Source organism: Thermoflavimicrobium daqui, from assembly GCF_003313465.1.
In the GTDB taxonomy this organism is placed as follows: domain Bacteria; phylum Bacillota; class Bacilli; order Thermoactinomycetales; family Thermoactinomycetaceae; genus Thermoflavimicrobium; species Thermoflavimicrobium daqui.
This window is the reverse complement of sequence record NZ_KZ845667.1, coordinates 230,687-329,761: the sequence shown is the minus strand read 5'-3', so window position 1 is coordinate 329,761 and position 99,075 is coordinate 230,687. Positions and strand designations below refer to the sequence as shown.

Genomic DNA, 99,075 nt, shown 5'->3' with positions numbered 1-99,075 from the left:
CAGACTGTAGATAAACCCCTTCTGAATTTGTTTTTCAGAAGGGGTTTACTAATTAATTGATAAAAAAATCGATGAAGGCGATGGTTTTTCCATCGCCAATTGGCGAGTTTCTTTAAATTCATGGCAGCGAAAAGTAGCATCGCCTGCATTTGAATTCGGCGCTTCCCACGAAGCGTCGTCCAACGCATACCATGCTTTTCTTTCATATCTGCAAAAACTCGTTCAATCGTTTCTTTTCGTTTACTATAAATTTGTTTATTTTGATCTGTATGTCGAAGATGTTCAACTTCATCTAAATAACTTTGCCATATATGACGATGTATTTGTTTAGTATGATTTTGACTGTTGGTACATTGTGAGAGAAACGGGCAATCTTTACAGATTTTTGATTGAGAGACATATTGACGATAACCTTCACGGGTAGTGGTACGATAAGTTAGTGTTTCATTAGCAGGACATATGTACCAATCATAATACTCATCATAAACATATTCGTGCTTACGAAAGAAGCCTTTTTTCGTTTGAGGTCTTGTATAAGGCATTACAGGACGTACATTATCTTCTATTAACATTTTGCTAATGAAAGGTGTCTTGTAACCTGCATCTACTGCAACCGCGAGCGGTTGCGCAACATTGGTTTTAATTTGTTGATAAAGAGATGGGAAAACCTGACTATCATGAATATTACTTGGCTCAACAATAACTCCTAAGACAAAGCCATTTTGATCACAGCCAGTATGGAAGGAATACGCAAAAAGTTTCTCTCTCTCATTTTTAACAAAATATCCACTCTCTGGATCAGTTACACTTTCTTTTCTTTCTTTAATTTCTTCTGATGTCTTAGGAGTTAAAGCCTTTTTTCCAGAAGCAATCCGATCTTGATTGATTTCTTGATGAAGCTGTTCTTGGTAGGTTCGGGCTTGTGCCCGAACTGCTTTCTTAACATATTTTTTCTTATTTGCACTTGCTTTTACATGAGTTGAATCAATAAAAAGAATTTCAGGATTTATAAATCCATGATCAATTGCTTCTTGTAAAATACGATAAAAAATAGCTTCAAATAGATCTGTCTCTTGAAAACGTCGAATATAATTCTTGCTGAATGTTGAAAAATGGGGGATCTTTTCTGTAAGCCCGTAGCCTAAAAACCAACGATAAGCCACATTGGTTTCTATCTCTTTGATTGTTTGTCTCATGGAACGAATACCAAATAAATACTGAATTAATACCATTTTGATTAACACAACTGGATCAATACTGGGACGTCCATTATCCAAACAGTAATAGTCTTCAACAAGATCATAGATAAAGTCAAAATTGATGCTTTCTTCGATTTTGCGGACCAAATGGTCCGCAGGTACCAAATCATCTAATGCTATAATCTCCATCTGATGTCGACCATTTTCCCCTCGTTTGGTTAACACAAAACATCCCCCATTTATAACTTTCTACTTTCTTTATTCGACAAAAAAAGCTTGTCGACCTGTTCAAAAATGAACTTTGTCGACAAGCTGGAATAAAGAGACCAGCTAGCTGGTCTCTTTATTTTTTATTAATTATTAGGGAATATTTACAATTCCATGGAAGTGGTCTGAAACAATTTGTGTTATAATGAAAATTATTAATAGGCATTATAAAAGAGCATATTGCATCATTCAATTCCAAACCTAGATCATTACTAGATGAAGCCCGTGAAGCATTTTTGATAAGATCAACCTTTCCGGGGAGGGACAAGAGTTCCTTAGAAACTCGATGGACCGATTAAGACTTCGGGAGTGAGTAAAGAAGCGAAGAACGGCCTTATTCGAGGGTAGTCTCTAAAAAGAATATATTATAGAAAATTTTAATTAAATTAGGAAGGGTGTTTTTCCATGAAAAAATTGATCAATCACCCCGATTATGTTGTGCAAGAAATGATTGAAGGAATGGCTTTAGCACATCCACAAATCATCAGAAAACTAAATGATACAAATATATTAGTACGAACTGATTTAAATAACGCAAAAGTAGCTTTGGTAAGCGGTGGAGGTAGTGGACATGAACCAGCTCATGGTGGCTTTGTAGGGACCGGAATGCTTGATGCTGCTGTTGCTGGTGAAGTTTTCACCTCTCCAACTCCTGATCAAATCCTAGAAGCGATTAAGGCGGTAGATCGTGGTAAAGGTGTACTATTGATTATAAAAAACTATTCTGGTGACGTTATGAACTTTGAGATGGCTATGGAACTTGCAGAAGCAGAGGGAATCTTAGTTGAAAAAGTAGTCGTTGATGATGATGTGGCAGTAAAAAACAGTACTTATACAGTGGGAAGAAGAGGAATAGCTGGCACCATTTTTGTACATAAAATTGCTGGTGCACTTGCAGAACAAGGAGCTTCACTAGATGAAGTAAAGCAAATAGCTGATAGAGTAATTTTACAGACGAAGAGTATGGGGATGGCATTAAGTTCATGTATTATTCCAGCAGTAGGAAAGCCTGGTTTTGAACTTCCAGAGGATGAGATGGAGATGGGAATGGGGATTCATGGAGAGCCGGGCATTGAACGGAAAAAAGTGGTAAGTGCTGATGAAGTTGCAAGTGTCTTAGTTTCTCATTTGCAAAAAGAGATGCCTCTTGCTGCAAATGACCGGGTGGCTGTAATGGTCAATGGACTTGGAGCTACACCTATGATGGAATTATATATTGTTAGTCGGAAAGTATCTCAGCTTTTGCAAGAAAGTAAGATTCAAGTTCATCGTACCTTTGTAGGTGAATATATGACATCGTTAGAAATGGCTGGCTGTTCAGTAACGTTCCTAAAGCTAGATAATGTATTAGCAGAATTACTTGATCAACCTGCCCAAACGATTGCATGGTAAAGCATAATGAAAGGGGCTTCAAAAGTGATACAAGTTGAACATGTTGTTAAATGGATACAGCTTACACACCAAAAGATTGTAGCAACGAAAGATAAACTAACTGAGCTGGATCAAGCCATTGGTGACGGAGACCATGGTATTAATTTAGCTCGCGGACTTGATGCGGCTATCCAGAATCTAAGTCCAGATGAAAGTAAAGAAGATTTAGGTGAAGTCTTTCAAAAAATAGGCATGGCCTTAATTGCGAAAGTAGGAGGAGCGTCTGGAGCTCTATATGGCAGCGCTTTTGTTCATATGGCAAAGGTGTGTAAAGGGAAAAAGTTGATATCACTTGCCGAACTTGCACAAGTAATTGAAGCAGGGGCAATGGGGATAAAAGCAAGAGGACGAGCAGAGGTTGGTGATAAAACAATGCTAGATATTTGGCAACCTCTTGCCGACTATTTAAATGAACATATAGAAAAAGTATCTTGGGAGAAAGTTCAGCAATTTTTATTTGAACAAATGGAGAAGACAAAAGAGCTTGTGGCTAAAAAAGGGCGAGCTGCTTTTTTAGAGTCACGTTCAATTGGCCATTTAGATCCTGGAGCGGTTTCTTCGACCTACCTATTTATAGCACTATGTGAAACATTGGATAGAGGAGAGTAAGAATGAATATGGTGGGAATTGTATTGGTCTCTCATAGCTATGAACTTGTTCACGGTTTACAACAAATGTTGATTCAAATTCAAAGAGATGTCCCCATCGCTATTGCAGGAGGCGATGAAGATGGAGGACTTGGGACGAGTGCACTTAAAATTAAAAATGCGGTTGAAGAGGTTTATTCGGATAAGGGAGTTGTGATTTTATTTGACCTTGGAAGTGCCTTTTTAAATACAGAGTTAGCTCTAGAATGGATTGATAAGGATAAAAAGGTCAGAATTGCAAATGCTCCGTTAGTCGAAGGTGCTTATGGTGCAGTTGTACAATCAGGATGTGGTGGTACCGTTGAAGAAGTACTTCGTGCGGCGGAAAGAGCTAAACAGTTAAATAAAGTTCCTTCATTATGATATTTTTAAATGAATAAAAAGCAAAATATTTTTTACAATGGTTGGAAATCAGTTTGTATAATCCTAGTATTGACAAAAAGATGACAGTAACAGTATATTAAAGATAACATGAAAATATTGATTGGCGTGTTACTGGTCATGCAGGCATGAGCCGAAGAAAGGTCAACAGACTGATCTTTTTTCGGCTTTTTTGTTTTGAATAAGTTAAAATACAAATACTATAGATGGTTGAACTTACTGGGAAATTTGGTGATGTATTTTGATGGGCAGGAATCAATACGAAATTGTTCGCGTATTGAACCATAATGTGGTTTGGGTCAGAGAAATGTCAGGTAATGAAGTCGTTTTATTAGGTAAAGGAATTGGATTTCGCCAAAAAAGCGGTAATAAAATTCCTTATCATGATCAAAGAATTGAAAAGAAATTCCGCTTAGAGGATGAAACTCATGTCAAAAAATACCATAGCCTGATTGATCACATCGATCAGGAAGTGATTGGAATTTCGGAAGAGATTATTGGCTTAATTAGTAAAGAATTTCAAGGAGAGATTAATGAGCATATCCATGTTGCGCTGCCCGAACATATCCAATTTGCCATGGATCGGTTGCGTAATGGCATGGAAATCACTAATCCGTTTCTCTACTTAATTAAAGCATTATATTCTAAAGAGTTTTCTTTAGCTAAAAAGGCAGCAGAAATGATTAGCCATTCTTTTCAAATCGAAATACCTGAAAGTGAAATTGGTTTTTTGGCTCTACATATTCATTCAGCGATTAGTAACTATCCAGTTTCTAAAACAGTTCAGCTAACCTCAGTTGTTTATGAAGTAATTGACAAGATCATAAGAGAAATGGGTATTACGATTGATAAAAGCAGTATGGGATATATTCGACTCCTTATGCATTTACGATTTTTGATAGAAAGACTCAGGCAAAAAAGATCCTTGTCCCATCCATTTATAGAGTCCATTAAAACCAATTTACCTGAAGAGTTTCAACTAGCCCGAGAAATCGTGACACTTATTTCTAATCGATTAAATGTAAGCGTTACAGAAGCTGAAATAGGGTATCTGGCTATGCATTTATATCGCCTAAAGGATGAGTAAAAGTGATTGGTTTAAGATATTTAGGAGGGGTACTAGGTGTTTAAGAAACTGTTTGGTCAAAAAAAGAATGATAAAGAAGTCAAATTAGTTGCAGCACTTACTGGAGAAATTATACCAATCGAAAGAGTGGAAGATCCCGTTTTTGCTCAGAAAATGGCTGGAGATGGTTTAGCAATCGTACCAACACAAGGAGAAGTAGTAGCACCTATTAGTGGTAAAGTCACTCATTTGTTTGATACCCATCATGCCATCGGTATCACTACCAAAGAAGGGCTTGAAATCTTAATCCATATTGGGATTGATACCGTTAAGTTGGACGGAAAAGGATTTAACGCTTATGTAGAAGTAGGTGATGAAGTGAAACAAGGGGAACGCTTGATCACCGTTGACTTAAATCTATTAAAGGAGTCTGGCTTTGCAATTAGTACACCGATAGTCATTACAAATGGTGAAGTGGTAGCTGAACAAAAAGTACTTGCAACTGGTAATGTAATAGCTGGAGAAGACGAGATCCTAAGTATTTTACTTAAATAGAGGTTGTCATACAAAACAGCCGCTCATCGTTTTTGTGTAGGGTTAAATTTCGCTTAATCATAAACGATGAGCTCTAGGTATCGTTATATCTTTAAGTTTTTAATCAAATCATACCAACATGCTCAAAAGGTGTGGTGAAAAAATGAGAACGGTGTTAAAGGGAAACGTGGTACAAAGAAACCACGTTATCAAGCAAGGGATCTTGGTTATTAATGACGGAAGAATTGAATTTATTGGCAAAGAGCATGAATACACTCCAGATGGTCATGAAAGATGGATCGATTATTCAGATCATTTTATTTGTCCAGGGTTTATTGATGTTCATATTCATGGTAATGCCGGCTTCGATGTCATGGATGCTACACCAAAGGCCTTGCATGAAATTACTCAAAGCTTATCCCGGTATGGTGTAACCGGTTTTTTGGCTACAACGATGACTGCGCCGATGAAATATATCCATCGAGCTTTACAAAATATCATTTCATTTCAAGAAACCGCCAATGAATTTACTCAGGTTTTAGGGATTCATTTAGAGGGTCCATGGATTAATAAGAAACATAAAGGAGCTCAAAAAGAAGAAGATATTATTGATCCAACGCTGGAACAGATTGAAGATATCTGGAAAATTACAGGAGATCAACTAAAATTTGTAACGATTGCTCCGGAAATCTCAGGAGCCCTTGAAGCAATTAAAGTACTTACTAATAAAGGAGTTATCTGCTCTATTGGTCATACTGATGCCACTTTAGAAGATGTAAACCAAGCAGCTCAATGCGGAGCAACCCATTTTACCCATTTATATAATGCGATGAGAGGTCTACACCATCGGGAAGTTGGCGTAGTAGGTGCAGCATTCACAAAGGAAGAAATGACCTGTGAAATTATCGCTGACTTTGTTCACTCTCATCCAAAAGCAGTAGAATTGGCATACCGCATTAAAGGCCGTGACAAATTATTATTAATTAGTGATGGAATGCGAGCAGTAGGGATGAGAGATGGCAAATATGAACTAGGTGGGCAGACTGTGTTAGTACAAAAATGTATTGCCCGTTTAGAGGATGGGACTTTAGCAGGTAGTACACTTACTTTAGATCGAGCGGTAAAAAATCTGATCGAAGGACTTCAAACTCCGATTACTGATGCAATTTATATGGCATCAACAGCACCTGCACAGAAATTAGGAATTTCGGCAACGAAAGGGAGTTTAGAAGTAGGAAAAGATGCAGATCTGGTGATACTATCTAATACATTTGATGTTCGATTAACCATGATTCAAGGAAAAGAAGTATATCGGGAGGCGTAATAGTCTTGTTACAACTAATTGTATGTGATCACTATGAGGAGCTAAGTCGCCAAGCAGCACGAATAGTCGCTAAACAAGTCACCAATAAGCCAACATCTGTTATCGGTTTTGCTACTGGTAGTACACCAGTCGGACTATATCAAGAGCTTACGAAGATGTACCAGAAGGGGGAGGTGAATTTTAAGCAGATTCGAACCTTTAATTTGGATGAGTATGTAGGATTAGATAAAGAACACCCACAAAGCTATTATCGTTTTATGTGGGAGAATTTATTTGGAAAAGTTGGCATTGAAAAGAGCCAAATTCACTTTCCCTCTGGTATATTTCAGGATCCTGTACAAGCATGCAATGAATATGAATCTCAACTAAAAAAAGAGGGTCCTATCGATTTGCAAATATTGGGAATTGGAGCAAATGGACATATTGGATTTAATGAGCCAGCAGAATCATTTATTTTGAATACACATATTATCCAATTAGCCGATAAAACGATAGAAGCCAATGCCCGCTTTTTCAGAGATAAATCAGAGGTTCCAAGGCAGGCTATTACAATGGGCGTTGGAAATATTATGAATGCTAAGAAAATAATACTCCTTGCCAGTGATAAATCAAAGGCAAAAGCGGTTCAATCTGTTTTCTCAAGTATTGTTGATCCTCGAGTCCCAGCAACCATTTTACAACTTCATGCCGATGTTTCTATATTAGTTACAAACGAAGTTGCGGATTTATTGAAAGATTTAAACCTCGAGCAGATAGTCGGTTAGCTCCTAGCTTCTCAATGTTTTAAGATATCATAATTAGAGGTGAATGAAGATGAAATTACAAGGAATTGCTGCATCACAAGGGATAGCAATTGCAAAAGCGGTGGTTTGGAGCAAAGCCGTCGAATCTTCTGATGAAAAACAGATCCGTCCTGAAGAAGTAGAGCAAGAGGTTAAACGTTTAGAACAAAGTATAGAAAAATCTACTAAACAACTAACTGAGATTCATCAGCAAATGCTTTCAAATGTAGGCGAAGAAGAAGCTAATATCATGATGGCTCACCTTGCTTTCTTACAAGATCCGGAATTTGTAGGGGAAATGAAGCGGCAAATCAAGGATGAACTGCTGGATGCGACTTCAGCTGTCCAACGAGTGGTTAAGCATTTTGTCCAAATGTTTGAAGCGATGGAGAATGAGTATATGCGTGAACGAGCTACAGATATCCAAGATGTAGGAAAGCGAATCATCAATCATTTGACTGGGCAGACAGATGATATGCATTTACAAATAAAAGAGCCGGTTATTATTGTTGCTGATGATTTAACACCATCTGAAACTGTACAGTTACCACGTCAGTTTGTATTGGGAATTGTGACAGCAAAAGGTGGTAAAACTTCACATGCTGCTATTTTATCCCGTTCACTGGAAATCCCAGCAGTTATGGGAGCGGGAGAAGAGGTCCTTGAAAAAATACAAGATCAAGATCAACTCATTATCAATGGCTCTACAGGGGAAATCTGGATTCAGCCTGATCAAGCAACTTTAAAACAATATCGTAAGCGGTTGGAACAAGAAGAATTACTCAAAAAAGAACTCGCGAAACTGCGCGATTTGAAAGCAGAAACGACGGATGGTCATCGAGTGAAATTAAAAGCAAATTTAGGTCGTCCTACTGATATAGACTCACTTTTGGAAAATAGCCCAGATGGGATTGGATTATTTAGAAGTGAATTTCTCTTTATGGATCGGGCAGATTTGCCTTCCGAAGAAGAGCAATTTGCTGCATATGCAGAAGTCATCCAAAAAATGAATGGGAAACCAGTGATTATTCGGACATTAGATATTGGTGGAGATAAGCATCTTCCTTACTTAAATTTACCTGAGGAAATGAATCCTTTTCTAGGCTGGAGAGCGATTCGAATTTCACTAGATCAAGTAGATCTATTTAAAACACAGCTACGAGCTATCTTACGTGCGAGTGTACATGGAAAAGCTTTGATTATGTTCCCAATGATTTCTCATGTCGAGCAAGTTCAACGGGCGAAAGAAATTCTTGAAGAAGTAAAGCAAGAGCTTCAAGCAAAAGGTGTCGCCTTTGATCCAAGTGTGGAAGTAGGCATTATGATTGAAATTCCTAGTTCATGCCTTATTGCCGATGAGTTAGCTAAAGAAGTTGATTTCTTTAGTATTGGTACCAATGATCTTGTACAGTATACTTTGGCAGTTGACCGGATGAATGAGCAGATACAGCATTTATATAACTATTTTCATCCTGCTGTGCTCCGGTTGATTAAAATGGTCATCGATGCATCTCACCGTCATCAAATTTGGACAGGGATGTGCGGAGAAATGGCGGGTGATCCATTAGCAACTAAGCTACTTTTGGGTCTTGGATTGGATGAATTTAGCGCTTCAGCAAATTTACTCCAGGTTAAGAAACAAATTCGCTCCACATCTTTGGCAGATGCAAAAAAAGTAGCTGATCATGCGTTAACATTTGCTACTGCTGAAGAAGTTCAACAGTACCTATCCCAACAAAGTCATAACATCTAAGAAACACCTAAGAAATGACTTTTATGAAGGAGGATGTTTGTTTTGTTAGCATTTCTACAAAAAGTAGGTAAGTCTTTTATGTTGCCTGTGGCTACCTTACCAGCCGCAGCCCTACTCAATCGATTTGGACAAATCGACTATGTACAGCAATTTAAACTAGGCGCGACTGTGGGTGGATTTTTAAATCAATATGTGGCCCCTCTGCTGGCAGCAGGGGGAGCTGCCGTTTTTGATAATTTAGCTCTGATCTTTGCAATCGGGATTGCGATTGGTTTTGCTCGCGATGCGGTAGCAACTTTGGCTGCTGTAATCGCCCACTTTGTGTTGGTGAACGTATTATCTAAGATACCCGCTATGTTTGCTCATGTCCCAGATAAGATGGAATTAAACATGGGAGTACTAGGGGGGATTCTAGCAGGATCTATATCAGCTTATCTCTATAATAAATATCATGATATTAAACTTCCAGATTGGCTAGGATTTTTTGCAGGAAAACGGTTTGTTCCGCTGATTACATCGATTTATATGGTGATCATTTCTTTGCTAGTTGGTGTAATATGGGGACCTATTCAAGAAGTAATTAGTGCTTTTGGTAACTGGGTTGTTAGCTTAGGTTATATCGGTGCAGGGTTATTCGGGTTCTTTAACCGTTTGCTTATCCCGGTAGGGCTTCATCATGTTATTAATACCATTGCTTGGTTCCAACTCGGTGACTTCATAAACCCTGTGACAGAGAAACTTGTACAAGGAGACTTAAATCGTTTCTTTGCTGGAGATCCAAATGCAGGAATGTTTATGACTGGATTTTTCCCGATTATGATGTTTGGTCTACCGGCAGCTTGTTTAGCAATTATTCATACAGCCAAACCAGAAAAAAGAAAAGCAATTTCTACTGTATTTATAAGTTTTGCGGTTACAGCATTTATCACAGGTATTACGGAGCCAATTGAATTCGCTTTCATGTTTGTAGCACCGGCACTTTATGTTGTGCATGCAATCTTAACAGGTATTTCTGGAGTGATTGTTACTTCACTGGATATTCATAGTGGATTCGGCTTTTCGGCAGGTCTGATTGACTATGTTCTTAGTATACCCATTGGTAAAAATTCACTTTGGCTTATTCCGATTGGTTTAGCTTTCGGAGTGGTTTACTACTTCCTATTCCGTTTCCTCATTGTCAAGTTCAACCTTAAAACACCTGGTCGTGAAGATGATGAGGAGGAAACAGAAGGCAAAGAAGAAGGAAATGAAGGTAAAGCAACCAGCTTGCATGATAAAGCAACGAAAGTTGTTGAATATATTGGTGGAAAAGAAAATATCAAAGATGTGGATGCTTGTATTACACGCTTACGTCTTGAACTCTTTGATGATATCCAAATTAATGAAAATGGTTTAAAATCGATTGGGGCTGCCGGAATTTTACGTCTTGGCAATGGGAAAATCCAAATTGTTTTCGGAGTTTACTCTGAACAACTAAAGGTTGAAATTGAAAAGCTTTTAAATTCTGCTTAATCGAAAAGCCACAGGGAGAACCTGTGGCTTTTAACATATCTTCCCCTCTATATAATCAGCTATGGCTTGAATCGAAGTTCGGTCACAACGTAATAGGAAGGTGATGATAGGATCTTTTTAGTTTTAATCTCTTGGCTGAAAAATTCTTCTTTTCTCGACCTATTTATAGTTAATAAGAGCCCTCATAATCAGTCATCCATCGCTTCCCACTCACTCTGGCTAAAGATTTGTTGCAAAAGTCGATCACACAAAAACGATTTGCTCTAGTTCTTGAAATGACTTAGGTTTTGGCTCGCATTATGCAATATGCTGAAGAAAGTTTAATCTGTAAATGTGTCATTCTTATGAAATATTTGCAAGAAATACCCAATATGCTTGTGTTGTGATTAGACTAAATAATAAGAAGTTCATCAATTAAGCAAGTATATCTTAGAAACTAAAGTTGGAGGGAAATAGTTTGGCTGAACTTCTAACTAAAAATCTACCGGAAATTTTACAAGAGTTAATCACGATGGTAGAGCTTAATCAAATGTCTATTCATGCAGAAGCGTTTGGAGTTTCAAGTGGAGAAATTGAAGAAGCGATACAAGAGGAACATATCAATCAATTTCAAGTATTAGGTAGCTTTTACTTTGAACATCATGTTCTGGGAGATGCAGCTTTTTGGATTGTGGATGATAAGCCGTTAGATCAGGTTCCCATTATCTCGTTTTGTCAAGGAGAATGCTGGATTCAAGCTGAAAATATTTATGACTGGACCAAACAATTGATTCACCATATCCAAGAGAAATTGGAGCAAAGGGAGTGGGAGATTTCACGACGTGAAAAGGAATTAAAAATTGATGAGGAATTTTTTCAGATGGAAAAAGAAACTTTTCAAAGAGATCATCAAGCTTTTATTAGATACAGAGGATTCATCCGTAAAAATAGACAGCTTAGGTGGAAACTAAAAAGTATCAATCGAAGCCCTATAAACTTTCAAAAATACAAACAAATATTCGAAACTGACAAGAAGGCACTACAGCAAAAGAAAAAAAAGATGCAAGTTGAACAGCAAGCAGTCTATGAGTTTTTGCAAAAATGGTCTCATACTTTTAGGCACGATACAAATAGTGAAAACAAAGAGCATCTTAGCCAGAGACTAGGAGAATTATTAAACAAAGAGAAATATACAATTGTAATATAGATTAGATATTTCGCATCTTTTGGGAATATCAAGTGAATATGGATGAAAAATATAAATATTCGAACAAATAATTCCTCACCAGAAGATTTATATGTATGATGATGGTATGTTTGTTTTCTTGAAGGTAGATACTATTTTCTAAAAGGGTTAAAGGAAGAGAATGAATGATGATTACAAATATTGCAACAGTGGCTATTTATACAGATAATCAAGAAAAAGCGCTTCAGTTTTGGACAGAAAAAATGGGTTTTGAGCAACGTGAGAATAAACCAATGGGCCCTAACGGAAATTGGATTGAAGTAGCGCCTAAAAATGCACAAACTCGCATTGTGATTTACCCAAAATCGATGATGCCAAAATGGGCAGAGATGAAAGCTTCGCTAGTTTTTGAGTGTGAAAATATTCAGCAAACTTATACTGAATTACATAACAAAGGAGTTGAATTTGTCGAAGAGCCCAAAAAAATGCAATGGGGAACTTTTGCTATTTTTAAAGACTTAGATGGAAATGAATATGTATTAAAACAATAAAAATGAATCTACCTCTTCTAAATAAAACTTAAGTGAGATGCGTAGTCAAGTTTAGTCATAAGTGATGCTTCGCTATTATTTGCCAGACTCAATACGTAGATGTTAGAATAAACACACTGTGTAAAATAATGTTGGAGGAACACCATGGCAAATGATAAACGGCAACGGATCGATAAAATATTGGCTAATATGGGATGGGGAACACGTAAAGAGATTAAAAAACGGATGAAAACAGGCTCGGTCGTCATCAATGGTAAAGTAATTCAAGATCCTGGTTTTCATGTGTTGCCCAATCATGATCGTATTGAGATAGATGGTGAGCTCGTTACCTATCAAGAGTATATCTATTTAATGATGAATAAACCTGCGGGAGTATTATCAGCTACAGAAGATCGCTTTGCCGAAGTGGTAACAGACTTATTAGATCCGATACATCAACATTTCGAACCCTTTCCTGTTGGGAGATTGGATAAAGATACTGAAGGATTATTAATTTTAACGAATGATGGGAAATTGGCTCATCAGCTGTTATCCCCGAAAAAGCATGTCCCAAAATTATATTATGCAATGGTCGAAGGAGAAGTAACGGAAGCGGATATACTAGCATTTCGGCAGGGTGTGATCTTAGATGATGGATATTTAACCATGCCCAGTGAATTAGAAATTCTTCAAGCTGGTAAAACTTCTGAAGTTGAATTAACCATTTATGAAGGAAAATTTCATCAAGTAAAACGGATGTTTATAGCAGTAGGAAAAAAAGTGAAATATTTAAAACGGCTTGCGATGGGATCATTGTACTTAGATCCAGACTTAGAACCTGGAGAATATCTGGAATTAACCGAAGAAGATATTGCGAAGCTAAAAGAAGATGTTAAGAAGAAGAAAACATATTAGCAAATGATAAAAACAGTTAGCCTAAATTGGACAAGGTTAACTGTTTTTTGATTCTATTTTTTGGCTTTAGACGATTGTGTTGAAGCTCTTCGTCTAATGATTCATACCTTTGATTGAATTATGCAACGTGACATATTATATATAATAATTCCCTAAATGTAAATTATTTAAAATGTATATTATGACAATCAATTGTATAGATCAAACAATCAAAGCGAAATATAACATAGAAGACGGAAAGGAGAAGTGGGAATGTCTACCAAAATTTTAGTCATCTATTATAGTGCTTATGGTCATATCTATCAGATGGCCCAATCTGTTGCTCAAGGTGCTAAAAATGAAAGCGATATCGAAGTGAAAATCGTGAAGGTTCCTGAGTTTGATGTGGCGCGCAAGTTTTTATCAACACAAGAACCGTATGTAAAAGCTCAGGAAGCACAAAAAGAGATTCCAGATGCAACACAAGAAGATCTACTATGGGCTGATGGAATAATTTGGGGTGTTCCAACACGTTTTGGAATGATGCCAGCACAGATGAAACAATTTCTAGATGCAGCTGGCGGTCTTTGGGCAACAGGCAAACTCGAAGGTAAAGCTACTGGAGTGTTTGTAAGTACAGGTTCAGTACACGGCGGGCAAGAAACAACAGCGATTACGACTATCATTCCACTTCTTCATTTTGGAATGATATATGTGGGTCTGCCGTATGGAGAAAATCCTGAACAAATGACAGCTGAAGGAATTGGTGGCTCCCCTTATAGTGCTGCTACTGTAGTAGGACCTAATGGAGAGTTAAACCCAGATCAAAGAGAGTTAACGATGGCTTCGCGTTTGGGAGCTCGAGTAGCTAAAGTAGCAAAAGCATTAAAAAGTACGAACTTATAATGGATCATGTGATAAAGTAATTTTAAAAAAATGGGGTTCTCTTTATGTTCATGTTTAGATGCAAAAACGTAAAGAGAGCCCATTTTTTATAAGAAATAAACCATATGTTTTAAATTGATATACTTTGATCCTACTTTCAAGGCCATTTGTTCTACCCCAAAAGTCTGAAATCCAAGTGACTGGTATAGAAAGTCAGCAGCTGACCCAGCTTGGACAGATAGCTGGATCTGCTCTATTTCTTTTTGCTTCCGAACTTTTTTTATAATCAATTGAATTAAAGCACGGCCGATCCCAGTACCTCGACGTTCTGGAATCACATAAACTCCCCAGATATTCGATTTATGGCGTGTTTTTTCTGTGGAATTTCGGTACCAACCTGCTATTCCCAAAAGCTGACTACTCTCGCTAAATACACCTAGAATCCATCCATTTTCGGTGGGGATTATGCTTTGTTTTATTTGTTCAAGTGTTTTTTGATTGAAATCTTTATAAGAAGCTCCAAAAGAAGTAGGTTCTTCTGCCAGAGATTGCGAGCGAAGTTGACGAAAATGTGATACATCATCTGTGGTTAGTTGTCTGATGATCATTCTTTATGAACCTCCCTTGACGGAATTATAATAATTACCCCAATTTTATACAAGTAAAACGGATGAGCATTTCAGCTTTAAGCAACAAAACTAGACGAAATAGTTACAAATATCTAGCTATCTTTGTAAAAATCAGTTATAATAATCTTATATTTTGAAACTTAGTTTCATCTAATGAAACAAAGGAGAGGGTAGACATGGATAAGAAGAGCCAAGTTGTACAACAATTTAATCAGTCAGCCGAATCATATCTTACTAGTCAAGTTCACGCAAAGGGAATAGATCTGCACTGGTTAAAAGATTTGATCGTTGAATCTCCGCATGAGAGAGCATTAGATATTGCAACAGGTGCAGGGCATACTGCATTTGTATTAAGTGAATTTGTTAAAAATGTGATTGCACTAGATCTTACACCTAATATGCTTCAGGTTGCTTCAGTAGAAGCGGATAGGCGAAATATTACCAATATTTCATTTGTATTAGGAGATGCTGAAGCACTCCCGTTTATTAATAGTTACTTTGACTTAGTAACCTGTCGTATAGCCTCTCATCATTTTCCTCATATTAAAAAAGCGATCAAAGAGATGGTACGAGTTTTATGTAAGCAAGGTCTGTTAATCCTTATCGATAACTTTGTTCCGAGTGACCCTGAAAGTGCCCAGCTTATGAATAGTATTGAAAAATTACGTGATCCTTCTCATGTCGAATGTCTTTCTATAGAACAATGGCAGCAGTTATTGAACGAATCAGGTTTTTCTGAAATAAACTGTTATCGTACGTGGACGACACAGATGAATATCCCAGAGTGGTTAGATCGAGCGAAAACATCGACGGAAAATCGTCAAAAGATTTTCGAACTCATTGATAAAACAGAAACCCAGTGGATTGATCAACAGATGATACATTTACAAAAAGTAATGTGGGTTTGCCGGAAGTAGCAGGAATAGGAAAAATGACTTGAGGTTGCCTCTCAAGTCATTTTTATTTATATGGATTATTATAGGAAATAGATTAAGCACCATTTCTATTCAAAAATCAGAAAGTAATCCCTCTTTTAATGACTGGAGTTCCTCAAGAAATATCTCAAATCATTTAACTATTTTTAAATAGAGGGACTTTTCATATTTGAAGTTTGGCTCATATATAATTTCCTTCCTTTGAAGAAAAAAATAATACTGGATAAAGAAATCATCGCCAATGTAAGAAATAGTGTGGGTCCTCCAAACTTTGCTAGTATAATTCCACCCATCCAAGGACCAATAAAGTTTCCAAACTCCGTAAATCCTTGTGCCCCATAGTAAGTACCTCGCATCCCCTTAGGTGTTATTTCATCGATTTGGGCATATTCAGCAGGAATCACTAAAATTTCCCCTAAAGTAAAGATAATCATAGATAGGATAAAGCCAAACCAGTTTGAGGAAAAAGCGAATCCCACCAAACCTACTGTAAGTAGAATACTTCCTAGGGCAATCCGAAAAAACAAACTAAACCTTTCCGACCACCGTGTTAATGGAATTTGTAAAAGCAGGACTGTGGATGCATTGAGACTCATGAGTATACTAAATAATTGTATACCATCCGTTAAATAACTTTTCAAATATTGGGATAGGGAAATAGATATTTGCCCATAAACCGTCATAAGTAAGACTCCTCCCAAAATAAAGAGAAACAAAGCAGCGTCACTACGTATGGTCCTCAAAACTTGAGAGACAGAAATTTTTTCTTCATTTGATTCTGTAGCAAGCTGTAGATTATAAGCTCTAAATAAAATAAACAGTAGTAAGGCATAAACTATATAAACAGCTGTAGTGAGAAAGAAAGCGATAGAGCCTCCACTAATCCCTAGTAAAGCACCAAAGATAGGTCCCAATGAGTACCCTAGATTATTCGCTAAATAACGATTGGAAAAGGCTCTAACTCTTTTTGTTTCAGGAGTTAAATCACCTGTAAGAGCTTTCGAGATGGTATTAAAAAAAGAAGCAGCTAATCCTCTTAAGATACTAATAAAGAGTAGAATAAATGGATTTTTAGTATAAATAAACCCTAAAAAAGAAATAGATAAAATGAGTAGAGAGAGTACAATTAAACGGGTTCTTCCTAAAAAGTCGGAAAGAATGCCACCAATAAAACTTCCCAATGTACCAGCCAATGGTCCTGCACCAATAATAAATCCGATGGTTGCATAATCAAGCGGTGTTGTTTCCCCAAGAAAGATAGCCAAAAAAGGCATACTCATGGAACTTGTGAATGAAATAAAAACCGTTCCTAGCATAAGCACATGAACAATTGGATGATAAGCTTGAATATACCGATATATTTTTTGCATATATGATCTTCCTTTTAAAATAAAAGATTGTTTAATTCTGTATGAAACCGATGAATCGCACTTTGCCTTAGACTGTAATAACTAGGAGTTGTATGATCAAAAAAATGACTTCGGATTAACCCAGAGCGGCGAAGAATGGTGATATGATGGTGAATGGTACTTTTAGCCATATTCAGATGTTGATGAATTTCGATTAACGTTCTTGGTTTTTCAGCTAAAAACTTTAGCATATGAAGTCGTGTCCCATCTGCTAAACATTGTAATTGGTCAAGTAGGTTTTCCACTTCTTGATCTTTCCTAGTAGAAGCTTCTTCGCAAGGATACAAACAGGTTGCCATTCCACGAAAATAGTCGAAAACGGTTGCGGGAGAACAGTGATATTGTGGAATTAATATCACTTCTTGTAGTTGATCAGTAGGTTCAATACGTATCCCATTTGTAGCATCCTCGATGAGATCAATCGGATTGATCGCTTGGAGTTGTTGTTGTCTCTTCTTAAAATCGGTTTGAAGGTGACCAAAAATATCTGCATCGACATACCTAAAGTAGTGCTCATTCCATTCTGTCAGTAAATATAAAGTTCGATCGCGAATATCTCCTAAATTTAGTGGGATAGAGGTAACCCAAGGAGCAAGTCGCTCATAGATCTCTCCAGCTGGGAGATGCTCTAACCAACTTAAAAATTGAAAAGCGTCTTCTTTTTGAGGGCATTGTGAAATCAATAAGACCATTCGATGTAAAACTTCCCAACGCTCATCTTCTAGCATAAGAGCAAATTTCTCAGGAAGCATATCTCTTGTTTTGGTGACCCAATCTTTACCTAGGGAAATAAACTTTATTTTCTTATGATAGATATAAGTATAAAAGCTAATCACTAATTCATAAGCAGGGGAATAGTCAATCTTGATAGAATAATATTTACCCATTCGATCACCCTCGAATATTTATTATTAGTTGATACAATTCTAATACTTTTTTAGATTCATTTCAATCATTTTATTAGGCGATTGAAAAGATATTTAAAAACTACTTGATATAAAGTAAAATAATATATTGCCAATAAAAAATGAAATATTTTGATTCAAGAAAGGGACAAGACTAATGAAGTGCATGAAGGAAACAGAGCGGGGCATTCAGGTGATATATGGAGAATATAATGTAGGGTGTATGGTAACTGCTCCTCTGATGATGATTGTTGGATCTCTTGTTTTATTTTGGATTTTAGAATTTAAAGCGTTATTGGTCGGGACGATTGGACTAGTCTTCTTTGGAGGTGTGCTATTAAAAATCATATCTGTTTTACGACGTAAAAATCGCATTTTGTTTGAGATTGTTCAAGACGGAATTGTATATAAAAACCGAAAAGTGGATTTTTTGCAGTTAGCTGAGATTTCTATTGGATATCATAATCATCGACTGATTGGGCTGGTGTTTCCAGACATAATCATACGAACAGCTACAAATCAGAGTCATTATATCTCAACGTATAATCTAGTTGATTTGAATGAATTAGAAAAAATAGTTAGTACCTATATCATTCCTTACTCAACTATAGAATGCCAAGAAGCTTGGCAAAAGAATCGCCAACCTTTTATTTAAAGGTTGGCGATTGTATAAAGAAGTTTGGGTCGAACCGATGTGATGGAGCGTCCATCAGCTAATATGACTTTTATCAATCTTTTCACCCTATTTTATACTTTTAAAAACGTTTTGTAGTAAATTGCTAAAACTGGTTATATTGACTTCTTTCGATCTATTTTTTAGATAAATCATATAGACATGAATACATAACTTAAAGGTTTTTAACACGGTAAGGTGTCCTGATTCGATTTCGCTTTGGACGGTGTTTGTACTAAGTAATGCCAAACCAGCATGGTTTAAAATAGCGCGTTTGATGGTTTCCTCGCTACTTGATTCAATGATTGATCGAGGTTGATAGTTGATTTGATCCAAGCATTCCCAAATGACTTCTTTTAAATTATGATCCCCGCGAAATGTGATAAATGGAAGTACCTCATGAACCCCTATTTTTCCATGAGTTTCAACATTCTCTTGTGTTGTGATTAGCACCATATCTTCTTGAGCAAGTAATACCGTTTCTAAATGATCTGAATCACATGGACCTGCAATAATAGCTAGGTCGGTTCTATAGTCATGAACCAACTGGATGGCTTCTTTACTACTACAGGAAATCAGCTCCAGTTGTACTTCTGGATACTGTTGATAAATTGGACGGATAAATTGGGCTAGTTGATGGGTACAGAAATATTCTGGGGCTGCAATCCGAAGTTTGCCACTAGGCTTATGTAGCTGTTGCAAAGCTATTTCCATTTCAGAAACAATGTTGAATAGTTGATCTGTATATTGTTTTAACACATTTCCTGCTGGTGTTAAAAAAGTTTTTTTGCCTACTCGGTCGAACAAGGGATGACCAATTTCTTTTTCTAATGCTTGAATTTGAAAAGTGATTGTAGGTTGTGTGTATTTCAAAATCTTGGCCGCTTTTGAGAGATTTAATTGCTCGGCGACCACTTGGAAGGTTTTTAAGTTTCTTAATTCCATGAGCGTTTTCTATCCCACGATTCATATCTAAAATTTTTTGATGGTACCAGCTGAGAGTGCGATCACTCTAAATGCTACTTATCCTTTTTATATTCCGATCATCTTGTTTTTCTTATTTAAAGAAGAGATAAAAAAGTCCATCTATTTAGGTGTGTTTATCGGATTTATAGGTGTTTATTTTATGGTTCAACCTTCTGCTACTCATTTTAGCTGGGCTACTCTCTTTGCTCTGGTTTCAGGTATATTCACGGCGTTAGCCAATGTGACCATGAGTATTTTACGAAAGACAGACCACAGTTTTAGTATTGTTTTTTATTTCTTCTTGTTTTCAACCATAGCTTCATTTATTTATATGCTTCTAGACTCTTCAGCTTGGAAAATCGATTCTATCTTGTTTCTATTAGCTATTGCCTTACTCAGTGTTCTTTCACAGCAATTGCTTGCATATGTACTTAAATTTTTACATCCAAACGTAGTATCGTCCATCATGTATTTATCAATTGTGTTTGGTGTTTTATTTAGTTGGCTATTGTGGAAGCAAACACCAGCTATAACGACTAGTGTAGGTATCTTGTTGGTCATGGTTGGCAGTATTGTGGTGATGATTTCAAGTGATAAGCAAGATAAATAGTGTCTTTGACTAAAAAATGGGATGTGTGTGAACTATATAACAATACTATCAAGTTCAGGGGAATTACTACATTAATGTATGTTCTGTCAGGGTTATAACTATAGATGGAAAGTGGATCATTCCTCCTAAAATAAAAACGAATTAATGTATAGAAGACCCTTATTGCGCAAAGTACACGAATATCAAGTCTATTGAATTTAAAGATGATGATTTTTTTATAAAAATGTGAAAGTACAAGGTGATCACTTGATTTTAGAAGATATACATCATCCTCATAAAAAATGTGTTCTAATTAAATCGGAGTAATAAGTTTATTTCTTCTCTCTGGATGTATCTATTTTTAGGATAAGCATTAGGACGTCTACATAATACTATTAAAATAACATATAATAAATCTGAGCTATGGAATAAGAAAAGCTCTATACGAAACGTTCGAACCCATAGAGGTAAATCGATAGAGAAGGGTAGAAGAATGGCTATGGAAAATAAAAAGGAACAAATTTTACAAGCCTATCAATTTCGTCATGCATGTAAAGAGTTTGATCCAACTAAAAAGATTTCCGATGAGGATTTTCATTTTATTTTAGAAACTGGCCGATTGTCTCCTAGTTCATTTGGCTTAGAGCCTTGGAAATTTGTCGTTATTCAGAATCCAGAGGTAAGAGAAAAAATAAGTTCGGCTGCATGGGGACAGAAACAGGTGACTACTTCCAGTCATTTTGTTGTCATTTTAGCAAGAACCAAAGCAGATTTGACTTATGACTCAGAATATCTATCAACCTTATTTAATGATGTAAAGAAATTACCAGAAGCAGCAAAAGAAGGACTGACAAAAGCGATTAAACGATTCCAAGAGGTTGACTTTAATTTAGAAAGTGATCGAGCGATATTTGATTGGGCTTGTAGACAAACATATATCGCATTAGGTAATATGATGACTGCTGCAGCCCAAATTGGTATCGATTCGTGTCCAATGGAAGGGTTTAACAAAGAACAGGTAGAGCAAATCCTAAAAGAAGAAGGAATTATGCAAGGAGATTTCGGTGTTTCTTGTTTGGTGGCTTTTGGCTATCGTGTCAATGATCCTGCTTCTCCAAAGACAAGACAAACAATGGATATGGTAGTGGATTGGGTTAAGTAAAGAGAGTAAATGAATGGAACCACAGGCTTAGAAAATAGCCATTGTGGTTCTTTTTTATCCATGTTTAATAGGATGTTGACCCGTAAGTAGACGAAATACCACACTTTCTAATTGTTCCGAGAAAACCACGCTAATCTTACGGTAGAAGGGTTGATGATCGATTTTTTTTACTAGGATCTTGGTATCTTGGATATTTTTTGCTGACATTTCAGGGATGAGTGAAATGCCATATCCTTCAGCGACAAAGGGGAGTAATGACTCATTAAAATTAAGTTCAAGGATAATATTTGGCTTGATTCCTAGATGGTAGCAGTGTTTTTGAAACGATGTACGAATATCACAAGGTTCTTTATGTAAAATCATTTTTTCTTGAATGACCTCTGCAAAGCTAAGATTTTGCTTTTGACCAAGTGGATGTGAAGTAGGAAGTATCGCAAAATATTGTTCTTGAAACAAAGGGAGTGACTTGAAAATAGGATGACCATCATAGTCTTGAACGAAAGCTATTTCAAGGGCTCGATCTTCTAGTAGTGTAATTAGTTCTTGGGTCGTATCTCGTATTAGTATGTTAATTTCTTCCGTATTTTTGGGCTTATTGATAAAACGATCCATTAATGAAGGTAGGTAATCATTGGCTAAGCTGGGTAAAGTGCCAATGCGAAGAGATGAATAAAAGGAGAAGCGACCCATTTCTTTCATGATTTGTTTGATTTCCTCCAAAATGATGCATGCACGTTGATAAAAATAGATTCCAGCTTCAGTAGGTTCTACTCCTGTTGATTTTCGTATCAATAAGCAAGTACCTAAATCTTGTTCTAGGCGAGTTAGTTGTTTGGTTAGGGCTGGTTGGGACACGAATAGTTCTTTGGAAGCTTTATTGATGCTTCCTTTTTCAATTGTCGTTTTAAAATAGATCACTTGTTGAAGACTAAACATCGTATCCTCACTACTTTCTCTTTTTCGATATAACTTTTGGTTATATACTTCTACCTTTTCTATATTATCGGATCTACTCCTATTTTGGTATGTTGAATTTATAAGGAAGGAGTAGAAAACGATGATTATTGGATATCTAATTATGTGTCTGATATTTGGTACAACTTTTTTAGTAATCAAACTGGGTATGACCGACACCATGCCTCCTTTTTTCTTTGCAGCCATCCGCTTTTTTCTCGCTGGTGCTTTAATTATTCTCTATTTCGGATTTCGTAAAAAGTTGCCCCAGCTTACTTGGAAAAAGACTATTGATATTGCCGTTGTAGGAATTCTCATGACCACGATTCCATATGCAGCTCTTTATTGGTCAGAACAATATATTTCATCAGGTGTTGCTGCAATATTAGTATCAACAGGACCTATTTTTACAACGATCTTGAGTATCGCTTCAGGAACTTTACAGTTCCGAGTTTATTTATTAATAGGATTATTCTTTAGTATAGCTGGAACTGTTCTAATCACAGGATTTCATGATGATGTAGTGGGAGCATTTGCATTAGTAAGCAAATGTATTCTTGTCATTGCGGAACTTTTCTTTGCTTGGGGTGCAGTTCGTTCCAAGAAAATGATGGAGGATATGTCACCACTTGTCTTCAATGGATTACAATTACTGTTTGCTAGTTTTGGACTATTTCTTCTTTCATTTCTGTTTGAAAATATGAGCACAATCTCTTTTAGTCCCCATTCTATTGCAGCTCTTTTTTACTTAACGATTGTAGCTTCTATCATCGCTTTAGGAATCTTTTATTGGCTTGTTCAAAAAACGAACGCAGTATTTCCTGCTACTTGGACATATGTAGCACCTGTGATAGCAATGATTGTCGGGGCTATTTTTCTTCATGAAAAAATCACCTGGCAAAATATTTTTGGTGGTATAAGTGTCCTTATAGGAATTGTGATTATCAATTGGCCAACTTGGAAAACGATGCGATTTCATGAACTAAAAGGAAAATAAGGGGGATAAAAACCAAAACGTGAAAGAGGTGGCCCTCTTAATTATCCGCTCATCGCTTCCCACATACTCCCGTGCTAAAGGTTTGGAGAGAAAGTCGATCCTACACAAAAACGATTTGTGACTTCCTCTAGGTATAGTCTGGATTTACAATCGAATGATGCAGTATGCTGTAACAAAAGCTTTTATTATTTAATATAAACAAGTTTGTTATACAAACTAAACATAAACGAGTTAGATATTCTTCTATAAGCATAAGCTCATTCCTTTATAGTATCTAAAGTAGAGGAGTTGAATTTGGAAAAAAAGGGAAAATTTATATGGTTTACTTTAAGAGTAAAACTAGTAACTGGTCTTAAAAAAGGGGAGATTGGAATGGATTTGCAAGGTAAAAGAGTTGTAGTACTAGGTGGAAGCTCCGGAATGGGCCTTGCTACTGCACAAGCTGTTGTTCATCAAGGTGGGCATGTAGTCATCGCAAGTCGCTCAGAGGAAAAGTTAAAAAAAGCGCAAGAGCAAATCAGAAAGAATGTAGAGATAATTACGCTTGATGTCACTAATGAGCATGATATGGAGAATTTTTTTCAAAAGATAGGGAAGTTTGACCATTTAGTTTCTACAGCTGCAGGAGGCCCTACCGGAAATTTTTTGGATTTACCTATCCAAGATGCGAAGAAGACGTTTGCAGCGAAATATTGGGGACAGTATTTTGCTGCAAAGTATGGAGCACCTTTTATAAAAGATGGAGGATCTATTACATTTTGTACAGGTGTTTTGGCTAGAAAGCCAGCAAAAGGATTTTCTATACTTTCGACGATTAATGGCGGAATTGAAGCGTTAGCTCGTGCTTTAGCCGTAGAGTTGAGTCCGATTCGAGTCAATGTAGTTTCACCTGGTATTGTTGATACGCCACTTTATGATAAAATGTCTTCCGAAGAGCGAGAAGATTATTTTGTATCCATCGCTAATCAAGTACCCGTGAAAAGAGTGGGAAAACCGGAAGATGTTGCAGAAGCCTTTCTTTATTTGATGACCAATTCATTTACTACAGGAACAACTTTACATGTAGATGGAGGGTATTCGCTCGTTTAATTGTAAAAGTATAATTAAGTGACTCAACAGAAAATGATTAAAGAAATTAGTCCTCATGGTGCCCGTACCACTCTTGAGTAAATTCGAAGTGGTACGGGTTTTTGTATTTTTGATATGAATTAGAGTTAATTATGATAGTTGGGTTAAGCGAAGAGCTTCTAGGAGATTGGCAGGTTGATTGGTTTGATCGTGAAAAAGTTCATTATTTTGAATATGATCAATGAATAATACCCCATTTAAATGATCAATCTCATGTTGCAGGCATCGAGCGAGAAACCCTTCACCCTCAATAATTGTTTCTTCACCATTTCTATTCAGATATTTTACTTTTACATAATTAGCACGTTTTACTGTTCCCCAAAAGTTTGGAAAAGATAAACACGCTTCAGGTCCTATCTGTTCGCCGCTTTTCTCTATAATTTCAGGGTTAATCAGCTCAATAAGCCCGTCACCACAATCCATTACAACCACTCTCCGTAGGATTCCAACTTGCACAGCAGAAAGCCCTGCTCTTCCTGGAGCTGCATAAAGTGTTTCTTTCATATCATCCAATAGTTTTAATACTTTAGGAGTAATCTTTAAAACTGGTTTAGAAACCTTTCTTAACATAGGGTCACCGAATGGGATAATTCTTTTTTCTGCCATAGTTCCCTCCATTTGATCTACTAGTTGTTTATATACACATTGAAGCTATAAGTTTTATATTTTATTTATGTATTCTAGTAAAATTACATGTAGGTTTAATCATATCATCCTTAATTTGGCTAGTCAAACAGAGTAAAAAAAGCTAATTCTATCTCTATTTTGATAGATTAAAAGGCAACACATCGGGTAGAAAGTAATATAAGCTCTGACAAGGTAATTGATGAAAGAAATCATAAAAAAGAGTAAATTTCTGCTGATTTTTGTCTGCCGTCAATGATTAGGGGAAATGTATTTCCCTTTGGGAGAGTGATTTGTCAATGGGAAAAACATATAAAGTTCAAGTATTAAAAGTGGTGGACGGTGATACGATTCATATTAGACATAATCATCAAAGAGAAATAGTTCGTCTAGTATATATTGATACTCCTGAATTATTTAGCATAAATATGCTAGAGCAAACCATAGCATACAAAGCAAAGCAATTTGTCAAAGAACTAATTGAAAAAGCAAAGGAAATATCGATTCAGATCGCACCCTCGAGCAGGGATAAAGGGGGTAGGCTTCTAGCAATGGTTTTTATAAATGGACAAGCTTTACAAGAATTACTTGTAAGAAAAGGACTAGCTTGGGTTCGTTATTACTGGAAACAACCAAATATTCATACAGTTAGAAGGCAGGTTGAAACTTTAAAGAGATTAGAAAATGAAGCCAAAAGAAAGCAGTTGGGTTTATGGCAATACGAACAAGAAAATTTTCGTTTAAAGTATAGAGCAATCAGTTTATAAACATTAGGTTGGATGCAGTAACCATAAACTGTGGTTCAAAGAGAGCTTGGATCACAGTTTATTCGTGTACAATCACAGTTATGAAGGACCATCCAGTAGGTTTCTTTAACCGAGAATCCCCCACCTCTTAGTGTTAGCGTAGGTGGAGGGAGTGTTCAGTGGAGAATATGGGTTTGCGATCCCAAACCATAACAGGGGCATTATTAACTGCTCGTTCGTTAAAGCTAAGTTTTTTATAATAACCTACTTTGTCTGTAACATTAAAAAATAAAACTTATGGAATCTGATGCTGGTAACATTCTTTTAACAACTGATCTAAAACTTCTGTTCTAATCCCTTGTCTTGGGCATTCCAGTTTAACTATTAAATCATAGATGAATGCCTGATAAATTTTGCCTGAGATCACTCTACTAAAACCGATTCGTTCTTCATTTTTGTAGACAGAAATTGTGATCCAGTTATTAGAAATTGCTTTAAACAACTGTTGTTCACTAAAAGAGTGTTTCTAGCTTTTGGTTTGATAATGGGAATAAAATTCGCTACAATTGGGTAGTTCTCTAGTTCATTTAATAGGCATTTCCTATCTCCTTTTTTAGATTAGGAAAGATATTTGATACGGCTATTTATATATAGTAAGGAATATACATGAAAATAATGAAAAACACAATCTATTCCATGGTTACAGAAAATTAAGGAGCTACTAAAATAGTTATCTAAATAGATAGAGCCTATTGGATAACTCAATTAAAAACATAGGTAATCTGTATATTAAACAAACGGAGGGATCTATTTGTCAGATTCTTATGCACTGATTACAGGAGCATCTTATGGAATTGGTAGAGAGATAGCAGAGTGTTTTGCTCGAGATCAAGTTCATTTAGTTTTAGTGGCAAGAAGCAAGGAAAAACTAGAGCAGCTTAAAGAAGAATGGGAAGCAAAATACCAGATTCGGATTATTTTGTTCATACAAGATTTGACACAACCAGCTGCTGTCCAGAAGGTATATGAAGAGATTGTTCGTATGGATATAAAGATCGACTATTTAGTAAATAATGCTGGCTATGGGCTATTCGGATTTTTTATAGAAACAGATATACAGGAAGAATTAGATATGATCGAGCTAAATATTAAATCGTTAACCCATCTAACGAAACTATTTTTGCCAAGAATGATTGAACGTGGTTATGGAAAAATTCTAAATGTAGCTTCAACTGCTGCATTTCAACCGGGACCCTTGATGTCCGTTTATTATGCAACCAAAGCGTATGTATTATCCTTCACAGAAGCTTTAGCCAACGAGCTGAAAGATACAGGAGTAACTGCTACCGTACTATGCCCAGGTCCAACCGAAACTCATTTTGCTAAGCGGGCGAAATTAGGTCAGTCTCCGCTTTTTAAGAAAGGAATTGCAATGGATGCAAAAACAGTTGCCGTTGAAGGTTATAAGAAATTTTTAAAAGGAAAGACCATCGTTACTCCAGGTTGGAAGAATCGTTTCCTGATAAAAGGAATCCGTTTTTTACCAAGAAAAGTAATTACTGCTATCATAAGAAGAGTACAAGAGGTACGAAAGAAATAAAATGGAAAGCATGGGAGAAACATTTGTGTACTCTCCCATTCTAATTTTAACGTTACAAAATATTATAAATCCACCTTTGTGAATCGAGGGGCTCTTGAGCATGGTAAAGTGGATAAGTGAGAATGTTATCGAAAAAGTAATAAAAATAGTTCATATCCGACAATTAATATAGCAATAACACCTAACATATGATCAAAAGTTGTACCAGTACGAATGCTAATTCCTAACTGTTTTAATGAGAAATTATAATGATAAGGCCAAAGCAATGGGACTCCACTGATAGTACAAGCATCTAAAAGTAAATGTGAGGCGTATCCAAAAAGAATGGGCCAGAAGTATGTTGGAAGTGCAAGATGAACAACAAAGGCAACATAGAGTAGACCTAATAAAGAGTGTGTCAATGTACGATGTTTTGCTATCGCAGCACCAATAAAAAATATCCCCAAAAAGCATAACCAACTGGGTAGTTGAGGATATACAAAATAGCCAAGCATAAATAATGCTCCAATCGAACCTAAAGCAAAGCGACGTTGATGGCTTTTTAACTTTTGGAACAATAAATTATTTATCGTACTTTTTTCTATATCAATATCAGGTAATACAGCTGCCAAGCCAGCTGATCCAATTGTTATAAGTGAATGAATCAAACTTGCTGGTTGGTTTTCCAGTGTAAATCCAACTCCAACTGCTAATCCGACTGCAAAATGAGTAAATCCTCTCATCTATTCACCTTCTTTCTTTAGTCGCTATTCATTATATTTCCTAAATTTAATTCATTATAACTAAAAATAGGATTTTCATAAAAGAAATTTATAAAAGTTTAACTATTACGTAAAGCTAGAGCGAATTGTTTATGTAGGATCAACTTTTCCTTCTGATTTTCGATTTCTTTTTGCTAAAGTTGGAAAGACTGAAAATAAAGGTATTTGGAGGGATAAAGTGTGTATAATCAACCAACTGAAGAGCGAAAAAATGATTCTTCTATAAAACACAATAATGATATAGAGTTAACAGACTGTAATATAGAAGATGGCGATTATATAGCGATTGATATTCCTGCTCATGAAGTAAGCTCGTTAGAAGATGAAACTTCCACAGAAAACAAGAAGCCAACCCATCGGTAGGCTCCATGTTAAACTATATTTATTTTTATTTCTTCTAAAGTATTTAGTTTTAACCTTTTGCAGTATGGTCGTTGTCCCGTAAAAGTTTTGCATCAAGTACAAATGGTCCAAATGGAAGAACGGATGCGGCTAAAGCGCCTATTATTTTTCCAAATGACCAGCGATGAACAACAGTAACATGGGCAACAGCGACGAGATAAAGTACGAAAAGCACACCGTGAATCCAACCGGTTATGGTTACAAATTCTGGGATATCTGCTAAATACTTAAGAGGCATAGCGATCCCTAGAAGTAGGAGAAATGAGAGGCCTTCGATAAAACCGATGATACGAAGACGTCCAATAGGAGTTTGTAACATTTGTTGACCTCCAACGTATTTTGTCAAAAGTCCATTCATCGGACTTTTTTTAAACGCTATTTTCTCCATTTTCATACTTCCTGTAAAATTACACTCTTTTTTGTGTAAAAGAAAGTAGCTAATTCGATGAATGGTCTTTTCAAACTTATTATAAACAAAAAGTTCTTTATGATTATTAATGTAACAATTTGTTCAAACTATATTCATGTTTTTTCACTCATAGGTTAAATTAGAAATTTTAAAATAGGAAACAGAATTACGCTACTTATACGAATCATTTTATAAAAAGGGGTTGAGACTGCAGTGAATGGAAAACGATATAAAAAAATTAGTAAATTTTTAAGTCTTATATTACGTCATCATCCCGAACAAATTCAAATTCAGCTTGATCCATCAGGATGGGTAGAGATTGACACATTGTTAGCAGCTTCAAAGGCGCATGGTACTAAAATTCAAGTAGAAGAATTATTAGATATAGTAAGACAAAATGATAAGCAACGATTTTCTATTAGCCCTGATGGAAAAAAAATTCGTGCTAATTATGGTCATAGTGTGCAAGTTCAATTAGGTTACCACAAAAAAGTTCCACCATTATTTCTTTTACATGGGACAGCGACCCGTTTTCTTCCTTCGATTTTAATTGAAGGTTTAACAAAGCAGAATAGGCAGTTTGTTCATTTAACTACTTCTCAGGAAATGGCTTTACAGGTTGGAAGTAGATATGGAAAAGCCATTATACTTAAAATAGAAGCAGAGCAAATGGCAAAAGATGGATATCCATTCTTCCTGTCCGATAATGGAGAAGTGTGGTTAACAGATCATGTTCCAGTAAGGTATATTCAGATACTGGAAAAGTAAAATAACTTTTGTTAAAAAGCAAGTATTTATCTTATATCAGATGAAATACTACAATTCTATTGTTCTGTAATTATAGAACAATAGAATATATCGATAAGGGGAATACATATGACTATTTTGGATCGCTACTTTGAACTTTCTGATTTGGTCGGCTCCAATTCAGAAAATTTTCGATATTTTTTTAAAAAAGAATTAAGCACTTCATCATTTATGGAATACAAAATTAATTGACAATGAATTACATACTGAATGGGTTGTCAATTGGTCGTAGAGCAGATGGAAATCTCTTCTCATTAAATGGGGGTGATACAGCCATATTAAATAGAGAAGGGAAAATTCAAACATTAAAGGTCTCCTTATCCAAAAAGTAGATCAATCTTGATGATACAAGAAATAGTCCATTAACATAAATGGACTATTTCTTGTATCATCTACTTGATAAGTGATTAGCTAATGCTACAATCATACTTCCCATTTTTTCTTCTTCTGGAGTAACTATTTGTTCAACTCCTTCTTTACGAAGACAATCTGCGGTATATTTACCAACTGCTGCAATTACTACATGTGACGAAATAGCTTTTTGTAATTCGGATGATAGTCCCTTTTCTCTAGCGTACTTGAAGAGAAATTGCACTGGAGTACCGCTAGTAAAGGTAACCGCATCAATCTCTTGATTTAAAATCTCCTGTAATAGAGTTTCTAATATTTCTTCATTCGGTGGTATTTGTTGGTAGGGAAGAATCTCAAACAGATTAGCCTCTTTCTGCTGTAGAAACTCTACTAATGATAAAGATGATTCTCCATATAATTGTAGAGCAATTTTTTGACCTTGTAGAGGATAAGATTCAAGTGGGCGAATTAAGCCATTAGTAGTTCCATCTTCGTCACGAACGGTAAGTTCTACACCTAATTTTTTTAATGCATGGGCTACTTTATAACCTCGGCCAGCTACTTTGGCCTCTTTTAACTTTTGGATCCACTCGTTCTTAAGTCCCATTTGTTGGGCTGTTTGATAGAGTTGATTGATCCCAACTCCAGTAGTAAAGATAAACCAGTCGATATTTTCATGAATGGTTCGAAATAATTGTGTTTTAATGTCTATATCGTCATAAAAAATAGTGGTACTTAAAGAACGAATAAGAGGAATTCCTCCCTGTTTTTCGACTAATTTACTCATCTCTTCTAATTTTCGTGTACCTGTTAAAACGATGCGTTTATCAGCTAGCTTCTTTCTACTCATCGGTTACCTCCCCGTTCCCAATTTTATTATTAAATCATATTAATATTATAGGCTTACTGCGGAATGGATGCTAGAAAAACCCCCCTATACTTAGGGTGGTACATAAGCACAGGAGGGATGGGTTTAAACCTGAGAGGGATGAATGAGATGATTGGTGATCAAATGAGCTACACCATCGTGCATATTGGAAGGAACGATAAGATTTGCTTTTTCTAATGTGCTTGGATGGGAATTGCTTACCGCGGCAAATAATCCAACATGTTCAGCCATCGAAAGATCATTACAGTGATCGCCAATAGCAGCCGCTTTTTCATTGGGGATTTGAAGCTCTCTTAGAACATGAGAGATCGCTTTTCCTTTTGAAGCACCTTGCGGAACGATTTCAAAAAAGTCATCTCCTGTTTGAACATAGTCAGTAGGCCATTTTTTTTGCTCGATATGGTTAATCACTGAAGACATATTTTCAGGTTTTGTAATAGTAACGATTTTGATAATTTGCTGCTGGGGGATCTCTCGGAATGATGAAATGACTTGGATACGAAAATCATTGGTATTAGTTATGTTTAACGTATAAGGACTCACCTTTGTAGCATAAATCTGATCGATTGTAAATACAAAAACATCGCTCTCTACAAAATCAACATCTAATTCACAAGCTATATCGATAGCGAGTTTAACATCTAGTGTTTTTATTGGAATAATCTCATCTAGTTTTGGATCGTAAAGAACAGCTCCATTACACAGAATGACGGGTAAGGATATATTCAGCTGTTCTATAATATGTTTCGCTTCATTATAGTTTCTACCAGAAGCAATCGTAAAAGATCCTCCTAGGCTTTGAAATTTTTCAATACTTTTTCGGTTAATATCTGAGACTTGATTATTAAACAATAAAGTTCCATCTAAATCAGAGGCTAAAAAAAGATAATTTAAGCTAGGCACGGATGATCCATTCCTTTCAATATGAGGACACAAAGAAAATAGTTTTGTCGAAGTTATTTCATACTAACATAATTTTATTAAATAAGTAAATTGATTCGGCTCTTTTCTTTGGAAAACGTAGAATGAAAATGGATTTAGGAATCCTTGGAATATTATATATGGGATGATCCATCACAGAATTGTATCCATGATGGAAATCTCTGTGGGAAAGACCCCAAAGCAAAAGCATGATTGCTACGGCTATTCCGAAGAGTAGGAAAGCGAACCGAGACAAACTTCTAGGTTGTTACCTAATTGTAAACTTTGTAGTGAATCTAAGTTTTTTCGTAGATTCGCTATTCTCTATCCATACAAATTAAGACTTAGGCTATATAATTAATTAGGAAGGAAAAGGAGGGAGAAGAAAAATGATTCAAGGAAAAACAGTGGAAGAATGGATAACTGACTTTCCTTTGTTATCATCATTGATCGAAACGGAAGAAGTATTTTGGATGAATTCGAAATTTGGACAGTTCCGTACAGACCAACTTCCGGTTGGAGAACAGGAGATTACAGATGCCTCAGAAAGATGGAAGCGATTTGCTCCCTATTTAATGAAAGCTTTTCCTGAAACAAAAGAGATGAATGGAATTATTGAATCGCCACTTGTTCCGATACCACGGATGAAAAAATATCTAGAACAAACATATAAGCAAAACATCCCTGGATCATTTCTTTTAAAATGTGATAGCCATCTACCGATCGCTGGATCAATTAAAGCACGAGGTGGCATTTATGAGGTGCTAAAATATGCTGAAGATTTAGCCATAACTCATGGGTTAATCACGACACAACACGACTATGAAGTATTGGATAGTCAAGAGTTCCGTAATTTTTTTAATCAATACTCGATCGCAGTGGGATCAACTGGTAATTTAGGCCTAAGTATAGGAATGGTCAGCGCAAAAATCGGCTTTCAAGTAACCATTCATATGTCTGCTGATGCAAAAGAATGGAAAAAAGAGCTACTACGTAGTAAGGGTGTTCATGTTATTGAATACACTTCTGATTATAGTAAAGCAGTTGAAGAAGGAAGAAAACAGGCACTAGCTGATCCAAACTGTTACTTTATCGATGATGAAAATTCACTGGATCTATTTTTGGGTTATGCAGTAGCAGCTGCTCGTTTAAAAAAGCAGCTTGAAGAACTAAGAGTAAAGGTGGACCAAAACCATCCTTTATTTGTATACCTTCCTTGTGGTGTAGGAGGTGCCCCTGGCGGTATTGCCTTTGGATTAAAGCAAATCTATCAAGATCATGTCCATTGTTTTTTTGCTGAACCTACTCATTCACCATGTATGTTATTAGGGCTTTTAACTGGTTTACATGATCAAATCGCTGTTCAAGATTTTGGAATTGATAATCGAACAGAAGCAGATGGACTAGCAGTTGGAAGACCTTCGCGCTTTGTTGGTAAAGTGATGGAAGGATTGTTAAGTGGAATATATACAATCGAAGACGATAGGTTATTTGTATTATTAAGCGCTTTAATCGAACATGAACAAATTTCTTTAGAACCATCAGCTTTAGCAGGAATGGTTGGGGCCATACAATTAGCTACAACAGAGACTGGACAAGAGTATCTAACCAAACATCAATTAAAAGATAAATGGGAGCGAGCGACTCATGTTGTTTGGGCAACAGGAGGAAAATTGGTTCCGCGGAACATTATGAACGAGTATTACGAAAAAGGATTGTGGTTAGCTAAGAATGATCTAAAATAGAAGATATGATGAATGGGAACCTCTAGCGTGAATGCTAGAGGTTTTTTATATATTGGTAAGAACTCAATATCATTTTGCTAATGATTTGTAGATATTACCTTATTTTTCTGGTGGCCAATCTTTTATTCCGTTATCTTCAATAATGGCTAATATCACATCTGAGATATCTGGCTCTGATAGTAATTGATCCCGAATTTGAAACTTGATATCATCGGCATCTGCCAGTATCAAACCTGGGCGTAATTCAATATAGCCTTCTACATGGTAAAAACGTCCTTCTTGTAATATTCTCATTCGATTAATATCCGTAACATTTGAATTGGAAAGAATGATCCGTGCTACTTTGTCTTCTACTTCTTTTGGAGCAGCAACACCAATTAGTCCAACCATATTATCGTATCCCACTTTAAAGGCTACACCGACCATTAATAGACCAATGAGAATACTGGCGATTCCATCTGCTTGCTTAAAAGGTGTATACTGTGATAAAACAACAGCAATCAAAGCAAACAGTGCACCTAAAGTAGCTACAATATCCTCATAAAAAACTAACCGAGTAGGGGGAGCTGCTCGTCCTACATGAAGAAAGCTAGCAGTGAAGATTTGAAAGCCTTTTGCCTGAACCCGTGCCTCCTTTGTAATTTCTTTCATCGCTTTTAGCAAAACATAACCATCTATGAAGATAGCGATCAATAATATAGTTGCATTTAAAGCAAAACTTTTGGATACGACCGGGTGACGGATCAAATGAATTCCTTCTCGAATCGTTTCATAAGCCATCATGCTAACAACAATAACTGCCACCATACAAAAAATATTTATCACCCGTCCAAACCCAGTAGGAAATCGACGTGTTGGCTTTTTCTCAGCCAAAACACTTCCTGCAAAGACAAATCCTTGGTTCACCGCATCAGCTACTGAATGCATAGCTGATGCAAACATAGCTCCACTTCCACTGATCGTTGCTGCGATTCCCTTGATAAGAGCAAGAACCACATTTCCCAATGCTGCAGTTAGTGATGAGATATTCCCTTTTTTTATCAAGTCCCAGATTGATTCCATTTAAGTCTGCTACTAAATACATAGTCTATATAATAACCATGTCTAGAATTTTTTACTGTACCTATCTTAAAACTGGTTTACTGATACCGAGCTATCCGACTCTATAGGAATCCATATGGTACCTATCTATAATTTTTGATAAGTGATTATTATTTATAAACTATAGACTTGGCTTTATATATTTCAATTACTCTATGTTTTGTAGCAGTTATCCTCCTTTATTGAGTCTATTTATTTATCATCATTTGGATACGATGGATTTATTGTTAGCATTCGCAAAAGATTTTTTCCAAACTCTATAACGGAAAAATTTCCATCTGCTTGGTTTAGATAAGTTTTTTTGACCCGTTCCATTACCCATACAGGAATTTTCTTTCCTTTAATGAGTGGATAAAATTGGTGATATCCTTGGTATAAATGCTCCCATCTTTGGTCTCCATTGGGATGAATATACTCAGAGACGTCGATAATTTTAGCTTGCTCGTTCTGTAATAGGATATTTTTAAGGTGGATATCTTGGGGGTATAATCCTATATTTCGAGCATAAATTCGGGCTTTTTCTACATCTTCAATTATTTTTTTAGGGATAATTATACCTTGAAGTAAGCAATCATAAAGTGTTGGACCTGATTCGTATCTTAAGACTAAGTAGTTTTCCCCTTTATAATAACAACGTGAAAAAAATCGAGAATCCCCTAATTTTTGATAAGCTATATATTCATTTTCTAATTTATTTAGATATGGTTGAGGGAATATTTTAAATACATAATGCGGAAAGTTAGGATGCCTTACAACAACCGCATCAGTTCCTCTCCCGACAAAAGCTAATTCGGTCGGGATATGATTTACATGAATCAGTTGATTTCCAGGTAGAATAGTCAATTCCACTTGCTGTATCTGATTTTGTAATAAGTCGATCTCGTCTATAAGGTCATTCACATTTTTCACCTGCATCTTTATAATAGATATTTACATATATATCATTTTTTCCAGAAAATCGATAATAAAAATATAGATAAGATTGCCTTCGAAAGAAATGCTTTTCCTTTTTGAACCCATTCTTTTCGGCTTTTCATGCTAAAATCGATTGGTTTTAAGTCTGAGATTGATCTAATAATCCAACCGAAAAATGTATATTATTCAATTCTTTTCCAATAAACTTATTAATAGGCTTGAACACCTTTTTAAAAAATAGTTTTCATCGCTTCATCTTAATGAATAGAACTTTTAAAAATACTTTTAGCTTTGTGATAAGTAAAAAATGAATGGATTGATTAAGTAAGGGTTTATTTAAAAGAAAATGAAAAAAAGGATAGTGAGGTGTCTGAAAAATGGGCATAACAAACATTCCATTTTTAGGATAATAGAAAACGGTTGATACTTTTTTGTGGATAGATCGAAGAAGGAGATTTCTCCAAGGGAGTGTTTTTTCTGAGGATGAAAAGATGAAAGATCTTGTATTTGAAATAAGTAAATCGTTTAAAAGCATCCAATTATAATTTAGCTGTACACTTCTCGGGTCAGGTGAATCGGGTATAGCCAATTAATATCCCTCATTTACTTTATAAAATTTATTCAAACAATATTATAAAGGTTTGATGTACAAATTTTCAACTGGTATCAAGAATTTATTTTGTAAATATTTAATTGATAATATTAAATATATGTAAATGTTTTATTAAGAATATATCGTGTATTCAACTAGAGAGCAAATGGAAACGACTGAACAAACCATAGACTTATGTCGTTGGTTGTGTAATTCGATGTTTGAACAGAGAAAACTTGCTTATAAAAAGAGGAATATTTCTTTGACTTTTTATACTCAGAAAAAAGAGCTGCCAAGAGTTAAAAAAGAACTTCCAGAGTTCAAGCAGTACACTCACAAGTACTGCAAAATGTTTGCGAGCGATTAGACAAAGCATTCAAAGCATTTTTTCGTCGGTTAAAAAAGGGTGAAAAGGCTGGTTATCCTCGCTTCAAAGGAAAGAATCTCTATAATAGTTTTGCCTATCCACAACCTAGCGAAAAGTATTGTTGATGCTGGATGGAATCAACTTGTTCAGTTCACTACTTACAAGGCTGAAAGTGCTGGTAAGCAAGTGATACAAGTTGATCCATACAACACGTCACAAACTTGCTCAGAATGTGGTCAGATTGTGAAAAAAGACATGGAAAGACAGAATTCACAAATGCTCTTATGTCTATGTAGAAGATCGTGATATTAATGCCGCAAGAAATATTCTCAAAAAGGCAATATCCTAAAATGACCATAGGCATGGTTCATGCCTTCGTGGAGAACACGACATGGGTCGGTTCAATGAAACGAGAAGCTCGCCATTTCAATGGCGATGTAGTTCACGTCTAAGGTTGCTTAACCAAAATAAATAATCCCTTTCTTTTTTTGTGTTTACTTGGCAGGGATAAAACCATCTGTTGTCTCTCATCTGTTTAAAAGAGGTTTCACTTCCCGTATCACATCTTGTAGTTGCTCCGAACAAGTAGCATACATTGCCTTGGCGTTTGGATTATTGGTAGATAAACTGTACATTTCGAGATCAGCTTCACATTTCTTTAATGTAGCAAGTAATAAAGCTTTTTCTTGTGGTTGTGCAACTTGGATCTGATCATTGTATAGATCAACATATAACTGTCCATATGAATCAACTTGACCAAGAAAAACATTTTCCAGTGTGACACCTAACTTTTCTAATTCCGTCTTTAGCCAGTGACGGTTCAATCCAAGATGGGAAAGCGGCTCATCTAATATATTTCCATCCATAATGACTGCTTGGGGATCTTGTGTAGGACCTACTTCGATTCCTAGGTGTTTCGGTGTTAGTGGTTGATTTTCTTTTTTTAATAGGATGTTAAAATCTCCACTCGGTTCAATCAGAGCAAACTCGACATCTGACACGAGAAAAACGTTTTTCTTTCGTAACTGCTCTAAAAGCTCATCCGTGGTGAGACGTTCTTTTTTTAAGTTTTCTTCTAAGATTTTTCCTTGTTGAATTAATACAGTTGTCTTTCCGTCAATGAAGGTTCTTGCTGTTTTACTTTTTAACTGTAAAAATTCAATTCCTAAAGCAATACTAACCCAAACTATCAAAGATATAATTCCTAAATACCAAGATGTTTGTAATTCTAGGGAAGTATAGGCTATTAAGTTTCCTATTGTTATTCCGGTAATATATTCAAAAAAGGACAGTTGTGAAACTTGTCTTTTTCCTAAGATCTTTGTAGCTATGAAAAGGGCAATGACAGCTACAAGAGTTCTAATAGCAATCTCTAACCAATCTGGCATGACTTTCTCCCTTCATAAAGATCTTATTATAGATTTGAACAGGGAATGATAAAAATATATACATTCAATTTTGGTTATTTATTTCCTTTTATTAATAAAAATAACCCAATAAGGGGACAGAAGGAGGAATTAGTCCGATATTTATATGCGTTCTACGAGAAAAGCTCTATGGTCTGGATGAGGCTCGAGAAGTGAGTGGAAAAGTGATGATCGGCTTTTTTAGAGGGTAACCTCTTTAATTATTTGATTTGGTTAGTATAAATTTTTCTTGGTAATAATAGTAATATTAACTTAATGAACATTAAATGGAGTGGAAATTATGCCAGATGTATTATTTAAAGTTGATTTAACTAAGCCGATGGACGAACAAGAAACTCCTGGACATAACCGCTGGCATCCAGATATTCCTGCTGTAACTTCTGTCAATCCTAGAGATGTGTTTCGAGTCGAGTGTAAAGATTGGACTGATGGACAAGTCCAAAATAATGATGATCCTTCAGATATTAGAGATGTAAACTTGAATAGAGTACATGTATTAAGTGGTCCGTTCTGGATTAATGGTGCAGAACCTGGAGACCTTCTCGTTGTTGATATTTTAGATATTGGAGCACTTCCAGGAGCTGAATGGGGATTTAATGGTATTTTTGCACGGGAAAATGGAGGAGGTTTCTTAACCGAGCATTATCCTGAAGCGGCAAAGTCTATTTGGGATTTTTATGGTATTTATACGACCTCCCGTCATATACCAGGGGTAAAATTTCCTGGCATTATTCATCCAGGACTAATTGGTGTTGCCCCTTCTCACGAAATGCTTGATAAATGGAATAAACGTGAACAAGCACTTGTCTCTAAAGATCCTCATCGTGTCCCAACATTAGCTAACCTCCCTACTCCGGACAGTGCGGTTTTAGGTAGTTTAACAGGAGCGGAATTTGAGCGTGTAGCTAGAGAAGGGGCTCGGACAGTTCCGCCTCGTGAAAACGGTGGAAACTGTGATATCAAAAATTTATCTAAAGGCTCTCGTATATATTTTCCTGTCTTTATTGAGGGGGCTAAACTTTCATTGGGAGATATCCACTTCTCGCAAGGTGATGGCGAAATTACCTTCTGTGGTGGAATTGAGATGCCAGGTTGGGTAGATCTACATGTCGACATAATTAAAGGTGGAATGGCCAAATATGGTATTGTGAATAATCCCTTTTTCCAACCAGGACCTGTAGAACCTCACTTTTCTGAGTATCTAGTTTTTGAAGGAATTTCTGTTGATGAGATGACAGGAGAGCAGCTCTATTTAGATGCACATGTTGCTTATCGACGTGCTTGTCTAAATGCAATCGAATATCTAAAAACGATAGGGTATACTGGAGAACAAGCCTATATGCTCTTGGGGACTGCCCCGGTTGAGGGACGAATCGCGGGAATTGTGGATGTTCCTAATGCTTGTTGTACTATCGCTATTCCTACTTCGATCTTTGATAACGATATTCGACCAAAGTTGGATGGAAGAGGTGTTTTATGATCCTATATGCCTTCAAGTGTGGAAAATGTGGGATTTTTGAATGTTGGCTCCGCCTTACTGAAGTTCAAAATGAAATTAGCTGCCCTACCTGTAAAGGAGCTGCAAACCGAGTCTTTTATCCACCAGGTCTGATGTCCTTCCCTCATGCGGTACGTAAGCGGATTGAAGATAGTGCCCTTCCTAAAATAAAGAAACGAGAGGAACTATCTGGTTCGCGACAACATCACCATCATCACCGACATTCTGTTAAAGCTCGTCCTTGGCAAATCGGTCATTCATTATAAATGAAGCTAGACTCAAAGAAACAAACACCTTTCCAATCGTATCAAACGGTATGGCAAAGGTGTTTTTTTAGGATATACAACCAGAGAAATAAATGACTATATATGCTTATCATGTAAGAAAATTACTTCATTTTCTTTTCTTTTTATGATGGTTTTTTGTTCATTTTATTGATTACGATGGTAAAAGATAGAATTATCTATACTGCGGTACAAATACTATGAATAAAAAAGGAGGGGCTGATGTGATACATACCATGGCTGTAAAAAAAGATGGTACGATGGTTATAGATTTACCCATTCAACAACTAAACCACCCGGAAATTGATTGGTATTGGGTGGACTTTGATGTTCCGACCTTTGATGAAACATCATACTTAAAAGACTTTTTTGGATTTCACCCATTAGCGATTGAAGACTGTTTGCATTTTTTACAACGTCCTAAACTAGACTATTACGAGGATTATCGATTTTTTGTTCTACATGCGATTAAAGCAGCTGATTTGAGAGTAGAAGAAGTTGATTTATTTGTTTCTGAACGTTATTTGGTTTCTTTTCATAAAGCTAAATTAGTAGAAATTGATGAAGTTCGTGAGCGGGTGAGTCAACAGCAGGATTTAAAACAAAAAGGGCCGGGTATAATTGCTTATAAAATTATTGATAAGCTTGTTGATGCTTACTTTCCACTTGTGCAAAATATAGAAGATCAATTAGCAAAAATAGAAAGCTCAGCCCAGAAAGTCTCAACAAAAATAACTATTGATCAAATCTATCATATTCGTAGTAATTTATCAAAATTACGACGTAGTGTAGTCCCTATGAGTGAATTATTATATCGGATTATTAATTCGGAAAGAGTGATTCTGCAAACAGAACGTGTTTATTTTAGTGATATTTATGATCATCTGATCAAACTTTCTCATATGATCGACTCGAGTCGTGAAATTACAGCAGATATTCGAGATAGCTACTTGTCGCTAAATTCTTATCGTATGAATAAAATCATGATGACATTGACAGTTATTACAACTATTTTTATGCCACTTACTTTTATTGCAGGAATTTATGGAATGAATTTTGATTACATGCCAGAGTTAAAATGGAGATATGGTTACTTTATTATTTTGGGTGTAATGGCTATAATCGGATCGGGTCTTTTTTTGTGGTTTAAATATAAAGGATGGTTTGACCAAGATTAGCTTTATATTTTTATTTTATAAATAGGAATATTCTTAAATCGATGAGATAATAAACGGCATCTCCTAAAGGAATCTCAGAGTAAAGTGATCAGATAAGAAAGCAAACAGCTGATTAAGAAGACATCTCTAAACATTTTATTTTTTCATTCCTTCTTTTGACTAACCATGATGGACATGATATTTTTGACTTATCTAAGAAGTAATAAAATATCTAAAGCATGTTGCATAATTGGAACCAAAACCTAGATCATTCCTAGATGAAGCCGCGAATCGTTTTTGTGTAGGATCGACTTTTGCACCAAACGGGAGTGAGTGGGAAAGCGAAGAGGGCAACCTCTATCTAATATCCGGTTTGCTAAAGAGGATTTATCCTCAAATAAGGGAGGATTTTCATGAGAAGGATAAGTCAGAAGTCAGCTGTTTGTATAATCATAGTGCAAGTAATTTGTTTGATGATCTTAGTTAGTTGTACCAACATAGAAGAGAAGCCAAAAGACCCATCTAAACAGGTTTCCTTAGAGGATAAGAGAGTTTCTTATACGAAAAAAAATCCTCCAACTATCGATGGAGTTATCACTGATATAGATCAGCACATCATTGTTGTTGAAGGAAAAATGGGTACAAGCAAAAGTAAAGGTCATATTTCATTAAATAAGAACACAGAGTATTTAGTCTTCGATGGAAAAGAGTATAAAAAAGGAAAACAATCAGACTTGCAAAAAGGATTTAGAGTGAAGGTATGGTCAGTTGGAGAAATTCTAGAGTCCTATCCATTCCAAACCACTGCCAAGTATGTCGTATATGAAAAAGTTCAGCCATGAAACTTTGAGGTAATGATTTATCTAAAACCCGGAGTAGAATCTAGATTATAACTGAATAAAAAAGACTATTTATAGGCGGAAAACATGGATACCATCTATCAACAATCTATTTTTAATGTTATTATATGAAATGATTAGATATAATGATAATTTTATATGAAGCGACTAGGTGCCTTTGTTTAAGCAAAGGGTAACAGGGAATCGGGTGCAAATCCCGAACGGTCCCGCCACTGTAACCAGGGAGTTCTCTTTTATATATGCCACTCGATGGATATCATCGGGGAAGGCAAAAGAGCGTGATGAACTGGAAGTCAGGAGACCTACCTAGTTTGCCACACCCAGATGCCTTCGCGGAGAGGAGAGGTGTACAATAAAACGGCTTACTGTCTATTTGTGTAATGTTGTCGCTTACAAAATGGAAGTCGTATATAAATTGGTACCCTGGCCTCGTCTGCGAAGACGAGGTTTTTTCATTGAAAACATAATAAGGAGTTACTTCATGAGCAGTCCAGTTATAAAAAGTGTTCAAGAGCAAGTACAAAATCGAAAAATAGCAACTGGCCATCCAAGTAAACAACCGTATCAAAAACAAAAACGATGGTTTAAAATGGCTCTCTTTCTATTTGCAGGAATCACCTTCGTATCAGTAACTTTGGCAGTCATGCTTGGTCCTGTTAAAATTACCCCTTTAACCGTATGGAAAATCATATTATCACATTTCCCTATGATAGGTGGGATGGTGGAGCAGGATTGGAGCCAAGCACAGGACTATATTGTTTGGAATATCCGGTTACCACGCGTATTGTTAGGAGTAGTGATCGGAAGTGGACTCGCAATCGTGGGGACAGTCATTCAGGCATTAGTGCGAAATTCTTTAGCTGATCCTTATATTCTTGGTGTTTCATCTGGTGCATCTGTAGCAGCTACGTTGGTTATTATTTTTGGAGCCTTACCATTATTCGGGCAATATGCGTTATCAATTGGATCTTTTCTCGGTGCCTTACTATCAATGATCATGGTTTATATTTTGGCTCAAACAAGTGGGAGGGTGAACAACACACGCCTACTTTTATCAGGTATAGCCGTATCGATGGTTCTATCAGCTATTACTAACCTTATTGTGACGATGGCACCCAATGAACAAGGAATTCGAGATGCGATGTTTTGGATGATGGGAAGCTTAGCAGGTGCGAAATGGGAATATTTGACTATTCCTAGCTTTGTTGTACTATTTGGATTGTTTTTTCTGCTTTTTCAATATCGTTCTTTGAACGCTTTGTTGATGGGAGAAGAAACTGCAACGACACTGGGGATTAATACAGATACTTTTCGTAAAGTACTGATTTTAATCTCATCTTTAGTTACAGGGGTCATTGTGGCAGTAAGTGGTGCTATCGGATTTATTGGCCTAATGGTTCCTCATATTACACGCTTTTTAATCGGATCCGATCATCGTAGAGTCTTGCCAATTAGCGCTTTTCTGGGAGCGATCATCACTATTTGGGCCGATGTCTTAGCACGGTTAATTTTCGCTCCGCAAGAACTGCCTATTGGAGTAGTAACAGCAATGTGTGGAGGACCTTTCTTTATTTGGCTTTTACGGCGCCAGACCTATTCTTTTGGAGGAGCAAATCGATGAATCTCAAATTAGAAAATGTCTCATTTAGTTTCATGCAAACACCGATCATTCAAGATATTTCCCTTCATGTTTCGGCTGGCCAGTTTGTAGGAATTATTGGCCCCAATGGGAGTGGAAAATCAACCTTGTTAAAAACGATCTACCGAGTTCTTAAGCCAAATTCGGGGTCTATTCAATTAGCTGATCAAGATATAGAAGCATTATCTTCACGCTACGTTTTTCAACATATGGCTATCGTTAGTCAAGAAGCTACTGAGGCATTTGATTTTTCGGTGCAAGAAATGGTTTTGATGGGTCGAACACCACATAAACGTTTATTCGAATCAGATACGATTGATGACTATGTTATCGTGCAACAAGCTTTGGCTCGTGTCAATATGGAAGCATTCGCCAAACGGAGTTTTATGAGCTTATCAGGGGGAGAGAAGCAGCGTGTATTAATCGCAAGAGCTCTTGCCCAGCAAGCCGAATTAATTATCTTAGATGAGCCAACTAATCATTTAGATATTCGTTATCAATTTCAATTACTTAACCTTGTTAAAAATTTGGATGTCTCTGTCATTGCCGCATTACATGATTTAAATCTTGCTTCTATCTATACAGATTATCTATATGTCATGCAGAGTGGACAGATTGTGAGATCAGGAACCCCTAAGGAAGTATTAACTGTTGACTTACTAAGAGAAGTATTTGGAGTAGAAACAGAAATTGTAATTCATGCTAAAACTGGAAAACCGCACATAACCTTTATTTCGGATCAGGTAAGCTAAAAAGGAGATTAACATATGAGCATAAAAAAAATGATTTTTCGTCTAACTGTACTCTTGTGTATTTTGAGCATCATATCAGCTTGTAGTAGTGCTAAAAAGTCTCATGCAGGGGATGTACCTTCTGATCAATCACCGCAAAAAGTGGTGATTACCAATATGGGAAAGACCACTACATATACAGATGTACCTAAGAGAGCAGTAAGCTTAAATCAGCATGTTACTGAGATTATGTTGGCGTTAGGACTGGAGAAATCGATGGTCGGTACGGCTTATCTAGATGATCAAATCTTACCAGAATTTCAGGAGATTTACTCTAAAATTCCAGTGTTAGCCAAAAAGTATCCTTCCAAAGAAGCCTTTTTGGCTGCAGAGCCTGATTTTGCTTATGCAGGATGGTCAAGTGCATTTACAGAAAAATCATTAGGTACTGTTCAAGAATTGGAACAAGCAGGCATTAAAACATATATTCAGGAATCTTCGAACAAAACCTCTCCTACCTTAGAGGATGTATATCAAGATATTCGAAATATCGGGCGGATTTTTCATGTAGATAAGAAGGCAAATGAAGTCATTCATCAAATGAAACAAGAGGTTCAACAAACAACTAAGAAAATCGAGAAAATCGGAAGAACACAAAAAGTTTTTGTTTATGATAGTGGGGAAGATAAAGCGATGACAGCAGCGAATAATTATATGACTCACCTAATTAAGCTAGCTGGTGGTAAAAATATATTTGCTGATATTAAAAAAGGCTGGGCCCATGTTAGTTGGGAAGAAGTAGTTGAGCGTGAGCCAGAAGTGATTGTCATCGTTGACTATGGAGATAAAACTGTCCAGCAAAAAAAAGATATACTTCTTGCTAAAAAAGAGCTTGCTGCTGTCCCTGCGATTAAAAATAAGCGTTTTATTGTACTTCCTCTTTCTGCAGCTGCCGAAGGAATTCGAGCTCCTCAAACATTAAAGTTATTAGTTAAGGGACTTTATCCTGAACGTATGAATGAGTGATCCTGATATACACAAGAGTGCTAATATACTTAATTCCCTTCACCTGTTGAATGGCTATGCTATTAATTAGGAGGGAAAAGGAACGATACCATAATACCTTCTTCAGTAAACAAAGCCGTTGTGATCTAAACAACGGCTTTGTCTTGTAATTATTTCGATAATAGGTAGTAAGTAAGCCAGATTAAGAAGGAGATCATTCCAGTAAATTAACCTCATGAGGGATGCTTAAGATACGATGAATGGACTTATGGCTTTACCAAGCCTAGTTGAACCACTCTTTGGTATCACTGTTTTTAGAAATCTCAAAACAGGTAGGTGAATGTTAAAATTAAATTATGAATATTCGGACTAATAAAAGGCATCTAAAGTGATTTAGATGTTTTTTTATTTAAGTACTATGTAGATAATGGATATTAAAACAATGGTGATAATACATTTATATTTTTAATTTTCTAAATTTTTCATAATATATATTCAGAAAAAATATATTTTAATTTATTTTCAGAAGGATTTTTTTAATGTGATGTCTAATTATATATTATAAATTTGTTTTATTTTGAATTAACGGAAAGGATGTGTTGTGGATAAAAATAAGAATATGAAGTTTGATATAACGCTTGTGATTTTAGATCGTTATGAAGAACTAGGTATATAGCAGTTAAAGATAACGATCTTCTACAGAGAGAACCTATCGAATTAGAATCATAATGAATCGGTTGATCTTTAATAAAACTACTCTATTATTTTACACTTCCAAATGCTCCAATTCCTTATTGCTTTTCTTCTAGCTATTGTTTATCCTACGCACCGTATTTTCCAAAATGAAGAATTAGAGTCCATCGCTGATTTTTAATGTAATTCGACGTATTTGCTAAACAAATTAAGGGAGGTATTTCTTTGTCAAATAACCATCTTGATAAAATCGTTAAGAAGTTTGATGCAATTGCTACAGAGTATCAACAGGGGCAAGCACGTCGCCTTAAGGAAGATATGATTTTGCGTCTGGCTGATCCGAAACCCAATGACTATGTTCTAGATGTAGCAACGGGTACGGGAGCTGTACTACTGACCTTAGCGACAAAAGTAAAGGTATTGGTTGGCTTAGATGTAACTTCTACAATGCTAGAGCGTGCAGTAGATAGTTTCAAATCATCAGAGGCTCGTCCATTGTTTATCACGGGAAATGCCGAACAAATCCCAGTGGCCAATGAAATGTTTGACTTAGTTACTTGTTCACGAGCCTTGCATCATATGGAACAGCCCGAGCTTGCCATTTCGGAGATGTTCCGTGTGTTGAAGTCGGGTGGTCGGTTGATGATCTTAGATAACACGACATACGAAAATGATGAGTTTGCGGAAAAACATAACCGCTTGGAAACGATGCGTGATTCTAGTCATCATCGTACACTTCCGATCTCCGAATTGGTAGAGCGGTTACAAGGTGTAGGATTTACAGTGTCATCAGTGTTACATGATGAAGTGTTGCGTTCTCTAACCGCTTGGTTTGCTGATGCTGGAACCGATCCTAAGATGGAAGAGCAAATTTTGAAAGAAATAAAAAGCGGTCAGCAATCTGGCGACCCATTCTATTTGCAACATTTTCAAGAAAAAGCGGATGGAGAGTGGACATTCCGCTATCAAATGGTTTGGTTGGTCGCCCATAAGACAAGCTGTTAGTAAAAGGAGGGGAAAAGCAAAGTGCAACATGCAAACTTCCATCAACAAACCACTTTGGCCAAGGGAATTTTTGAAAGGGGTTTCACTTTTGTGACTGGTGTCCCAGATTCTGAGTTTAAAACACTTATTACCGAATTGGAAGCAAATGAACTAGGTAAGCGTTATGTTTTGGCTACGCGGGAGGACAACGCAGTTTCGTTAGCTGTTGGTGCTTACTTAGCTGGGGAGCGTCCACTTGTGTTCATGGAGAGTTCCGGGATCGGTAATGCTGTAGATGTGTTGACCAGTTTGGCAATAACCTATGAGATTCCAATGGTTTTATTTATCGCATGGGCGGGATATAAAGGTCGTGATGTAGTCCATCATAACGCTATCGGTGAACCTTTGAAACCCCTACTTGATGTCTTAGGTATCGAATCGATCGATGTGGTGTTGGATGAGCATGACCCCAACTCCTTACTGGATATCATCGAAAAGGCTCTAGAACTGGCCAATGCACAATCCAGTCCTGTTGCTGTACTTGGTATTCCGAAGAAGTTTGCGGAGGGGGACTTTTAAATGACTCGAGAAGAAGTGTTGGATTTAATTGCACGTTGTACGAAGAAAAAAGAAGCATTTTTATTCATTGGCAATGGGTATAATGCACGGACAATGTGCGCGCTGCATGATTATGATGGTTTTTTCTATATGGTCGGTTCAATGGGACTTTGTCCAACACTTGCAGCCGGCTTTTCGCATAGTACAGGTCAACCAGTCGTCACGGTCGAAGGGGATGGCAATGCTTTGATGGGTATGAGCGGTTATCCTGTTGTTGTGAATGCGGCCAAAGGAATGTTTGTTCACATCGTGCTCGATAATGGGCTCTATTATACGACGGGCGGGCAAAAAACTTTGTCTTCAGTAGTAGACTTTGGATTGGTCGCGCTTGGGGCTGGCTATGACCGGGTGTATAGTCCGGAAAGTTTAGAGGCATTGGAAGCAGCATTGATGACAGCACTAAACTCCGAACAGAAGAGTTATATCGTGGTACGTACCGTTGAAAAGGAGCGCGTCGTCCATCCCCGTGTCAAATATCAACCGGTGGAAATTCGTGATCGCTTCCAAGAGACAGTTCGCCAACGGTTGTATTAATAAGGAGGTGAATCGATGTTGGATGACCTACAGGGAGTTGTCAATATTGATGATCTAGAAAAACTAGCTAAGAAGCGAATGTTACCAACTTATTATGATTATTGTGCTGGTGGTGCTGGGGATGAGTCAGGATTGCGTAAGAATCGGCAAGCATTTGAACGAAAGCAATTGATACCAAAAGTTTTGTCTGGGGTAAAGAAGATCGATTTAACCACGCAAGTATTAGGATCTGAGGTTGCATCCCCGATTTTGGCAGCACCAGTTGGTATGCAGCATATGGCTCATCCAGATGCGGAAGTTGCCACTGCAAAGGCAGCTAATCGGATGGGATTCGGATTTTGCTTGTCTACATTTGCTTCGAAAAGTATTGAAGAAGTAGCTCTAGCTAATGGAAACGGAGTTCGTTGGTTTCAATTGTATTTGATGGCGGATCGTTCTGTGACCTTGAGTTTGGTACGGAGAGCGGAAGCAGCGGGATTTCGAGCGATTGTCGTAACAGTGGATGTTCCCCGTGTTGGACGAAGGGAGAGAGATGTACGCAATCGGTTTCGGCGGTTTGAAACGGGGAAGGCAGCTATTCTACGTGATCCTGTATTTCGTTCACTGTTGGATCATGGAGATAAGGAGAGCTCTGTAGCAGCTCTTACTAAGCTTGATCAGATCTTTCCAAACCCAGGAGCTGTATGGTCAGATATCGAATGGTTGCGCACGGTAACCCATTTGCCAATTGTAATCAAAGGGATCATGTGTCCAGAGGATGCACTGAAGGCGATAGCTTACGGTGCATCTGGAATTGTGGTGTCAAATCACGGTGGTCGTCAGTCAGATCGCTTTCCAGCAACGATTGACGTTCTAGATCATGTAGTAAAGGCAGTTGGGGATGAGGTGGAAGTGTATCTCGATTCTGGTATTCGCCGGGGAACGGATGTAATCACTGCATTAGCGCTCGGAGCGCGTGCTGTCTTGGTTGGACGAGCAATGCTATGGGGATTGGCAGTTGGAGGCGAAGAGGGAGCAACATTGGCGTTCGAACTATTGCGTCAGGAACTGTTCCTTGGACTATCTGTCCTTGGTGTAACAACACCATCTCAATTAGATTCATCTTTTTTGTTTGAAACATATAGGGAGGAATAAAAGATGAAGCAATCAAAGAGCGCGAATCCATTTGACCAATGGTCTGAATTGCTGGAATTATGGCATGGTTTGGTTGATGTTGAGGACAAGCGCTTCTATCAATTGTTGGCTAAACGGTTCAACCGCCCGACCGTTGAATTGGGGATCGGAGATGGTCGTGTAGCAGCTACTGTTGCCCCTGATTATGGGGTAGATTTCTCTCCCGTAATGTTAGAAAAATGTCGTAAGCGGCTGGGAACTTCATGCCCCTACTTGATTGAAGCTGATTTGAAATTGTACCACCTACCTGAGCGAGCGGGATTTTCATACGCGCCACTTAATACGATCAGCCATATTGAACCGAATGACCGGGAAACTGTGTTCCGAACGATTTTGCAGAACACGAAGCCTGGAGGGTATTTCGCTTTTGATACGATTGTACCAGATCTTGACAAGATTAAAATGAGGGATCGGGCACAGATCTACCGTGGACGTACGAATTCGTTTGCAATCTATGAAGTTAGTGAAGTCAAGAGTTATGAGCGACAGGAATTTGTACTACATGGGATTATCGAATCCATAGCGCCCAACGGAGAAGTAACTGGAAAGCGCTATTTTCCCGAGTTGTCATTTTTCTATATGTTTCCCGAACAAATCCGATCATTGGTGGAACGGACAGGTTGGCAGATTGAATCAGTATGGGGGGACTTTGACGAAACGCCGCTAACAGAGGAAAGTCGCATGCAGATTTGGCTGTTGAAGCATCCAGAGAGTAGATAGGAGGGAGATGATGAATATCTATCAAAACATAAAGCTCCTTGGATCAGAAGATTTAGAACAATCGAATCAACAGGTGCCTACCTGGGTGCAAATCGCATATCGTCAATACCGAGAGAGATTATTAGGTGACGGAGGACGCCACTATCCCTGTACGTTTGGAGTAGAAGGAGAAGTCAAGGGAAATAACCGATATTATTATCTGAAATGGGCAAAGGTGACGGAAGAATTGCCTTGTTTAGGAGAAGCAATACGGAGGTTTTTGCGGGAAGTAAAGGAACAAACCCATCATAGGATGTCTCTAATTGTTTTTATCGGTCCTTCAGAAGAGGGACTTTCCTTAGATGAATATAGGGACCGTTTCTGGGATATATTGCGCCGGTTGCATCAGATTGATCAAAAGCCTTGGCCTGAGCATGTTCCTATAAATACCGAACATCCGAAATGGGAGTTCTGCTACCATGGAGAACCGTTGTTTGTATTCGCAGGGTGCCCAGCTTATCATGCTAGACGCAGTCGTAATTTGGGTGATTGCATGGTAATGATCCTACAATCAAAAAACGTATTCCAAGGAATAGGAGGTGACACGGAAGTTGGCCAGTCTGCTAAGACGCTGATCCGTGCCCGTTTGAAAGCTTATGATACGGTGGGAGTTCATGAAAGTCTTGGCTTGGCGCAACAATCGTCAATTTATAAATGGAAGCAATATTTTTTGCCAGATGATCAGTCTGAAGTGTTGGGGAGTTGTCCTTTTTCTCATCAATAGAATGATTTAGAGAGAGGAGAAATTGTAGTGACAATGGTCAATTGGAAGAACTCCTTGTTCGTGTTGCTGACACCCGATGCATTGGTACGTCACTTGGCTCGACCTATCCTAGAACGGTTTCATGCAAACGGCTTTGTGCCACAAAAGTATCAACTAGTTTATGTTACTTCTGAAGACCTCGACGCATTATATCAGATTAACATTGAACATGTGTGGGATACCTATCGTTACCGCTTGGTTGATCAATTGTTCAATTTCGGACCTTGTTTAGTCGTACTATTGACTCATAACCATTTGAATGGAGAAGACAGTCATCAACGAATGAAGCAAATGAAAGGAAATAGTCATCCTTACAAAGCACTATCAGGAACAATTCGCCATGACTTTTATGGATTGAACAGTATCCTTGGATTGATGCATTCATCGGATACACCAGAAGAATCGGAACGTGAGAGCCGTATATTTTTTCGCAGTGGTCGGAAATTTCTACAGACGTCCAAGATGGAAACCGACAGTACGATTTGGGATTTGTTGGAGTCATTCGAAATGTCCTATCCAAAAGAAATGCGTGATTATGATGCGGTCTTGGCCGGATTGCGTGCTAAAATCGTTGTCGCGCTCTGGTCGGAATTGACTCCAACGGGTCGGGAGATGGTTCGATCCTTGCAGAAGCAGGGAATAGAAGCTTGGGTGGCACCAGGAACAGGAAAGCGATTGGCGGAGGAATTGTTATATGGTCTTAAACATCCGCTGGCTGGAATCCTAGAATGTGAATTTTTGCCGGATGCACCCCGTCTTGACATGGTTAGTGTGGAAACGATGCTTCGAGGGTATGGTATCGAAATGGATCGATGGGAACTATTGGTGCTTAATACGTCCATGTATTTCCAACCCACGCGGCGGAGAGAGCGCCATGAGATTTTACGGGAGCTATTCTAATGATGTGGGAGGTCGAGGTACTGGAATCATTATCCAGTGTTAAATCAGAGGAGTGGAACACAGTGATCGATGAGGCAAATGCCTCTGTCTTCTATCGGCACGAGTTATTATATGCCTATGAAAAGAAACCATTACAACCGGTGGAGCGGTTTGTCTATGTCGTGGTGAGGGAGGTGGAAAGCGGTAAATGTGTAGCGGTTTTGCCGAGTTACTTAGTTCGATGGAGCGATCCGTTAGGAGTACTATCACAAGCGGTTCGAGTACCAGAAGGGGAAGAAGCGCCCATCCTGTTAACTCATTTTTGGTATTGCTATGATACTAGATTACCAGCTTCTTATTTAAGTAAACCTTTGGTTCAGCTTATCACAGATGTAATGGCGGAGACAGCGCGGGAGTATGGCGCAAAATGGAGTGGATTTGTCAATGTGGCAGATTCAGAGCAATTAATCCCGATGTTGGAAGCGGCGGGACATGTAGCAGTTCAGACGGAAACTCGTTATATTCTTGACCTATCTCAGTTTACCACGATGGATGAGTATCTCAGTTCCTTACGTAGCCGACCACGTAAAAACCTGCTTCGCTACGTTCGGAAAGCGAGAGAAGAAGGCGTGACTTTTACAGATCATGTGCCACCTTTTGCAATGACTACAGAGGTCGCAGCACTTTGCCATGGTATCGCTCGAAAACATAAAAATGATGGCTATTACCCATATGTTGAGTTAGAACATTTTTTGCGAACGGCTGGAGACAGTCTACGTATCCTTGGGGTGAATTTGAAAGATCGCTTAATCGCTACTTCGATCTGTTTGCAGGATCAGACATGCTTTCACACTTGGGCTGGTGGAGCGGATTATTCAGCCAAAACATCATTTGCCGCTAACTATGTCTTATTTTATCGTGAAGTGGAAGCAGCGATCTCATCTGGAAAAAAAATCATGGAGGCTGGACGACGCAATGCGGACTTTAAGCTTCGCTATGGCATGCAACCAATTCATCTCTACGCTTGTATACGCCATGTGTAGTAAACATGATAGCAATTGAAAGAAAAGGAAGGAGAAAAAGCTGGATGACAGCTGGGAATTATACGCTTAAAGTGAATTCCGCCGCGCCGGATGAATGGTCTCAACTCTCGGAACAAGCTTCTTTGTTTGCCCAAAAAATGTGGATCGATACGATGGGTGAGCGAATAGAAGGGAAAAAACTATGGTGGACGATTAGTCGGGCAGAAAAGAGTCGTCTCGGACTTTTTGGAAGTGTCGTCGATAACCCAAATGCATACGAACTGCAAAATGTCCATACTCTGTTGACTTCGACAAATAGTGTGTTTAAGGCGGATAAAATAGCACATGAAATGCTGATACAACTTCAGGAGCAGATAGGATCAGCTGAGGAGTGGTTTCCTAATTTGATCTTTACCTACCCTGGTTATGAATGTTTTCCCATCGGTCCAGGATATCGAGAAAAAGCAGACCTTGAAGCTTTAATCTCAAAGGTAGTGGATTGGGGACAGAAGCAAGAGTTGAAATTGATCACTCTTTTATATGCAGAAGAAGATGGAGTCTGGTCAGAGGTTTTAACACGAAATGGTTTTAGCTGGGTGCCACTGACCCATTGCAGTAATTTGTATCTATCCGAAGGCAATTTCGAGATATATTTACAGTCCCTTACTCATCCGATGCGCAAGAAAATTCGTCGCGAACGTAAACAAATGAGAGAACTAGGCTTACGGACGGAAGTGATCCCTCTAGAACCATGGATAGAAGAAATGGTACACCTTCGTTGTGCAAATAAACGAAAATATGGGCATGAAGTAGATCAAGTTGTGGAACGCAGGCGTTTTGAACGATTGAAGGATATGTTTGGAGAACAAATAACCGTATTTGGTTGTAAGGATGGGGATCAACTTCTTTCATTTACTTTATTTATAAGAGATAGGGATATTTGGCATGCTTTTTTTACCGGAAGCGAATATGACGACCCAAGAGCTAAGTTCACGTATTTTGAAAATACGTTTTATCAACCGGTTGAACAAGCAGCGGTGTATGGGGTTACCTGTATTTCCTACGGTCATGCAGCTACTGATGCCAAAAGACGAAGAGGCTGCCGTTTGACCCCAGTCGGTGGTTGGATAAAAGCGTTGTGTCCCACTTTAATACCTGTTATAAGGCAAATTGCGATTGTGCGTTGCGAGTGGGAGAAGCGTGAGCGTTCTCGGTATATGAACGGATGAACCGGAAAACGGAAGGAGTTACAGACATGGAGAAGTTATTACGGTTCCGTGTCTTAGAAGGACAGTCGCTGCTTGGGAAGCATTTGGATGAAAGTTCTCTATTCTCTTCTCCACGTTGGCTGAAAGTAATGAATGGAAGGATTGAAGGAAAGAATTTCATGTTCCTTCTTGAGAAAGCTTCCTGTCCAGTGATGATGGTACATGGCTCCATTCTTGATTCTCCGACCAGTTATAATGCCTACAATCCTTACGACTTAATGTTAGCGGAAGAACCAGTTTTTCCTATTAATGAGAAGATAGCTGCCCGTCGATCTGTACTTAGACAGGTAACACGTCGTGAGGATTGGTTTCCCTGTTTGATCCTAATGTGGCCAGGTTATGAATGTACTATGGCTGGACAGGAGTACAGTAATGTACAGATGATGCGGATTCTAATCAGAGAGATTGCCAGTTGGGCTCAGTCCAAAGGGTTGAAATTGATCGGGTATTTGTATGTGCCAGAGGATAAAAATGACTTCACAAATGTATTAGCAGAACAGGGATATCAAAAGTTTCCCTTAACATATAAATCGGAATTACGTTTATTAGGCAACTCTTTTGATGATTACATCAATGGACTAAAAAAGAAGCAACGATCAGGAATAAAGAGAGAGATTCAATTTCTATACGAAGCAGGGGTTAAAACAGAGGTGTGTCCGTTAAATGAAAGTGGAGAAGATTTGCTTCGATTACGGATAAAATTGGTTCGAAAGTATGGCAACTACTCCTCGTTAGATGAGGAATATCGTCGATTGGAACGGCTGAAAGACGCATTCTCATCAGAAGATCTTCTAGTAGCACGAGCGATGGCTGACGGTGATTTAATCGGCTTTACCCTATTCTTACAACATAAGGATTTTCTCTATGCTTTTTGGACTGGAACTGACTACGAGCATCCCAAATCAAGCTTTGTTCATTTCGACACGGCGTTTTATTCTGTGATTCCTAAGGCTTATCGATTAGGGATCATCAAAATCGGTTATGGGATTGGTCATTGGCAAGGAAAGAAAAGAAGAGGGTGCGATGTGACGGCCGTTGATGGTTGGTTACTTGGGATTCATTCTTTCGTTCAGATGACACTGAAGCAACTGAAGGAGGAGTATTGATGAAAGATTCGATGTGGGTACAATTGCCGCCATCAGTACAAGCGGCGGTGGAAGAGCGTGGCGTGAATCCTGAATCGTTTAATAAACTATTTTACGGACTGCCTAATGACTCAGCTGTACTATTAGTGGGTTCTTATGCTGAGGGATTATCACATGTTTCTTCCGATATTGATTTACTCGTGTTACTCGAAGCAGGAGAAACTCCAACTATAAAGGACGAAGCGAAATCTATACCCCATCCGACTAGCCTCTCCGATGATTATCTCGTGATGGTCAATGGAGTAGAGGTCAATATTGAGTTTGTGAGAATGGAGTCGATCGAACGTCTGATACAAGCAATGAGGAAGTTTGCGGTATTTTTTGATGATAACACACAGCCAATTTGTCTGCCTGTTCTGCAAATCTTGGAGGTTCGGTTCTTAAATCGACTTCGGATGGGTATCCCGTTAGCCGGAGCTGAGCGTCATCAGCGTTGGAAGCGAGAGTCTCGTACTGATCTTTTGCCAGAATCGCAACTACTTCTTAATTTCATCGGGGCCATGGATTATCTCGAAGACAGTGCTAGCCGACTAAATAGTAGAGAGGATCAGTTGACGAGCGGAGTCATGGCGCGAATCGCAGCAGAAGGAGTGGTACTGGCAGCGTTGGCAGCCAAAGGTGTTACACCGCATGACATTAAGTTAGCGCTAAAATATATTAAACGTTTAAAACAAAAAGAGGAGACATTACCTGAGCCGTTACTACAGGTGGAGACATTGCTTTTTCCGCAAAAGGAAGAGTTGGGCATTACTTATTTTCACTCTATCCTAAATCAGTTAGCCAGTTTGTTTTCCTATGTAAAAAAGGATCCGGTATTGGTTTCAGTTGCGGAGTTTTTACGACAGTATGGACAGGGAAGATGGCAGATTGATAGTTCGTTCCTGTTCGTCTGAGCACGAGTAGCGAAGAGGAGGAACAATTATGAATTGGGGAGCTTTCACAGCCTTAAGACACCGAGATTTTGCGTTGCTTTGGAGTGGGCAAACTCTTTCTCACCTAGGTGACAATGTGTTTCGGGTCGCTTTCGTATGGTATGTAGTGACCACTACTGGATCAGCGAATGCAACAGCAATTGCGTTTATTGCCTTTTTGATACCGAATCTTCTGATGATGCTATTTGCTGGGGCAATTGTTGACCGTATGTCTCGGCGAACGATTCTTTTATATTCGGATCTTATACGGGCAGTAATGGCCTTTGCTCTTGCAATATTGGCACTGTCAAATCAACCGAGTTTTGTGCTAGTGATTACTATCTACATCATTTTTGGTTTAGCTGATGCTTTTTTTCAACCAGCCTATATGGTAATCGTTAAGGAGCTAATTCCAGAGGAAATGCTGTTGCAAGCCAACTCACTAAATAGTATTGGGCGGCAGAGTGCCGTAATAGGTGGCCCGATTCTAGGAGCGTTAGTCGTCGAGTTTTTCGGCATGGCTGCTGCTTTTATGGTTAATGGATTGTCTTTTGTCATCTCAGCTCTCACACTGCTTTTCATTCGTTACTCTTATGTTGCTCAGTCACCAACAGAGAAGTCTACTAATGGAGAAGAAGAAAAAGTGGGTCTGTTAGCTGAGATAAAGGAAGGACTTCGTTATGTTTTTTCTATACAGTGGTTGTGGATTATTATCGCTATTGCTGCCGTCGCTAATGCGATTGTGAGTGGGGTAATCGATGTTGGATTGTCATTTCTGGTTCTCGGCCCCATGAAATCAGGGGCGGGCGTACTTGGATTGATCTTTACACTGACCGGGGTTGGCGCGTTGCTCGGCGGGTTAATGGTAGGTCATATCGATTTAAACCGCTTACGTAGGCGTGGAGTCATCACATTCATTGCCATTGCGTTAATGGGAGTTAGCCTATTGTTGATGGGACTATTCCCTAGCCTAGTGTTAGTGGCTACAATGGCTGTCTTATATGGTATAAGTTTCCAAGTGTTCGGCGTGATTTGGGTAACAACTTTACAAGAAACAGTACCGCAGCATTTGCTCGGTCGTGTTGGGAGTGTGGACAGTCTTGGTTCGTATTGTATGATGCCAGTTGGTCTGGCGGTAACCGGGGTGGCAGTAACAGCTTTTGGAGTAGAAGTGACCTTTATCTGCGGTGGACTTATTGTCTTGGTTAGTGCCATTTTGGGTTTACTCTCCTCATCTGTGCGTAGTCTGGGGATGAAGGAGACGACGTTAAGTGACAGAGCTGAAACGGCTAGCAAGACCTAAATATTCAGCTTTCAATGCGAGAAAGGAGTTAGTTTATATGAAGAGGCAACAGACCAAAGCGGAGATCTTGCGAAAAATGCTTGGTGAAGACCGTATGGTATTAGTAGCTGGAGCACATGACGGATTAAGTGCGAAGTTGGCCGAAAAGCATGGATTTGACGCGATTTGGGCGAGCGGGCTTGGCATCTCCGCACTTCATACTGTTCCGGATGCGAGTATTCTCAGTATGACAGAATTTTTGCAATGGGCGGTGATGATGAACGAATCTTGCTCGCTTCCTGTCATTGCAGATTGTGACTCCGGTTATGGTAACATCCATAATGTAAGGCAGATGGTGGAGAAATATGAAGCGGCCAAGATCGCGGGAATTTGTATCGAAGATAAGGTATTTCCAAAGTTAAACTCTTTTGATGACCGTCAACAAGTGTTAGTCTCAGTTGATGAATTTTGCGCGAAGATTCGTACAGCTAAATATGTACAAAAAGATCCGGATTTCACCGTTATTGCCCGTGTGGAAGCATTGATTGCAGGCTTAGGACAAGAAGAGGCACAATATCGAGCCCGTGCCTATGTCGAAGCAGGAGCGGATGCGATTTTGATTCATTCCAAGCAAAAAACACCGCATGAAATTATTGAGTTTGCGAAAAATTGGACTTTACCAGTGCCGCTTATTGTTGTGCCGACCAAATACCCTGATATCACAGTAAAAGAGCTGAAAAATCTAGGGATTCGGATGACGATCTATGCGAATCAAGCTTTACGTGCATCTGTTCGAGCTATGGATGAGGCACTAAAGCGAATTCGGCAATCAGGAACGACTCAGGTGATCGAGCAGGAAATTTGTTCGGTAGAAGAGATCTTTAATCTACAGAATGTAGCAAAGATGAAAGAGATGGAGCAGATCATCTATGGTGAAAACAAGTAAAGGAGAACTAGTGGAAGTTAGAAAGGATTTTTCATAGACATATCAACTGAATAGATATATTATTTAAAATGATAGGTGTATTCATGTAAATTAATCACTTACTGGTTCATCTATGTAGTGGGAAGGAATTAGATAGCAGTCTTTAGAAATATAATAAATGTGGAATAATATGAAGGAACATTCCTAATTATTTTATGATTGAAGAGGGGGGAAAACTACTTTAAAGCATAGAAATGGATATCCATAGCCGATAACCAAGTTTAAATTAATACACGATGAAGACCTATTGAAATCATGTGTATGTACTGGGGACTACACTAGAATTTAAACGCCTGTGGAGTGTGATGATCCAACCTTAATAGTGGGAGAGTAGTGAGACTAGACACAATGAAACAGGAAGTTTCTAGACAACAGGATATTTTTCTATGTTTTTAGTAGCAGTTACCTATGTATAAAAAAGTAGCAGCTATATACGATATACATGGCAATGATTCGGCTTTAGAAGCAGTGATAAAGGAAATTTTAGCTCAAGAAGTGGATCTAATCGTCGTGGGCGGTGATGTGGCGTGGGGGCCAGAGCCAGCAGCTGTTCTAAAACGGTTACATCAATTGGATTGTGAAGTGCGTTTTGTACGGGGCAATGCGGACCGCGAAGTGGGAGAACGGTACGGGGTAGAACAGGGGCTTGATGTGTTAACTGCTGAAATCAATCAATGGTGCACGGATCAGCTGTCTAATGAGGAACAGAAGTTTTTGGCAAATCTTCCAGAGTGGCAGAAGATCGAGATAGAAGGGCTTGGTACCGTGTTGTTTGTTCATGGATCACCTCGTAGCGATGAAGAAGCAATTAGCGTGAACACACCAGAAGAAGAATTAAAGCCAATGTTTGAAGGGATCGAACCTTTCGTAATCGTTTGCGGACATACACATATACAATTCGATCGAAAGGCTTGTGGCAAGCGGATAGTCAATCCTGGAAGCGTCGGTCTGCCATTTGGTACCCAAGCTGCTTGCTGGGCTCTGTTTAGTAACAAGGTTGAACTGAAGAAAACATTTTATGACATAAATCAAGCAGTGAAGCAAATAGAATGTTCAGGAATGCCTCATGCTGGTGAATTTGCTGTTCATATCCTCAATCCACCATCAAAAGGACCTTGATCACTAGACTAAAGCACTATATCCTTGATAATTGGGATATAGTGCTTTTAACATGGGTGAGTCAGGAAGTAAGAGTTGAGAACGAAGATATGAACACCCAGAATACCAGAATTTCAAGAGATGATACATAGTTGAAAGACTTGCATTGGTTTTAAGAATGATTTAGTTTTTTGGTCATATTATCCATAGTCTTCCAAGGAAGTACTATAAACAATTATTATATTCTATCTAACTTTTGGGAGAACCACCTGATGCTTGAATAATTTTTACAATAGTTTGATTAAATTCATCAATTGTATTTGCATGGTTGTACATACCTAAAAATTGCTTCGTGGCTTCAGGATTGGCACTGACTATGCGTTGTATCATCTTTTGTTCTACTGATATAAGTTGATTTTTGGTAAGTGTAAGAGCAAGCCCAAACAACTCTGAAAACTTTTCTTCCAATTTCTTTTCATAAAGCTCTCTCATTTCCTCTAACTGTAACTCCCAATCATGATGCTTTAAAACATCAGCTAAGGCACGTCCACCATAAATCGCATCATGCATTCCTTGGGCAACACCAGGATCTTTAAAGACAGCAGCATCACCTACTAATGCCCATCCTTTGCCCATTGCTGGATACCAATGGTTATTAAATCCGATCAAGCCTTTGACACGTTCGACTACAGTTGCATTGGTTAGCCGACTTTCAAGGTGGATCTCAGGGAAGTTGGTTTTTAAAAATTCTAAATAAGCTTCTTGAGGCTTTTCGCGAAATGTTTTTAACCATGTTTTGTATGTAAGTGGGAATGCAATAAATACAACATATTGACCTTCAGTAGTTGGGAAAATAACCAATGTTCGATCATGGATACGATATACCTCAAATTTTGGAGGGGATGATTGTTCTAGATCAGTGATGTAGCTATAAAAGAAAGCAAAGTCCGTAGGAACTTTTTGTTTTGGTGTCAACTTAAGTAGATCTCGTATGGTAGAGTTACGCCCATCTGCTCCAACAACTAACTTAGCTGTAAATTGTAAGATTTGTCCTGCTTGATTTGTTCCCTCAACTCCAACAACTGTATCTGATTCTTTCAGAAGTGATTTGACTCGAAATCCCTCAATATGGGTAACTGTAGTAAAAGAGGTGGCCTTATTAAGCATCACTTGATCAAAAAACTTTCGAGGAATACAATAACTTCTCTCTTCATTATAGATAGGAGGTAAATCACCTTCGATTTTTATATCATCGAATTGAAAAAGGACCCGCTGAATGGCTGGCGCTGAAGTATTTTCTAATTCCGACATTACATCGAGCTCTTTCAACATATGTACCGTATTGTTAAAGAAGGTATGGGTTGAATTGGTATCACTTGGAAAAGTGGCTTGATCTAACATTAATACATTGTAATTAGCTTTTCCTAGCTCTATAGCTAAGGTAGAGCCTGCGCATCTTGAACCTACAATAATAACATCATAGTGTTTTTTCATAATAACACCTCGTAAGGATGATTTTATTCTAATTATAATAAATGTTATTTATAATAGTAAGTCTATTTACTAGAGATATTATTTTGATAAATCCATATCCTATCCAATATTTGATTATTATATATAATCCGCACAATATATTATTGTAATATACGGAATAATAGAAAATGAAGATGAAAAGGAAGTATCCCATTATATCTTTTTTATCAAAAAATAACGTTACAAAAAAATAAGAAGATCTACGATGTTACATTCTTGTTAGAATATTGACTATTGAAATGATAGGAAATGTTCATTATTTAGCTGTTTGAATCATACTCATAAATATAGATGGAAGAGAGGAGAGATTTTCGATGTATAAAGTAAAACTGATCCCTTACCAAATCGATGAAGTTTATTCTTCAGCCAATGAAATTCCACCAGGTGTTCAGATGATTCATGCACCAAAATTTTGGGACAAGACAGGGAATAAAGGTGATGGAGTTGTAATTGCTGTTTTAGATACAGGCTGTCAAGCTGATCATCCGGATCTAAAGGGACAAATCATTGAAGGAGTAAATTTTACTGATGATGATCAAGGAGACCCTCATAATATAAGTGATGGGAATGGTCATGGGACACATGTCGCTGGTACAATTGCAGCAGTCGAAAATGGGAAGGGTGTTATCGGAGTTGCACCAAAAGCAAAATTGTTAATCTTAAAAGTATTAAATAGTCAAGGACAAGGAACATATCAAAGTATTACAAATGCTATCCATTATGCGATTGACTGGCGTGGAAAGAATGATGAAAGAGTTCGAGTAATTAGTATGTCATTGGGCGGACCTGTATATGATTATCAAATGCACATGGCTATTCGTCGAGCTACTGAAAGTGGGATTGTAGTTATTTGTGCAGCAGGGAATGAAGGGAAACAAGAAGATAATTGGGATGAAACCATTGAAATAGCATATCCTGGTGCACTACCTGAAGTTATACAAGTAGGGGCTGTTGACTTAAATCAAAAAATAGCTTATTTTAGCAATACCAACGATCAAATTGACTTAGTAGCTCCTGGGGTTCAAATTATTTCCACAATTCCCGATAATAAGTACGCTCGGTTTTCGGGAACTTCCATGGCTACTCCACATGTAGCAGGAGCTGCAGCATTGATATTAAGCCAAGGTGAAAAAGAGTTTCGTCGGAAATTTAATGAAGCAGAAATCTACTCGCAAATTTGTAAACATACCATCCCACTCGGTAATAGCAAATGGGCAGAAGGCAATGGATTGCTTGACTTAGCTTATCTCGAACGTGTGAATTGTTAGAATAGAATGGGGTTTACAACAGACTCAGCCGATTTCCTTATCAGAAATCGGCTATTTTGTACTTTCGTAAAAACTATCTTATTTGGAAATTTCCCACCGAGAAAAGTTATATTAAAATGGTCTAGTTCTTAAAAATCAAATGATATGGAGTGCGAAGCATGACTAAGCATAGAAAATATGGGGATCCCCCTTTTTCAGTAGCAGTGATTCATGGAGGCCCAGGAGCTCCAGGAGAAATGGCCCCTGTAGAGAAGGAATTATCTAGAGTTTGTGGTATTTTAGAACCATTACAAACATCTGAATCCATACAAGGACAAATGGAAGAATTAATGTCTATCTTGGTGAAGTATGGAAAACCTCCGATTACATTGATCGGTTATTCATGGGGTGCATGGTTAAGCTTTATTTTAGCTGCAAATTATCCTTCTATTGTCTGCAAATTGATTTTAGTTGGAAGTGGTCCTTTTGAAGAGAAATATACTTCAAAGATCATGGAGACACGATTAAGTCGATTGAATGAAAAAGATAAGCAAAAAGTTTATTCTTTGCAGGAAGCTTTACTAAGTCCTAGTATCGAAGATAAAAGTTTAATCTTGGCCCAATTTGGAAAGCTAATGTCTAAAGCAGATTCATGTGATCCTTTCCCTACAACAAATGAAGAAATAGAAGTACAAATCGATATTTATCAAAGTGTCTGGAAAGAAGCGAGCGAATTAAGGCGAAGTGAAGAGCTTTTAAAATTAGGAAAACAAGTACAATGTCCAGTGATTGCTATTCATGGTGATTATGATCCTCATCCGTATGAGGGAGTAGAAAAACCTTTATCTAAAATTATAAAGGAATTTAGGTTGATTCTTTTAAAAGACTGCGGACATATCCCTTGGAAAGAACGATCTGCCAAAGATAGATTTTACAAAATTCTTAAAGAAGAATTAAGTTGATGACTTGGATACATTTCTAAGTTCTTAATAACTACCAATGATGGATAAACGGTTTTCTTATGCAGTTGGACAGTATGTAACTGTTATAGTGTTGACCACTGATCCACTATAGGAGTATGGGAACAATTCAAGAAATATGTTCAATTTTAGAAGGAAGCAATACGCCATTTCGGAGGATGTCCTAGGTAGGATATATATTTGAGATACGCACAAAAGCAGCATAATAGAGAGAATGTAAAGTCCCGATTTTTAACTAGTTAATAGCGAAAATCGGGATTAAAAGCAGGGGTTTATGTGATTTATGAATAAGAAAACAAAGCGTAACGAAAATTATACAGGAATCTGTGTAGAAACCGTATGCTACTGGGCATAATTATGTAGCTCTCTTCTTTATACTTTACTTTTACTACTGCTGAGGAGCCTATATATTCTCGCATGCATAACTTGTCTCTGGACGAAATGTTGTTCCGTACTAGGGTTTAGTTTCTATCAAAATACTCTCTTTCCAGAATAGAAAAATAGTATTGGTCAACCCATTTATTTTGCCAAAAAAGTTCTTCCTTAAAAATAGCTTCTCTTCTCATACCAATATGTTCCATTAGAGCTGCTGATCGTGTGTTATTTGCATTACACATTCCAACTACCTTGTGTGCATCTAACTCTTCAAAAGCAAATTGTAATAACAGTCTAGCTGCTTCGCTTCCATAACCTTTTCCCCAATATTCAGGAAGTATTGCAAAACCAATTTCCCAGCTCTTTCTATATTCACTATTGTTCCAAATTTGGGCTAAACCAATCGGGGTTTTACTTTTATCCGTAGCTATAGTAACAATAAAATCGTAGCTTGTTGGTTTTTCTTTTTCTTCAATTTTTTGTATGTACTCTTCACGTACAACATTTTTATCCGATTCTACATATTCTTCAAAGTACCATAAATTTTTATTACATTCGATCCTGCAAATAAAATCCAAATCATTGATTGAAATCTTTGACAGTAATATTTTTTCTCCGGAAAGCTCCATAATAATCCTCCTTAGAGTGGTCAATTCTCTCGGAATCTGATTCCTTAAAAATCGAGTTCGTTTTTGAACTCAATCAAAAATAAAATATAACTAATCAATAAATATTTCAATCGAAAAAAATTCGAGTATAATAAAATGGACTATTCTAATATAAATGTATAATAGAAATTAATCAATCATTTGTAATTAAAAGATAGAAGGTAGGTTTTAGTAACGTATACTCCGAAGAGGTGATAGAATTATGTATAAAACGATAGGTATTTATAAGAACCTCAAGGATATTGGGGAATTTGAGAGATTTTATGTTAGTGAAGTTATGCCAAAAATGTTAAAGCTTCCTGGAGTCATCAAGATGAATGTAACCGACTGCTCAATCAAAATCCTGAGAAGCAACCTGAAGGTTTGAAAGATGTACAGCTTATTATTGAAACCTATTATGAATCAGAAGAAGCAATTCAACAAGCATTGTCAACTCCAGAAGGTAAGGAAATAGCTCGCCTCCTAACTAGTAAAAATAAAGGACATCTTGGGGTTTTTTTAGGTAAAGAATATACTTTTACTGCTCATCGTGACTTAATTGAGTAGCATGAACAATCAAAAGGGAAGGATTTCTTCTCATGACTATTTATATCTTAGAAAACAAAAATATCCCTAATCACTATGTTTTGTGAAAAGGGATGTTTTTGTTTTCTAAGATTAACGAACTACATTTAGAGTTACTTCGATGTTTCCTTTAACTGCTTTTGAATAGGGGCAAACTTGATGTGCGGCTTCTACGAGTTCATGAGCTACTTTTTCATCTACTCCAGGCACTTTCACATCCAACTTCACAGCGAGTTGTAGCCCACCATTTTGATCTTTCCCAATAGAAACATGTGCGGTCACTTCTGTGTCTTGTATTTTAATTCGCTTCGTTCTTGCGACCAAATTTAATGCCCCATCAAAGCAAGCAGCATATCCAGCAGCAAAGAGTTGTTCAGGGTTTGTCGCCTTTTCCCCAGAGCCACCTAAGCCTTTAGGCATTCTAACATCTAAATTAATTAGGCCATCAGAAGAAACAACTCTACCATTTCTTCCACCTGTTGCAGTTACAGTAGCCGTGTATAACGGTTCCATAAACACTCCACCTTTTCAATCATTATTTATTTAGATCATGCACATGACGAAGTAACCGTTTAAGTTGTTTTAAAAGATGTAAAAAATCTTCTTGATGGATACCACTGTTTCTAAGAAGCGCTTCAGGGATACATTTTGCTTTTTCTTTAAGCAATTCTCCCTGCTTAGTTAGATGGACAATTACTTTTCGTTCATCATCCATACAGCGATTTCTTTTGATTAATTGAGCTGCTTCCATTCGCTTTAACATAGGAGTTAAGGTGCCTGAATCTAAATACAGGCGTTCTCCCAACTCTTTGACTGAGCACTTTTTTTGTTCCCAGAGTACAAGTAAGGCAAGATATTGAGGGTACGTAATGCCTAATTCATCTAGGAATGGGCGATACATTTTAGAAATTTCTCGATAGCATGCATAGATAGCAAAGCAAAGCTGGTTATCTAATTTTAGTAAGTCATTCATCTGAACACCCATTCTGGTAAGCTATTAAGTGAGATGGTTAGAAAATATCTTTTAACAGTCCATTTATTTTTATTCATAGGAAGTTAAAAGAAATCTTCAATAATATTCTAGATCCATTCTCCCTTAATAAATTGTAGTAAATTAGATTGTGCACAATTAAATTTACTACAATAATTATATCGAATCTCACACAAAAGAGCAAGATAATGCTATAATAAGAACATACATTCTAATAATGTGAATACAACAGGATAGGAAATAAACTCTTTGATTCAAATGCGATTATCTAGGAGGAAATACTATGAATGAGACGTTATACCAAGCACAAGTTGATCGATCGATTGAAATTAGAGCACAATTTTGGAAATCGATTGGAAATGTAGATCCTTATGTATTAACACATCTTATCAATCCAGCCTTTATGAATGGACCGACTTGGCCGGCATTACGGCAAGCCTTTTTGAAAATAGATACTCCAAGTTCAGTTATTCTGACAAGTGATGGATTGTCTGATCCCTTTGAGGAATTGAATGAATTAAATCAAGGTTTGGGAATGGAGTGTTTTATGGAGTCGGAAGAGCTAGAAGCCCAAACAGACATGAGTGAAATCAACAAAACATGGCAATTTCAAATATTATATCAAGTATCTCAAAATATAGCTAATCATGGTAGAGTAAGAGAATTATTAGAACACTATGGTGTTCTCTCTATGGAATTATTCGATATTGATCTGCCAGATGCTTTTATCGATGAAGAAGGTCGAGTCGGGATTCTGATTGGTATGGATGCACCTAATATCCCTTCAAAGATCTCGCTACCAGGTGGTGAGATTCAAATGGTAAGTGTGAAGCTAATTACTTTATCTGAGCTAGACTATATTCGACATCATGGTGCAGAAGGAAGAAGAAAATTAGTTGATTTGTTCTATTCACATCGGTCTTATCATCAATCATCGATTCATCGAGATTCGGTTGTATAACCGATAGCTTACTTTTTCGTCTCAGAGTCCATATCAAAACTGCATATAAGTTCTTATTTATCGTTTTAAAGCTAAAGCTAGCCTTTGCAATTTTAAAACTTGTAATGATAGTCAAGATAATTACTTTAGTGTTACTATTTTATATAAAGCGATATTTAGCTTCTAAACGTAGGAGGGCCTGTATGAAGGAAATATTTGAGAAAAATGGTAAAAGAGTTACTCTTATTGATTTAAGTGATCAATTAAAAAATGAAACGAGCTCTTTTGAGTTAAATCCACATCAGATTCGTTATTCAAAGCATGAAGAGGCAGCTGTGATGACAGAGAAAATATTAGGACTCGATGCTTCCTATTGGCCGGATGGAGAAGGATGGGCTGTGGAGGAAGTAACTCTTTCGTCACATGCGGGTACTCATGTAGATGCACCCTATCATTATGGATCGAAATCTGCTGGTAAGCCTGCTAAAACGATAGATCAAGTACCCTTACACTGGTGCTATGGAGACGGTGTTCTCTTAGATATGACTCATAAACAAGCGGGTGAAGAAATTACGATTGAAGATATTCAAAAGGAATTAGATCGTATTGGATACGAGATTAAACCTTTTGATATTATTATGATACATACAGGAACCTCTAAATATTTCAAAAGCCCTGGGTATGAATTAAAGCATCCTGGACTGGGAAAAGCAGCGACTGAGTGGCTCGTAGATCAAGGGGTTCGTTTGATTGGAATCGATGCTTGGGGGCTAGACCGCCCATTTGATGTTCTAGCAAAGGAAGCAAAAGAAGGGAAAGTACAATTTTGGGAAGCTCACTTGGTGGGGCGTGAAAAAGAATATTGCCAAATTGAAAAGCTTTGCAACTTAGATCAGATTCCCAAGCCGTTTGGGTTCAAAGTATCAGCATTTCCGATAAATATAGAGCGAGCTAGTGCAGGATGGAGCCGTGTTGTTGCTATTTTTGAAGAAGAAATAGGTAAATAGATAAGACTTCAGGAAGTAAATTGAAGTAATCTCGGTATCTTTTTAGATAAAAGAATACTCTTTATTTAAAAACCATCTAGTTTTTAAGAGTAGAAAACTAGATGGTTTTATTTGTAGAGTTAAGCGAATTCATCTATTTTTATATACAAATCCATAATTAAATTATTTATAATAATAAAAAATTGTTATATAACAGATGGGAGAATGAAAGATGACAGTGATTCGAGTTGTATTACAAGTCTGTATTTGTATCTTGTTTAATGAGATTGGAAAGGGATTGAGTCAACTTTTTCATCTTCCTATACCAGGTCATGTAATAGGTCTTGTTCTTTTGCTGTTGGTTTTAAAGCAAGAATGGCTAAGAATGGAATGGTTGGAAGAGGGAGCAGAATGGTTATTAGGAGAATTGCTCCTATTTTTTATTCCTTCAGTAGTTGGCGTGATTCAATTTAAAGCACTATTAGCTGAAAATAGTTTAGGTCTTTTATTTGTCATGGGAGTAGGCACCCTGATGGTTATGATGGTTACTGCTTGGTTTGTCGAGCAGCTTTATCGATATAGAAGGAGGGGGCATCATGGGGAATGAAGAAATATTTAGCTTTCTGATTACCCTTATTTGTTATATGTTCTTTAAAAGCTTATATCATAAAAAGAAGATACTATTTTTCTCACCTGTACTTATTTGCCCAATTTTACTTATATTCCTCGTTGATTATGTACCTATTTCTTATCAAGCATATGAAAAAGGAACGCAACTATTTACTTACTTATTACAACCTGCTACCGTTGCTTTCGCAATTCCCATGGTAAAGCACTGGCAATTATTAAAGAGATATACCATAGAACTTCTATCTGGTGTTATATTCGGCTCTACTTTCGCTCTATTTTTGACGTTAGGTCTATCCACTATATTTCATTTCGATCCTATTATTTCGAATAGTTTAGCTCCGCGATCCATTACGACTCCTTTTGCGGTTACGATTGCGAGTCAAATCGGAGGTAATCAAAGTTTATCAGCAGCTTTTGTCATTCTGACAGGTGTTGTGGGTATGGTTGGCGGTACTTGGATCATTCGTCTCATTAGGATTCAAAGCCCTTTAGCCAAAGGGGTGATGTTTGGAGTTGGATCGCATGGAATTGGAACGTCAAAAGCGTTTGAATTAGGGGAATCTGAAGGGACTTTTTCTAGCTTAGCGATGATTCTTTCTGCAGTGCTAGGGATGCTTTTGATTCCTATATGGGTAGGGTTATTTATAAAGATATAATCTATCTAAGTTCCTTATACTTTTGGACGATAAATAGCATGAAAAATGTATGATGGAAGTATGTTATTATTAAAATAGTTAAGTTGATTTATGATATTTCGTTTAAAAAAATAAATTTTTTAGGATGGAACTGTAATAAAAAGTGTCGAAAAATGAATAGGAAGGGCGTAACTTAATGGATAAACATATCTATAAAGAATTCTCCTATTATAAGAATGGCATTCATTTAGCGGATATTCGTATCACTTCTCAGGAGATCTACCATCGAAAAAAATCAATCGAAACCAATGAATGGTCATCTTATGAAAGTTTACCATCAGATCACGGTTATGATATGGTAACCTCTGATTTTCGATTTCGTCTAGCTGAACTCAATCAAATGAATTGGACTAATGAAGAGGAAGTAAAAGTAAGCTGGGGAGACCGATACCAGCGTTATCTTAGAATGGATGGAAAGGTAGAAGGGGAAGAACAGGTTGCCTGGATCTGGGCTTTACAGGAAGTGAAATTTCCTACTGACCTCATTATTTCGGATAATGAAGTGATCGGATGGATCTATAATGGAAATCCCAACAGTGTACTGGTCAAAAAAGGATATGAGGATTTAACCATTTTGAAACAATGGAATGATCCACACTTATCGAAGCCTTTGTATGGTATTAAGTATCTAGGTAGACAGGATGTCATCACTAGAGATGGGATCAAATTAGCCACAGATGTCTATTTACCAAGTGGTTTACCAGATGGAGAGAAGGTTCCAACGATTCTGGTTCGAACTCCTTACGGAAGGCAAGCAGATGCACCAAAAAGACTTTCCTTTGTACAAAGAGGTTATGCATTAGTGATTCAAGATACACGTGGACGTGAAGACTCGGAAGGTGAGTGGATTCCACTGATTTATGAAATGGAAGATGGAGATGATACACTCAACTGGATTGCTACGCAGCCGTGGTCGAATGGCAAAGTAGGGATGATCGGTGGATCGTATCTCGGCTTCGTTCAATGGGCGGCGGCTGCGAGTGGCAATCCACATTTAAAAGCGATCGTAAGCCAGGTGACGGCAGGTACTCCATTCGTCGATTTTCCAAGACCAGAAGGCGCAATTTCATCAGGAATGCTAGCTTGGTCATTTATGATGGCAGAGCGAAAAAAAAATGATGATGCGATGAAACGTGATGATTGGGATGAGGTGTTAAAAACACGGCCACTGAAAGACATTCCCCTAAAAGCACTGGGGAAAGAATTGAAATTTTGGAATGAGTGGATGAATCATTCTGATTATGATGCATTTTGGGAAAAGGCGAACTGGGCAAAGCGTGGTAATCAAATTAATGTCCCTTCCTTATTAATATCTGGTTGGTACGATGATGATGGTATGGGAACTTCCGAAGCGTGGGAGATGAACAGAGAGAACAATCGAGAGCATACTCGTATGATTCTAGGGCCGTGGTATCACAGTTTCAATACAACACGACAAATTCATCAAATTCCCTTTGGAAATCAGGCGATCCGTTATGACTTAAATCAGTTAGAGCTACGTTGGTTTGACCACTTTTTAAAGGATATTCCGAATGATGTAGAAAAAGAGGCCCGTGTGGAATATTATATGGTTGGAGAAAATGAATGGAAAACATCCGAAGATTGGCCACCTCCAGATGTTGTATATACTCCTTTTTATTTGCATAGTAAAGGGAATGCGAATACGAGCCAAGGAGATGGGAGTGTAGACTCTATTTTCCCACAGCAAGAAAAATCCGATACGTATCGGTTTGATCCAGAAGACCCAACACCATTCTTAATCGATATGTCGGAGAATGAATGTAGGGTTCCAGAAAATTATCGTGATGTTGAATTACGTCAAGATGTTTTGGTATATACATCCGAACCATTGCAAGAAGATATCACCATTGCTGGAGATATTTATGCGGTTTTATATGCTGCTAGCTCAGCCAAAGATACGGATTGGCTTGTGCGATTAACCGATGTAGATGAGGAAGGAAATTCGATTTGTCTTTCCGATGGACTCGTTCGTGCCAGATATCGGAATTCGGTGGAGAAACCAGAGCTACTAAAACCGGGGAAAGTCGAAAAATATGAGATCCGAATGACCAAGATCGCCAATGTATTTAAAAAGGGACACCGGATTCGAATCTCTGTAACTTCTGGAGCGAAGAATTCCATTTTCCCCAACCATAATACAGGGAATAATCCGATGACGGATACAGAGATGGTAGTTGCTACACAAACGATCTATCATGACGAAAAGTATCCAAGCCATGTTCGATTGCCTATACTCAACAAAACACACCATTAAGGATAGAGTGTCTCTTTTTGAGAATTCGAGAAGGATCATATAACCCTTAGCATATTTACCCTTAGAAAAAAGCTGGTACAAGTAATGTAGGATGTTAATAACCGGAAAATGACTTAGGTGCTAATCCCTAAGTCATTTTCCGGTTATAAGCATATTGCTCTGTAGTGGAGGGTTGCTGGTATGCAAGTTTAGTCGTTCAGTGGCTTGCAGGATGGCTAAAGAAATGACTTTAGCCATTTGATATACGCGATGAAGACGAGTATTTTGCAAAATATAAATTTTATGTGCACCCACGATATTTACAATTCCTTTTAGATAGATATCCCCAATTGAAGGCAAATTTTTATTTAGCCCTTTGCCCGGTTCTAGAGGGCCAAGTCCAAGATTAATAAAACCAATGTTTTTTTGTTTACCAAGGGTTGCATCAATAGTCAGGATGCATGCAGAAGGATGGGTTTGCTGGATTTTAGTGATCGTGCGATCCAGATTGATAGCATGAATCGGATTATCTAAGGTACCATAAATGTATAACTGATTTTGAATGATTTCCGATAAGAAGGTTCCAACTAGTGGTCCCAAAGAATCACCCGTGCTTCGATCTGTCCCAATACATAGACAAACGAGTTCAGAATCAGGCACTCCTTTTTGTGTTAAAAGTTGCGAGAGATGATTAGATAGAAGATGAATGACATCTGGATGGTGATACTCGATTTGAAACTTTTCCATAGAATCCTCCTGATCCCTACCTATGAACTCGATTTCTCTACGATATGAATACTTCCATAGCGAAAGGAGAAATTCTATCAGGTTAGTGGGGGGGATATGAAAAGATTTTTACACACATAATAACACCTTAACCAATGGCAAGGTGTTTTCTTCACTATTTTTTACTGGCATATTGAACTTAATCCATATCCATAGTAAAATGAAAAATGGTCACCAGTTATTATATTTAAATATATACCCTATTATATTATATAAAAAAAGAAAGTCCTTTGTCAACCTTTTTTTGAAAGAAATTATAAAAGTGGAGTGGTCGTATGAATAAATGGGAACGCGAATGGAAGGAAGAACAACAAAGAGTAGATCATGTGGTTCAGAAAATCTCCAAGCGTTTGTCTTCTCTTGTGCAACAGACAAGTACCATGCGGGCAGATATTGTTGAAATTCGAAACCAATTTTGGGAAGATATCACGGTTAATGTGGATGACCCGATAGAAGCAGCAGAGACCTATGCAAGCATCAAACAACAAGCGGAGGTTTTATCCGAAAGAGAGCGGAGCCATCGTCATGTACGGAATCAGCTTAAAACATTAAGTAAGTTGCAGCATTCCCCATATTTTGCTCGAATTGACTTAAAGGTAGAAGACGAAGAAGAAGCTGAACCCATTTATATGGGAGTAGGGTCATTTTTTGATGAGGAGAGTGAAACCTTTCTAATCTATGACTGGCGAGCACCCATATCCAGCCTTTATTATGATTTTTCCCCAGGTGAGGTGGAATATCGTACCCCTGAAGGATTGGTAAAGGGGGTAATGGAACTAAAACGCCAGTATTTAATTCGGAATGGTCATATTGATAGCATGTTTGATACAGGAATTACTATCGGAGACGAAATGTTGCGTGAAGCTTTAGGTAGACGGTCCGATATGCAAATGAAGAGTATCGTTGCTACCATCCAAAAAGAGCAAAATCAAATTATTCGAGATGAGCGTAATCGACTTCTAATTGTACAAGGAGCTGCAGGGAGTGGGAAAACGTCTGTTGCCATGCAGCGAGTTGCCTATTTGCTATATCGTTATCGAGATACATTACGACCTGAAAATATTGTACTTTTTTCACCGAATCCATTGTTTAATAGTTATGTCGCTACGGTTCTGCCAGAACTTGGAGAAGAAAATATGCGACAGACAACCTTTCAGGAATATTTGGAGAGTCAATTGAGTAAGACTTTTGAGGTTGAAGACCCATTTACGCAGTTAGAATATATTCTTACTCATGAAGATAATCGTAGCTATGCAGCGCGAATTGCAGGAATTACTATTAAATCTTCACTTGAGTTTATGGATGTTATTCAGAGTTATGTCGCCTTTCTTGGGCAACAAGGATTGATTTTCAAAGATATCCGTTTCCGAGATGAAGTACTCATTTCAGCTGAGGCGATTAGAGAAAAATTTTATTCCTTTGATCCAGCATTACGTATACCAAATCGTATGCGATTAGTTGCTGAATGGTTAATTGAAGAATTAAAAGAGCGAGAGATTCAAGAACGGTCTAAGTCATGGGTAGAAGATGAAATAGAACTACTCAGCAAAGAAGATTATCTCAAAGTATATAAAAAGCTAAGGCGGCAAAAACGTTTCACTGATCAATCATTTGATGATTTTGATCGAGAAAAAGAAATGCTTTCTTCAATGGTTGTACGGAAAGAATTTAAGCCTCTTCTTACAAAAGTCAACCAATTTTATTTTATTGATATTCCAGCTATTTATCGGCAGTTATATACGAATCCCCAATTCATTTTTGAGCTAAGACCAGAATGGGAAGTTCCTTCACTTTGGGAGGAGATTTGTGTACAGACCGTTGAGAAGTTAAAGCATTTTGAACTAGCTTATGAAGATGCTACACCATACCTTTATCTCAAAGATTGTATAGAAGGCTTTCGCATTAATACTTCTGTTCGGCATGTTTTTATTGATGAAGCTCAAGATTTTTCTCCATTTCATTTTGCTTTTATGAAACAAATATTTCCTTTAAGTAAGCTAACTGTACTAGGTGATCTTAACCAAGGGCTATATGCTCATAATATGACGGATGATGGTTTTACTTCCTTGCTATCTTTGTACGATCCTGAAGAGACTCGGGTATTTAAGTTAAACCGGAGCTATCGCTCAACTTGGCCTATTACTCAGTTTACCCGAGGGATGATTCCGGGTGGGCAAGATATTGAACCATTTCAACGTGAAGGAAGTAAGCCAATGGTTACTCAAGTATCAGATAAACAGGAGCTCGAAAGGAAAGTAGCTGATCGTATTCATCACCTTCAGTTGGCAGGGCATCAGACCATTGCGATAATTTGTAAAACGGCTAAGGAAAGTAAAGAGGTGTATACAGCATTACAGGGTAAAGTTCCTCTCTCTTTCATTCATAAAGAAACTACAACACTGAAGAAGGGGGTTGTAGTGATCCCGACTTATTTGGCAAAAGGGGTCGAATTTGATGCGGTCATTATTTATAACGGTTCAAAAAGTCAGTATGGTCGAGAGAGCGAACGGAAACTATTTTATACTTCATGTACAAGAGCTATGCATGAGCTTTATATCTATTCGCTTGGGGAGATCACTCCATTTATTTCCGAGGTTTCTTCAGATACTTACGTCTTAGAAAGAAACCTGTAGATTTAGCATTTTTTCATTTCTGTTTGATTATCGTTAGGGGAAAAAGAAAATCGAGTTTGCCAGAAATCTTTAGCGTTCTAACTATATAGAACGCTATAATTTTCTTTCGTATTTTTTAATTATATAGTAATTGATCGAAATGAATATAAATAATTTTTATATTTATGTTAATGGAAAATTTTTATACTAATATAAAGGATTTTCATATATAATAAAAGAAATATATTATTAGATTTATTCACATCTATTTTTATCTAAGAAAAGGATGATTGATATGAAAAAACTTTTCGCAACAGGAATTGCTACTGTTTTATCCGTGTCTTTATTTCTTTCTTCAGTGGGGAAAGTGAGTGCTGAAGAATCAAAATTAACAACCTATACGATTAACTTTAAAGGCTCTTCGGTTCCCGGCAATGTAAAGGATTTGATTGAAAAAGCAGGCGGATCAGTTGTTAAAGAGAATTCGGAGCTAGCTTATGTGAAAGCGTCTTCAAAGGATCCATTGTTTCTTGATAGAGTTCGTAAATTAGATTCAGTTGAGAGTGCTGGACGTTCTTTAAAAATAATCCAAGAGAAAGTTGTAGATGCAGAATTAGTAAATGTTAAGGATCATTCTATCTATGATCAATATCAATGGGATATTAAACAAGTGACACAAAATGGTAAAAGCTTTACTCTCCCAAAAGGAAAAGGAAGTAAGGATGTTGTGGTAGGAGTCATCGATACTGGAGTGGATTTGAATCATCCTGATATCAAAGCGAATATTGTGGATGCGAAGTCATTTGTAGCAGGTGAAGATGCAAATGATAACAATGGTCATGGTACCCATGTTGCTGGAAGTATTGCGGCAAATGGAATGGCATTAGGAGTAGGTCCTGAGCTTGGAATCGGAGCTTTGAAAGTATTTCCAAAAGATGGAGAGGCGAGCACCGATACGATTGCTGAAGCACTCAAATATGCTGCTGATAAGGATTATGATGTAGTAAATATGAGTTTGGGTTCTTATATGTATCTCCAAGACCCAGAACGGGATACCAATGATATTCGTGCAGAAATAAATCTCTTTAAAAAAGCCATTTCTTATGCAACAAAAAAAGGAGTAACTGTGGTAGGTTCTGCTGGAAATGCAGGAGCGGATATTCATAATCCAGCTAAGCTAACGAAGTTTCTTTATGGGGAAGATGCTAATGGAGCAACTCATCGTGACCCTGCGAGTAACTTATTAATCCGTGTCTCTGCTGGGAATAAGGATAAAAAGTTAGCTTATTATTCGAACTATGGTGTAGGAAAAATTGATGTGATGGCACCAGGTGGTGATCTTGGACCGAACTATAATCCAGATACTGGACAAGGAAGAGATAATTCTTATTTATGCATGAGCACAGTACCTATCTTCGATGCGCAAAAAAATATTATTGGACATGGTTATGGATATAAAGCAGGAACTTCCATGGCAGCACCCAAAGTAGCTGGTTTGGCAGGGGTTATTATCGCTAAACATGGAAAGAATAAACTAAAGCCTGCTCAAGTGAAATCAATCATTGAGCAATCGGCTGAGGATATTTATAAGAAGGGGAAAGATGAGCAATCCGGTTCTGGATTGATTAATGTAGTTGATGCATTAAATCATTAAAAATAATAAGAGTATACTTAACATATCTATTTGATATATAAAAACCGATTCCTGAGTTCTAATATAGGAATCGGTTTTTATTGTTAGCTCCTTTTAAGAGGAATAATCATCGTTTGGTGAATGAAAATGGCTAATTCATTTGGTATTGACAAAAAGAATTACTTGGCTTATTTTATACATATAGGGGTATATGTATAAAATAACAAACCGCTGATACTTTGGTTTGTATTTTTTATCCTTAATAATATACATATATGGGTATATGTATATAAATCTATGTCTTTGAAAACATTCATTTCGATAAAAAAGGAGGGGTTTCATGAAAAAGAGTATTCCAACTATTTCACCTCAGGAAGTGGAACGTCAGCTCCAAAAAGGAGAGAAATTAAACATTATTGATGTTCGAGAAGATAGCGAAGTTACAGAAGGAAAAATTCCGGAAGCGAAACATGTTGCTTTAGGGACTTTGCCTGATCAACTGCATGAGCTAGACTCACACAATGAATACATTATGGTCTGCCGATCAGGTGTTAGAAGTGAACGAGCCTGTGAATTTCTACTAGAACATGGTTTTAAAGTAAAAAACATGGTTGGCGGGATGCTCGCTTGGAAAGGAAAGACTCAATAAATAAGGAGAACGATATGGCTTTCTGAAACGCTGATGTTACTATCACATTTTAGCTTAGGAGGTGTTTATTCTATGGTGAAAATGATGACGTCAAAAGAAGCAGCCGAAAAAGTCATTCATGGAGAGCTTTTTATCTTGGATGTACGTAATGAAGAAGACTACACCAATTGGAAAATCGAAGGGAAAAAAGTGGTATCTATTAACATTCCATACTTTGATTTGATTGACGGTGTAGAACACGCATTAGAAAAATTACCGAAAGATGAGCGAGATATCTTGGTCGTCTGTGCAAAAGAAGGCTCCTCTAAATTTGTGGCAGAGCAATTGGATGAAGCGGGCGTGGATGAGATGTATTATCTCCAAGGGGGTATGAAAGCTTGGAGTGAATATCTCTATCCAGTCAAAATAGGAAACTTAAAAGATGGGGGAAGCATCTATCAGTTTAATCGAATTGGAAAAGGATGCCTTTCCTATTTAATTGAGTCACATGGAGAAGCAGCCATTATTGATCCAGTACGGATGATGGATACGTATGAGAGTTTTGCTCAAGATAAGGGGCTTTCCATTAAATATTTAATCGATACCCATCTTCATGCTGATCATATTTCTGGTGGTTGTAAACTGGCTGGAAAACTAGGAGGAACTTATTATCTCCCGTCTAAAGATGCGACAGAGGTGACCTTCTCATATGAACCATTAGAAGAAGGAAAAGACATTCTAGTTGGCAATACGCGGATTCGTATTCAACCTCTATACTCTCCAGGTCATACCATTGGAAGCACATCCTTGATGGTGGATGATCAATATCTTCTCTCTGGTGATATCCTATTTGTAGATTCCATCGGTAGACCTGACTTAGCAGGAAAAGCCGAAGACTGGGCTTACGATTTGCACCATACTCTATATCAACGATATAAAGAGCTTTCACCAGAACTACTCGTTCTGCCAGCGCACTTTGGAAAGATTAGTGAAATGGATGATCAAGGACGGGTGTTTGCTAAATTGGGAGAACTATATATGAAAAATGCTGGACTTCAAGTAGGGAATGAAACCATATTCCGTAAAATGGTGACAGAGAATCTGCCACCGCAACCTTATGCTTATCAAGAAATTCGGAAAACCAATATGGGGAAACTTACCCCGACAGAAGATGAACAACGGGAAATGGAAATCGGCCCTAATCGTTGTGCTGTTCATGATTAATTTACTTTACTTGGGAGGACGATGAAAAATGAATGTAGATAAAGTGTTGGATGCAAAAGGACTTTCTTGTCCTATGCCTGTGGTACGTACGAAAAAAGCGATCGATGAATTAAAATCAGGAGAAATTTTAGAACTTCATACAACCGATTCTGGAGCTTTCAGTGATATTCCTGCATGGGCAAAAACTGCAGGGCATCAAGTTATCGAACAGAGAGAAGAGAACGGAGTGTATAAGTTTTGGATTCAAAAAGGTTAAAGAATAGAATGATCCCTTTATAATAAAGGGATCATTCATCACACAAAAATAGAAGAGGAAGATCATAATGGAAAACAATAAATCAACCTTGATCGTATTCAGTGGTGATTTGGATAAAGCTATTGCAAGCTTTATTATTGGGACAGGGTCTGCTGCGATGGGAAACCAAGTAACCATGTTTTTTACTTTTTGGGGGCTTAACATTCTTCGTAAAGAGCAGTATGTACCTGTACAAAAATCGTTTATGGATAAAATGTTTGCTAAGTTGCTGCCGAGAGGACCTGAAAAATTAGGAATTTCAAAGATGAACTTTGGTGGATTAGGTGCCAAGATGATGAAATACACCATGAAAAAGAAAAACATTACCACTTTAAAAGAACTTATCGAAACGGCACAAGAATTGGATATCAAAATGGTCGCATGCACCATGTCTATGGATGTATTAGGAATTAAAAAAGAAGAGCTAATTGATGGACTTGAGTATGCTGGAGTGGCATCTTATCTTGCAGAAGCAAACGAGGCAAAAGTTAACTTGTTTATCTAGGGAAGAAGTGTTTAGATATGGACATCGAATTTATTGCACTTATTTTTTTCATCGGATTGATAAGTTCTTTTACTTCTGGGATGTTGGGTATTGGAGGATCAATTATTAACTATCCGTTGCTACTCTATGTTCCAACTTTGTTGGGGATTACTTCTTTCACTGCTCATGAAGTAACGGGGATTAATACGGTTCAAGTATTTTTTTCTACCATCACAGCAGTACTTGCATATCGGAAGGGAGGATATCTTAATCAATCTCTCATTCTTTCCATGGGGATTAGTATTTTGATCGGGAGTTTTATCGGTGGCTATGGATCCAAGCTGCTAAATGAAGGACAAATTCATTTAGTTTATGCTATTTTGGCAACAATTGCGGCAATCATGATGTTTGTTCCGAAAAAAGGATTGAATGATATCCCTGTGGACAAGGTAACATTCCATGTTCCTTTAGCGATCATATCGGCATTAATTGTTGGAATTGCTTCAGGAGTTATTGGTGCAGCTGGGGCTTTTCTTTTGGTTCCTGTTATGTTGGTAGTTCTGAAAATACCTACCCGAATAACAATCGCTACATCGCTCGCTATCACCTTCATTTCTTCTATTGGGTCAACCACTGCAAAAGTTATTACCGGTCAAGTCCTTCTGTTTCCTGCCATTATTCTGGTCATTGCCAGTATGATTGCTTCACCTCTGGGGGCATCCTTTGGGAAAAAAGTAAATCCAAAAATATTACAAGTAATTTTATCTATCCTTATTATTGCTACATCAGCGAAAATTTGGCTTGATGTTCTTTCCTAATCTCCAAAAAATTGTTGGGGGATTTTTTTCAAAAAAGAGAAAGATATCTATTGATTCGTTTTTTCGTTGTAAATATCGTATGATTAGGTGATTTTTGTTATCATTTCCTTATACACTTGCTCCATCAATGAGTAAACTTATGCATTGGAAAGATCTAAAAGGTCTAATTAGAAAAAGGTAATAAGTACGGAGGATATACAATGATATATGATGATAATGTAAAAAAACGTTTACGGCGTATTGAAGGGCAGGTTCGTGGCGTTCTTCGTATGATGGATGAAGATCAAGATTGTAAAGATGTCGTATCACAATTATCTGCAATTCGTTCAGCTGTAGATCGGTCTATTACGTATATCGTAACTCATAATTTGGAGCATTGTTTAAGAGAAGAGATAGAAAAAGGCGAAAACGCAGATACCAAAAAACTTCTAAAAGAAGCCATGAATTTAATGCTACGTAGTAAATAAATCGATATCTTTATAATCAAAGTCAACTGTATAGTACAAAAGGACTTGAGATCCCTTCTGGAATCTCAAGTCCTTTTGTATTTATTCATTTGTAATTAAGTGTTTGTTCTTGGTATGAAGGAAATAAAGAAGAATCCTTTTCTATACACTCTCATGATCAAGGGCGTAATGTTTCGCTATATTGTGTGAATTGATCAATGGCTAAACGATTGGGTTCATAACCGATGCCCCATTCTTCAGGAACATGAATGATACCACGGTTTACAGTTACTTCTGGCTCTATAAGGTCTTGATACCAATAGTTAGAAGAAGCAGCTGTATCTCCCGGCAAGGTAAAGTTAGAGAGTGTGGTTAATGCGATATTGTGAGCTCTACCGATCCCGGACTCTAACATTCCACCACACCAAACGGGGATCTTTTGTGTTTCACATAAATCATGGATTTTCATTGCTTCGGTTAGACCACCAACCCGTCCAATTTTAATATTAATAATTTGACAGCTTCCTAAGGCAAGTGCTTTACGTGCATCTTCTACAGAATGAATGCTCTCATCTAAACAGATTGGAGTGGTTAGCTGACGTTGAAGATAAGCATGGTCAATGATATCATCGGGGGCCAGTGGTTGCTCTATCATCATTAGGTTAAATTCGTCTAACTCTTTGAGTCGTTGTGTATCTGTTAGTCGATAGGCTGAATTAGCATCAGCCATAAGTAGAATATTTGGAAAGTGATTTCGGATTTCACGGATGATCTCTATATCCCAACCTGGCTTGATTTTTACTTTAATGCGGTGATATCCAGCCGAGACATGTCGTTCAATGATTGTAAGAAGTTCTTGGACGGAATTTTGTATCCCAATACTTACTCCTACCTCAATTTGCTTTTTTTTCCCACCTAAAGCTTTGGCGAGTGGTAGTTGTTGGCGTTTGGCAAATAGATCCCAGATCGCCCCTTCTAAAGCGGACTTCGCCATATAATTCCTTCGAATATGGGCAAATCTCTGCGATACTTCATGAGGATGTTGGATATCCTTCTCCAATAGCAAAGGAATTAGAAAATCTTTTATCATATGCCAATTGGTTTCGATCGTCTCTTCATTATACCACGGAGAAGTAAAGGCTACGGACTCAGCCCAACCACTTAGCCCTTCTTGATCGCGGATCTCAACAAGAATAAAGTCTTTTTGTTTGAAAGTACCAAAGCTTGTAGTAAACGGTGCTTTTAATGGCATATTCATTTTTCTAAGTGTAATTGAGTGTATATTCATAATTTAGTATTCCTTTCTGCCGTGATATTTCACGAATCATGGATGGATAACTGCTTGACATCGATCGCTACATAGTATTGAATGGGCTCATCTGTTTGGCGCTTGACACCAGTGAGGGCATACCCTTCTGCAAATAGGACTTGTAGAAGATAACGGATTTTTAGTCGCCAATCCAGAGCTAGCGAGAAATCAGTTTGTTTGATTTTTTGGAATTGAGTAGGTATGGGTATGAATATTGCTTTTCGCTCTGATAAATGTTCCCTCCATATGGTTGGAAGATCAATCACATGATCATCAAGAAAAGGGAAATCACGTTTATTTAGATTCCAAGGTAGTAGTAATGGTTGCTTGTATTTTATAAAAGGAGGTTTTTGTTTTTCTATCACATGAGGAGTATGGATCCACCATTCGACCATGAGGCGATCCGAAGGTAAGCCTTGATTTAGGGCATCTTCCATTTCTCCATAACAGTTTTCGATATATGTTTGACAAATTCCATGCAATTTTTCTAAATTAAGATAACCATTGATACTTTCAAGAGGATCATAAGTCCAAGTGATTAATTGATAGCCCATATGGATGGCCCATTCTCGTTGTGCCTGTTTTAACTTTTCGCCTAAACCTTGGTTTTGATAGTTAGGATGAATGCCTAGCATATGTGAACAGAGATAACCTTTTCCGTTGACGAAACCAGGAAATCCATAACAAAAGCCGATTAGCTGCTCCTTATGAAAAATTCCTAACATCATTCCTCCGTTTTTGATACAAGTTAATGTTTGATGAACCGGAATGGGATCCATTTGCCAAATGTGTTGTTCTAGTTTTTGCACTTCCGTTAATTCATCAACGGTTTGTAGAATTTTGATTTGATGATACATCTTTTTAGTTTCCTTTCTTCTTTTCAAATGTTAAAAGTACAGCCGTTGTTAAAATTTCAATACCTGAAAAGATAGCTTCTCGATTAAATGTCATATAAGGATGATGGAGCCCGGGTTTTAAATCGCAGCCTAATCCCAACATAGTTGCTTTCAAATGGGAGCGTTTGAGGGTATAAAAGTGAAAATCTTCTCCTCCTGAAGTCATAATCGGATGCGCTAAATTATTTTCACCTAACCGTTGTTGAATTGCTTGGGACATGATGGTTTGTGCCTCTTCATCTACTTCAGCTGCAGCAGTTCTCCCACCAAGTGAGAGGGGGATAGGTATTTCATATAGTTCAGAAATTTTCTGTACCACTTTTCTTACTTTCTCTACCAAATCACGTAAGGATGAATTGGTTTGCGCACGTAAATCGAGGCTAAATTGGGCATGTCCAGGAATAATATTACTACTTTCACTACCCGATACAAAGCGTGTCATCTTGACAGAATAAGGTATCATCGGATTTAAACGAATTTTATTTAACTCATGAACCAGAGAAGCACCAATTTCAATCGCATTGGTTCCTAGATGAGGTCTTGCCCCGTGTGTATCTTGCCCTTGAATCTCTCCATTGATAAATTGCGCCCCTCCGTGGAGAATTGCTGGTGCTGCTTTTCCATCAGGTAGTTCTTCGGCTGGACGGAGATGAACACCATATAAATAATCAACATCATCGACAACTTTTTTCTCAATCATTTTTAAAGCGCCAGTCCCTTTTTCTTCAGCAGGCTGAAAAATAAATTTGCATTTTGCTGTTTGAGGAAGTCCAATTTCCTTTAATAGTAGAAAAGTACCAATAACCATGGTCATATGTGCATCATGTCCACAAGAATGATTTGCTTGAAAAGAGCCATTCACTTGTTGCCAAAGTGCATCGATATCGGCACGAACAGCGACTGTAATCGGACCTGAACCGAGCTCACCGATTACTCCAGTACAGTCATCAAATGTAGTTACCTTACTATTATTTTCATGAAGGATGTTGGCGATATAATGGGTGGTATTTACTTCCTGCCAGCTAATCTCTGGATGACGATGTAGATATTCAAAGATCTCAATCAGTCTGGGTTTGATTTTTTTGATTAATTCTTTCATTCTTATCCCATCTTTCTAAGAGAGGATATTGCCTTTATCAGCTACTTATCGTTTTCATATAAAATCCCCGTTGTCTTGTTTGATTCATATAGAAGGCGCCTTGCTTTTCGTAACGGTTTACTCTGCTCTAATATAAAAATGATAGAATATGATCTTGTATAAATTATCAAAGAAGATGCTTTATACAAACCTATTATAACTAAATACTAGTTTGTATTACATACAAAATAATAATCATAAAATTTTGATCCTATCAGGATTATTTACTGTATCTAGTAATAAGATCCAGTAAAATCCTTGCTGTACATAGAAGCAGTAAAGTTGACAAGATAACCGTCCAGCCGGTATGGTAATAGAGAGAGGAATATCAAATGTTAGGTTAAGCAGGTTTATTAATGGCTTCCATAAGAATTCATTCATATGACAGAATAGGTGATTCATCATGAGCCCATATGTTTTATTAGTAATAGCTATTATTAGTGAGGTATTTGGTAGTTCCATGCTTAAAGTTTCAAAAGGATTTACAAAGTGGCTACCTTCCATAGGTGTAGTAATAGGAATGGGCTTGGCTTTCTATTTTTTATCTTTATCGCTTAAAGAGTTACCATTAGGATTGGTTTATGCAATATGGTCAGGTGTAGGTACAGCTTTAACTGCATTGATCGGAATCGTTATTTGGAAAGAATCATTCAATCTGAAAAAATTATTAGGTTTAGTTTTAATCATTGGGGGAGTTATTGTTTTGAAGCTTTCAAGTGGAGTCTCTTAATTAATAGATAGAGAATGTGAGGTGGTATAGTGAAAGGATATATTGCTTTGGGAATTTCTATTATGAGTGAAGTGTTTGGTACGACCATGCTTAAAATGTCAGAAGGACTTACAAAACCATTTCCTTCTATTGGAGTGATAATTGGCTTTGGATTATCATTTTATTGCTTATCCTTATGTCTTCAAACAGTTCCATTAAGTTTAGCTTATGCAATATGGTCGGGTGTAGGTACCGCTTTAACTGCATTAATCGGCATTCTCTTATGGGAAGATCCATTTAATTTTATGACATTTGCAGGTCTAATACTAATTATTGGTGGTGTATTCTTGTTGAATTTTTCTAATAGAACGGGAAAGGGGGCAAATTCATCAAATTAAATGGATTCCAATTGATTTACTTCATAATAAAACAAAGACTTAGGACATCCCTTAAGGAACCCTAAGTCAATTTGTGTTTCTTTTAAATAAAAACCAGTTTGTATTTCAAACCTTAAACATATACAATCCAACAATTAATTAAACAATCGTTTATTCCCATCTTTCAATATCTTAGTCTTTCTGAGAGAGTACTCCCATTTCAAACTAGCTAAATAGGAGATGAAATCCAGCTAGGATACAGCCTAATAGTATTTATTTTTTGAATATTAAATCTACTTGTTGCATATGATATAATCGGTTTCGAATAGATAAAAGGTTGATATACATATAAAATTAGATAGTAATAATCATTCAGTATTTAATTTGAGCTTGAATGGCTAAAAGAAGTGGATGCCCGTTGCTTGCAATCCTTGTTGGAAACCTTAGCAGATACGTTTGCCCGCTTCTTCAAGAAACAGCTTGCACATTGGCAACGAATCATGTCAAAATCCATTACTGACATTTCATGGTCGAATCTAGGTGTAAGAAATCTTTTGTGATTGGTATGATTAAGTTATCAGCATTGACCGCAATGTTTCTTCCTTACTTTCGTTTGCTAGATAAAACGTATAAAAGAAAAGGTGATTATCATGTTGACACGTTCAGTTTGTGCTGCTGATTATAAAGAAGTGATTTCTGTCCTGAATGAATGGTGGGGTGGCAGACAGATGACAGATATGCTGCCTAAACTATTTTTTGTACATTTTCAAAATACAAGCTTTATAATTGAAAAGGATGGAAGAATCATTGGTTTTTTAATTGGATTTATTTCACAAACTTATCTTAATGAAGCCTATGTTCATTTTGTTGGAGTTCATCCGAAATATAGAAAAAAGGGGATTGCAAAGCGCTTATATGAACTATTTTTTGAGGCGGTACAAAAAAGAGGTTGCGAAATTGTTCGATGTTTAACTTCACCAGCAAATCATACATCGATTGCATTCCATACGAAAATGGGATTTCAGATAGAAAAAGGGGATTACGAAGTAAATGGAATATCCATTCATAAGGATTATGACGGTCAGGGACAAGAGCGAGTTTTATTTGTAAAATATCTTAAGTTAGAATAGGGAGTATGCTCAACATTTAAACATTGCTAGCTGATGATATACACTGTTTTTATTCATTCAATTAAGTAAAGTCCTAGTTATAGTGATGTGATCCCCTTTGATTGACTGTGGTCGTCCGTATTACCAAACACAGTCAATCAAAGGGGATTATTTGCTGAAAGATACTAGAGCCTTGTATAATTTGATCAAAAACCCAGGTCATTTCTAAAATTAGAGTGCAATGTTTTTGTATCGGTTTATGAGATTAATAAAGTTTTGAGCGGCTTTTGATAGATAATGATTTTTTAACCAAATTAACCCCGTAGATGCAATTAGCTCTGTATCTATAATTTTGGAAGCTTGGATATGGTGGTATTTGTATTGTTTAATTACGGTTTCTGGAACAATAGCTGTGCCAAAGTCAGATGCGACTAAGTCCAATAAAAGGGAGATATCAGAACATTCGGCAACAATGTGCGGATGTAAATGGGATTTCGAAAATGCTTCCAAAATCATATAATGCACGCCTAGTCCTTCTGTACTTGGTATAATCAGTGGATAGTCTTGAATTTCAGCAAGTGTGACCTCATGATTAAAAGTTTGTTGTTTATTTGAAGTTAAAAAGTAGAAATGTTCGGTATTAAGGTGGATCACTGAAAAATCATCTAACTCGAGCGGTAATTGTATAATTGCTAACTCTACAATCCGATCCTTCACTAATTTACAAAGATGAGATGATTCATTTTGTTGAATTTTATAGGTAACCTTAGGATATTTTTGGTGGAATTGGTGAAGCATTTTAGATAATTCGACTACCGAAATAGTATTGATACCTATCGTAAGTCTTCCATTTACTCCGTTACTGATCTCCTTGATTTCCATCATTGCTTCGTCCATTAATTGAGTCATTTGTAAGGCATATTGATATAAAGATTTTCCTGCTTCCGTTAGCTCTAAAAATTTTCCATTTCTCTCTACTAATTTTGTTCCTAGTTCATCTTCCATGGCTTTCAAGTGTTGACTTAGAGGAGGCTGAGAAATATGAAGCCTCTTAGCAGCAGCAGAAATTTTTTTTTCTTCTACAATTGCTATAAAATATCGCAGTTGTCTTATATCCATCGGTAGAAAAACACTCCTTTTTATATATGAAAAACCTAAGTGAAATTAATTTTTTTTATATTTTTCATATACTACTTCTTAAGATATCATAAGTATAGATTGAAATTGTATCTCGTTTTGAAATGAGCTTGTATAAAATAGCTAGAAATCCTATTTTTTAAGCTGTTAATTCGCATATGGAAAAAGCTCTTTTTGTGAGATGAGCTTATTTAAAAGATATGGAGAGCACTATTTATAAAGATGAGGTTCATTACTCACCGCATTTTTATGAATAAACCAATTTAGGTGAAACACTATGGAGAAACAACATTTTTATAACGGTTTAAGTATATTTCAATGGTTCATTTTCCTACTGGCCAATTCTATTGCATTACCCATTGTAATTGGGGGAGTATTTCATTTATCGATTGAAGAAATTTCTGAATTAATGCAACGAACATTTTTCGTGGTTGGAATTAGCTCTTTTTTACAAGGATGGCTGGGACATCGCTATCCAATTGCAGACGGTCCAGGGGGCTCATGGGTTAGTGTATTTGTGATTTTCGCAAGCATAGCTATTCCACAGGGACAAAGTACTGAGGAAACCTTGCAACTTTTAGAAGGAGGATTGATTGTTGCAGGTCTTCTGCTCTTCATTCTGGGAGCAGCTGGTTTAGTTACTCGACTGTTATTTTTGTTTACTCCTTTGGTCACGGGGTCCTTTCTTTTGATTTTATCACTTCAACTTAGTGGTATTTTTTTAGAAGGAATGATAGGAATACAAGGACAATCCATCATGGATTATGAAACAGTGGCGATTTCATTTGGTGTATTTATACTTGTTATTATATTATCGAATAAAGGAAAAGGATGGATTAAAAGTTACGCTGTATTGATGGGGATTTTATTGGGTTGGTTACTCTATTTCTTATTAGGAAAAAACTCCACGACCATTTCCGAACCGGTTTCCTTGGTTAAATTACCAGAAATTTTTGCTTGGGGGACTCCACGGTTAAATACCGGAATGATTATAACATCCATCTTGTTTACATTTATTTTAGTTTCTAATAAGATTGCAGCAGTTTCGGCTGCTAAACAAGTATATCCAAAATCCGAAAAAGAGGATAAGCAAACAATGAATCGTAGCATCTGGACAGGTGGTATTTCACATGTTATATCTTCTCTTTTTTCTACGATCGGAATAGTTCCTTTACCGGTATCTGTGGGTTTTATCCAATTAACGGGTCAGAAAAGAATAGGACCTTTCTTGATAGCAAGTTTGGCTTTATCATGTATAGCAGTCATTCCACCCATTGTCAACTTCTTAGCTTTGCTTCCAGGTCCTATTGCAAGCGCTGCACTTTTGGCGTCCTTTGTCCAAGTGATAGGGATCGCTTTTCAAACTCTTCGGAAAGAAGATTTAGACCAGCGTCAATTAACCATTTTAGGAGTCACACTAATAATCTCTATTGGTTTAATGATTCTTCCTAAAGGTATTTTTCAAGGTCTTCCAACCATTCTGCAATATATTTTAAATAATGGTTTGCTTGTGGGTACAATAATAGTAATCCTACTGGAACAACTATGGAAAAAAAGAGAAAAGATAGTAGATTGTTGAAACAATAAATATCACATTTTATAAAATTCAACTATTCAAAAGGAGAGTGCTTATTGATGAGTCACACAGAATTTATGCAATTGGCAATTGAGTTAGCTTATGAAAATGCCAAAAACAAAAAGGGAAAGCCGTATGGCGCAATTATCGTTAAGGATGGGCAGATTGTTGCTAAAGGAGTCAATGAGGTTCTCCAAACACATGATCCGACTGCCCATGCTGAACTTCAAGCTATTCGTGAAGCATCTCGTAGCCTTGGCACATCGGATCTTTCTGACTGTGAACTATACGCAAGTGGGGAGCCTTGTTCCATGTGTTTAAGTGCCATTTACTTGGCGAATTTTAAAAATGTTTATTATGCTTATACTGCAGAAGAGTCAGAAGAAATTGGGTTAGGTACAAAATATGTTTATCATCAAGTAGCTCTTCCAATGGAAAAACGAGATGTTAAATTAATTAAGCTGGATAAGAATCCTAAACAAAAGAATCCTTTTGTACTTTGGAAGGAAATGAACTTTTAAATATTGCTTTGATCGGAAAAAAACAGCTATTTCATATCATATTCCAACATGCACGCTTTCCTAAATTCACGATTCATACACTTAGATCGTAGAATCTTTAAAAAGCAGAACATTTATATGTTCTGCTTTTTGTTTGTCTGACAATATTCAGCAGGAAAGTTATATGTATGTTAAAAATCTTAGTGGGAATACTTTTAAGCCTAATTCAGCATGTTGCATATTTCGATTGAAAATCTAGGAAGTCACGAATCGCTTTTGTCCATTTTCCCTTTCTCTTTTCGATAGGTTTCCAATAGGATCGACACTGCTATCACACCCTAACGTTGTGTGTATCAAGATTAGCAAATGAAAGGAGATACCCACATCGACTGGAAGGTAAAAAAATGATGATTATAAGCATAATATTTATATTCTCTATGCCATTAGTCACATGCAACGATATGAGTCCAGATAATATTGATTAATAAATCATTAACCAATATAAAAATGACTTTGTTGACACAAAAAAAACGAACATATATACTGATTTTATCTGATGAATCGAATATAAGTTTGGTATAATGATTTCCAAGTTAACTACTCAGGATCTGTTTGATTTATTAGAGCGTAATCGTGACTATGGCTGGCTACCAGATCGAAGGGAGTTTGCGATTGACGAGCTTATAAAACGTTTAGATCAAAATGAGCCAGATATCAACTTGCTCGTAGATATCTTATCCTATGATTTATCCATCCTCCGCCAAAAAGCAATTTGCTTCATCACTAAAAATAGTAGTAAATGGACAGATGCACAAATCAACTGTTTGATTCAAATGATGTTACAGCGAGTAAGTGAAGAGCGAATCGATGATCTAGACGATTGGCTTCCACTGATTGAGGGACCGCTAAATAAGAAGTGGAAACAATGGGCATCGGTACAGAGTTTGAAGGGCTTTTTAAAATGGTCTACATGGAAGTGTGAGAAATTTATTATTCAAGTATTAAATCATGTAGATGTCTCTCGATATCCATATAAAGGTGAAGACCTATTACCACTGTTACTAGATGAAGAATATTATGGAATTGCTTCAGTTGCTCGTGAGAGATTGATACAAGATATTAAACATATTAAGATTTCTCCATCATTTTTGGTGGACATAGCCTTTACCTTTGAAGAGGTTAAGCAAGAATTTTTTGTGAACTTTGTCCAAGAGAATAAAAAAAAGTTCATTCCTATTTTACCAGAGCTTATTAATAAACTATGGAATCGGATCAGTCGGAATGACAAGCCTAATCTATTAAATTATCGTTGGGATGCTCAAAAAGTAAAAAAAGCACAAGATTTTGTGCGTGAACAGGTATTAGGAACGTTGCTCTGGCCCGAGGTATGTCAGATGATTTCAATTGAAAAGGTATTTTCTTTGCTCTCGCACGAGCAGATAGAGTTACAAGCCTTTGCTTTTGCTCAAAGGCTAATTGAAACGATGCAACCCGATATAAATAAAATCGATTTAGAAAAAATAGTACATTTTACACACGTTCGGCAAGCTGAGGTTAGGAGAATCGCACGAAATTGGTTGGTTCAGGTAATCAATCAGCTTGACGAAGATAAACTAATTGCCCTTGTTGAAACCGAATGGGAGGATACACGACATTGGATGTTTGGCTATTTAAAGACCCTCTCCGATGAGCAGGTAACATCTAGGTTAATCTATGGGTTACTTGACAGCTCTTATCCTGAAGTACAACAATTTGCCAAAGAGATGGTTCAAATCTATCCAACTAGAATTGATGTAACAGAGTTGATGATTCATGCGAGTGAAAGTCCATCTTTGGAAGTACAAGCATATGCTTTAGAACTGGCTAACCGTGCAAGATGGAATATCCAAACATTTAAACAAATGACATACTTCTTCCGTAAAGTATTATTCTATGTAGGGGGAAGTAGGCAACTAAAAAAGAGGGTTTTCGAGCTTTTCCAAGTATTGGGGATGATTTCATCTGAATTAGGTGAGCAGATTCTATCGATGTTATCTGACGTAATACGAACGAGTGGAAAGCAACATTTTGAGAAAATGTTGTGGATCATTGTACAAATTCAGAGGAAATATCCGCAACTGAAAAATAGATCAATAATGATTAAATCATGAAAGAGGGTAGAGTATGCTTGAAACATTAGATCAGATTGAATGGAAAAGTTTAGGACATGCTTATGGACCGGCCGAAGATGTTCCTGATTTAATACGAGATTTAACTTCATTAGATGAAAAGGTTCGTCGTACCGCTTGGAGTTCACTATATAGTAATATTTATCACCAAGGGACCATTTGTGAAGCAGCAGCCCGTGCAGTTCCTTTTTTGCTTGAACTCTTGGAGTATGAGTCAGTTCCTGATCGACATCAAATCTTAATCTATCTCGTTCATTTAGCGAATGGAACCTCTTATTTTGAAGAATTTGATCTGGATGAAGAGTTTTATGAAGGAGTCAAGTTCAATCGAGATAACGATTGGGTAAAAGAAACTCATCTTGCGGTCCGAAAGGGAATACCTGTTTATACCCAGCTTTTAAACCATCCAAATGCTAAAATACGTAACGCCGCTGCTTATGTGTTGGGAGAGATTGGAGAGCAAACAGAAGAGGTTCGAAGCCAGTTACGTTCCTTATTACAGACTGAAAAAGATGAAGTTGTTAAAGCAAGCATCCTACTCAGTTTGGGAGACTTAAGAGATAAGCATCCACAAACGATCACTTTGATGAATCAATTTATTCAAACAAACTATTCGCTGTTAGGTATCACATCAGCATTGGCCATTTTACGTTTAGACCCTGGTCACCTGAAGGCCATTCAGCTATTGGTAGATACCTTGAAAAACCCAGATGATACAATCACCTCTTTATTCGATCAACTTCCTTGGAGAGAATATGGGTTAAGTGCAGAAATCTTTTTATGTCTTGGACGATTACCCGAAAATCAGATCATCCCATTTATTCCTGATTTAGTTGGTGTTTTTCAAAAAAGTGATGTGGGATGTTTAACGTTTATGCGAGTATTATTATTTATCGTATTTAGAAAACAAGAGACAAAGCTTACATTTAGTGATTTAACTAAGGAGCAAATACTTGTATTACAGGCTATGACTGAAGTTGAACCGATTTGGGAATATGCAGATACTACATTGTCTTTAGAAAGATATGGTTTACCGTATTTTAATAATCGGGAAGAGTTAAAGGATTTTTTGGCTGAAGTAGGGTGAGGTAGAAAAATGCCGGTCTTTATGGAATTAGTGAGTCAGAGATGCAAGCCGGTGGTAGACTATTGATGGATATAAAAGCCGTTCGGTTTCTTGACATTAAGTCTTATAGCTGCATATACTTAGTATTGTAAGATTATCATTCATAACAATGAGGTGGAAAGGAAATGCAAACTTTATCGACTGTTCTTATTAGAGATTAGGCTTATGACGGGAGAAGTGTGCCCATTTTTGGATATAAGCCAATCAGAGAACAGTAGATAAAGAACGATACTCCTTTCTTTCAAATGATACTTGTAATGGGTAAGGTGTATGTTCATCTTGCCCATTTTTTATGGTTATTTAAGTTATCTATTTCACTAAACAGAATATTCCCTTTATTTTGCTGTTCTCTCGGTTGGCTTCATATGAAGCGTAAAGGAGAGAATAAAAATGAGTATGTTATCTGTTGAAAATTTAACCCATATGGTTGGGGATAAAATCATCTTTCAAAATGTATGTTTTCGATTGCTACGTGGAGAGCATGTCGGTCTTGTAGGAAGAAATGGGGCGGGAAAATCAACATTACTTCGTATATTAGCAGGGGATTTAATTCCTGATACCGGAAAAGTGGAATGGATGCCTCAAGTAAAAGTAGGTTTTTTACAGCAACATATCGATTTACAGCCAGGAACAACCATTAAACAGCATTTACAAAGTGCTTTTGCACACTTGTATGAGATAGAAAGAAATATATTGCAAATAACAGAAAAAATGGCTACAGCAGGGGATAGCTTGGAGACATTGTTACTACAATATGGTAAGTTACAGAGTAAGCTAGATCACTCTGATTTTTATACTTTGGATGCCAAGATTGAAGAGGTTGCTGGTGGATTAGGTATTTTAGAAATGGGTATGGATCGCGATGTCAGCAGATTAAGTGGAGGACAACGTACGAAACTACTATTAGGAAAACTATTACTAGAAGAGCCCCAAATCTTATTATTAGATGAACCAACGAACTACCTTGATGATATGCATATCGAATGGCTGATAAGCTATTTAAAGAATTATGAACATGCATATATGGTAGTATCCCATGATGAACGGTTCTTAAATGAAATTGCAACGACTATTTTTCACTTAGAGCATCAAACGATTAAACGCTATGCAGGTAAGTATACGACATTTGTTAAAAGCTATGAACAAAATAAAAAACAAATCCAATTAGCGTATGAAAGACAGCAAAGAGAAATAAGCAGGTTAGAGAGTTTTATTCAAAAGAATAAAGTTCGAAAGGCAAAGCAAGCAAAAAGCCGTGAAAAAGTATTAGAAAAAATGAACCGCATTGAGAAACCGACTTGGGTGGCACAGCCACGTTTTCTATTTCATGTTCATTGTGATCCTGGGAGCTATATTTTGGAGACCAAAGATCTGTTAATCGGGTATGCTGAACCGTTATTTGCACCTCTTGATCTGCAGATAAAGCGTGGTGAAAAAATCGCTATCATCGGTCATAACGGTATTGGAAAGTCAACGATGTTAAAAACATTACTCGGATACCTGAAACCTTTAGGTGGCACAGTTCAATTAAATGATCGAGTCAAAGCTGCTTTTTTTGCACAAGAAGAATTGGATTCTAAAGAAACGCCTCTTGAACGACTATGGTCAATTCGACCAGATCTAACACAAAGAGAAATTCGACAAGAATTAGCAAGGTCTGGGCTAACGGAACAACATATTCGGCAACCACTTTGTTCATTGAGTGGAGGAGAACAAGCTAAAGTACGTTTATGTGAACTAATCTTAACAAATAGCAATGTTCTTGTTTTAGATGAACCGACGAATCATTTAGATATCTATGCTAAAGAAGCATTTAAGGAAGCTCTCAAAAAATATACAGGTACGGTACTTCTTGTTTCGCATGAGCCGGCATTTTATAAAAAATGGGTGACACAAATTTGGAAAATACAAGATTGGTGTCAGACATAAGTTGTTCAGATGACTTTATCTGGTATAAAGGAATTTTAACTATCCCCAAACATCTTTTATTTTGATTCATACTTCATAAGGAGGATTAAAAGCTAATTCACTACAAAACAAAGATGATTCTTTGATTATACAAATAAGAGAATTAAACGATATTTTGAATGCCAAAAAAGTAATTAATGAGCTATTCTCGCTAGGGTGAATGGCTCGTTTTTTACATTATCAGAAAATAGACAGGGAGGAATGAAAAATCAAGTTATATTCGACTCTAGAATAAAAACGAGTTGCTCTTTGGAGCGATCTTTCTTTTAGCCAGTATCTCTTGTTTTTTTATTGTCTTAAATATTTTTCAAAATTCACCTCTCAATTAAATCTAATGTATTTAATCAGAACAAGTTTTTATTTGAATATAATTATAAGTTTACTAGGTATTAAATAAATATTTAAATAACTATTGATTTTTTATCTATTATAATTATAATTTACTTAGCAGTATTTTCTGACTAGATGGATTTTACCATAAATATGCAATATTAATAAATGGTTAGAAATGGCTGTTACGAGCAAAGGGAAAGGAACAAAAAAGGAGAGGTTTTTATGTCAAATAACCTAAAAGATTTCGATTTAAATGTAAAAGTAAAAGAAACAGCACAAACTAGTGGGAACGCTGATGCCCAATTCTTTTTTACTTATACATGTTGGACTCTGACACCATCGACAGCACCTACAGCAACTGAAGTGCGAGATTGTACCGGAGTTCCTTGCGGTTAATAATTCGATGATAGTTTAACTATTCAGTTTCTTTCCCTTTGCTTCTGTTTATTTTAACAACAAGAAATCAACAACTGTTATAGAAAACAATTAAAACGGGCTCGTTTTCAAATAAGGACCAAGTGATAAATTACTAGAATTAGTGAAGAAAGGTTTTATTTTAAATCAAAAATTTATAATAAAAAATAAACAACAAAGTAAATCTAGCGTTTTGTCTACCTCTAATCTTAGGCGCATGAGTCATTCATGCGCCTGCTCTTTTCTAAAATGTAGTCAAATTTTTAAAGGAAGGTAGCGAATATAGTTGAAAAAAATTCTATTTTTCACAGGCAAATCATTCAGCCATATTAACCCTATTATTCCGTTAATTAAAAGATTAAAAGAGGAAGGTTATGATGTATATTGTTTTTCCACCATGAACAATAAAGATGTCTTAGAAATGAATGGGGCTGAGTTCATGGAGTATCCTAAGGGATTTTATGATTTTAAATGCAATGAAAAGTTAGATGTTATGTTAGATGAGATAGATCGCAAGATTAATAATTGTACGGAGGCTCATCAATTAAAAGAGCTATTTTGGTTTACTATAAAAAAAGATATCATGAATCACTATGATTTCAGAGAACAAGATATGCTAAGTATTACCAATATAGTAAGAAAAATCCAACCTGATGTGGTGTTTAGAGATGCTGTTGATATAGCAGGAAAACAGATTGCCCGTCGATTAAACATGAAGAGAATAGGCTATATTACTTGTAATTTATATTCAGACCTGTACTTTGCAAAAGATCCAAAATATTACTATTCCCATTTTCTTAGAATCACAGAAGTGGATGATCTTCTTTCAGAGGAGGAATATAAAAATTTTCATTCGATAGCTACAGATATATATGCTGAAGTTGCTACTAAATTAAATACGTTCCAAATACCTACATATTGTCATTTTGATCCAAATGAGAAGCATAATATCATTTTTTCTACAGACTTTCTCCAGCCTGCTGAATTAAATGAAAATAATGAATATATTATTGTCCCACCACAGATCGAAAGTTTTTCGGAAGAACTTTCGTTCAATGAAGATCCCGAGCTTTACCATTTCATACAAGGGGAAGAGAAACTGATTTACATTGCGACTGGTTCATTTGTCACTGAACAGGATAATTACTACCTAAGTTTGATAGAGGCATTTCATAGTACGAATTATAAACTTCTGATCTCATGGAATAAGGATGAAAAGCTAGTAAAAGAGCTATTAAAAGATTATTACAATCCAGATAAACTATTCATTCGCAAATATTTGCCACAAAAAGCTATCTTAAAATATGTTTCATTATTTATTACTTCGGGAGGAATGAATAGTATCTTAGAATCAATTTATAATCAAGTGCCCATGTTGGTAAAACCAATTTCAGCGGAACAAGTAATGAATGGGCTATTGATTGAGGAATTAGGCTTAGGACTAACAACCTACAAAAAACGAGAGCATTATATGACAACGGGTGAAATGATCTTACAGTTATTATTTGATTCGAAATATAAACAAGCAATCAAGGAGTATGCGGTAGAATTGTATCAAAGTAAAACGGAAGAGAGATTAGATTTAGTAATAGAAATGTTAGACTCAATCTGATATTTGCAAGAAAAATGGGGGGAATCTTATGAGTGATCAAAGGATTATTTCGTTGTGTATTGAAGTGGAAAATCGGATTGAAAAGTATTATCAAAATTGTAAGCAAGAAGGAGCTCTACAACATGTATCATTCTTATATGACTATACGGTATTATGCACCTATATAGGCTACTTTTTAAACGATCCAAATTTAAAAGAAATCTATGTCAATAAGGCACATCGTTTATTTAAAGAGCTGAATGAGTTGATGGAACCAGTACTTTCCACAAAGTTGATATGTAATGGACTGATAGGTATTGGTTATCTGGCCGATTTTCTATCTAATAAAGGGAAGTATTATCAACGATTTATCACTCAATTGAATAATTTAATAGTAAAACAAACAAATTTATCCTTGACTCAATATTGGAGAAAAAATGGTACAACCATTAGAGACTATGATTTATTTTTTGGAGCGAGTGGCATAGGAAGATATCTATTAAAGTATAAAGAAGATGAAAAAAATAGGGAAATTTTAATTCAGTTGGTTCAATATCTAATTGAGCTGACAGGTAACCCTGGTACGAATCAGATGATATACAATAAGTATTTTATCTTATATGATAATATTATCCATGCAGAACATAAAGCAAATTTTCCGTATGGCTATCTGGATTTAGGTTTGTCACATGGGATCGCTTCTCCTCTTGTATTTTTATCACTTGCAATGAGGGAAGGAATGGTTGTAAGTGGACAAGAACAAGCGATTCAAAAATTGATAGAAATATATAGAAATCATGTGATTATAGAAAAAGAAAGAATATATTGGCCCAAAATATTAAAGGCGAATAAGAATATGGAACCACAACCGCATATGAAAGGTAGACCCATGAGACCCAGTTGGTGTTACGGAGAAACAGGTATCGCTCGAGCCTTATATCTTTCATCCAAGATAATACATGATGCAGAATTAGAACAGCTTTCTAAAGAGGTTATGATGAAAGTTTCGCAAAGAAAATTAGAAGATCTAAGCTTTGATTGTCCTACGTTTTGTCATGGCTATGCGGGTGCTTTTCATATCTTTAATTTGTTTTATAGAGATACAGGAATTTCTATTTATAAAGATTATGCAGAAGAGTTATTAGAAAAGATCATCTCATTGAAAGATGTTAGTAATCCATTCCTCTTTAAGAAATATGATCTAGATATAGAGTCAGGAGAAATGACAGAGAGTGACTCACTCTCAATGTTAGATGGTATTATATCTATTTTATTAACACTCCTTATACAAGATAATCAAATGGATAATGATATATTTTCACAAATGTTTATGTTAGATTGATTCCCAATAGGAACATTTTTATAGGACTAAAAATAAATTCATGATATAAAACCGTTATCTTTTATCGATGACGGTTTTTTACGGTTAAATTGATGTTAGTTAGCGAAAATCTATCATAGTAAAAATAATAGAAATACCTTTATCGCAACCACTCGTGCTTTTCACGGAAAAAGTCTAGGTTCTTTATCTGGTACAGCTAAAGGTGCTTTTCGAAAGCCGTTCTTACCTTTGGTTCATGGCTTTCGTCATTCGAACTGGAAAAATGTTCTGTGCTGAGCATTATGATGTAGTACCAGATATTTTATGTTTGGGTAAAGCATTCGGTGGAGGAATTATGCCAGCAAGTGCAACTGTGGCAACAGAAGAGGTCTTCTCACATTGGTTTGAAAATCCATTTCTCCATACTACAACCTTTGGTGGAAATCCATTAGCTTGTACAGCAGCTATAGCTAATATTAATATTTTGATTGAAGAAAAACTCCCTGAGCGTGCGGCTGAGGTAGGAGATTATTTAATTCAAGGTTTAAGAGAAGCGATGAAAGGGCATGAGAATATCGTTCTTGAAATAAGAGGAAAAGGGCTTTTAATTGGAATTGAATTTGTCAGTGATGAAGTTGGATACGAAGTATCGAAAGGATTTTTCGATAATGGGGTACTTGTAGCTGGAACACTTATTAATGCAAAAACGATTCGGATTGAGCCACCACTTACAATCGAGAAAGCGCAATGTGATCGTGTATGTGAGGTGTTTGCTAAAGTACTTTCAGAAATAAATAATCAACTAGTTAAAGGCTAAGTTCAATTTAATGATAGGTAGTAGATAAAAATGAAAATCCAATCTACTGTACTAAGTTCCCATTATGGCACAGTCGTAAAGGTCTGTTCTTCTTTTCTTTTGGATGGCTGATTTCGCCTTCTTACTTGATAAGCT

General features: G+C 37.0%; 96 protein-coding genes, 2 pseudogenes and 1 riboswitch. Of the genes and pseudogenes, 75 read left to right on the top strand and 23 right to left on the bottom strand.

Going from position 1 to position 99,075, the window contains the following annotated elements; all coding sequences use genetic code 11:
• Positions 1-1,424, bottom strand: a 1,424-nt coding sequence (locus tag DL897_RS11465; RefSeq protein ID WP_240627389.1) for an IS1182 family transposase, incomplete at its 3' end; no start/stop codon positions are given.
• Positions 1,425-1,871: 447 nt separating this feature from the next.
• Between DL897_RS11465 and dhaK the strand changes: the two genes are divergently transcribed.
• From dhaK to wrbA, 13 genes are all read left to right on the top strand, one after another.
• The gene (gene dhaK, locus DL897_RS11460) at positions 1,872-2,858 is read left to right on the top strand and encodes a dihydroxyacetone kinase subunit DhaK (protein ID WP_113659275.1); all 987 of its coding nucleotides are present in this window, start codon (positions 1,872-1,874) and stop codon (positions 2,856-2,858) included.
• A 24-nt stretch (positions 2,859-2,882) separates the two neighbouring features.
• Positions 2,883-3,506, top strand: coding sequence for a dihydroxyacetone kinase subunit DhaL (dhaL, locus tag DL897_RS11455; protein WP_240627388.1), 624 nt, complete (start codon positions 2,883-2,885; stop codon positions 3,504-3,506).
• A 2-nt stretch (positions 3,507-3,508) separates the two neighbouring features.
• Complete coding sequence (gene dhaM, locus DL897_RS11450; protein ID WP_113659273.1) at positions 3,509-3,907, top strand: dihydroxyacetone kinase phosphoryl donor subunit DhaM; 399 nt, start codon at positions 3,509-3,511, stop codon at positions 3,905-3,907.
• A 262-nt stretch (positions 3,908-4,169) separates the two neighbouring features.
• Positions 4,170-5,012: a PRD domain-containing protein gene (locus DL897_RS11445; protein ID WP_113659272.1), complete on the top strand. Its 843-nt coding sequence runs from the start codon at positions 4,170-4,172 to the stop codon at positions 5,010-5,012.
• Positions 5,013-5,048: 36 nt separating this feature from the next.
• Positions 5,049-5,546: a PTS sugar transporter subunit IIA gene (locus tag DL897_RS11440; RefSeq protein WP_113659271.1), complete on the top strand. Its 498-nt coding sequence runs from the start codon at positions 5,049-5,051 to the stop codon at positions 5,544-5,546.
• A gap of 142 nt (positions 5,547-5,688) precedes the next feature.
• A complete protein-coding gene (gene nagA, locus DL897_RS11435) occupies positions 5,689-6,849 on the top strand; it encodes an N-acetylglucosamine-6-phosphate deacetylase (RefSeq protein ID WP_168188771.1) in 1,161 nt (386 codons plus the stop codon).
• A 5-nt stretch (positions 6,850-6,854) separates the two neighbouring features.
• Entirely contained in the window at positions 6,855-7,613 is a 759-nt protein-coding gene (nagB, locus tag DL897_RS11430; protein ID WP_113659269.1) for a glucosamine-6-phosphate deaminase, read from the top strand.
• 43 nt (positions 7,614-7,656) lie between these two features.
• A complete protein-coding gene (ptsP, locus tag DL897_RS11425; RefSeq protein WP_113659268.1) occupies positions 7,657-9,384 on the top strand; it encodes a phosphoenolpyruvate--protein phosphotransferase in 1,728 nt (575 codons plus the stop codon).
• Positions 9,385-9,426: 42 nt separating this feature from the next.
• On the top strand, positions 9,427-10,896 hold the full coding sequence (nagE, locus tag DL897_RS11420; protein WP_113659267.1) for an N-acetylglucosamine-specific PTS transporter subunit IIBC: 1,470 nt from the start codon (positions 9,427-9,429) through the stop codon (positions 10,894-10,896).
• A gap of 457 nt (positions 10,897-11,353) precedes the next feature.
• On the top strand, positions 11,354-12,082 hold the full coding sequence (locus DL897_RS11415) for a hypothetical protein (RefSeq protein WP_113659266.1): 729 nt from the start codon (positions 11,354-11,356) through the stop codon (positions 12,080-12,082).
• Positions 12,083-12,249: 167 nt separating this feature from the next.
• Positions 12,250-12,612, top strand: coding sequence for a VOC family protein (locus DL897_RS11410; RefSeq protein WP_113659294.1), 363 nt, complete (start codon positions 12,250-12,252; stop codon positions 12,610-12,612).
• A 144-nt stretch (positions 12,613-12,756) separates the two neighbouring features.
• On the top strand, positions 12,757-13,506 hold the full coding sequence (locus DL897_RS11405; protein ID WP_113659265.1) for a pseudouridine synthase: 750 nt from the start codon (positions 12,757-12,759) through the stop codon (positions 13,504-13,506).
• Positions 13,507-13,758: 252 nt separating this feature from the next.
• Entirely contained in the window at positions 13,759-14,391 is a 633-nt protein-coding gene (gene wrbA / locus DL897_RS11400; RefSeq protein WP_113659264.1) for an NAD(P)H:quinone oxidoreductase, read from the top strand.
• An 86-nt stretch (positions 14,392-14,477) separates the two neighbouring features.
• On the opposite strand, the gene DL897_RS11395 is transcribed toward wrbA, so the two are convergent.
• Entirely contained in the window at positions 14,478-14,978 is a 501-nt protein-coding gene (locus DL897_RS11395) for a GNAT family N-acetyltransferase (RefSeq protein WP_113659263.1), read from the bottom strand.
• A 197-nt stretch (positions 14,979-15,175) separates the two neighbouring features.
• On the opposite strand from DL897_RS11395, the gene DL897_RS11390 reads away from it, so the two are divergent.
• Positions 15,176-15,916, top strand: coding sequence for a class I SAM-dependent methyltransferase (locus DL897_RS11390; RefSeq protein ID WP_113659262.1), 741 nt, complete (start codon positions 15,176-15,178; stop codon positions 15,914-15,916).
• Between the two features lie 164 nt (positions 15,917-16,080).
• Here DL897_RS11390 and DL897_RS11385 read toward each other — a convergent pair whose 3' ends face one another.
• Complete coding sequence (locus DL897_RS11385) at positions 16,081-17,304, bottom strand: MDR family MFS transporter (protein ID WP_113659261.1); 1,224 nt, start codon at positions 17,302-17,304, stop codon at positions 16,081-16,083.
• A gap of 14 nt (positions 17,305-17,318) precedes the next feature.
• Positions 17,319-18,230 carry an ArsR/SmtB family transcription factor gene (locus tag DL897_RS11380; RefSeq protein ID WP_168188770.1) on the bottom strand — a complete coding sequence of 304 codons (912 nt, stop codon included), beginning with the start codon at positions 18,228-18,230 and terminating at the stop codon, positions 17,319-17,321.
• Positions 18,231-18,405: 175 nt separating this feature from the next.
• On the opposite strand from DL897_RS11380, the gene DL897_RS11375 reads away from it, so the two are divergent.
• Positions 18,406-18,903 carry a DUF5381 family protein gene (locus DL897_RS11375; RefSeq protein WP_113659259.1) on the top strand — a complete coding sequence of 166 codons (498 nt, stop codon included), beginning with the start codon at positions 18,406-18,408 and terminating at the stop codon, positions 18,901-18,903.
• Between the two features lie 87 nt (positions 18,904-18,990).
• Here the strand turns inward: DL897_RS11375 and DL897_RS11370 are convergent, their stop codons facing one another.
• A complete protein-coding gene (locus DL897_RS11370; RefSeq protein WP_113659258.1) occupies positions 18,991-19,866 on the bottom strand; it encodes a LysR family transcriptional regulator in 876 nt (291 codons plus the stop codon).
• Positions 19,867-19,906: 40 nt separating this feature from the next.
• Between DL897_RS11370 and DL897_RS11365 the strand changes: the two genes are divergently transcribed.
• Both DL897_RS11365 and DL897_RS11360 read left to right on the top strand, forming a co-directional pair.
• On the top strand, positions 19,907-20,497 hold the full coding sequence (locus tag DL897_RS11365) for a DMT family transporter (RefSeq protein ID WP_145962221.1): 591 nt from the start codon (positions 19,907-19,909) through the stop codon (positions 20,495-20,497).
• A 472-nt stretch (positions 20,498-20,969) separates the two neighbouring features.
• On the top strand, positions 20,970-21,638 hold the full coding sequence (locus DL897_RS11360) for an NAD(P)H-dependent oxidoreductase (RefSeq protein WP_168188769.1): 669 nt from the start codon (positions 20,970-20,972) through the stop codon (positions 21,636-21,638).
• Between the two features lie 54 nt (positions 21,639-21,692).
• Here DL897_RS11360 and DL897_RS18020 read toward each other — a convergent pair whose 3' ends face one another.
• A complete protein-coding gene (locus DL897_RS18020; protein WP_168188768.1) occupies positions 21,693-22,574 on the bottom strand; it encodes a LysR family transcriptional regulator in 882 nt (293 codons plus the stop codon).
• Between the two features lie 121 nt (positions 22,575-22,695).
• Here DL897_RS18020 and DL897_RS11345 point away from each other — a divergent pair, with 121 nt between their 5' ends.
• Together DL897_RS11345 and DL897_RS11340 are read left to right on the top strand one after the other, a co-directional pair.
• A complete protein-coding gene (locus tag DL897_RS11345) occupies positions 22,696-23,589 on the top strand; it encodes a DMT family transporter (protein ID WP_113659256.1) in 894 nt (297 codons plus the stop codon).
• A 294-nt stretch (positions 23,590-23,883) separates the two neighbouring features.
• Positions 23,884-24,678, top strand: a complete 795-nt coding sequence (locus tag DL897_RS11340; RefSeq protein WP_338067089.1) for an SDR family oxidoreductase — start codon at positions 23,884-23,886, stop codon at positions 24,676-24,678.
• A gap of 129 nt (positions 24,679-24,807) precedes the next feature.
• On the opposite strand, the gene def is transcribed toward DL897_RS11340, so the two are convergent.
• Positions 24,808-25,323 carry a peptide deformylase gene (gene def / locus DL897_RS11335; protein ID WP_113659255.1) on the bottom strand — a complete coding sequence of 172 codons (516 nt, stop codon included), beginning with the start codon at positions 25,321-25,323 and terminating at the stop codon, positions 24,808-24,810.
• Between the two features lie 317 nt (positions 25,324-25,640).
• On the opposite strand from def, the gene DL897_RS11330 reads away from it, so the two are divergent.
• Both DL897_RS11330 and DL897_RS11325 read left to right on the top strand, forming a co-directional pair.
• Positions 25,641-26,108 carry a thermonuclease family protein gene (locus DL897_RS11330; protein ID WP_113659254.1) on the top strand — a complete coding sequence of 156 codons (468 nt, stop codon included), beginning with the start codon at positions 25,641-25,643 and terminating at the stop codon, positions 26,106-26,108.
• Positions 26,109-26,898: 790 nt separating this feature from the next.
• Positions 26,899-27,687 (top strand): SDR family NAD(P)-dependent oxidoreductase, encoded by a 789-nt coding sequence (locus DL897_RS11325; protein ID WP_113659253.1) that lies wholly within the window; start codon positions 26,899-26,901, stop codon positions 27,685-27,687.
• A 125-nt stretch (positions 27,688-27,812) separates the two neighbouring features.
• Here the strand turns inward: DL897_RS11325 and DL897_RS11320 are convergent, their stop codons facing one another.
• Positions 27,813-28,409: a metal-dependent hydrolase gene (locus DL897_RS11320; RefSeq protein WP_113659252.1), complete on the bottom strand. Its 597-nt coding sequence runs from the start codon at positions 28,407-28,409 to the stop codon at positions 27,813-27,815.
• A 219-nt stretch (positions 28,410-28,628) separates the two neighbouring features.
• Between DL897_RS11320 and DL897_RS11315 the strand changes: the two genes are divergently transcribed.
• Positions 28,629-28,811 carry a hypothetical protein gene (locus tag DL897_RS11315; RefSeq protein ID WP_113659251.1) on the top strand — a complete coding sequence of 61 codons (183 nt, stop codon included), beginning with the start codon at positions 28,629-28,631 and terminating at the stop codon, positions 28,809-28,811.
• 49 nt (positions 28,812-28,860) lie between these two features.
• Here DL897_RS11315 and DL897_RS11310 read toward each other — a convergent pair whose 3' ends face one another.
• A complete protein-coding gene (locus DL897_RS11310; protein ID WP_113659290.1) occupies positions 28,861-29,169 on the bottom strand; it encodes a DUF3817 domain-containing protein in 309 nt (102 codons plus the stop codon).
• A gap of 303 nt (positions 29,170-29,472) precedes the next feature.
• On the opposite strand from DL897_RS11310, the gene DL897_RS11305 reads away from it, so the two are divergent.
• Positions 29,473-30,027 (top strand): RNA 2'-phosphotransferase, encoded by a 555-nt coding sequence (locus DL897_RS11305; protein WP_113659250.1) that lies wholly within the window; start codon positions 29,473-29,475, stop codon positions 30,025-30,027.
• A 427-nt stretch (positions 30,028-30,454) separates the two neighbouring features.
• On the opposite strand, the gene DL897_RS11300 is transcribed toward DL897_RS11305, so the two are convergent.
• Together DL897_RS11300 and DL897_RS11295 are read right to left on the bottom strand one after the other, a co-directional pair.
• Entirely contained in the window at positions 30,455-31,267 is an 813-nt protein-coding gene (locus tag DL897_RS11300) for a uroporphyrinogen-III synthase (RefSeq protein ID WP_113659249.1), read from the bottom strand.
• 123 nt (positions 31,268-31,390) lie between these two features.
• Complete coding sequence (locus DL897_RS11295) at positions 31,391-32,209, bottom strand: HAD family hydrolase (protein WP_168188767.1); 819 nt, start codon at positions 32,207-32,209, stop codon at positions 31,391-31,393.
• A gap of 407 nt (positions 32,210-32,616) precedes the next feature.
• On the opposite strand from DL897_RS11295, the gene DL897_RS11290 reads away from it, so the two are divergent.
• Positions 32,617-33,972: a D-serine ammonia-lyase gene (locus DL897_RS11290; RefSeq protein WP_113659247.1), complete on the top strand. Its 1,356-nt coding sequence runs from the start codon at positions 32,617-32,619 to the stop codon at positions 33,970-33,972.
• 99 nt (positions 33,973-34,071) lie between these two features.
• Here the strand turns inward: DL897_RS11290 and DL897_RS11285 are convergent, their stop codons facing one another.
• Together DL897_RS11285 and DL897_RS11280 are read right to left on the bottom strand one after the other, a co-directional pair.
• The gene (locus tag DL897_RS11285) at positions 34,072-35,034 is read right to left on the bottom strand and encodes a cation diffusion facilitator family transporter (RefSeq protein WP_113659246.1); all 963 of its coding nucleotides are present in this window, start codon (positions 35,032-35,034) and stop codon (positions 34,072-34,074) included.
• A gap of 231 nt (positions 35,035-35,265) precedes the next feature.
• Positions 35,266-35,973, bottom strand: a complete 708-nt coding sequence (locus DL897_RS11280) for a serine/threonine protein kinase (protein WP_113659245.1) — start codon at positions 35,971-35,973, stop codon at positions 35,266-35,268.
• 1,013 nt (positions 35,974-36,986) lie between these two features.
• Between DL897_RS11280 and DL897_RS19070 the strand changes: the two genes are divergently transcribed.
• Entirely contained in the window at positions 36,987-37,253 is a 267-nt protein-coding gene (locus DL897_RS19070) for a zinc ribbon domain-containing protein (protein ID WP_206186516.1), read from the top strand.
• A 221-nt stretch (positions 37,254-37,474) separates the two neighbouring features.
• Here DL897_RS19070 and DL897_RS11265 read toward each other — a convergent pair whose 3' ends face one another.
• Entirely contained in the window at positions 37,475-38,335 is an 861-nt protein-coding gene (locus tag DL897_RS11265; RefSeq protein ID WP_113659243.1) for a DUF421 domain-containing protein, read from the bottom strand.
• 319 nt (positions 38,336-38,654) lie between these two features.
• Between DL897_RS11265 and fmdA the strand changes: the two genes are divergently transcribed.
• From fmdA to DL897_RS11160, 21 genes are all read left to right on the top strand, one after another.
• Entirely contained in the window at positions 38,655-39,854 is a 1,200-nt protein-coding gene (fmdA, locus tag DL897_RS11260) for a formamidase (protein WP_113659242.1), read from the top strand.
• A complete protein-coding gene (locus DL897_RS11255; protein ID WP_113659241.1) occupies positions 39,851-40,138 on the top strand; it encodes an FmdB family zinc ribbon protein in 288 nt (95 codons plus the stop codon). The genes fmdA and DL897_RS11255 overlap by 4 nt, the downstream gene beginning before the upstream one ends.
• Before the next feature lie 242 nt (positions 40,139-40,380).
• A complete protein-coding gene (corA, locus tag DL897_RS11250; RefSeq protein WP_240627387.1) occupies positions 40,381-41,334 on the top strand; it encodes a magnesium/cobalt transporter CorA in 954 nt (317 codons plus the stop codon).
• A gap of 392 nt (positions 41,335-41,726) precedes the next feature.
• Positions 41,727-42,155 carry a DUF3221 domain-containing protein gene (locus DL897_RS11245; protein WP_113659239.1) on the top strand — a complete coding sequence of 143 codons (429 nt, stop codon included), beginning with the start codon at positions 41,727-41,729 and terminating at the stop codon, positions 42,153-42,155.
• Positions 42,156-42,306: 151 nt separating this feature from the next.
• Positions 42,307-42,497: riboswitch (cobalamin riboswitch) on the top strand.
• Between the two features lie 265 nt (positions 42,498-42,762).
• On the top strand, positions 42,763-43,794 hold the full coding sequence (locus DL897_RS11240) for a FecCD family ABC transporter permease (protein ID WP_240627399.1): 1,032 nt from the start codon (positions 42,763-42,765) through the stop codon (positions 43,792-43,794).
• Positions 43,791-44,564, top strand: a complete 774-nt coding sequence (locus tag DL897_RS11235; protein WP_113659237.1) for an ABC transporter ATP-binding protein — start codon at positions 43,791-43,793, stop codon at positions 44,562-44,564. The genes DL897_RS11240 and DL897_RS11235 overlap by 4 nt, the downstream gene beginning before the upstream one ends.
• A 15-nt stretch (positions 44,565-44,579) precedes the next feature.
• Positions 44,580-45,569, top strand: a complete 990-nt coding sequence (locus tag DL897_RS11230; RefSeq protein WP_113659236.1) for an ABC transporter substrate-binding protein — start codon at positions 44,580-44,582, stop codon at positions 45,567-45,569.
• Between the two features lie 897 nt (positions 45,570-46,466).
• Positions 46,467-47,246 carry a class I SAM-dependent methyltransferase gene (locus tag DL897_RS11225; protein ID WP_168188766.1) on the top strand — a complete coding sequence of 260 codons (780 nt, stop codon included), beginning with the start codon at positions 46,467-46,469 and terminating at the stop codon, positions 47,244-47,246.
• Positions 47,247-47,267: 21 nt separating this feature from the next.
• Complete coding sequence (locus DL897_RS11220; RefSeq protein ID WP_113659234.1) at positions 47,268-47,804, top strand: thiamine pyrophosphate-binding protein; 537 nt, start codon at positions 47,268-47,270, stop codon at positions 47,802-47,804.
• A complete protein-coding gene (locus DL897_RS11215) occupies positions 47,805-48,377 on the top strand; it encodes a thiamine pyrophosphate-dependent enzyme (protein WP_113659233.1) in 573 nt (190 codons plus the stop codon).
• 15 nt (positions 48,378-48,392) lie between these two features.
• Positions 48,393-49,511: an alpha-hydroxy acid oxidase gene (locus DL897_RS11210; RefSeq protein ID WP_113659232.1), complete on the top strand. Its 1,119-nt coding sequence runs from the start codon at positions 48,393-48,395 to the stop codon at positions 49,509-49,511.
• Between the two features lie 3 nt (positions 49,512-49,514).
• Positions 49,515-50,270: a methyltransferase domain-containing protein gene (locus tag DL897_RS11205; RefSeq protein ID WP_113659231.1), complete on the top strand. Its 756-nt coding sequence runs from the start codon at positions 49,515-49,517 to the stop codon at positions 50,268-50,270.
• 10 nt (positions 50,271-50,280) lie between these two features.
• The gene (locus DL897_RS11200; RefSeq protein WP_168188765.1) at positions 50,281-51,033 is read left to right on the top strand and encodes a YqcI/YcgG family protein; all 753 of its coding nucleotides are present in this window, start codon (positions 50,281-50,283) and stop codon (positions 51,031-51,033) included.
• 33 nt (positions 51,034-51,066) lie between these two features.
• On the top strand, positions 51,067-51,972 hold the full coding sequence (locus DL897_RS11195) for a nucleoside-diphosphate kinase (RefSeq protein ID WP_240627397.1): 906 nt from the start codon (positions 51,067-51,069) through the stop codon (positions 51,970-51,972).
• Positions 51,972-52,994, top strand: a complete 1,023-nt coding sequence (locus tag DL897_RS11190) for a GNAT family N-acetyltransferase (RefSeq protein WP_113659228.1) — start codon at positions 51,972-51,974, stop codon at positions 52,992-52,994. Before DL897_RS11195 ends, DL897_RS11190 begins: the two co-directional genes overlap by 1 nt.
• A gap of 44 nt (positions 52,995-53,038) precedes the next feature.
• Positions 53,039-54,202 (top strand): GNAT family N-acetyltransferase, encoded by a 1,164-nt coding sequence (locus DL897_RS11185; RefSeq protein WP_168188764.1) that lies wholly within the window; start codon positions 53,039-53,041, stop codon positions 54,200-54,202.
• A 26-nt stretch (positions 54,203-54,228) separates the two neighbouring features.
• Positions 54,229-55,347, top strand: a complete 1,119-nt coding sequence (locus DL897_RS11180) for a GNAT family N-acetyltransferase (protein WP_168188763.1) — start codon at positions 54,229-54,231, stop codon at positions 55,345-55,347.
• On the top strand, positions 55,347-56,279 hold the full coding sequence (locus DL897_RS11175; RefSeq protein ID WP_113659225.1) for a nucleotidyltransferase domain-containing protein: 933 nt from the start codon (positions 55,347-55,349) through the stop codon (positions 56,277-56,279). Before DL897_RS11180 ends, DL897_RS11175 begins: the two co-directional genes overlap by 1 nt.
• 28 nt (positions 56,280-56,307) lie before the next feature.
• Entirely contained in the window at positions 56,308-57,600 is a 1,293-nt protein-coding gene (locus DL897_RS11170) for an MFS transporter (RefSeq protein ID WP_113659224.1), read from the top strand.
• Complete coding sequence (locus DL897_RS11165; protein ID WP_240627386.1) at positions 57,569-58,525, top strand: isocitrate lyase/phosphoenolpyruvate mutase family protein; 957 nt, start codon at positions 57,569-57,571, stop codon at positions 58,523-58,525. The genes DL897_RS11170 and DL897_RS11165 overlap by 32 nt, the downstream gene beginning before the upstream one ends.
• A 447-nt stretch (positions 58,526-58,972) precedes the next feature.
• Complete coding sequence (locus tag DL897_RS11160; RefSeq protein WP_113659222.1) at positions 58,973-59,683, top strand: metallophosphoesterase family protein; 711 nt, start codon at positions 58,973-58,975, stop codon at positions 59,681-59,683.
• 228 nt (positions 59,684-59,911) lie between these two features.
• Here the strand turns inward: DL897_RS11160 and DL897_RS11155 are convergent, their stop codons facing one another.
• Positions 59,912-61,156, bottom strand: coding sequence for an NAD(P)/FAD-dependent oxidoreductase (locus tag DL897_RS11155; protein ID WP_113659221.1), 1,245 nt, complete (start codon positions 61,154-61,156; stop codon positions 59,912-59,914).
• 353 nt (positions 61,157-61,509) lie between these two features.
• On the opposite strand from DL897_RS11155, the gene DL897_RS11150 reads away from it, so the two are divergent.
• Together DL897_RS11150 and DL897_RS11145 are read left to right on the top strand one after the other, a co-directional pair.
• A complete protein-coding gene (locus DL897_RS11150) occupies positions 61,510-62,463 on the top strand; it encodes a S8 family peptidase (protein ID WP_113659220.1) in 954 nt (317 codons plus the stop codon).
• 158 nt (positions 62,464-62,621) lie between these two features.
• Positions 62,622-63,404, top strand: a complete 783-nt coding sequence (locus DL897_RS11145) for an alpha/beta fold hydrolase (protein ID WP_113659219.1) — start codon at positions 62,622-62,624, stop codon at positions 63,402-63,404.
• A gap of 479 nt (positions 63,405-63,883) precedes the next feature.
• Here DL897_RS11145 and DL897_RS11140 read toward each other — a convergent pair whose 3' ends face one another.
• The gene (locus DL897_RS11140; protein WP_113659218.1) at positions 63,884-64,426 is read right to left on the bottom strand and encodes a GNAT family N-acetyltransferase; all 543 of its coding nucleotides are present in this window, start codon (positions 64,424-64,426) and stop codon (positions 63,884-63,886) included.
• 402 nt (positions 64,427-64,828) lie between these two features.
• Here DL897_RS11140 and DL897_RS11135 point away from each other — a divergent pair, with 402 nt between their 5' ends.
• Positions 64,829-65,011, top strand: coding sequence for an EthD domain-containing protein (locus tag DL897_RS11135; protein WP_113659217.1), 183 nt, complete (start codon positions 64,829-64,831; stop codon positions 65,009-65,011).
• A gap of 111 nt (positions 65,012-65,122) precedes the next feature.
• Here the strand turns inward: DL897_RS11135 and DL897_RS11130 are convergent, their stop codons facing one another.
• Both DL897_RS11130 and DL897_RS11125 read right to left on the bottom strand, forming a co-directional pair.
• Positions 65,123-65,542 (bottom strand): organic hydroperoxide resistance protein, encoded by a 420-nt coding sequence (locus DL897_RS11130; protein WP_113659216.1) that lies wholly within the window; start codon positions 65,540-65,542, stop codon positions 65,123-65,125.
• A 22-nt stretch (positions 65,543-65,564) separates the two neighbouring features.
• Positions 65,565-66,002 (bottom strand): MarR family winged helix-turn-helix transcriptional regulator, encoded by a 438-nt coding sequence (locus DL897_RS11125; protein ID WP_113659215.1) that lies wholly within the window; start codon positions 66,000-66,002, stop codon positions 65,565-65,567.
• Positions 66,003-66,303: 301 nt separating this feature from the next.
• On the opposite strand from DL897_RS11125, the gene DL897_RS11120 reads away from it, so the two are divergent.
• The 5 genes from DL897_RS11120 (at position 66,304) to DL897_RS11100 (ending at position 71,546) form a co-directional block, all read left to right on the top strand.
• On the top strand, positions 66,304-66,981 hold the full coding sequence (locus DL897_RS11120; RefSeq protein ID WP_113659214.1) for a suppressor of fused domain protein: 678 nt from the start codon (positions 66,304-66,306) through the stop codon (positions 66,979-66,981).
• Between the two features lie 182 nt (positions 66,982-67,163).
• The gene (locus DL897_RS11115) at positions 67,164-67,967 is read left to right on the top strand and encodes a cyclase family protein (RefSeq protein ID WP_113659213.1); all 804 of its coding nucleotides are present in this window, start codon (positions 67,164-67,166) and stop codon (positions 67,965-67,967) included.
• 211 nt (positions 67,968-68,178) lie between these two features.
• Positions 68,179-68,553: a CidA/LrgA family protein gene (locus DL897_RS11110; RefSeq protein ID WP_113659212.1), complete on the top strand. Its 375-nt coding sequence runs from the start codon at positions 68,179-68,181 to the stop codon at positions 68,551-68,553.
• Positions 68,543-69,232: an LrgB family protein gene (locus DL897_RS11105; RefSeq protein ID WP_113659211.1), complete on the top strand. Its 690-nt coding sequence runs from the start codon at positions 68,543-68,545 to the stop codon at positions 69,230-69,232. The genes DL897_RS11110 and DL897_RS11105 overlap by 11 nt, the downstream gene beginning before the upstream one ends.
• 175 nt (positions 69,233-69,407) lie before the next feature.
• Positions 69,408-71,546, top strand: coding sequence for a CocE/NonD family hydrolase (locus DL897_RS11100; RefSeq protein ID WP_113659210.1), 2,139 nt, complete (start codon positions 69,408-69,410; stop codon positions 71,544-71,546).
• 132 nt (positions 71,547-71,678) lie between these two features.
• On the opposite strand, the gene yyaC is transcribed toward DL897_RS11100, so the two are convergent.
• On the bottom strand, positions 71,679-72,272 hold the full coding sequence (gene yyaC, locus DL897_RS11095; RefSeq protein ID WP_113659209.1) for a spore protease YyaC: 594 nt from the start codon (positions 72,270-72,272) through the stop codon (positions 71,679-71,681).
• A gap of 314 nt (positions 72,273-72,586) precedes the next feature.
• On the opposite strand from yyaC, the gene helD reads away from it, so the two are divergent.
• The 8 genes from helD to DL897_RS11055 all read left to right on the top strand — a co-directional run bounded on the left by helD (position 72,587) and on the right by DL897_RS11055 (position 80,472).
• Positions 72,587-74,944: an RNA polymerase recycling motor HelD gene (helD, locus tag DL897_RS11090; protein ID WP_113659208.1), complete on the top strand. Its 2,358-nt coding sequence runs from the start codon at positions 72,587-72,589 to the stop codon at positions 74,942-74,944.
• A 274-nt stretch (positions 74,945-75,218) separates the two neighbouring features.
• Complete coding sequence (locus DL897_RS11085) at positions 75,219-76,577, top strand: S8 family serine peptidase (protein ID WP_240627384.1); 1,359 nt, start codon at positions 75,219-75,221, stop codon at positions 76,575-76,577.
• A gap of 319 nt (positions 76,578-76,896) precedes the next feature.
• On the top strand, positions 76,897-77,205 hold the full coding sequence (locus DL897_RS11080; RefSeq protein WP_113659207.1) for a rhodanese-like domain-containing protein: 309 nt from the start codon (positions 76,897-76,899) through the stop codon (positions 77,203-77,205).
• A gap of 72 nt (positions 77,206-77,277) precedes the next feature.
• Positions 77,278-78,408 carry an MBL fold metallo-hydrolase gene (locus DL897_RS11075; RefSeq protein ID WP_113659206.1) on the top strand — a complete coding sequence of 377 codons (1,131 nt, stop codon included), beginning with the start codon at positions 77,278-77,280 and terminating at the stop codon, positions 78,406-78,408.
• A gap of 28 nt (positions 78,409-78,436) precedes the next feature.
• On the top strand, positions 78,437-78,664 hold the full coding sequence (locus DL897_RS11070) for a sulfurtransferase TusA family protein (protein WP_113659205.1): 228 nt from the start codon (positions 78,437-78,439) through the stop codon (positions 78,662-78,664).
• 67 nt (positions 78,665-78,731) lie between these two features.
• On the top strand, positions 78,732-79,208 hold the full coding sequence (locus DL897_RS11065) for a DsrE/DsrF/DrsH-like family protein (protein WP_113659204.1): 477 nt from the start codon (positions 78,732-78,734) through the stop codon (positions 79,206-79,208).
• A 17-nt stretch (positions 79,209-79,225) separates the two neighbouring features.
• The gene (locus tag DL897_RS11060) at positions 79,226-80,005 is read left to right on the top strand and encodes a sulfite exporter TauE/SafE family protein (protein ID WP_113659203.1); all 780 of its coding nucleotides are present in this window, start codon (positions 79,226-79,228) and stop codon (positions 80,003-80,005) included.
• 200 nt (positions 80,006-80,205) lie between these two features.
• Entirely contained in the window at positions 80,206-80,472 is a 267-nt protein-coding gene (locus DL897_RS11055; RefSeq protein WP_113659202.1) for a metal-sensitive transcriptional regulator, read from the top strand.
• A 157-nt stretch (positions 80,473-80,629) separates the two neighbouring features.
• Here DL897_RS11055 and menC read toward each other — a convergent pair whose 3' ends face one another.
• From menC to DL897_RS11040, 3 genes are read right to left on the bottom strand one after another with little or no spacing between them, the layout of a single operon-like run.
• On the bottom strand, positions 80,630-81,739 hold the full coding sequence (gene menC, locus DL897_RS11050) for an o-succinylbenzoate synthase (protein WP_113659201.1): 1,110 nt from the start codon (positions 81,737-81,739) through the stop codon (positions 80,630-80,632).
• A gap of 29 nt (positions 81,740-81,768) precedes the next feature.
• Positions 81,769-82,617, bottom strand: coding sequence for a GNAT family N-acetyltransferase (locus tag DL897_RS11045; protein ID WP_113659200.1), 849 nt, complete (start codon positions 82,615-82,617; stop codon positions 81,769-81,771).
• A 4-nt stretch (positions 82,618-82,621) separates the two neighbouring features.
• Positions 82,622-83,755 (bottom strand): M20 peptidase aminoacylase family protein, encoded by a 1,134-nt coding sequence (locus DL897_RS11040; RefSeq protein ID WP_113659199.1) that lies wholly within the window; start codon positions 83,753-83,755, stop codon positions 82,622-82,624.
• A 442-nt stretch (positions 83,756-84,197) separates the two neighbouring features.
• Here DL897_RS11040 and DL897_RS11035 point away from each other — a divergent pair, with 442 nt between their 5' ends.
• The 4 genes and pseudogenes from DL897_RS11035 to DL897_RS11025 all read left to right on the top strand — a co-directional run bounded on the left by DL897_RS11035 (position 84,198) and on the right by DL897_RS11025 (position 86,010).
• Positions 84,198-84,524, top strand: coding sequence for a DMT family transporter (locus tag DL897_RS11035; protein ID WP_113659198.1), 327 nt, complete (start codon positions 84,198-84,200; stop codon positions 84,522-84,524).
• Between the two features lie 29 nt (positions 84,525-84,553).
• Positions 84,554-84,901 (top strand): DMT family transporter, encoded by a 348-nt coding sequence (locus DL897_RS11030; protein ID WP_113659197.1) that lies wholly within the window; start codon positions 84,554-84,556, stop codon positions 84,899-84,901.
• A gap of 365 nt (positions 84,902-85,266) precedes the next feature.
• A pseudogene (locus tag DL897_RS19130) lies at positions 85,267-85,359 on the top strand (helix-turn-helix domain-containing protein); the annotation flags it as partial.
• Positions 85,360-85,530: 171 nt separating this feature from the next.
• Positions 85,531-86,010, top strand: a complete 480-nt coding sequence (locus DL897_RS11025) for a GNAT family N-acetyltransferase (protein WP_113659196.1) — start codon at positions 85,531-85,533, stop codon at positions 86,008-86,010.
• A 210-nt stretch (positions 86,011-86,220) separates the two neighbouring features.
• On the opposite strand, the gene DL897_RS11020 is transcribed toward DL897_RS11025, so the two are convergent.
• A complete protein-coding gene (locus tag DL897_RS11020; protein ID WP_113659195.1) occupies positions 86,221-87,108 on the bottom strand; it encodes a LysR family transcriptional regulator in 888 nt (295 codons plus the stop codon).
• Positions 87,109-87,403: 295 nt separating this feature from the next.
• Here DL897_RS11020 and DL897_RS11015 point away from each other — a divergent pair, with 295 nt between their 5' ends.
• The 9 genes and pseudogenes from DL897_RS11015 to DL897_RS10980 form a co-directional block, all read left to right on the top strand.
• Positions 87,404-88,705 carry a purine/pyrimidine permease gene (locus DL897_RS11015; protein WP_113659194.1) on the top strand — a complete coding sequence of 434 codons (1,302 nt, stop codon included), beginning with the start codon at positions 87,404-87,406 and terminating at the stop codon, positions 88,703-88,705.
• Between the two features lie 56 nt (positions 88,706-88,761).
• Entirely contained in the window at positions 88,762-89,223 is a 462-nt protein-coding gene (locus DL897_RS11010; RefSeq protein WP_113659193.1) for a nucleoside deaminase, read from the top strand.
• Between the two features lie 560 nt (positions 89,224-89,783).
• Positions 89,784-91,352, top strand: coding sequence for a hypothetical protein (locus tag DL897_RS11005; protein ID WP_113659192.1), 1,569 nt, complete (start codon positions 89,784-89,786; stop codon positions 91,350-91,352).
• 13 nt (positions 91,353-91,365) lie between these two features.
• Positions 91,366-92,457: a HEAT repeat domain-containing protein gene (locus DL897_RS11000; RefSeq protein ID WP_113659191.1), complete on the top strand. Its 1,092-nt coding sequence runs from the start codon at positions 91,366-91,368 to the stop codon at positions 92,455-92,457.
• A gap of 429 nt (positions 92,458-92,886) precedes the next feature.
• Positions 92,887-94,425: an ABC-F family ATP-binding cassette domain-containing protein gene (locus tag DL897_RS10995; protein WP_113659190.1), complete on the top strand. Its 1,539-nt coding sequence runs from the start codon at positions 92,887-92,889 to the stop codon at positions 94,423-94,425.
• A gap of 594 nt (positions 94,426-95,019) precedes the next feature.
• The gene (locus DL897_RS18280) at positions 95,020-95,193 is read left to right on the top strand and encodes a hypothetical protein (RefSeq protein WP_168188762.1); all 174 of its coding nucleotides are present in this window, start codon (positions 95,020-95,022) and stop codon (positions 95,191-95,193) included.
• A 304-nt stretch (positions 95,194-95,497) separates the two neighbouring features.
• A complete protein-coding gene (locus DL897_RS10990) occupies positions 95,498-96,823 on the top strand; it encodes a glycosyltransferase (protein WP_113659189.1) in 1,326 nt (441 codons plus the stop codon).
• Positions 96,824-96,851: 28 nt separating this feature from the next.
• Entirely contained in the window at positions 96,852-98,144 is a 1,293-nt protein-coding gene (locus tag DL897_RS10985; protein WP_113659188.1) for a lanthionine synthetase C family protein, read from the top strand.
• 99 nt (positions 98,145-98,243) lie between these two features.
• Positions 98,244-98,940 (top strand): annotated as a pseudogene (locus tag DL897_RS10980) (aminotransferase class III-fold pyridoxal phosphate-dependent enzyme); the annotation flags it as partial.
• Between the last annotated feature and the right edge of the window lie 135 nt (positions 98,941-99,075).

Coding starts and splice junctions, on each gene's coding strand:
- dhaK (WP_113659275.1), top strand. CDS start 1,872: ATGAAAAAATTGATCAATCACCCCGATTATGTTGTGCAAGAAATGATT.
- dhaM (WP_113659273.1), top strand. CDS start 3,509: ATGAATATGGTGGGAATTGTATTGGTCTCTCATAGCTATGAACTTGTT.
- DL897_RS11445 (WP_113659272.1), top strand. CDS start 4,170: ATGGGCAGGAATCAATACGAAATTGTTCGCGTATTGAACCATAATGTG.
- nagA (WP_168188771.1), top strand. CDS start 5,689: ATGAGAACGGTGTTAAAGGGAAACGTGGTACAAAGAAACCACGTTATC.
- ptsP (WP_113659268.1), top strand. CDS start 7,657: ATGAAGATGAAATTACAAGGAATTGCTGCATCACAAGGGATAGCAATT.
- DL897_RS11410 (WP_113659294.1), top strand. CDS start 12,250: ATGATTACAAATATTGCAACAGTGGCTATTTATACAGATAATCAAGAA.
- DL897_RS11405 (WP_113659265.1), top strand. CDS start 12,757: ATGGCAAATGATAAACGGCAACGGATCGATAAAATATTGGCTAATATG.
- wrbA (WP_113659264.1), top strand. CDS start 13,759: ATGTCTACCAAAATTTTAGTCATCTATTATAGTGCTTATGGTCATATC.
- DL897_RS11395 (WP_113659263.1), bottom strand. CDS start 14,978: ATGATCATCAGACAACTAACCACAGATGATGTATCACATTTTCGTCAA.
- DL897_RS11390 (WP_113659262.1), top strand. CDS start 15,176: ATGGATAAGAAGAGCCAAGTTGTACAACAATTTAATCAGTCAGCCGAA.
- DL897_RS11385 (WP_113659261.1), bottom strand. CDS start 17,304: ATGCAAAAAATATATCGGTATATTCAAGCTTATCATCCAATTGTTCAT.
- DL897_RS11380 (WP_168188770.1), bottom strand. CDS start 18,230: ATGGGTAAATATTATTCTATCAAGATTGACTATTCCCCTGCTTATGAA.
- DL897_RS11375 (WP_113659259.1), top strand. CDS start 18,406: ATGAAGTGCATGAAGGAAACAGAGCGGGGCATTCAGGTGATATATGGA.
- DL897_RS11370 (WP_113659258.1), bottom strand. CDS start 19,866: ATGGAATTAAGAAACTTAAAAACCTTCCAAGTGGTCGCCGAGCAATTA.
- DL897_RS11365 (WP_145962221.1), top strand. CDS start 19,907: ATGGTACCAGCTGAGAGTGCGATCACTCTAAATGCTACTTATCCTTTT.
- DL897_RS11360 (WP_168188769.1), top strand. CDS start 20,970: ATGGCTATGGAAAATAAAAAGGAACAAATTTTACAAGCCTATCAATTT.
- DL897_RS18020 (WP_168188768.1), bottom strand. CDS start 22,574: ATGTTTAGTCTTCAACAAGTGATCTATTTTAAAACGACAATTGAAAAA.
- DL897_RS11345 (WP_113659256.1), top strand. CDS start 22,696: ATGATTATTGGATATCTAATTATGTGTCTGATATTTGGTACAACTTTT.
- def (WP_113659255.1), bottom strand. CDS start 25,323: ATGGCAGAAAAAAGAATTATCCCATTCGGTGACCCTATGTTAAGAAAG.
- DL897_RS11330 (WP_113659254.1), top strand. CDS start 25,641: ATGGGAAAAACATATAAAGTTCAAGTATTAAAAGTGGTGGACGGTGAT.
- DL897_RS11320 (WP_113659252.1), bottom strand. CDS start 28,409: ATGAGAGGATTTACTCATTTTGCAGTCGGATTAGCAGTTGGAGTTGGA.
- DL897_RS11310 (WP_113659290.1), bottom strand. CDS start 29,169: ATGTTACAAACTCCTATTGGACGTCTTCGTATCATCGGTTTTATCGAA.
- DL897_RS11300 (WP_113659249.1), bottom strand. CDS start 31,267: ATGAGTAGAAAGAAGCTAGCTGATAAACGCATCGTTTTAACAGGTACA.
- DL897_RS11290 (WP_113659247.1), top strand. CDS start 32,617: ATGATTCAAGGAAAAACAGTGGAAGAATGGATAACTGACTTTCCTTTG.
- DL897_RS11285 (WP_113659246.1), bottom strand. CDS start 35,034: ATGGAATCAATCTGGGACTTGATAAAAAAAGGGAATATCTCATCACTA.
- DL897_RS11265 (WP_113659243.1), bottom strand. CDS start 38,335: ATGCCAGATTGGTTAGAGATTGCTATTAGAACTCTTGTAGCTGTCATT.
- fmdA (WP_113659242.1), top strand. CDS start 38,655: ATGCCAGATGTATTATTTAAAGTTGATTTAACTAAGCCGATGGACGAA.
- DL897_RS11255 (WP_113659241.1), top strand. CDS start 39,851: ATGATCCTATATGCCTTCAAGTGTGGAAAATGTGGGATTTTTGAATGT.
- DL897_RS11245 (WP_113659239.1), top strand. CDS start 41,727: ATGAGAAGGATAAGTCAGAAGTCAGCTGTTTGTATAATCATAGTGCAA.
- DL897_RS11240 (WP_240627399.1), top strand. CDS start 42,763: ATGGCTCTCTTTCTATTTGCAGGAATCACCTTCGTATCAGTAACTTTG.
- DL897_RS11235 (WP_113659237.1), top strand. CDS start 43,791: ATGAATCTCAAATTAGAAAATGTCTCATTTAGTTTCATGCAAACACCG.
- DL897_RS11230 (WP_113659236.1), top strand. CDS start 44,580: ATGAGCATAAAAAAAATGATTTTTCGTCTAACTGTACTCTTGTGTATT.
- DL897_RS11215 (WP_113659233.1), top strand. CDS start 47,805: ATGACTCGAGAAGAAGTGTTGGATTTAATTGCACGTTGTACGAAGAAA.
- DL897_RS11210 (WP_113659232.1), top strand. CDS start 48,393: ATGTTGGATGACCTACAGGGAGTTGTCAATATTGATGATCTAGAAAAA.
- DL897_RS11205 (WP_113659231.1), top strand. CDS start 49,515: ATGAAGCAATCAAAGAGCGCGAATCCATTTGACCAATGGTCTGAATTG.
- DL897_RS11200 (WP_168188765.1), top strand. CDS start 50,281: ATGAATATCTATCAAAACATAAAGCTCCTTGGATCAGAAGATTTAGAA.
- DL897_RS11195 (WP_240627397.1), top strand. CDS start 51,067: ATGGTCAATTGGAAGAACTCCTTGTTCGTGTTGCTGACACCCGATGCA.
- DL897_RS11190 (WP_113659228.1), top strand. CDS start 51,972: ATGATGTGGGAGGTCGAGGTACTGGAATCATTATCCAGTGTTAAATCA.
- DL897_RS11185 (WP_168188764.1), top strand. CDS start 53,039: ATGACAGCTGGGAATTATACGCTTAAAGTGAATTCCGCCGCGCCGGAT.
- DL897_RS11180 (WP_168188763.1), top strand. CDS start 54,229: ATGGAGAAGTTATTACGGTTCCGTGTCTTAGAAGGACAGTCGCTGCTT.
- DL897_RS11175 (WP_113659225.1), top strand. CDS start 55,347: ATGAAAGATTCGATGTGGGTACAATTGCCGCCATCAGTACAAGCGGCG.
- DL897_RS11170 (WP_113659224.1), top strand. CDS start 56,308: ATGAATTGGGGAGCTTTCACAGCCTTAAGACACCGAGATTTTGCGTTG.
- DL897_RS11160 (WP_113659222.1), top strand. CDS start 58,973: ATGTATAAAAAAGTAGCAGCTATATACGATATACATGGCAATGATTCG.
- DL897_RS11155 (WP_113659221.1), bottom strand. CDS start 61,156: ATGAAAAAACACTATGATGTTATTATTGTAGGTTCAAGATGCGCAGGC.
- DL897_RS11150 (WP_113659220.1), top strand. CDS start 61,510: ATGTATAAAGTAAAACTGATCCCTTACCAAATCGATGAAGTTTATTCT.
- DL897_RS11145 (WP_113659219.1), top strand. CDS start 62,622: ATGACTAAGCATAGAAAATATGGGGATCCCCCTTTTTCAGTAGCAGTG.
- DL897_RS11140 (WP_113659218.1), bottom strand. CDS start 64,426: ATGGAGCTTTCCGGAGAAAAAATATTACTGTCAAAGATTTCAATCAAT.
- DL897_RS11130 (WP_113659216.1), bottom strand. CDS start 65,542: ATGGAACCGTTATACACGGCTACTGTAACTGCAACAGGTGGAAGAAAT.
- DL897_RS11125 (WP_113659215.1), bottom strand. CDS start 66,002: ATGAATGACTTACTAAAATTAGATAACCAGCTTTGCTTTGCTATCTAT.
- DL897_RS11120 (WP_113659214.1), top strand. CDS start 66,304: ATGAATGAGACGTTATACCAAGCACAAGTTGATCGATCGATTGAAATT.
- DL897_RS11115 (WP_113659213.1), top strand. CDS start 67,164: ATGAAGGAAATATTTGAGAAAAATGGTAAAAGAGTTACTCTTATTGAT.
- DL897_RS11110 (WP_113659212.1), top strand. CDS start 68,179: ATGACAGTGATTCGAGTTGTATTACAAGTCTGTATTTGTATCTTGTTT.
- DL897_RS11105 (WP_113659211.1), top strand. CDS start 68,543: ATGGGGAATGAAGAAATATTTAGCTTTCTGATTACCCTTATTTGTTAT.
- DL897_RS11100 (WP_113659210.1), top strand. CDS start 69,408: ATGGATAAACATATCTATAAAGAATTCTCCTATTATAAGAATGGCATT.
- yyaC (WP_113659209.1), bottom strand. CDS start 72,272: ATGGAAAAGTTTCAAATCGAGTATCACCATCCAGATGTCATTCATCTT.
- helD (WP_113659208.1), top strand. CDS start 72,587: ATGAATAAATGGGAACGCGAATGGAAGGAAGAACAACAAAGAGTAGAT.
- DL897_RS11085 (WP_240627384.1), top strand. CDS start 75,219: ATGAAAAAACTTTTCGCAACAGGAATTGCTACTGTTTTATCCGTGTCT.
- DL897_RS11080 (WP_113659207.1), top strand. CDS start 76,897: ATGAAAAAGAGTATTCCAACTATTTCACCTCAGGAAGTGGAACGTCAG.
- DL897_RS11075 (WP_113659206.1), top strand. CDS start 77,278: ATGGTGAAAATGATGACGTCAAAAGAAGCAGCCGAAAAAGTCATTCAT.
- DL897_RS11070 (WP_113659205.1), top strand. CDS start 78,437: ATGAATGTAGATAAAGTGTTGGATGCAAAAGGACTTTCTTGTCCTATG.
- DL897_RS11065 (WP_113659204.1), top strand. CDS start 78,732: ATGGAAAACAATAAATCAACCTTGATCGTATTCAGTGGTGATTTGGAT.
- DL897_RS11060 (WP_113659203.1), top strand. CDS start 79,226: ATGGACATCGAATTTATTGCACTTATTTTTTTCATCGGATTGATAAGT.
- DL897_RS11055 (WP_113659202.1), top strand. CDS start 80,206: ATGATATATGATGATAATGTAAAAAAACGTTTACGGCGTATTGAAGGG.
- menC (WP_113659201.1), bottom strand. CDS start 81,739: ATGAATATACACTCAATTACACTTAGAAAAATGAATATGCCATTAAAA.
- DL897_RS11045 (WP_113659200.1), bottom strand. CDS start 82,617: ATGTATCATCAAATCAAAATTCTACAAACCGTTGATGAATTAACGGAA.
- DL897_RS11040 (WP_113659199.1), bottom strand. CDS start 83,755: ATGAAAGAATTAATCAAAAAAATCAAACCCAGACTGATTGAGATCTTT.
- DL897_RS11035 (WP_113659198.1), top strand. CDS start 84,198: ATGAGCCCATATGTTTTATTAGTAATAGCTATTATTAGTGAGGTATTT.
- DL897_RS11025 (WP_113659196.1), top strand. CDS start 85,531: ATGTTGACACGTTCAGTTTGTGCTGCTGATTATAAAGAAGTGATTTCT.
- DL897_RS11020 (WP_113659195.1), bottom strand. CDS start 87,108: ATGGATATAAGACAACTGCGATATTTTATAGCAATTGTAGAAGAAAAA.
- DL897_RS11015 (WP_113659194.1), top strand. CDS start 87,404: ATGGAGAAACAACATTTTTATAACGGTTTAAGTATATTTCAATGGTTC.
- DL897_RS11010 (WP_113659193.1), top strand. CDS start 88,762: ATGAGTCACACAGAATTTATGCAATTGGCAATTGAGTTAGCTTATGAA.
- DL897_RS11005 (WP_113659192.1), top strand. CDS start 89,784: ATGATTTCCAAGTTAACTACTCAGGATCTGTTTGATTTATTAGAGCGT.
- DL897_RS11000 (WP_113659191.1), top strand. CDS start 91,366: ATGCTTGAAACATTAGATCAGATTGAATGGAAAAGTTTAGGACATGCT.
- DL897_RS10995 (WP_113659190.1), top strand. CDS start 92,887: ATGAGTATGTTATCTGTTGAAAATTTAACCCATATGGTTGGGGATAAA.
- DL897_RS18280 (WP_168188762.1), top strand. CDS start 95,020: ATGTCAAATAACCTAAAAGATTTCGATTTAAATGTAAAAGTAAAAGAA.
- DL897_RS10985 (WP_113659188.1), top strand. CDS start 96,852: ATGAGTGATCAAAGGATTATTTCGTTGTGTATTGAAGTGGAAAATCGG.